Source organism: Micromonospora sp. NPDC049139, assembly GCF_055586845.1.
This window is the reverse complement of the sequence record NZ_JBVJHK010000011.1, coordinates 64,786-180,128: the sequence shown is the minus strand read 5'-3', so window position 1 is coordinate 180,128 and position 115,343 is coordinate 64,786. Positions and strand designations below refer to the sequence as shown.

Annotated in this window: 82 protein-coding genes, 1 tRNA gene, 1 pseudogene and 2 CRISPR repeat arrays; of the genes and pseudogenes, 53 read left to right on the top strand and 31 right to left on the bottom strand. The window is 72.3% G+C overall.

All coding sequences use genetic code 11. The features are described 5' to 3' along the window. Nucleotides 1-15: 15 nt before the first annotated feature. Nucleotides 16-996 (bottom strand): hypothetical protein, encoded by a 981-nt coding sequence (locus tag ACZ6Q9_RS20000; protein ID WP_396827312.1) that lies wholly within the window; start codon nt 994-996, stop codon nt 16-18. A 270-nt stretch (nt 997-1,266) separates the two neighbouring features. On the opposite strand from ACZ6Q9_RS20000, the gene ACZ6Q9_RS19995 reads away from it, so the two are divergent. Further along, the gene (locus ACZ6Q9_RS19995) at nt 1,267-2,574 is read left to right on the top strand and encodes an aspartate aminotransferase family protein (RefSeq protein ID WP_393458161.1); all 1,308 of its coding nucleotides are present in this window, start codon (nt 1,267-1,269) and stop codon (nt 2,572-2,574) included. A gap of 23 nt (nt 2,575-2,597) precedes the next feature. Then, entirely contained in the window at nt 2,598-4,112 is a 1,515-nt protein-coding gene (locus tag ACZ6Q9_RS19990) for a CoA-acylating methylmalonate-semialdehyde dehydrogenase (protein ID WP_396827571.1), read from the top strand. Here ACZ6Q9_RS19990 and ACZ6Q9_RS19985 read toward each other — a convergent pair. Then, nucleotides 4,084-5,601, bottom strand: a complete 1,518-nt coding sequence (locus tag ACZ6Q9_RS19985) for an acyltransferase family protein (protein ID WP_393268076.1) — start codon at nt 5,599-5,601, stop codon at nt 4,084-4,086. The two genes, ACZ6Q9_RS19990 and ACZ6Q9_RS19985, sit on opposite strands and share 29 nt — an antisense overlap. 196 nt (nt 5,602-5,797) lie before the next feature. Here ACZ6Q9_RS19985 and ngcE (ACZ6Q9_RS19980) point away from each other — a divergent pair, with 196 nt between their 5' ends. From ngcE (ACZ6Q9_RS19980) to ACZ6Q9_RS19970, 3 genes are all read left to right on the top strand, one after another. Beyond that, nucleotides 5,798-7,216 (top strand): N-acetylglucosamine/diacetylchitobiose ABC transporter substrate-binding protein, encoded by a 1,419-nt coding sequence (gene ngcE / locus ACZ6Q9_RS19980; RefSeq protein ID WP_393268078.1) that lies wholly within the window; start codon nt 5,798-5,800, stop codon nt 7,214-7,216. Between the two features lie 64 nt (nt 7,217-7,280). Then, nucleotides 7,281-8,189, top strand: coding sequence for a carbohydrate ABC transporter permease (locus tag ACZ6Q9_RS19975; protein ID WP_393268081.1), 909 nt, complete (start codon nt 7,281-7,283; stop codon nt 8,187-8,189). Next, nucleotides 8,186-9,094: a carbohydrate ABC transporter permease gene (locus ACZ6Q9_RS19970; RefSeq protein ID WP_396827309.1), complete on the top strand. Its 909-nt coding sequence runs from the start codon at nt 8,186-8,188 to the stop codon at nt 9,092-9,094. The genes ACZ6Q9_RS19975 and ACZ6Q9_RS19970 overlap by 4 nt, the downstream gene beginning before the upstream one ends. 459 nt (nt 9,095-9,553) lie before the next feature. Here ACZ6Q9_RS19970 and ACZ6Q9_RS19965 read toward each other — a convergent pair whose 3' ends face one another. Next, nucleotides 9,554-10,543 (bottom strand): N-acetylglucosamine kinase, encoded by a 990-nt coding sequence (locus ACZ6Q9_RS19965; RefSeq protein WP_396827307.1) that lies wholly within the window; start codon nt 10,541-10,543, stop codon nt 9,554-9,556. Nucleotides 10,544-10,734: 191 nt separating this feature from the next. Here ACZ6Q9_RS19965 and ACZ6Q9_RS19960 point away from each other — a divergent pair, with 191 nt between their 5' ends. From ACZ6Q9_RS19960 to ACZ6Q9_RS19940, 5 genes are read left to right on the top strand one after another with little or no spacing between them, the layout of a single operon-like run. Then, nucleotides 10,735-11,697 carry a MurR/RpiR family transcriptional regulator gene (locus tag ACZ6Q9_RS19960; RefSeq protein WP_393458173.1) on the top strand — a complete coding sequence of 321 codons (963 nt, stop codon included), beginning with the start codon at nt 10,735-10,737 and terminating at the stop codon, nt 11,695-11,697. Then, nucleotides 11,694-12,443 (top strand): sugar isomerase domain-containing protein, encoded by a 750-nt coding sequence (locus ACZ6Q9_RS19955; RefSeq protein WP_393268092.1) that lies wholly within the window; start codon nt 11,694-11,696, stop codon nt 12,441-12,443. The genes ACZ6Q9_RS19960 and ACZ6Q9_RS19955 overlap by 4 nt, the downstream gene beginning before the upstream one ends. 26 nt (nt 12,444-12,469) lie before the next feature. Beyond that, a complete protein-coding gene (gene ngcE, locus ACZ6Q9_RS19950) occupies nt 12,470-13,906 on the top strand; it encodes an N-acetylglucosamine/diacetylchitobiose ABC transporter substrate-binding protein (RefSeq protein WP_396827304.1) in 1,437 nt (478 codons plus the stop codon). Between the two features lie 20 nt (nt 13,907-13,926). Further along, entirely contained in the window at nt 13,927-14,835 is a 909-nt protein-coding gene (locus tag ACZ6Q9_RS19945; protein ID WP_396827302.1) for a carbohydrate ABC transporter permease, read from the top strand. Beyond that, complete coding sequence (locus tag ACZ6Q9_RS19940) at nt 14,835-15,764, top strand: carbohydrate ABC transporter permease (protein ID WP_396827300.1); 930 nt, start codon at nt 14,835-14,837, stop codon at nt 15,762-15,764. The genes ACZ6Q9_RS19945 and ACZ6Q9_RS19940 overlap by 1 nt, the downstream gene beginning before the upstream one ends. A gap of 63 nt (nt 15,765-15,827) precedes the next feature. Here the strand turns inward: ACZ6Q9_RS19940 and ACZ6Q9_RS19935 are convergent, their stop codons facing one another. Together ACZ6Q9_RS19935 and ACZ6Q9_RS19930 are read right to left on the bottom strand one after the other, a co-directional pair. After that, complete coding sequence (locus tag ACZ6Q9_RS19935) at nt 15,828-17,558, bottom strand: ABC transporter ATP-binding protein (protein ID WP_396827299.1); 1,731 nt, start codon at nt 17,556-17,558, stop codon at nt 15,828-15,830. Further along, complete coding sequence (locus ACZ6Q9_RS19930) at nt 17,555-19,243, bottom strand: ABC transporter ATP-binding protein (protein WP_466021421.1); 1,689 nt, start codon at nt 19,241-19,243, stop codon at nt 17,555-17,557. Before ACZ6Q9_RS19930 ends, ACZ6Q9_RS19935 begins: the two co-directional genes overlap by 4 nt. A gap of 163 nt (nt 19,244-19,406) precedes the next feature. On the opposite strand from ACZ6Q9_RS19930, the gene ACZ6Q9_RS19925 reads away from it, so the two are divergent. The 3 genes from ACZ6Q9_RS19925 to ACZ6Q9_RS19915 all read left to right on the top strand — a co-directional run bounded on the left by ACZ6Q9_RS19925 (nt 19,407) and on the right by ACZ6Q9_RS19915 (nt 22,919). Beyond that, a complete protein-coding gene (locus ACZ6Q9_RS19925; RefSeq protein ID WP_393458189.1) occupies nt 19,407-19,889 on the top strand; it encodes a hypothetical protein in 483 nt (160 codons plus the stop codon). Nucleotides 19,890-19,964: 75 nt separating this feature from the next. Beyond that, nucleotides 19,965-21,185, top strand: coding sequence for an MFS transporter (locus ACZ6Q9_RS19920; protein WP_396827295.1), 1,221 nt, complete (start codon nt 19,965-19,967; stop codon nt 21,183-21,185). Nucleotides 21,186-21,245: 60 nt separating this feature from the next. After that, nucleotides 21,246-22,919, top strand: a complete 1,674-nt coding sequence (locus ACZ6Q9_RS19915) for a bifunctional 3'-5' exonuclease/DNA polymerase (RefSeq protein WP_393458195.1) — start codon at nt 21,246-21,248, stop codon at nt 22,917-22,919. A gap of 13 nt (nt 22,920-22,932) precedes the next feature. Here ACZ6Q9_RS19915 and ACZ6Q9_RS19910 read toward each other — a convergent pair whose 3' ends face one another. Further along, on the bottom strand, nt 22,933-23,346 hold the full coding sequence (locus ACZ6Q9_RS19910; RefSeq protein WP_393268104.1) for a winged helix-turn-helix transcriptional regulator: 414 nt from the start codon (nt 23,344-23,346) through the stop codon (nt 22,933-22,935). Nucleotides 23,347-23,426: 80 nt separating this feature from the next. Here ACZ6Q9_RS19910 and ACZ6Q9_RS19905 point away from each other — a divergent pair, with 80 nt between their 5' ends. From ACZ6Q9_RS19905 to ACZ6Q9_RS19885, 5 genes are all read left to right on the top strand, one after another. Then, nucleotides 23,427-24,239 (top strand): NAD(P)H-binding protein, encoded by an 813-nt coding sequence (locus ACZ6Q9_RS19905; protein WP_393458198.1) that lies wholly within the window; start codon nt 23,427-23,429, stop codon nt 24,237-24,239. A 195-nt stretch (nt 24,240-24,434) separates the two neighbouring features. Then, on the top strand, nt 24,435-25,028 hold the full coding sequence (locus ACZ6Q9_RS19900) for a nucleotidyltransferase family protein (protein WP_393268287.1): 594 nt from the start codon (nt 24,435-24,437) through the stop codon (nt 25,026-25,028). A gap of 55 nt (nt 25,029-25,083) precedes the next feature. After that, nucleotides 25,084-26,259 (top strand): zinc-dependent alcohol dehydrogenase, encoded by a 1,176-nt coding sequence (locus ACZ6Q9_RS19895; RefSeq protein WP_393458201.1) that lies wholly within the window; start codon nt 25,084-25,086, stop codon nt 26,257-26,259. A 211-nt stretch (nt 26,260-26,470) separates the two neighbouring features. After that, nucleotides 26,471-27,025, top strand: a complete 555-nt coding sequence (locus tag ACZ6Q9_RS19890) for a hypothetical protein (RefSeq protein WP_393268111.1) — start codon at nt 26,471-26,473, stop codon at nt 27,023-27,025. 11 nt (nt 27,026-27,036) lie between these two features. Beyond that, nucleotides 27,037-28,098 carry a phosphotransferase gene (locus ACZ6Q9_RS19885; protein ID WP_396827291.1) on the top strand — a complete coding sequence of 354 codons (1,062 nt, stop codon included), beginning with the start codon at nt 27,037-27,039 and terminating at the stop codon, nt 28,096-28,098. Between the two features lie 15 nt (nt 28,099-28,113). On the opposite strand, the gene ACZ6Q9_RS19880 is transcribed toward ACZ6Q9_RS19885, so the two are convergent. The 3 genes from ACZ6Q9_RS19880 to ACZ6Q9_RS19870 all read right to left on the bottom strand — a co-directional run bounded on the left by ACZ6Q9_RS19880 (nt 28,114) and on the right by ACZ6Q9_RS19870 (nt 32,589). Then, a complete protein-coding gene (locus tag ACZ6Q9_RS19880) occupies nt 28,114-28,923 on the bottom strand; it encodes a metal-dependent hydrolase (protein WP_350711186.1) in 810 nt (269 codons plus the stop codon). A 252-nt stretch (nt 28,924-29,175) separates the two neighbouring features. Then, the gene (locus tag ACZ6Q9_RS19875; protein ID WP_396827289.1) at nt 29,176-30,507 is read right to left on the bottom strand and encodes a glycosyltransferase family 4 protein; all 1,332 of its coding nucleotides are present in this window, start codon (nt 30,505-30,507) and stop codon (nt 29,176-29,178) included. A gap of 138 nt (nt 30,508-30,645) precedes the next feature. Next, on the bottom strand, nt 30,646-32,589 hold the full coding sequence (locus ACZ6Q9_RS19870) for an amylo-alpha-1,6-glucosidase (protein WP_396827287.1): 1,944 nt from the start codon (nt 32,587-32,589) through the stop codon (nt 30,646-30,648). A gap of 99 nt (nt 32,590-32,688) precedes the next feature. Between ACZ6Q9_RS19870 and ACZ6Q9_RS19865 the strand changes: the two genes are divergently transcribed. From ACZ6Q9_RS19865 to ACZ6Q9_RS19845, 5 genes are all read left to right on the top strand, one after another. Further along, complete coding sequence (locus tag ACZ6Q9_RS19865) at nt 32,689-35,337, top strand: MGH1-like glycoside hydrolase domain-containing protein (protein ID WP_396827569.1); 2,649 nt, start codon at nt 32,689-32,691, stop codon at nt 35,335-35,337. Nucleotides 35,338-35,773: 436 nt separating this feature from the next. Next, entirely contained in the window at nt 35,774-36,481 is a 708-nt protein-coding gene (locus tag ACZ6Q9_RS19860; RefSeq protein WP_357703915.1) for an HAD family hydrolase, read from the top strand. Nucleotides 36,482-36,975: 494 nt separating this feature from the next. Further along, complete coding sequence (locus tag ACZ6Q9_RS19855) at nt 36,976-37,779, top strand: L,D-transpeptidase family protein (RefSeq protein ID WP_393268121.1); 804 nt, start codon at nt 36,976-36,978, stop codon at nt 37,777-37,779. A gap of 239 nt (nt 37,780-38,018) precedes the next feature. After that, nucleotides 38,019-46,745, top strand: a complete 8,727-nt coding sequence (locus tag ACZ6Q9_RS19850) for a golvesin C-terminal-like domain-containing protein (RefSeq protein WP_396827285.1) — start codon at nt 38,019-38,021, stop codon at nt 46,743-46,745. Nucleotides 46,746-47,687: 942 nt separating this feature from the next. Continuing rightward, nucleotides 47,688-49,583 carry an AfsR/SARP family transcriptional regulator gene (locus ACZ6Q9_RS19845; protein ID WP_396827283.1) on the top strand — a complete coding sequence of 632 codons (1,896 nt, stop codon included), beginning with the start codon at nt 47,688-47,690 and terminating at the stop codon, nt 49,581-49,583. Between the two features lie 37 nt (nt 49,584-49,620). On the opposite strand, the gene ACZ6Q9_RS19840 is transcribed toward ACZ6Q9_RS19845, so the two are convergent. The 4 genes from ACZ6Q9_RS19840 to ACZ6Q9_RS19825 all read right to left on the bottom strand — a co-directional run bounded on the left by ACZ6Q9_RS19840 (nt 49,621) and on the right by ACZ6Q9_RS19825 (nt 52,024). Beyond that, entirely contained in the window at nt 49,621-49,896 is a 276-nt protein-coding gene (locus ACZ6Q9_RS19840; protein ID WP_350684079.1) for a hypothetical protein, read from the bottom strand. Between the two features lie 47 nt (nt 49,897-49,943). Further along, nucleotides 49,944-50,375 (bottom strand): RusA family crossover junction endodeoxyribonuclease, encoded by a 432-nt coding sequence (locus tag ACZ6Q9_RS19835; RefSeq protein ID WP_393268124.1) that lies wholly within the window; start codon nt 50,373-50,375, stop codon nt 49,944-49,946. A 187-nt stretch (nt 50,376-50,562) separates the two neighbouring features. Further along, nucleotides 50,563-51,267, bottom strand: a complete 705-nt coding sequence (locus ACZ6Q9_RS19830; protein ID WP_396827280.1) for a VOC family protein — start codon at nt 51,265-51,267, stop codon at nt 50,563-50,565. Nucleotides 51,268-51,445: 178 nt separating this feature from the next. Continuing rightward, nucleotides 51,446-52,024: a DsbA family protein gene (locus tag ACZ6Q9_RS19825; protein WP_396827278.1), complete on the bottom strand. Its 579-nt coding sequence runs from the start codon at nt 52,022-52,024 to the stop codon at nt 51,446-51,448. Nucleotides 52,025-52,255: 231 nt separating this feature from the next. Here ACZ6Q9_RS19825 and ACZ6Q9_RS19820 point away from each other — a divergent pair, with 231 nt between their 5' ends. Genes ACZ6Q9_RS19820 through ACZ6Q9_RS19805 form a run of 4 tightly spaced genes read left to right on the top strand, consistent with a single transcriptional unit; the run spans nt 52,256 to nt 56,587 of the window. Continuing rightward, nucleotides 52,256-53,545: an ABC transporter substrate-binding protein gene (locus ACZ6Q9_RS19820; protein WP_396827276.1), complete on the top strand. Its 1,290-nt coding sequence runs from the start codon at nt 52,256-52,258 to the stop codon at nt 53,543-53,545. Beyond that, on the top strand, nt 53,542-54,537 hold the full coding sequence (locus tag ACZ6Q9_RS19815) for a carbohydrate ABC transporter permease (RefSeq protein WP_393458239.1): 996 nt from the start codon (nt 53,542-53,544) through the stop codon (nt 54,535-54,537). Before ACZ6Q9_RS19820 ends, ACZ6Q9_RS19815 begins: the two co-directional genes overlap by 4 nt. A gap of 1 nt (nt 54,538) precedes the next feature. Then, the gene (locus ACZ6Q9_RS19810) at nt 54,539-55,372 is read left to right on the top strand and encodes a carbohydrate ABC transporter permease (protein WP_393268134.1); all 834 of its coding nucleotides are present in this window, start codon (nt 54,539-54,541) and stop codon (nt 55,370-55,372) included. A 9-nt stretch (nt 55,373-55,381) separates the two neighbouring features. After that, a complete protein-coding gene (locus tag ACZ6Q9_RS19805; protein WP_393458242.1) occupies nt 55,382-56,587 on the top strand; it encodes an ABC transporter ATP-binding protein in 1,206 nt (401 codons plus the stop codon). A gap of 61 nt (nt 56,588-56,648) precedes the next feature. Here ACZ6Q9_RS19805 and ACZ6Q9_RS19800 read toward each other — a convergent pair whose 3' ends face one another. Both ACZ6Q9_RS19800 and ACZ6Q9_RS19795 read right to left on the bottom strand, forming a co-directional pair. Next, nucleotides 56,649-57,383 (bottom strand): YsnF/AvaK domain-containing protein, encoded by a 735-nt coding sequence (locus tag ACZ6Q9_RS19800; protein ID WP_396827273.1) that lies wholly within the window; start codon nt 57,381-57,383, stop codon nt 56,649-56,651. 150 nt (nt 57,384-57,533) lie between these two features. Beyond that, nucleotides 57,534-58,601: a winged helix DNA-binding domain-containing protein gene (locus ACZ6Q9_RS19795; protein WP_396827567.1), complete on the bottom strand. Its 1,068-nt coding sequence runs from the start codon at nt 58,599-58,601 to the stop codon at nt 57,534-57,536. A gap of 164 nt (nt 58,602-58,765) precedes the next feature. Between ACZ6Q9_RS19795 and ACZ6Q9_RS19790 the strand changes: the two genes are divergently transcribed. Beyond that, on the top strand, nt 58,766-59,152 hold the full coding sequence (locus tag ACZ6Q9_RS19790) for a DUF4190 domain-containing protein (protein WP_393458248.1): 387 nt from the start codon (nt 58,766-58,768) through the stop codon (nt 59,150-59,152). Nucleotides 59,153-59,198: 46 nt separating this feature from the next. Here the strand turns inward: ACZ6Q9_RS19790 and ACZ6Q9_RS19785 are convergent, their stop codons facing one another. Continuing rightward, on the bottom strand, nt 59,199-59,687 hold the full coding sequence (locus ACZ6Q9_RS19785) for a GNAT family N-acetyltransferase (protein ID WP_393458251.1): 489 nt from the start codon (nt 59,685-59,687) through the stop codon (nt 59,199-59,201). Nucleotides 59,688-59,796: 109 nt separating this feature from the next. Between ACZ6Q9_RS19785 and wrbA the strand changes: the two genes are divergently transcribed. Then, on the top strand, nt 59,797-60,414 hold the full coding sequence (gene wrbA / locus ACZ6Q9_RS19780; protein ID WP_350711126.1) for an NAD(P)H:quinone oxidoreductase: 618 nt from the start codon (nt 59,797-59,799) through the stop codon (nt 60,412-60,414). 85 nt (nt 60,415-60,499) lie between these two features. Here the strand turns inward: wrbA and ACZ6Q9_RS19775 are convergent, their stop codons facing one another. Beyond that, entirely contained in the window at nt 60,500-62,473 is a 1,974-nt protein-coding gene (locus ACZ6Q9_RS19775; protein WP_396827271.1) for a chorismate-binding protein, read from the bottom strand. Between the two features lie 255 nt (nt 62,474-62,728). Here ACZ6Q9_RS19775 and ACZ6Q9_RS19770 point away from each other — a divergent pair, with 255 nt between their 5' ends. The 5 genes from ACZ6Q9_RS19770 (at nt 62,729) to ACZ6Q9_RS19750 (ending at nt 68,785) form a co-directional block, all read left to right on the top strand. Beyond that, nucleotides 62,729-64,108 (top strand): FGGY family carbohydrate kinase, encoded by a 1,380-nt coding sequence (locus ACZ6Q9_RS19770; RefSeq protein WP_393268149.1) that lies wholly within the window; start codon nt 62,729-62,731, stop codon nt 64,106-64,108. 103 nt (nt 64,109-64,211) lie between these two features. Then, nucleotides 64,212-66,698 (top strand): sensor histidine kinase, encoded by a 2,487-nt coding sequence (locus ACZ6Q9_RS19765; protein WP_396827269.1) that lies wholly within the window; start codon nt 64,212-64,214, stop codon nt 66,696-66,698. Beyond that, complete coding sequence (locus ACZ6Q9_RS19760; protein ID WP_393268154.1) at nt 66,695-67,117, top strand: roadblock/LC7 domain-containing protein; 423 nt, start codon at nt 66,695-66,697, stop codon at nt 67,115-67,117. The genes ACZ6Q9_RS19765 and ACZ6Q9_RS19760 overlap by 4 nt, the downstream gene beginning before the upstream one ends. After that, nucleotides 67,114-67,698 (top strand): CGNR zinc finger domain-containing protein, encoded by a 585-nt coding sequence (locus ACZ6Q9_RS19755; protein WP_396827565.1) that lies wholly within the window; start codon nt 67,114-67,116, stop codon nt 67,696-67,698. The genes ACZ6Q9_RS19760 and ACZ6Q9_RS19755 overlap by 4 nt, the downstream gene beginning before the upstream one ends. Before the next feature lie 148 nt (nt 67,699-67,846). Further along, the gene (locus tag ACZ6Q9_RS19750) at nt 67,847-68,785 is read left to right on the top strand and encodes a cyclase family protein (RefSeq protein ID WP_393268158.1); all 939 of its coding nucleotides are present in this window, start codon (nt 67,847-67,849) and stop codon (nt 68,783-68,785) included. A gap of 348 nt (nt 68,786-69,133) precedes the next feature. On the opposite strand, the gene ACZ6Q9_RS19745 is transcribed toward ACZ6Q9_RS19750, so the two are convergent. Further along, nucleotides 69,134-69,820: a DUF3159 domain-containing protein gene (locus ACZ6Q9_RS19745; protein WP_393268161.1), complete on the bottom strand. Its 687-nt coding sequence runs from the start codon at nt 69,818-69,820 to the stop codon at nt 69,134-69,136. 86 nt (nt 69,821-69,906) lie between these two features. Between ACZ6Q9_RS19745 and ACZ6Q9_RS19740 the strand changes: the two genes are divergently transcribed. Beyond that, on the top strand, nt 69,907-70,794 hold the full coding sequence (locus ACZ6Q9_RS19740; protein ID WP_393458272.1) for a phosphatase PAP2 family protein: 888 nt from the start codon (nt 69,907-69,909) through the stop codon (nt 70,792-70,794). 154 nt (nt 70,795-70,948) lie between these two features. Here the strand turns inward: ACZ6Q9_RS19740 and ACZ6Q9_RS19735 are convergent, their stop codons facing one another. Then, a complete protein-coding gene (locus ACZ6Q9_RS19735) occupies nt 70,949-71,401 on the bottom strand; it encodes a YbhB/YbcL family Raf kinase inhibitor-like protein (RefSeq protein ID WP_357458858.1) in 453 nt (150 codons plus the stop codon). A 123-nt stretch (nt 71,402-71,524) separates the two neighbouring features. Between ACZ6Q9_RS19735 and ACZ6Q9_RS19730 the strand changes: the two genes are divergently transcribed. Continuing rightward, on the top strand, nt 71,525-72,193 hold the full coding sequence (locus tag ACZ6Q9_RS19730; RefSeq protein ID WP_396827265.1) for a maleylpyruvate isomerase N-terminal domain-containing protein: 669 nt from the start codon (nt 71,525-71,527) through the stop codon (nt 72,191-72,193). Between the two features lie 135 nt (nt 72,194-72,328). Here ACZ6Q9_RS19730 and ACZ6Q9_RS19725 read toward each other — a convergent pair whose 3' ends face one another. Together ACZ6Q9_RS19725 and ACZ6Q9_RS19720 are read right to left on the bottom strand one after the other, a co-directional pair. Then, the gene (locus tag ACZ6Q9_RS19725) at nt 72,329-73,210 is read right to left on the bottom strand and encodes a DUF1028 domain-containing protein (RefSeq protein ID WP_396827263.1); all 882 of its coding nucleotides are present in this window, start codon (nt 73,208-73,210) and stop codon (nt 72,329-72,331) included. Nucleotides 73,211-73,289: 79 nt separating this feature from the next. Further along, nucleotides 73,290-74,504, bottom strand: a complete 1,215-nt coding sequence (locus tag ACZ6Q9_RS19720) for a low temperature requirement protein A (RefSeq protein ID WP_393268173.1) — start codon at nt 74,502-74,504, stop codon at nt 73,290-73,292. 148 nt (nt 74,505-74,652) lie between these two features. Here ACZ6Q9_RS19720 and ACZ6Q9_RS19715 point away from each other — a divergent pair, with 148 nt between their 5' ends. From ACZ6Q9_RS19715 to ACZ6Q9_RS19685, 7 genes are all read left to right on the top strand, one after another. Further along, complete coding sequence (locus ACZ6Q9_RS19715; protein WP_393268298.1) at nt 74,653-75,627, top strand: LLM class F420-dependent oxidoreductase; 975 nt, start codon at nt 74,653-74,655, stop codon at nt 75,625-75,627. Beyond that, the gene (locus ACZ6Q9_RS19710; RefSeq protein WP_396827261.1) at nt 75,624-76,445 is read left to right on the top strand and encodes an SDR family oxidoreductase; all 822 of its coding nucleotides are present in this window, start codon (nt 75,624-75,626) and stop codon (nt 76,443-76,445) included. Before ACZ6Q9_RS19715 ends, ACZ6Q9_RS19710 begins: the two co-directional genes overlap by 4 nt. 746 nt (nt 76,446-77,191) lie before the next feature. After that, nucleotides 77,192-78,892, top strand: a complete 1,701-nt coding sequence (locus ACZ6Q9_RS19705; protein ID WP_396827259.1) for a vWA domain-containing protein — start codon at nt 77,192-77,194, stop codon at nt 78,890-78,892. Nucleotides 78,893-79,169: 277 nt separating this feature from the next. After that, nucleotides 79,170-79,814 (top strand): dihydrofolate reductase family protein, encoded by a 645-nt coding sequence (locus ACZ6Q9_RS19700; RefSeq protein WP_393268180.1) that lies wholly within the window; start codon nt 79,170-79,172, stop codon nt 79,812-79,814. Between the two features lie 335 nt (nt 79,815-80,149). After that, nucleotides 80,150-80,575 (top strand): hypothetical protein, encoded by a 426-nt coding sequence (locus tag ACZ6Q9_RS19695; RefSeq protein WP_393458288.1) that lies wholly within the window; start codon nt 80,150-80,152, stop codon nt 80,573-80,575. 356 nt (nt 80,576-80,931) lie between these two features. Next, nucleotides 80,932-81,546 (top strand): RNA polymerase sigma factor, encoded by a 615-nt coding sequence (locus ACZ6Q9_RS19690; RefSeq protein ID WP_396827256.1) that lies wholly within the window; start codon nt 80,932-80,934, stop codon nt 81,544-81,546. Nucleotide 81,547: 1 nt separating this feature from the next. Beyond that, nucleotides 81,548-82,447, top strand: a complete 900-nt coding sequence (locus ACZ6Q9_RS19685) for a CU044_5270 family protein (RefSeq protein ID WP_396827254.1) — start codon at nt 81,548-81,550, stop codon at nt 82,445-82,447. Between the two features lie 209 nt (nt 82,448-82,656). Here the strand turns inward: ACZ6Q9_RS19685 and ACZ6Q9_RS19680 are convergent, their stop codons facing one another. The 6 genes from ACZ6Q9_RS19680 to ACZ6Q9_RS19655 form a co-directional block, all read right to left on the bottom strand. Further along, on the bottom strand, nt 82,657-83,058 hold the full coding sequence (locus tag ACZ6Q9_RS19680) for a hypothetical protein (protein ID WP_393458297.1): 402 nt from the start codon (nt 83,056-83,058) through the stop codon (nt 82,657-82,659). Between the two features lie 401 nt (nt 83,059-83,459). Further along, nucleotides 83,460-85,823, bottom strand: coding sequence for a transglutaminaseTgpA domain-containing protein (locus ACZ6Q9_RS19675; protein WP_396827563.1), 2,364 nt, complete (start codon nt 85,821-85,823; stop codon nt 83,460-83,462). 152 nt (nt 85,824-85,975) lie between these two features. Continuing rightward, nucleotides 85,976-87,148, bottom strand: coding sequence for a DUF58 domain-containing protein (locus tag ACZ6Q9_RS19670; protein WP_396827252.1), 1,173 nt, complete (start codon nt 87,146-87,148; stop codon nt 85,976-85,978). Nucleotides 87,149-87,160: 12 nt separating this feature from the next. Next, nucleotides 87,161-88,156 carry an AAA family ATPase gene (locus ACZ6Q9_RS19665; RefSeq protein ID WP_357700432.1) on the bottom strand — a complete coding sequence of 332 codons (996 nt, stop codon included), beginning with the start codon at nt 88,154-88,156 and terminating at the stop codon, nt 87,161-87,163. 27 nt (nt 88,157-88,183) lie between these two features. Then, nucleotides 88,184-90,808, bottom strand: a complete 2,625-nt coding sequence (locus tag ACZ6Q9_RS19660) for a fibronectin type III domain-containing protein (RefSeq protein WP_396827250.1) — start codon at nt 90,806-90,808, stop codon at nt 88,184-88,186. A 155-nt stretch (nt 90,809-90,963) separates the two neighbouring features. Beyond that, entirely contained in the window at nt 90,964-93,804 is a 2,841-nt protein-coding gene (locus ACZ6Q9_RS19655; protein ID WP_396827248.1) for a tetratricopeptide repeat protein, read from the bottom strand. 222 nt (nt 93,805-94,026) lie between these two features. On the opposite strand from ACZ6Q9_RS19655, the gene ACZ6Q9_RS19650 reads away from it, so the two are divergent. The 3 genes from ACZ6Q9_RS19650 to ACZ6Q9_RS19640 all read left to right on the top strand — a co-directional run bounded on the left by ACZ6Q9_RS19650 (nt 94,027) and on the right by ACZ6Q9_RS19640 (nt 95,722). After that, nucleotides 94,027-94,110 (top strand) — tRNA-Leu (locus tag ACZ6Q9_RS19650). A gap of 314 nt (nt 94,111-94,424) precedes the next feature. Continuing rightward, the gene (locus tag ACZ6Q9_RS19645; RefSeq protein WP_466021419.1) at nt 94,425-94,706 is read left to right on the top strand and encodes an AbrB/MazE/SpoVT family DNA-binding domain-containing protein; all 282 of its coding nucleotides are present in this window, start codon (nt 94,425-94,427) and stop codon (nt 94,704-94,706) included. Further along, nucleotides 94,703-95,722 (top strand): tyrosine-type recombinase/integrase, encoded by a 1,020-nt coding sequence (locus ACZ6Q9_RS19640; RefSeq protein WP_396827244.1) that lies wholly within the window; start codon nt 94,703-94,705, stop codon nt 95,720-95,722. Before ACZ6Q9_RS19645 ends, ACZ6Q9_RS19640 begins: the two co-directional genes overlap by 4 nt. Here the strand turns inward: ACZ6Q9_RS19640 and ACZ6Q9_RS19635 are convergent, their stop codons facing one another. The 4 genes from ACZ6Q9_RS19635 to ACZ6Q9_RS19620 form a co-directional block, all read right to left on the bottom strand. Next, entirely contained in the window at nt 95,723-95,956 is a 234-nt protein-coding gene (locus ACZ6Q9_RS19635) for a hypothetical protein (protein ID WP_466021418.1), read from the bottom strand. Between the two features lie 153 nt (nt 95,957-96,109). Further along, nucleotides 96,110-96,658 (bottom strand): hypothetical protein, encoded by a 549-nt coding sequence (locus tag ACZ6Q9_RS19630; RefSeq protein WP_466021417.1) that lies wholly within the window; start codon nt 96,656-96,658, stop codon nt 96,110-96,112. Nucleotides 96,659-97,568: 910 nt separating this feature from the next. Beyond that, entirely contained in the window at nt 97,569-98,066 is a 498-nt protein-coding gene (locus ACZ6Q9_RS19625; protein WP_396827243.1) for a protein-tyrosine phosphatase family protein, read from the bottom strand. Between the two features lie 39 nt (nt 98,067-98,105). After that, on the bottom strand, nt 98,106-98,243 hold the full coding sequence (locus tag ACZ6Q9_RS19620; protein WP_396827241.1) for a hypothetical protein: 138 nt from the start codon (nt 98,241-98,243) through the stop codon (nt 98,106-98,108). 233 nt (nt 98,244-98,476) lie between these two features. On the opposite strand from ACZ6Q9_RS19620, the gene cas3 reads away from it, so the two are divergent. From cas3 to ACZ6Q9_RS19585, 7 genes and pseudogenes are all read left to right on the top strand, one after another. Then, entirely contained in the window at nt 98,477-100,732 is a 2,256-nt protein-coding gene (cas3, locus tag ACZ6Q9_RS19615) for a CRISPR-associated helicase Cas3' (RefSeq protein WP_396827239.1), read from the top strand. Nucleotides 100,733-100,823: 91 nt separating this feature from the next. Further along, a complete protein-coding gene (locus ACZ6Q9_RS19610) occupies nt 100,824-100,997 on the top strand; it encodes a hypothetical protein (protein ID WP_396827237.1) in 174 nt (57 codons plus the stop codon). A 513-nt stretch (nt 100,998-101,510) separates the two neighbouring features. After that, nucleotides 101,511-102,179 (top strand): type I-C CRISPR-associated protein Cas5c, encoded by a 669-nt coding sequence (cas5c, locus tag ACZ6Q9_RS19605; protein WP_396827236.1) that lies wholly within the window; start codon nt 101,511-101,513, stop codon nt 102,177-102,179. Next, nucleotides 102,179-104,065: a type I-C CRISPR-associated protein Cas8c/Csd1 gene (locus ACZ6Q9_RS19600; RefSeq protein WP_396827234.1), complete on the top strand. Its 1,887-nt coding sequence runs from the start codon at nt 102,179-102,181 to the stop codon at nt 104,063-104,065. Before cas5c (ACZ6Q9_RS19605) ends, ACZ6Q9_RS19600 begins: the two co-directional genes overlap by 1 nt. After that, a complete protein-coding gene (gene cas7c, locus ACZ6Q9_RS19595; protein WP_396827232.1) occupies nt 104,062-104,958 on the top strand; it encodes a type I-C CRISPR-associated protein Cas7/Csd2 in 897 nt (298 codons plus the stop codon). The genes ACZ6Q9_RS19600 and cas7c overlap by 4 nt, the downstream gene beginning before the upstream one ends. 714 nt (nt 104,959-105,672) lie before the next feature. Continuing rightward, nucleotides 105,673-106,683: direct repeats of the CRISPR family, unit length 37 nt; unit sequence GCTGCGCCCGGCCACCGCGTCGGGCGAGGATCGCAAC. A gap of 20 nt (nt 106,684-106,703) precedes the next feature. Beyond that, nucleotides 106,704-107,312, top strand: a complete 609-nt coding sequence (gene cas5c / locus ACZ6Q9_RS19590) for a type I-C CRISPR-associated protein Cas5c (RefSeq protein ID WP_396827230.1) — start codon at nt 106,704-106,706, stop codon at nt 107,310-107,312. Beyond that, a pseudogene (locus ACZ6Q9_RS19585) lies at nt 107,222-108,403 on the top strand (type I-C CRISPR-associated protein Cas8c/Csd1); the annotation flags it as partial. The gene cas5c (ACZ6Q9_RS19590) and the pseudogene ACZ6Q9_RS19585, both read left to right, overlap by 91 nt. A gap of 137 nt (nt 108,404-108,540) precedes the next feature. Beyond that, nucleotides 108,541-115,285: a CRISPR direct-repeat array (repeat unit 37 nt; unit sequence GCTGCGCCCGGCCACCACGCCGGGCGAGGATCGCAAC). Nucleotides 115,286-115,343 lie beyond the last annotated feature (58 nt).

The window sequence follows — 115,343 nt, the reverse complement described above, 5'->3', positions numbered from 1 at the left end:
CGCCGGGGTACGTTCCTACCCGGCGGGCATCAGGGCGGCGTGCAGGGCGCGCATCGACCGGATCGCCGAGCGGATCTCCTGGAGGTAGCGGCCCGGGGTGAGGGTGGGCTCGGGCAACCCGGCCAGGTCGGGCAGGGTCGGGTCGACGCCGACGGTCTCGATCCCACAGCCGTACGGCACGGCGAGGGTGCGCAGCGCGTCGCAGTGCTGGAACGGCACGTAGATCGGCGCGGTCACCATGAGCACCGGGTCGCCGGTGCGCAGGTGGACGTGCTCCGCCCAGAACCGTTGGGTGTCGGCGGTGTGCGCCCGTCGTCGCGCGGGATCGCTGGACGGGGCGGCGAGCACCCGGACCGGCGGGCCGCCCGCGGGCCGGTAGGTCCGCGACGACCAGGAGTGGTGCGGATGGCCCCCGTCGTGACCGTCCTCCTCGGCCGGGGCGGCCACCCCGAACTCGCGCCGCACCGCCGCGTCCAGGGCCTCCACCTCGGTGTCGCAGGGCGGGACGCCGGCCGCCGCCAGCCCCGCGCACTCCACCTCGGACAGCGGGCGGAAGCTGCCCAGCACGGCCACCTCGCCGGCGACCCAGGTGCCGGCGCGCAGGAGGTGCGCCGCGTACGCGACCCGGCGCTGGCAGGCGTTCGACAGCCCGCCCAGCACCACCAGGTGGGCGTACTCGGACCGGGCCGGCGGCACCGGGTGGACCAGGCCGAGCGCGGCGGCGGCGCGGAGCACCAGGCCGACGGTGGCCGGGTCGAAGGCGGGTTCCCGGGCGTCGGGGCGTTCCCGCCCGCCCCGGAAGTCCCAGTGCCGGGCGGAGAACTCGTCGAGGCCGGCCAGCACGGCCGCCAGGTCCCCGCCCGGCCAGTCGCCGCCGAAGTGCCCGACCAGGGCGCGCAGCGGCGCCGAGTCCACCCAGGCCCGTACGCCGGCCGTGATCTCCCCGGCGCCGGTGCCCGCCGCACCGGTGGGCAGCGCCACCTCCCCGATTCGCACCGCCGGATCCTACCGGCGGCCGGGTGCCGGAGCCGGTAGGGACGGCGTTGCCAATCTGGAGCGGCTCGCCGGATGCGGAATGAGTCGCGTGAGCCCACGCCGGCCACCGAAAACCGGGTGGCGACCGGTTCTCGGCCCCGGAAACCGCAGCATCCGGGTTGACGCGCTGTCAGGCGGGGACCGCCGCTGCGCTACACAGTGACAGTTGTCCCTGCCTCCCGGTGATGAGAGCGTGCGGGTTACCGCCAACGCCGCTGAGAGGGTGCGACGATGACCTCCGACGATCTGCTGGCCCGGCACCGGGCCGTGCTCCCGTCCTGGATGCCGCTCTACTACGACGAGCCGATCGAGCTGGTCTCCGGTTCGGGCCGCCGGGTCACCGACGCCCGGGGCCGCACCTACCTGGACTTCTTCGGCGGCGTGCTCACCTCGATGGTCGGTTACGACATCCCGGAGATCCGGGAGGCGGTCGAGCGGCAGCTCCGCACCGGCATCGTGCACAGCTCCACGCTCTACCTCATCCGACAGCAGGTCGAGCTGGCCGAGAAGGTCGCGCGGCTCTCCGGCATCCCGGACGCGCGGGTGTTCTTCGCCAACTCCGGCACCGAGGCGAACGAGGCGGCGCTGCTGTTCGCCACCAACCACCGCCGCTCGGCGCAGATCCTCGCGGTGCGCAACAGCTACCACGGCCGGTCGTACGCGACGATGGGCGTGACCGGCAACCGCGGCTGGTCGGCCAGCGCGCTCAACCCGCTCCAGGTGGCCTGGCTGCACTCTGGGGAGCGGCTGCGCGGCCTGCTCGCCCGGCTCGACGAGACGCAGCGCGTCGACGCGGCGGTGGAGGACCTGCGCGAGGTGCTCGCCACCCAGACCGCCGGCGACGTGGCCTGCCTGATCGCCGAGCCGATCCAGGGCGTCGGCGGTTTCGTGCACCCGCCGGACGGGCTCTTCGCCGCCTGGAAGAAGGTGCTCGACGAGCGCGGCATCCTGTTCGTCTCCGACGAGGTGCAGACCGGATGGGGGCGCACCGGCGAGCACTTCTGGGGCTACCAGGCGCACGGCGTCACCCCGGACCTGCTCACCTTCGCCAAGGGCATCGGCAACGGGTTCGCCCTGGCCGGCGTCGTGGGCCGGGCCGAGGTGCTGGAGTCCGTGCCGGCGATCAGCTTCTGCACGTTCGGCGGGAACCCCGTCTCCACCGCCGCCGGCAACGCGGTGCTGGACTACCTGCTCGACCACGATCTGCAGGCCAACGCGGCCCGCACCGGCGCGATCCTCGCCGACGGCCTGCGGGCCGCCGTGGGCGGTCTCGACTGCGTCGCCGAGGTACGCGGCAAGGGGCTGATGCTCGGCGTCGAGTTCGTCCGTCCGGGCACCGTAGAGCCGGACCCGGCGCTGACCGTCCGCGTCCTCGAGGCGTGCAGGGCGGGCGGGCTGCTGGTCGGCAAGGGCGGCCTGTACGGCAACGTGCTGCGGATGGGCCCGCCGCTGACGCTGACGGAGGACGAGGCCCGGGAGGGCCTGGCCGTCATGGTCGACGCCATCCGCTCCTGTGCGGCGGCGGCGGTCCAGGCATGAGCGCGGCGAACGGCGGGCCCGGCATGGACAGGGCGACCGCCCCGGAGCTGGCCACGGTGTCGCACTTCGTCGACGGCAAGCGGTTCGCCGGCACGTCGGCCCGGCACGGGGACGTCTTCGACCCGGCCACCGGCCGGCGTACCGGTCAGGTGGCGCTGGCCTCGGCGGCGGACGTCGCGGTCGCGGTGGAGGCCGCCGAGCGCGCGGCCCGGGCCTGGCGGGACGCGTCGTTGGCCCGGCGGACGGCGGTGCTCTTCGCCTTCCGCGAGCTGGTCAACGCCCGCCGCGGCCGGCTGGCGGAGGTGATCACCGCCGAGCACGGCAAGGTGCTCGCGGACGCCGCCGGCGAGGTGCAGCGCGGCCTGGAGGTGATCGAGTACGCCTGCGGCATCCCCTCGGCGCTGCGCGGCGGGTTCAGCGAGAACGTCTCCACCGAGGTCGACTCGTACAGCCTGCGCCAGCCGCTCGGCGTGGTCGCCGTGATCTCCCCGTTCAACTTCCCCGTCATGGTGCCGCTGTGGTTCGTGCCGGTGGCCGTGGCCTGCGGCAACGCGGTGGTGCTCAAGCCGAGCGAGAAGGACCCGAGCGCGGCGCTGCTGCTGGCCGAGTGGTTCGCCGAGGCCGGCCTGCCCGACGGGGTGCTGAACGTGGTCAACGGGGACGCCGAGGCCGTCGACGCGCTGCTGGACCACCCCGGCGTGAAGGCGGTGTCGTTCGTCGGGTCCACCCCGGTCGCCCGGTACGTCCACCAGCGCGGCAGCGCCGCCGGCAAGCGGGTGCAGGCCCTCGGTGGCGCGAAGAACCACATGGTGGTGCTGCCGGACGCCGACCTGGACCTGGCCGCCGACGCGGCGGTCAACGCCGGGTTCGGTTCGGCGGGGGAGCGGTGCATGGCGATCTCGGCGCTGGTCGTGGTGGAGCCGGTCGGCGACGCCCTGGTCGCCCGGATCGCCCAGCGGATGGCCCGGTTGCGCACCGGCGACGGCCGGCGCGGCTGCGACATGGGCCCGCTGGTCACCGCCGCACACGCCGAGAAGGTCCGCTCGTACGTCGCGGCCGGGGTGGCCGCCGGCGCGGTGCCGGTGGTGGACGGCCGCGACGTCGAGCCCGACGGCGACGCCGACGGGTTCTGGCTGGGCCCGACGCTGTTCGACCGGGTCACGCCGGACATGTCGATCTACACCGACGAGATCTTCGGCCCGGTGCTCAGCGTCGTGCGGGTCGGCTCGTACGACGAGGCGGTGGACCTGGTCAACGCCAACCCGTACGGCAACGGCACGGCGATCTTCACCAACGACGGTGGCGCGGCGCGGCGCTACCAGCACGAGGTGGAGGTCGGCATGGTCGGCATCAACGTGCCGATCCCGGTGCCGATGGCGTACTACTCCTTCGGCGGCTGGAAGTCCTCGCTCTTCGGGGACCTGCACGCGCACGGCGAGGACGGGGTGCGTTTCTTCACCCGGGGCAAGGTGGTGACCAGCCGCTGGCTGGACCCGCGCCACGGCGGGGTCAACCTCGGCTTCCCCACCCAGACCTGAGCAGCCGCAGGGCGCCGGACCCGGCCAGGTACGCCGCCAGCGCCGAGGCCGGCACCCCCAGCGACTCGGGGGCCGACTTCGGTGTCTCGGCGTTGACGACCAGGGCGTACACCACGGCGGCGAAACCGGCGCCGGTGACCGCGGCGCGGGCGGTGCCCCGCCACCCCGGACCGGCGGGCTGACCGGCGTCGTGCCGCTGACCGGCGTCGTGCGGCCGGCCGGTCGGCTCGGGGCCCTGGGTGGGCGCCCCGCCGCCGTCGGCGCGCCGGCGGTCCCGGCCACGGCCGGTCGGGCCGGTGCGGGCCTCGACGGGGCCGAAGACGGCGACCAGGACGGCCAGCACCACGGCCAGCATCAGCACCCAGGGCACCCGCCAGGCCAGCCAGGCGGCCGAGCCCACGGGCGGGGTCGGCAGCTCCCCGGCCGCGTCCAGCGCGCCGACCAGCAGGATCGCGGCGGTCAGGTGCCAGAGGAAGACGGTGAGCACGACCGCGTTCACCGCGATCACCGCCTGCCAGGGACGGGAGCGGCGCAGCCAGCGTTCCGCCGGGTCGCGCAGCAGCAGGATCAGCCCGAGCTGGGCCGTGGTCAGGGTCAGCAGCGCGAGGCTGGGCGGCGCGGCGTTGTCCAGCCGCTCGCCCGGCACGTTGAGCATGGCGACCGGGTACGGCCCGACGGTCAGCAGCACCGTCGCGGCCAGCCCGCCGAGCAGCGCCGTCCCGCCGGCCCGCCGCGACAGCGGCAGCCGGTGGGCCCGGACGCCGCGCCGAACGGGCGCGTCGGGGCGGGCGGGCGCGTCGGGGCGAACGGGCGCGTCGGGGCGGGCGGGTGGCTCGGCGCGGGCGTCGCGCCAGGCGAAGCCGAGCTGGTGGACGGCCAGCCACCCGAAGAGGTAGTTCGGCAACGCCAGCTCGGCCGGCCCCAGCGCGCGCCCCAGGTCGCCCGCCGCGACCAGCGCGGCCAGCGCGAGCGGGACGAGCAGGCCGAAGCGCCGGTGCAGGGCGTACATCGCCGGGGTCAGCGGCACCACCACGAGGTAGGCCGCGAGGAACCACAGCGGGATGGTGGCGAACCAGGCGACGGTACGCACCAGCGTCGCCTCGGCGCCGGCCAGCGACGCGACGGCGGAGCCGGCGGCGATCACCAGCAGCAGCGCGGTCGTGGGGCGCAGCAGCCGCGCGCCCCGGTCCAGCAGCCAGGAGACGGCGTCGCCGCCGGCCGCCCGGCGGGCCGTCAGCGAGGCGGCGTTGGCGTAGCCGCCGACCAGGAAGAACACCGGCATCACCTGGGCCACCCAGGTCAGCGGGTACGCCCAGGGCAGGTCCGGCAGCGCCGAGCGGGCCGTCGGTCGGCCGGTAGGGTCCTCACCGATGGCGGCCACCGCCCAGTGGCCGAGCACGACCATGACGATCGCGAGCGCCCGGAGCAGGTCGACGTAGCGTTCCCGACCAGCCGGCGTGTGTGCGGCGAGTTGCCGCAGACGGCGCATGGCCCCGAGGGTATGTCAGGCGCGAGCCGACCGGTGGTGATAACGGTTCGGTCTGCGGTCTTGAAGTCCGCCGGTTACTGCCGTAGAAATTCTTCAGCAACACTTAACAAACTGAAGACAACTTCCCCCTGTGCCTCGTGCGGCGGCCCGCCTTCCCCCATCCGGCGCCCGCCCGGACCCGATCCGAGGAGAGACCATGAACAGGCGTGACATCCTGCGGCGCAGCGCCGCCGCCGGCCTGCTGGCCACCCCTGCCGCCGGCCTGCTCGCCGGCTGCGCCACCGGAGGTGGTGGCGACGACAAGGGCGACGCCGGCACCTACAAGGGCACCAAGAGCGAGCAGAACCCCCTCGGGGTCAAGGAGGACGCGCCCCTCGAGGTGGTGATCTTCAACGGCGGCTTCGGCGAGGAGTACGCGAAGGCCCACGAGGCCATGTACACCGAGAAGTACCCGAAGGCGAAGATCAAGCACTCGGCGACTCAGGAGATCGGCAAGACGCTCCAGCCGCGCTTCGTCGACGGCACCCCGCCGGACGTGGTCAACAACTCCGGCAAGGACCAGATCGACTTCAACGGCCTGGTCTCCCAGAACGCCATCGCCGACCTGGGCGAGCTGCTCGCCGCGCCGAGCCTCGACGTTCCCGGCAAGACGGTCAAGGACACCCTGCTGCCGGGCGCCGTCGAGGTCGGCTCGTACGACGGCAAGTTCATGGTGCTGAACTACACCTACACCGCCTACGGCATCTGGCACTCCACGAAGCTCTTCGCGGACCGGGGCTGGGAGTACGCCAAGACCTGGGACGAGCACATCGCGCTGTGCAAGAAGATCAAGGCGGCCGGCATCGCGCCGTGGACGTACGCGGGCAAGCACCCCCGTTACATGAGCTGGCCGCTGATCGCCACGGCCATCAAGTTCGGCGGGGCGTCCGTCGCCACGGCGATCGACAACCTGGAGCCCAACGCGTGGAAGTCCGACGCGATGAAGGCCGCGGCGGACGCGTGGCACCAGATCGTCAAGGACGGCTACATCCTCGCCGGCTCGCCGGGCCTCGACCACGTGCAGTCGCAGACCGCGTGGTGCCAGGGCAAGGCCGCCTTCATCTCCTGCGGCTCCTGGCTGGAGAGCGAGCAGAAGAAGGTCACCCCCGAGGGCTTCAACATGACGATCCAGCCGACGCCCAGCCTGGGCAGCGGCGACAAGCTGCCGTTCGAGGCGATCCGCGGCACCGCCGGCGAGCCGTTCATGGTCCCGGCCAAGGCGAAGAACCTCGCCGGCGGCCTGGAGTACTTCCGGGTCATGCTGTCGAAGAAGGGTGCCCAGGACTTCACCAGGAAGGTCTCCAGCCTGACCGTGGTGGCCGGGTCGACCGAGGGCGTCGAGCTGCCGTTCGGCCTCAGCACCGTGAGCAAGGCGCTGGAGGCCTCCGGCAGCAACGGCTTCAACTGGGTCTACAACAACTACTACCGGAAGCTGGAGCGTGAGCTCGTCGACGCCGCGTGCGGCGAGTTCTTCAGCGGTCGGATCGGCCCGGCGGAGTTCCTCGACCTGTGCCAGAAGGGCGCCGACTCGATCGCCCAGGACAGCTCGGTCAAGAAGTACAAGCGGGCCGCGTGACATCCGGCCGGTGGGGGCCGATCCGCCCCCACCGGCCCACCGCTGTGGGAGTAGGTCCTTTCTCGTGAAACATGGCAAGTACCCGCTGATCATCACGTTCCTGGTGCCACCGCTGCTGCTCTACGGCATCTTCGTGCTCTCGCCGTACCTGCAGGCCTTCCAGATCTCGACCACCGACTGGCTCGGCTACTCGGCCGAGGCCAACTCCGTCGGCCTGGCCAACTTCGAGAGGCTGCTGGACGACGGTCGGGTGTGGAACGCCCTCAAGAACAACGCGTGGCTGCTCGCGGTGGTGCCGGTGGTGACCATCGGCCTCGGCCTCTTCTTCGCCACGATGCTCAGCATGGGCGGCCGCAAGGGCCGGGCGGGGGTGACCGGCGTACGCGGCACATCCGTGTACCGGATGGTCTACTTCTTCCCGCAGGTGCTCTCCGTGGTCATCATCGCCCTGCTCTGGAAAGAGGTCTACCACCCCAACAGCGGCCTGCTCAACGGTGCCCTCGGTGCCGTCGGCCTGCCCACGCCGGCCTGGCTGGGTGACCCCCGGTTCGCCTTCTGGTGCGCAATGGCGGTGATGATCTGGAGCAACGTCGGCTTCTACGTGGTGCTCTTCGGCGCGGCGATGTCGGCGATTCCGCGCGACATCTACGAGGCGGTGATGCTCGACGGGGCGTCGCGGTGGACCACCCTGCGCAAGATCACCATCCCGCTGCTCTGGGACACCGTGCAGGTTGCCTGGATCTACCTCGCGATCGCGGCCCTGGACGGGTTCATCCTGATCCAGCAGATGACCAACGGCGGCCCCAACTTCTCCTCCGACGTCATCGGCCTGCGGATGTACGAAACCGCGTTCGGCAGCGAGAGCAAGTTCGGTTATGCCTCGGCGATCGGCGTGGTGCTGTTGTTCCTGACCCTCTCGGTGGCGGTGCTGGCGCTGCGGGCCGCCCGGCGTGATCGGATCGAGTACTCGTGACAACCCTCGACAGGACCGCGCCCGACGGCACGGCCGTGGCGGACCGGCCGGCGCCGCGGGACCGGAAGCTCCGCCGCGATTTCGGCGTCGCCAACATCTTCTCGCACTGGTTCCTGCTGCTCTGGGGCGCGTTGACCGCGCTGCCGCTGCTCTGGATGTTCCTCAGCTCGTTCAAGAGTGACGGGGAGATCCTCTCCGACCCGTGGGGGCTGCCCGGCGCGCTGCGGTTCGAGAACTGGGCGCGGGCCTGGACCGAGGCGCACATCGGCCAGTACTTTCTGAACAGCGCGATCGTGGTGACCGGATCGCTCACCCTGACCATGCTGATGGGCGCCACCGCGGCGTACGTCTTCGCCCGTTACGAGTTCCGGGGCCGGCAGTTCCTCTACTACCTCTTCGTCGGCGGGATGATGTTCCCCGTCTTCCTGGCCCTCGTGCCGCTGTTCTTCGTGGTGCGCAACGCCGGCCTCTTCGGCACCTGGACCGGGCTGATCCTGGTGTACGCCGCCTACTCGTTGCCGTTCACCGTCTTCTTCCTCACCGCCTTCTTCCGGACCCTGCCGACCGCGGTCGCGGAGGCGGCGCTCATGGACGGGTGCGGTCACTTCCGGCTCTTCTTCCGGGTGATGCTGCCGATGGCGCGACCGGGTCTGGTCAGCATCGCGATCTTCAACTTTCTCAGTCACTGGAACCAGTTCATCCTGCCCCAGGTGCTGATGCAGGGCGACGACTCCAAGTGGGTGCTTGCGCAGGGGCTCGCCGCGCTGGCGGTCAGCCAGGGGTACCAGGGTGACTACAGCGGTCTCTTCGCGGGCCTGACCATCGCCACGCTGCCGGTGCTGGTCGTGTACATCCTCTTCCAGCGGCAGATCCAGTCGGGCCTGACCGCCGGCCAGCTCAAGTAGCCGCGTCCGTTACTGATCACCCGGTCGGGCGGCTGGCGCGGCTCGCTCCGTCGCCCTCCCGCCCCTGACCGACGGGCAGGAGGGCGACGGTCGGGGCGCTCCGCTCCGCCAACCTCTGGGACGAGGTGAAGGACCGGCTCGGCGCGCTCGCTGTCGAGCTGCCCCAGCGGTGGGACCACGCGAGGCCGGACGGCTCAAGCTGGCTGGCTCCGACGGGTGGCCGGACGGCTCGGTCCGGTGGCACCGATCGGTGGGCTTCGGGCGGTGGTCTCACAGACGGGGCAGCTCGACAGCGACCGCACGCCCTCCCGCCGCCGCCCACCTCACGTCACCGCACGCCCTCTCGCCGCCGCCGTCCACCTCACGTCACCTCGCCTCGCGCCACAGCCGCCGGCGCGAAGAGGCGGCGGGGCCGGGTCAGGAGGCCGGTCAAGGGTCAGGAGGCCGGGCAGGGGGCGGTCAGGGGGCCGGTGGCACCAGGCGGGCGTGCAGGGCGACCGGATCGGTCACCTCGGGCAGGTCGCGGGCGGCGAGCCACGCCGCCGCGGCCGCGCCGTCGCCGGCCGAGCACAGCACCGCGTCCGGCCAGCGTCGGGCGACCTCGGCCCGGACCGCGGCCGCCAGCGGGGTGCCGCCGGTCAGTAGCCCGCCGCCGAGCACGATCGGGGAGGCGTCGCCGGCCGGGCGGATCCGGGCGGTGCTCTCCGCCAGGTGGGCGGCGGCCTCGTCGATCAGCCCGCGGGCGACCGGCTCGCCGTCGACGGCGGCGGTGACCACCAGGGGCGCGAGCCGGGCCAGCTCCACCGGGGGGCGTCGGGTCACCGCCTGGACCAGCGCGTCGCCGGTGTCCCGGGGCCGGGGCGCCACCTCGGCGGAGCCGAGCAGATCGGTGAGCACCGCCCGCCCCAGCCGCCCCGGGGCCTGCCCCCGGTCCAGGTCGGACAGCAGCCGGCGGACCGCCTCCCGGCCCAGCCAGAAGCCGGAGCCGGCGTCGCCGAGCAGCCAGCCGTGACCGTCGGCGATCCGGTCCAGCCGCAGTTCGCGGACCTGTGCGGCGATCGCGCCGGTGCCGGCGATGACCACGGTGCCCTCGGGGCTCGCGGTGCCCGAGGCGTACGCGACCAGGGCGTCGCCGTGCACGTCGTACGGGCAGCGCAGGCCGGCGTCGCGCCAGGCCCGGTCGAAGGCGTCCCGGCCGGCGGGATCGGCGAGCAGCCGGCCGGCCCCCGCCAGGCCGATGGTGCCGGCCCGGACCCGGGTGGGGTCGACGTCGGCGAGCGCCTCCCGCAGGGCGGCCAGGAGTTCGCCGGCGGCCCGCTCGGCGCCGTGGCTGGTGGGGTTGCCGCCGCCGGCCCGGCCGGTGCCGAGCCGGCACCCGTCCAGGCTCAGGGCGGCCGCCCGGGTGGACGTACCTCCGACGTCGAGACCGACCACGACGGTGTCGGACATCGGCACCCACCTCCTTGATCAACGCCGCGTTCATGCTGGTCGGCCTCGCGGTGAAGGGCAAGGGCCGGGGCCTGTGGCGGGCTGTGCGCCAGGTAACAGTTTGAAAACTTCGCCCACGGTCTTGACACGGAGGGGCCTTCAGTAAGAACTTTTACCACTAACAGTAAATAATCTTTTCGGAAAGGCGTCCCATGGTTGATCACGAGGTGGACATCTCCGCGGGGACCGCGGTGGTCGACGCCGACGCGGTCGACCGGCGGGCCGCCCTCGGGGTCCCCTCCGACGGTGTGCTGGCACGGGTCCGGGCCGGCGCGGGTGAGCTGACCGGGGCGCTGCGCCGGGTCGCCGAACACGTGCTCAGCGACCCGGAGGCGGCCGCCCGGGCGACCATCGTCGAGCTGGCCGAGCGCAGCGGCACCTCCCCGGCCACGATCACCCGCTTCTGCCGGGCGATGGGCTTCGACGGCTACGCCGACCTGCGGCTGGGCATCGCCGCTGAGACCGGCCGGGCCCGCTCGGCGGGCTGGACCGTCGACATCGGACGCGAGATCCAGCCGAGTGACCCGCTCTCCCGGGTGCTCGACCAGATCATGGCCGCCGACACCCGCGCCATGCACGACACCGCCGCGCTGCTCGACCTCGCCGAGGTCGAACGCGCCGCCGTCGCCATCGCCGGGGCGTCCCGGGTGAACATCTTCGGCGCCAGCGGCAGCGCCCTCGTCGGCGAGGAGATGCAGTTCAGCCTGCACCGCATCGGCGTGGCGGCCTGGGCCTGGAACGACGTGCACGAGGGACTCGCCAGCGCGGCCCTGCTGCGCCAGGGCGACGTGGCGCTCGGCATCTCGCACGCCGGCCAGACCCGGGAGACCATCGAGATGCTCGCCGAGGCCGGCAGCCGGGGCGCGACCACCGTGGCGCTGACGGGCTTCCCGCGCTCGCCGCTGGCCGAGCTGGCCGACATCGTGCTGCTCACCGCCAGCCAGGCCACCACGTTCCGCCCCGACGCACTGTCGGCCCGGCACCCGCAGCTGGTCGTGCTCGACCTGCTCTACATCGCCGTCGCCCAGCGCACCCACGACCGCGCCCACGCGGCCTTCCGGCGCACCGCCCAGGCCGTCGACGGGCACAAGGCCGCCAAGGGGGCCACCGCATGATCAGCGCCCAGGGGTATGCCGAGGCGGTCCGTCCGGTGCTCGACCGGCTGGTCGACACCAGCGCCGACGGGATCCGCGTCGCCGCCGACCTGATCGCCACCAGCCTGCGCGCCGGCGGGGTGCTCCAGGCGTTCGGCGCCGGCCACTCCGAGGCGTTCGCCGGGGAACTGGTCGCCCGGGCGGGTGGACTCGTGCCCACCAACCGGCTCGCCATCCACGACCTCGTGCTGCACGGCGACGCCCCGCGCGACCTGCTCGCCGATCCGAAGCTGGAGCGCGACCCCGCCATCGCCCACCAGCTCTACGCGCTGGCGGCCCCGCAGCCGCAGGACGTGTTCGTGGTGGCGTCCCAGTCCGGCATCAACGGCTCGGTGGTCGAGCTGGCGGCGCTGGTCACCGACCGCGGCCACCCGCTGATCGCGGTCACCTCGATCGAGCACACCGCCCGGGTCGCCCCACGGCACCCGTCGGGCCGGCGGCTCGCCGATCTCGCCGACGTCGTGCTGGACAACGGCGCGCCGTACGGCGACGCACTGCTGCCGCTCGAGGGCGGCGGCGCGGTCTGTGCGGTCTCCTCGGTCACCGCGGCGCTGCTGGCGCAGCTGCTGACCGCCGAGGTCGTACGACGGTTCCACCAGGCCGGTGAGGTACCCCCTATCTACCTCTCCGCCAACGTCCCCGGCGGGGACGAGCACAACCACGCCCTCGAGTCGCGGTACGCCGGGCGTCTCCGGCGGACCGCCTGACCCGAACACCACAAGGAGAGACGACGATGTCGATTACCCCCGACAACTCGGCCGACCTGAGCCGCCGGACCGTGCTGCGCCGGGCCGCCGCGGTGGGCCTGCTCGCCACCCCGGCGGCCGGCCTGCTGAGCGCCTGCGCGACCAGCGGTGGCGACGAGAAGAACGAGCAGGTCGCGGGCGGCACGAAGAGCGCCACCAACCCGCTCGGCGTCCCCGAGGACGCCCCGATCGAGGTGGTCATCTTCAACGGCGGCTACGGCGAGAAGTACGCCACCGACGTGCACCAGCCGCTCTACAAGAAGGCGTTCCCGAAGGCCGAGGTCAAGCACCAGTCGACCCAGGCCGTGTCCACGGTGCTCCAGCCGCGGTTCGCCTCGGGCAACCCGCCGGAGTTCGTGAACAACTCCGGCGAGAAGCTGATGGACTTCGGCGCCCTGGTCGCCGACGGCCAGCTCCAGGACCTCACCGAGCTGTGGGACGCCCCGTCGGTCGACGACCCCAACAAGAAGGTCCGCGACACCGTGGTGCCGGGCACCGTCGAGGCCGGGTCGTTCAACGGCAAGCCGTACGTCCTGTACTACGTCTCCACCGTCTTCGGCATCTGGTACTCCGGCAAGCTGTTCAAGGACAACGGCTGGGCGCCGGCGAAGAACTGGGGCGAGTTCACCGCGCTGCTCGACCAGATCAAGGCCAAGGGCATCACGCCGTACGGCTACGCCGGCGCGAACGCGGCCTACTACCAGTGGAACGTGATCCTCACCCACGCGGCGAAGATCGGCGGCACGGACGTGCTGAAGAACATCGACAACCTGGAGGACGGCGCCTGGCAGCAGGACGCGGTCAAGCAGGCCGCCGAGGCGTGGGCCGAGATCGGCGCCAAGTACGTCGACAAGAGCTTCGAGGGACTCAAGCACACCGACGTGCAGCTGCGGCAGAACCAGTACAAGCTGGCCTTCTACCCCAGCGGCGACTGGCTGGAGGGCGAGCAGAAGAAGGACACCCCGTCCGGCTTCGAGTACCAGCTGATGCCGGTGCCGAGCCTGTCCGCCTCGGACAAGCTGCCGGCGACGGCGCTGCGGGCGACCGCCGGTGAGGGCTACTTCGTCTCGGCCAAGAGCAGGAACCCCAAGGGCGGCCTGGAGTACATGCGCCAGATGCTCTCGGTGGCCGGCGCGAAGGGCTTCACCGAGGTGGTCAAGGCCCCGACGGTGCTGACCGCCGGCTCGGCGGGCTTCGCCTTCCCGCCGGGTGTGGCCAGCTCGCAGGCCGCGCTCAAGGCCGCCGGCCAGGACGTGTTCAACCTGTACTTCGACGGCTGGTACAAGGAGCTCGACACGGAGGCGCGGACGGCCACCAACGAGCTGATGTTCGGCCGGATCAAGGCGGACGCCTTCGTGGAGCGGATCCAGAAGCGCGCCGACGCGATCAAGAAGGACAGCTCCGTCACCAAGTTCAAGCGCTGATCGAACGGAGCGTAGGGGTCATGCGGCACGGCAAGTATCCGTTCGTGATCGGGTTCCTCTTCGTCCCGGTCACCCTGTACGTGGTCTTCGTCATCGCGCCGTACGCGCAGGCGTTCCAGATCTCGATGACCAACTGGCGGGGGCTCTCCGCCCCGCAGTGGGTGGGCTTCGACAACTTCCGGAGGTTGTTCGACGACGACAACTTCTGGAAGGCGGTCCAGCACCACGGCGTACTGCTGCTTGCCCTGCCGCTGATCACCATCGCCATCGCGCTGTTCTTCTCGTTCCTGCTCAACGTGGGCGGCAAGAGCAGCGGGGGGCAGCGCCAGGGGGTCTGGGGGTCGAAGTTCTACCGGGTGGTGTTCTTCTTCCCCCAGGTCCTGGCGGTGGCCATCATCGCGGTGCTGTTCCAGACGGTCTACCGGCCCAACGAGTCCGGCCTGATCAACGGCGTGCTGATGAAGCTCGGCTTCGACCCGGTGCTCTTCCTGGTCCGGCCGAACCTGGCCCTCTGGTCGATCCTCGCGGTGCTGGTCTGGCAGGCGGTCGGCTTCTACGTGGTGCTCTTCTCGGCGGGCATGGCCTCCATCCCCGGCGAGATCTACGAGGCCGCCGAGATCGACGGCGCGAGCCGGGTGACGCTCTTCTTCCGGGTCACCCTGCCGCTGCTCTGGGACACCCTCCAGGTCGCCTGGGTCTACCTGGGCATCGCCGCGTTCGACGCGTTCGCCATCGTCTCCGTGCTCTCGGTGGACGGCGGCGGCCCGGACGGCGCGACCACCGTGCTGGCCATGGAGATCTACCGCAACGCCTTCGTCTACTCGAAGTACGGCTACGCCTCGGCCATGGGCGTGTCGCTGTTCTTCCTCACCATCACGTTCGCGGCGCTGACGCTGCGGCTGACCAAGCGGGAAAGCGTGGAGTACTGATGAACCCGCAGACGACGCTGCCGCCGACACCGGCGGCGCTACCGCCGAAGACCGTCAAGCCGGGCGCCGCGGGTGGGCGCGGGCGCGGGGGCCGACGCTCGGAGGCCCGGCTGTTCGCCGGCCTCGGGCACGTGGCGCTCGCGGTCTGGGCGGTGATCGTGATCGTGCCGATCCTCTGGACCTTCCTCGCCTCGTTCAAGAACACCACGGAGATCTTCAGCAGCCCGTGGACGCTCCCGGCGGAGCTGCGGTTCGAGAACTACGCCCGGGCGTGGAACAAGGCGAACGTCGGCCGCTACTTCCTCAACAGCGTGATCGTGGTGACGTGCAGCACCTTCGGCACCATGCTGTTCGGTTCGATGGCCGCGTACGTGCTGGCGCGCTACAGGTTCTGGGGCAACCGGGCGATCTACTACCTGTTCGTCTCGGGGCTGGCCTTCCCGGTCTTCCTGGCCCTGGTGCCGCTCTTCTTCGTGGTGAAGAACCTGGGGCTGCTGGACACCCACACCGGGCTGGTGCTGGTCTACATCGCCTACTCGCTGCCGTTCACGGTCTTCTTCCTGGCCGCGTTCTTCAAGACGCTGCCGGCGTCGGTCGCCGAGGCGGGGATGATCGACGGCTGCTCGCACACCCGGCTGTTCTTCCAGGTGATGCTGCCGATGGCCAAGCCGGGCCTGATCAGCGTGGGGATCTTCAACATCATCGGCCAGTGGGCGCAGTACCAGCTGCCGCTCGTGCTGCTCTCCAACGCCAAGGACAAGTGGGTGCTCACCCAGGGCATCGCGGATATCTCGGTCAACGCCGGCTACGAGGCCGACTGGTCCGGCCTCTTCGCCGCCCTGACCATCGCCATCCTCCCCATGATCGTCGTCTACGCGATCTTCCAGCGGCAGATCCAGTCCGGCCTCACCTCCGGCGCCGTGAAGTGACCTGACCCGGGCGGTCGACGCGGTGCCCGCCGACGTCGACCGCCCGGCCGGACGGGGCCGACGTCAGGAATGCCAGGAGCGCCAGAGAGCGGCGTACGGGCCGTCGGCGCGGATCAGCTCGTCGTGGCTGCCGAGCTCGGTGATCCGGCCGCCCTCCAGCACCGCCACCCGGTCGGCGTCGTGCGCGGTGTTGAGCCGGTGCGCGATGGCGATCACGGTCCGCCCGCCGAGCAGGGCGGCCAGGGCCCGCTCGGTACGCCGTGCCGTGGTCGGGTCGAGGGCGGCGGTCGCCTCGTCGAGGATCAGCGTGTGCGGGTCGGCGAGCACCAGCCGGGCCAGCGCGAGCTGCTGGGCCTCGGCCGCGCCGAGCGGATGCGCGCCGTCGCCGAGGCGGGTGTCGAGGCCGTCGGGCAGCCGGGTGTACCAGTCGGCGCCGACGGTGGCCAGCACCGCGCGCATCCGGTCGTCGGTGGCTTCCGGGGCGGCGAAGGCGAGATTGTCGCGCAGCGTACCGATGAAGACGTGGTGCTCCTGGGTGACCAGTGCGATGCGTCGCCGCCGCTCGGCCGGGTCCAGGTCGGTGACCGGGCAGCCGCCGACGCTGACCTGCCCTTCCCGGGGCGGGTCGATGCCGGCGAGCAGCCGGGCCAGGGTGGACTTTCCGGCTCCCGACGGCCCGACGACCGCCAGCCGCTCGCCGGGGCGCACCGCCAGGTCGATGCCGTGCAGCACGTCGGGCCCGTCCGCGTACCCGAACCGGGCGCCGCGCACGACCAGCCGTTCGCCGGCCGGCGCGGCGGCCCGGCCGGGCGACTCCGGTGGCACCTCGCCGACGCCGAGCACCCGGGCGAACGAGGCGAAGCCGCGTTGCGCCTGCTCCGTCCACTGCAGGATCCGGTCCAGCGGGTCGATCGCCTGTTGCAGGTAGAGCGCCGCGGCGACCACCGCGCCGAGCGACACATCGCCCCGGGCGAGCAGGAAGCCACCGGCCAGCAGCACCGCCGCGACGGGCAGCGGGTAACTGGCCTCGATCGTGGGGAAGAAGACGGAGCGCAGCGCGAGGGTGGCCCGCCGGGCCGACCACACCCGGGCGATGCGCGCGTCGCCGTGCCCGACCCGCTCGTCGGCGAGGCGGAACGCCTCGACCGTACGGGCGCCCTCGGCGGTGCTGGTCAGCGTCTCGGTCAGCTCGGCGGCGGCCGCCCCCTCGGCCAGGTAGGCGGGGCTGGCCCGCCGCAGGTACCAGCGGGTCACCCCCACGATCGTCGGCAGCCCGGCCAGCGCGGCCACCCCGAGCACCGGGTGCAGCAGGAAGACCGCCCCGAACAGCAGCGTCAGCTGCACCGAGGCGATGACGATGGTGGGCACCACGTCCCGGACCGTGATGCCGACGGTGGCCACGTCGACCGAGCTGCGGGTGGCCAGCTCCCCGGACCCGGCCCGTTCGACGACGGCGACGGGGAGGTTCAGCGTCCGGTCGACGAACTCCTCGCGCAGCCGGGCCACGGCCCGCTCGCCGAAGCGGTGGCCGGCGTACTGCGCGAAGCGCGACAGCAGCGTCTGCACCAGCACGCAGGCCACGATCGCCAGGGCGAGCCGGTCGACGGTGCCGACGTTCGTCCCGCCGGAGACCCGGTCGACGACGGCGCCGAGCAGCCACGGCGGGGCGAGCCCCGCGACCGTGGCCGCGACGTGCAGCGCCAGCACGGCGGCGACGGCGCGCCGGTCCCGGCTGATCAGCTCCCGCGTCGCCCGGCGTACGGCGGCCCGGTCGGCCACCGGCAGCCCGTTCACCGCGGCACCCGATCGGCGTCGGCGTCGTCGCGCGCCACCAGCCGCCGGTAGCCCGGGTCCGCCGCCAGCAGGTCGGCGTGCCCGCCGGCGCCGACGACCCGCCCCGCGTCCAGGTGTGCGACCCGGTCGGCCCGCCCGAGCAGCAGCGGCGAGGTCGTGAACACGACGGTGGTACGGCCGGCCCGGGCCTCCCGCAGCCGCGCGGCGATGCGCGCCTCGGTGTGCGCGTCCACCGCCGAGGTCGGCTCGACGAGGATCAGCACCTCCGGGTCGGCGAGCAGGGCCCGGGCCAGCCGCACCCGTTGCCGCTGACCGCCGGAGAGGGACCGGGCCCGGGTGTCCAGCGGGGTGTCGAGCCCGTGCGGCAGCGCGTCGACCACGTCCTCGGCCGACGCGGCGTGCAGAGCGGCGCCGATCCGCTCGTCGTCGGCGTCCGGGCGGGCCCCGCGCAGCGTCTCCCGCAGCGTCCCGGCGAACAGGTGCGCGTCGTGGTCGGCGAACAGGATGCGAGTTCGCACCTCGTCGAGTCCGACGCCGGTCAGCGGTGCCCCGCCCCAGGTCACGTCGCCGACGACGTACCGGCCGAGCCGGTCGGCCAGCGCGACGGCGTCGGCCGGGTCGGTGGCGGCGACCGCGGTGAATCGGCCGGCGGGCACGGTCAACGCGCTCGCCGGGTCGTGCAGGTCGGCGGGGCCGGCCGGGGCGGCGGCCCGTGTCGGCCGCCGGGCGTCGGGAACCGGTGCCGCGCCGGGGGCGCACGGCAGGACGCGCGGGCCGCCGACACCGTCCGGCGTCACGGCGAGCAGGGCGATGATCCGACGGGCGGCGACCCGGCCCCGGATCAGCAGGTGGCTGCCCTCGAGCAGGAACCAGACCGGCACGATGAGCGTGGCGACGTAGCCGTAGACGGCGACCAGCTCCCCGACGCTGATCTCGCCGGTCACCGCCATCCGGGCCGCCAGCCACACCACCGCGGCGAGGAACAGCCCGGGGACGGCGACCGTGGCCGCGTCGATCCAGCTGTTCACCGCCCCCACCCGGTAGCCCTCGGCGAGCAGGTCCCGGGACCGGGCGGCGTACCGGCGGGCGAACAGGCCCCGGCCGCCCACCCCGGCGAGCACCCGCAGCCCGGCCACGATGTCGCCGGAGCGGGCGGTCAGCTCGCCCTGCTGCTGCCGGTAGGCCGACTCCACCCGCTCCAGCCGGCGCAGCAGGGGGGCGACGACCAGGCCGACCATCGGCACGCCCACCAGCACGCAGAGCGCGAGCAGGGGCGAGATCGACCAGAGCACGACGGCGACGACCGCGTACGCGACCACCGCGCCGACGCCGGGTCCCGTGATCGTCAGCACCTCCGCCGCCCGGTCGACGTCGGCGCCGCCGACCGTGGCCACCTCGCCCGCCGCGCTGCGGCGGGGCAGCACCGCGCCGACCCGGGACAGGTGGCGCAGCACCACGGCGGACGACCGGGCCTTCGCGTCCTCCCGGATGAAGGTCATCGTGCGGTGCCGCATGATGCCCAGGTAGGCCAGCGCCGCGCCGGCGACGACGATCGCCGCCACCCACAGGGTCAGGGCCCGGGTGTCGCCGGCACGCAGCCCGTCGTCCACGGCCCGGGAGATCAGGTAGGGCCGGACCGACAGCCCGGTCATCCAGGCCGTGCCGAGCAGGCCGCCGCGCAGCACCCGCCACGGCTGGCAGCGGGTCAGCCACCACAGGTACCGCAGCGGCCCCCTGGTGTCCGGAATTCCGGGGTCGGGATGAGGGATCCGTGGTGGCACCCGCCCACGCTACCGAGCAGGCTGTCGCCGCATCGACCCGTTTCCACCGTCGACGTAGCGTTGACGTGTGACACCGGAGATGGGTCAGTTGGCCGAGATCCGAGCTGCCCGTTGCCGACTCGACGAGCAAGAGTTGGAGCTCATCGACCGCGCCCGCTACCAGGGTGCTACATGGGCGCAGATCGCTGCCGCGCTGGGACTCGGTAGTCGGCAGGCCGCGGAGCAGCGTCGCCAACGTCTGGCGGCAGCCCGATGGTCCCGGCGGCAGAACCTCGATCTTCACTATTCGCCGCGGATCGCGGCGTTGCGGACCGCGATAGCGGATCTTCATCGCTGGATCGATGTGGATCGAGGTTGGGATACCCGGTTCCGGCGGGCGGCGCTCGTACGAAGTACGGCAGAGGCCGCGCTCGATGCCGTTCCGGGCTCGCTCTACGCGCTGGCATCGCATGTCGCCGCCGACCTCGCCGAGGTGGGGTGCCAACGGTTGCCGAGGCCCGTTCGAGCGGTCGCCGCGAGCCTGGAGGCGGGGCTGTCAACGAAAGCTTGACAGCCGCCCGCGGCATTGCCTCGCTGAGGCTCAAGTAATGAGGATGAGTCACCTCGGCTCAACCTTGGAGGCCTCATGCGCCGCAATGCTGGACTGTTCGTGGCGATATCGCTGCTGTCGGGCTTCGGTGGCAGCGTCATGTCCCTGGTAGCCGGGATCTGGCTCCTCGACCTCACCGGTTCCAGCAGCCTCGCGGCCCTCGCCGGGCTGTGCGTGTATGCCCCGGTACTTGCTGGCCCGTGGCTGGGAGGTCTCTTCGACCGGGCGCCGGCGCGACCACTGATCATCGCAGTCAACCTCACGTTGGCCGCCGTTCTGCTGAGTCTGTTCGCGGTGCGGGGACCCGGCGAAACCTGGCTGATCTTCGCCGTCCTGTGCGCCTACGGGCTCGGCCACGTGCTGATTGACGCGGGCGAGACCGCGCTGCTGCCGTCATCGCTGTCACCTACGGAACTCGGCCATGTCAACGGCTGGCGTTCGAGCGCTCAGGAAGGCATGAAGCTCGTGGCTCCACTGGCCGGCGCGGGCCTCTACGCATGGCACGGTGGTCACGTGGTGGCCGTCCTCAGCGCGGCCGCGCCCGTCCTGGTCGCCATCCTGTACGCGAGAGTGCGACTGACCCGTACGCCAGCCGACCGTCCGCAGCAGCGGCAGCGCGGCCTCCGCGCAGGGCTCGCCATCCTGTTCGGGCAACCGGTGGTGCGCGTCACCGTCGCACTCGCCGCAGTGTCCATTGCCATGTCCGGCTTCACGACCGCGGCCGTCTACGCGATCGTCATCGGGGTGCTTGGCCTGCCGCCTGCGTTCCTCGGCGTGCTGGCCGGTGCCCAGGGCGCCGGGTCCATCCTCGGCGGACTGATCGTCGGCCCACTCATCGCCCGTCGGGGCCCAGTTGCTGTCGGCATCGCCGGCACGGTGCTGTTCGCAGCCGGCTGCCTGGCACGCTGCCTGCCCTGGTGGCCGGTCACGGTTGCCGCCTCGGTGGTCGCCGGCATCGGCCTGCCCTGGACCCTGGTCGCAGCGGTGACCGCAGTGCAGACGCACACACCGACGGCGTTGCTCGGGCGAGTCGCCGCGACGGCCAACACCGTGATGTTCGGGCCGATCGCTCTGGCGATCCCGCTCGGCTCCGCGGCTGTTCACCTCGGCAGCCGCCCGTCACTCATCGCAGCTGCCGGGATCTGCCTGACTTCTGCCGTTGCCACCTTCTACCGCTCACCGATGCGGCGGAGCGTAACCGCGTCCACCAACGGCTTCGGCAGCCAACCCCGCCCACCTGTGCGGTCACAACGGTAGACGTTGTGGCGGTGGGGTGGGTCGCGGGGAGTGTCGTAGGAACGAGGCAGAATCGCGTTCGTGCTGGTGGCGGTGGTGTCGGATGAGCGGGGCGGGGGAGCCCTGCAACCCCTCGACGCTGCCGGGGCTCCTGTCGGCCCGGTCGAGCCGGCGGCCGACCTGGCCGCCGCGGTGGCCGCGCGCGAGCGGGCCGCCCAGCCGCGCTGGGTGTGGGCGTCCGGCGCCACGGTCTACCCTGCGCTGCTGCGCGCCGGGGTGCGGGTGGAGCGCTGCCACGACGTGGAGCTGACCGAGGCCCTGCTGCTCGGGCACGCCGGCCGCTGGGGCGAGCCCCGCGCGCTCGCTGCGGCGTGGGCACGGCTCACCGGGGCGCCGGTGCCGGCCGACCCGCCGCCGCGCCCGGCCGCGCCGCCCGGCCACGGCCAGGGCGCGCTCTTCGACGCCCTGCCCGGTCCGCCGGGCCCCGGCATGGAGGCGCTGACCCGGGTGTACGCCGACCAGCTCGCCCGGATCGCCGCGACCGAACACCCCGGCCGGTTCCGGCTGCTGGTCGCCGCCGAGTCGGCCGGCGCGCTGATCGCCGTGGAGATGGGTGCCGCCGGGTTGCCCTGGCGGGCCGAGGTGCACGACGAGATCCTCGCCGAGCTGCTCGGCGAGCCGTCGCCCGTGGGCGGCCCGCCGCGCCGGCTGGCCGAGCTGGCCGCCCGGATCGCCGACGCGTTCGGCGTACGCCAACTGCACGCCGACTCCCCGGCGGAGCTGTTGCGGGCGTTCGCCCGGGCGGGCGTGGAACTGCCCAACACCCGCGCCTGGGTGCTGCGGGGGGTGGACCACCCGGCGGTGCCGCTGGTCCTGGAATACAAGGAGCTGTACCGGATCTGGACGGCACACGGCTGGGCCTGGCGCGACGCCTGGGTGCGCGACGGGCGGTTCCAGCCGGAGTACGTCCCGGGCGGGGTGGTCTCCGGCCGGTGGGCCACCCGGGGCGGGGGCGCGTTGCAGATCCCCAAGGTGATCCGGCGGGCGGTGGTCGCCGACCCGGGCTGGCGGTTCGTGGTCGCCGACGCGGGCCAGTTGGAGCCGAGGGTGCTGGCCGCGGTCTCGGGCGACGCCCGGCTCGCCGCGGCCGGCGGCGCCGGCGACCTCTACGCCGCCCTCGCCCAGGACGCCTTCGCCGGTGACCGGGCCCGCGCCAAGGTGGCCCTGCTCGGGGCCATGTACGGGCAGACCGGCGGGTCGGCGGTGCCGGCGCTGGCGGTGCTGCGGCGCAACTACCCGACCGCCTTCGGCTACGTCGAGGCGGCCGCCCGCACCGGCGAGGCCGGCGGGCTCGTGCGTTCCTGGCTGGGGCGCACCTGCCCGCCCGGCACGGCGGGGTTCGGCGACGGCGAGGAGGCCGACCCCGACGGCGGCGGCGACCCGCAGTCGCCGCGTGCCCGGGCGGCCCGGTCCCGGGGGCGGTTCACCCGCAACTTCGTCATCCAGGCCACCGCCGCCGAGTGGGCCTCGACCCTGCTGGCGACGCTGCGCGGCGGGCTCGCCGGCACCCGTGCCGAGCTGGTCTTCTTCCAGCACGACGAGGTGATCGTGCACTGCCCGGCGGAGCAGGCCGGCGCGGTCGCCGAGGCGGTCACCCGCGCCGGCGACCGGGCCGGTGCCCTGCTCTTCGGCGACACCCCGGTCCGCTTCCCGCTGGATCTGTCCGTCGTCGACTGCTACGCGGACGCGGCGTGACGGGGCCCGCCGGTCAGGAGACGGCTGATCCGGGGTTGGCGGCGTCCCACGTCCGACGGGACTCGGCGATCGCGTCCTTGTGGGCCAGCGACCAGTCGGCCAGCTGCCGGACGAGGTGGGTCAGGCTCCGGCCGCGCGCGGTCAGCTCGTAGGTCACGGTCACCGGGACGGTCGGGTACGCGGTGCGCAGCACCAGGCCGTCGCGTTCCAGGCGGCGCAGGGTCAGGGTGAGCATCCGTTGCGAGATGCCGTGGATGCCCCGCTGTAGCTCCCGGAACCGCCGGACGCCGGAGGAGAGTTCGACGATCGCGAGCACCGACCACTTGTCGCCGATGCGGTCGAGCACGTCGCGGATTCCGCAGTCCGGATGCTCGGGCAACCCGCACGGTGCCAGCGCGTCGGTTACCGCCGTGTGCCCTGCCGACATGGAAGTGCCTCCTTGTGCCCGGTTCCGTGGTTCCCGACGATGAGGTTAGTTCCGATTCGGTACCACGCGGAAGGCTCATCATGCTGCTGGTCACCGGTGCCTCCGGGCACCTGGGCTCCCTCATCCACGCCGGTCTGGCCGAGCGGGGCCTGGCCCCGCTCGCCGGCACCCGTACCCCCGGCCGCTTCGCCGACGCCGGGCGGCACGTGGACTTCGACGACCCGGCGGGGCCGGACCTCGCGGGCGTACGTGTCCTGGTGCTGGTCTCCGCCGGCTACGGCGAGGACGACGTGGTCATCGCCCGCCACGAGCGGGTGATCGCGGCGGCGGAGCGGCACGGGGTGGACCACGTGGTCTACACGAGCCTGGTCGGGGCCGGCGACCACCTGGCGTTCGCGTTGGCGCACCGGTGGACGGAGCGCCGCCTGCGGGAGAGCCGGCTGGGCTGGACGATCCTGCGCAACGGGCTCTACGCGGAGCTGTTCGGCCAGTTGGCCGCCCCCGTCGGCGGCGCGGTGACCGCCCCGTTCGGCGCGGGTGCGTTGGCGGCGGTGGCCCGGCAGGACCTGGCCGACGCGGCCGTCCGGGTGGCCGCCGACCCCGCCGCCCACCGCCACCGCACGTACGAGCTGACGGGGCCCGTCGCGCTCACGGCGGCCGGTCTCGCCGCCGCGCTGGAGGTGCCCTACCGTCCGGTGTCGCTGGGCGAGCGTCGTGCCGCGCTGGCGGGCCCGGGCCTGCTGCCCTTCCAGCCGGCGATGCTCATGTCGATCTACTCTGCCACGGCGGGCGGGTTCCTCGCCGAGACCCACGGCGACCTTGCCCGCCTGCTCCCGCGTCCACCCCGTGACCCGATGCCGGTCGCGGTCGCCGCCGCGAGGGCGTCGTCCTGATCGGCCGGACAGTCCGTGGCGGGCGATTCGGCGGGGTTGCCGGTTGGTAACAGTTGCACTATTTTCCCCTTTCGCCCCGCTACCCGGCTCGCCGCCTCCTCGTTGCTCCCGATGTCCGTACGACGGAGCGGGCCGTGCCCTCGCGTCACGGTCCGCTCCATGGTGGAGGGGGCCCAGCTGAACCGGATCGCAGGAATGATCATCGCCGCGGGCGGGGGACGCCGCATCGGTGGCCCGGAGGCCCTGCTGCACCAGGGAGAGAAGCCGCTGGTGGACCAGATGATCGACACGATGACCGAGGCGGGCTGCGAGCAGATCGTGGTCGTGCTGGGCGCGGCGGCCGACCAGGTCCGCGAGACGGCCGACCTGAGTCGGGCCACGGTGGTGATCAACCGGGCGTGGGGCACCGGCGTCGGCTCGTCCATCCGGGCCGGCCTGGCCGCGCTCGACGACGAGGGGATCGAGGCGGTCGTGGTCGTGCCGGTCGACATGCCCGGCCTCACCGCCGCCGCCGTCCGCCGGGTGATCGCGCTGCCGTACCCCGACGTGCTGGTCTGCGCCACGTACGCCGGGCTGCGCGGCTACCCGATGCTGTTCGGGCGCCGGCACTGGTCCGGCATCGCGACCCTGGCCAGCGCGGACGTCGGCGCCCGGCCCTACCTGCTGGCCCACAAGGACCAGATCGTCGACATCTCCTGCGACTCGGTCGCCGACGGCAGCCGGGTCGACACCCCGGAGCTGATGGCGCTCTACGGGCTGACGGTCCCGCCCCAGCGGGTCGGCGTCTAGATGCCCCGCCCACGACGTCGGTGACGGTGTCTGGTCAGCGCCGGAAGGGGCGACCGTGAAGGCGTTGGTGTGGCAGGGCGCCGACGAGCTCGCCGTGGCGCGGGTGCCGGATCCGCAGTTGCGCAACGAGCAGGACATGATCGTCCGGGTACGGAAGACGGCCACCTGCGGCTCGGACCTGCACCTGCTGGACGGCTACATCCCGTTCATGGAGCGGGGTGACGTGCTGGGCCACGAGTTCCTCGGCGAGGTGGTCGAGGTCGGCCCGCAGGTGCGCGAGCACAGGGTGGGCGACCGCGTGGTGGTCTGCTCCTTCGTCGCCTGCGGGCGCTGCTGGTACTGCCGGCAACAGCAGTTCTCGCTGTGTGACAACGGGAACACCAACCCGGCCGTCACCGAGGGCGGGTGGGGCTTCGCGCCGGGCGGGTGCTACGGCTACTCGCACGCCCTGGGCGGTTTCGCGGGCAGTCACGCCGAGTACGTCCGCGTCCCCTACGCCGACCACGGGGCCTTCACCGTCCCGGACGGCGTCAGCGACGAGCGGGCCGTGTTCGCCTCCGACGCCGCCCCGACGGGTTGGATGGGCGCCGATCTCGGTGGCGTCAAGGCCGGCGACGTGGTCGCCGTCTGGGGCGCCGGCGCGGTCGGGCAGTTGGCGGCCCGCGCAGCCGTCCTGCTCGGCGCGGAGCGCGTCGTCGTGATCGACCGGATGGAGTACCGGTTGCGGATGGCGCGGGACCACCTGGGGGTGGAGACGCTCAACCACCAGACCCAGGATGTCGGCGGTGAACTGCGGGAACGCAGCGGCGGACGCGGACCCGACGTGTGCATCGAGGCCGTCGGCACGCAGGCCCGCAGCAGCGGCCCGCAGTTCCTGTTCGACCAGGTCAAGCAGCAGCTTCGCCTCGAATCGGAGCGTCCCGTCGCCGCCCGCGAGGCGATCCACCACTGCCGCAAGGGCGGAAGCGTGTTCCTCCTCGGCGGCTACGCCGGCCCGGTCGACAAGTTCCCGCTCGGGGCCGTGACGAACAAGGGTCTCACCCTGCGCGGCGCTCAGCAGCACGGACAGCGCTACATTCCGATGCTGCTGGAGCGCATGGCCCGCGGCGAGCTCGTCACCGAACACCTCGCGACCCACACCATGCCGCTCGCCGACGCCCCGCAGGGCTACCACCTGTTCAGGAACAGGCTCGACGGCTGCGTACGGGTCGTCTTCGAGCCGGCAGGGTGACCGCGACACCCGAAGCGGGCCGGCGCACCGCCGCCCACCCGGGCGCCAGGCGTGACATCGCTCCTGCCCGTCGGCGACGTGCCCCGTGTCAGGTGGGGCCGCGACGCGGGGACGCACGACGGGCGGTCCTTCCGATACCGTCGGCGGGGCGCGGCGCGGCGCCGCTCGCCGACGCGGGCCGGGGGAGCCCGCCGGCATCGGGGGAGGTTCCATGATCGGCACGGTGGCCCGGTACGTCGCCGGGGCGGTGGCCGCCTGGCTGGTGTTCGTCGTCGAGGCGGTGGTCTGCTACCTGGCGCTGTTCGCGTACGCGCTGGTCACGGGTGCCCCCCTGGGCAGTCCGTTGGCCGGGCCGTTCTGGGTGCTGGTCGCCGCCCTGCTGGGCGCCGCGCTCGTGCCGCTGGCGGTGGCGCCGGCCGTCGTGATCGCCGACGCCGCCGCGAGCCGCCACGGGCCGGTGGCCCGCACGCTGGCGGCCTGCGCCGTCGCCGTGGTGATCGTCGGGCTGTACGTCGGCGGCGTCGCGGCGGTCACGGAGACGGCCGTCACCGACGCGGTGCTGGCCTGGCCGCTCACGACGGCGGCGCTGCTCTGCCCCGTCGTGGCCTACGCCGCCGTCGTGCACGGCTCGCCGGCGGCGACCCGGCTCCTGCCCCGCTGGCGCCGCACCGATCCCTCCGACACCGTGGCCGCCCAGCAGTCGCCCGCCGGCTCCGAGGGCCCGGTGCCGGCGGCCCCCCGGGCCGACCACGCCGACCGGCCCTGACGGTGACCGGCGTGCCGGACCGTCCACCGGCCGACCTCGTCCCTGCCGGCGTGCCGGCCGAGCAGCTCACCCACAACACGCTCAACGGGGTGACCGGCGGCATCTGGCGCACCCGCCGGGACGGACAGGCGGCCGTGCTGAAGCTGGTCACCCCGCCCGGCCGCCCGGGCCCCGCGCACTGGGCCGGCAGCGACGAGCCGGGGCACTGGAACTACTGGCGACGCGAGGTCGAGGCGTACCGCAGCGGCCTGGCCACCGCCGTGTACGCCGACGCGGGGCTGGCCGCGCCGACGCCGCTGGCGGTCGACGACCGGCCGGACGGCTCGGTGGCGCTGTGGCTGGCCGAGGCGACCGGCCGGCCGGGCATCGCCTGCACGCCCGCCGACCTCGGCGAGGTTGCCGCCCGGCTCGGCGCCGGACACGCCCGCTGGCTGGGCGATCCCGAGGCGCGGGAGCTGCTGCCGGGCGGCCGGGCGTCGTTCTGGCTGGCGCGTGACTGGCTGCGCGACTACACGCTCACCCGGCCGGTGGCCGCCCCGGTGCCGTGGGAGCACCCGGTCGCCGTCGCCGCCTGGCCGCGCCCCCTGCGCGACGCCCTGCGCACGCTGTGGGAGCGGCGGCACGAGGTGCTGGCGGCCACCGACCCGATGCCCCGCACGCTCTGCCACCACGACTGCTGGCCCATGAACCTGGTGTTCGGCGACGACGGCCCGGTGCTGCTGGACTGGTCGGGCGTCGGGCCGGGGCCGCTCGGCGAGGACGCGGCGAACCTGGTGCTCGACACCTTCCTCGACGGGCTGGTCGACGTCGCCCTGCTCGACGAGGTGGCCGCCACGGTGGTCGACCGCTACGTCGAGGGGCTGCGCGGCGCCGTCGCACCGGCCGTGGTCGTCCGGGCCGTCCGGCTCACCGGGGCGGCCAAGTACTTCTGGCTGGCGCCGATGATGCTCGGCCGGCTCGGCCGGACCGCGATCAGCGGGACCTACGACGCGCGTGACGAGGCGGAGATGATGGCCGGCCGCCGGCCGGTGCTGGAGTTGCTGGTGCGCTGGGCCGCCGAGGCGCTGTCCTGACGGGTCGGGGGCCGCTCAGCCCTCGATGTTGAAGCGCTGCAACACCGACGGGGCGACCAGCCCGAGTGCCGCGAGCACCGAGACCGCCGTCAGCACGGCCCGGACGACGATCACCTCGGTCTTGCTGCCGGCCCGCAGGGCGATCTTGTTCGGCAGGCCGATCGGCGTCCACATCCGACGTTTGATCGGGATCGGCCACAGGATCGGCACGCCCGCCCGGGTGATCATGTCGCCGAGGATGTGCACGAAGCAGCCCACCCCGACGGCGGTGCCGATCAGCGGGTAGCCCCGGTCGCCGGGCAGGTTGGCGAAGGTGAACCAGGCCGCTCCGGCCGACGCGAGGGTCACGATGACCCAGCCGGCCCGCTCCGCCCACTTGTCGAACAGCCCGCGCAGGGCCAGCCCGAACATGAAGAACAGGATGCCGATCACCGCCCACTTGCCGTACGCGGCGCAGAGCGTGGTGGTGCCCCAGCCGACCAGCAGGGTGAACGGGATGGTGTGGGTCAGCGTCCGGTGGCCGTTGTTGCGGCGGGGGTCCTTGCTGAGCTTGGTCGCGTAGTAGACCCCGAGCGAGATCTTCTCCATCACCTCGGCGATGAAGAGCGAGAACACGCCGAAGGTGCGGGCGACGGTGGCCCCGCCCTGGTTGCGGGTCACCTTGCCGGACAGGTCGAGGTCGGGGAAGAGCGCCCCGCCGGCGCAGACCGCGGTGCCGACGGCGAGCTCCAGCGGAGTCTGGTGGTAGTTGGCGAAGTGGTCCAGCGCCCAGGACCCGGTCAGCCACACCGCCGCGCCGGACAGCGCGTGGGACGGTCCCATCATGTCGGCTCGCCCTCCCCAGGGATCTTGAGCGCCAAAACTACGCCACTGTAGTTCGTCGCGGTGGCGCAGGGGCATCACCCGGACGGTCCACAGAGGGTGGTGTCGGGGAGGGGTGCCGGTCGATGCCGGGCCACCAGGAAGTATCGCGTGCCGCCGGGCGGGCGGGGCCGTTCTGTCGGCCACCGGACGGCGTGCCGCGCGGGGTGGCCCGGCACGCCGTCCCGCACGCCGTCCGGCAGGCCGCCGGCCGGTTCAGCAGGCGGCGCCGCCGACCGCGAGGAGATTCCCCTCGGGAATGGTGATCTTCTGCCGGGGCTCACCGAGCCGGGCGGCGGCCCGCCGGGCCTGCGCCGGGCCGTGCTCCCGGCACGCGGTCGCGTACGTGCCGGCGGTCCGGGCCGCGATGGTGGCCCAGCCGTACCGCCGGCCGACCATGGTGCGGGCCTGCCGGGCCACCCGCCGGGCGAAGACCTCGTCGCCGATGAGCCGGTCGACCGCGCCGGCGAGGGCGTCCGGGTCGCTGTGCCGGAAGGTCACGCCGGTCACGCCCGGCTCGACGATCTCCGCGAGGCCGCCGGTGCGGGCCACCGCGAGGGGCGCGCCGGCCGCCGCCGCCTCCAGGGCCACCATCCCGAAAGGCTCGTAGAGGCTGGGCACCACGGTCGCGTCGGTGGCGCCGAGCAGCGCCGGGAGCTGGGTCGAGTCCAGGAAGCCGGCGAAGCGTACGGTCTGCCCGAGCGCGAGCCGGCGGGCCTCCTCCTCCAACTCGGCGCGGTAGGGGCCGTCGCCCGCGATCACCACCCGCAGCCCGGGGTGCCGGTCGCGCAGGTGCGGCACGGCGTGCACCAGGTGCTGCACGCCCTTCTCGTAGACCAGCCGGCCGGCGTACCCGACGAGGGGGCCGTCGCCGGCGAACCGGGCGCGGGCCGAGGCGACCGCCCGGGGTTGCGCCCGCCAGGCCCGGTCGTCGACCCCGTTGGGCACCACGTCGATCCGGTCGGCCGGCAGGTCGAAGAGCGTGGCGACCTGTTCGCGCATGTAGCCGGAGCAGGCGATCACCCGGGCGGAGGCGTTGCTCAGCCAGTGCTCGACACCGTGGATGGTGCGGTTCATCTCCTCCGGCAGCCAGCCCTGGTGCCGGCCGGCCTCGGTGGCGTGGATGGTGCTGACCAGCGGGATGTCCAGGTGCTCGCGCAGGGTCATCGCGGTGTGTGCGACGAGCCAGTCGTGGGCGTGGATCACGTCGTACGTGCCGGCCTCGGTGGCGCGCAGGGCGGCCCGGGTCAGGGTGTGGTTGAACGCCATCGTCCAGGCGAGCAGGGAGGAGGTAGCCAGCGGGAAGGTGACCGGATCCTCGGCGGCGCGCACGATGCGGACGCCGTCGGCGTACTCCTCCAGGGGCGCGCCGTCGGCGTGCCGGGTGACGACGGTGACCTCGTGCCCGGCGGCGGCCAGGGCCACCGACAGGGCGTGCACGTGCCGGCCCAGCCCGCCGACCAGGACGGGCGGGTACTCCCAGGAGAGCATCAGCACCCGCTGCTGCCGGGTGGGGTGGATGTCGATCACGTCGGCGTCAGGTGACATGCGGCCCCCTTTGAGTTGTCCCCGAGCGCGCGCCGGCACCGCCGAGGGTGCCCGCCGGGTGTCGCGACCGGATCGGCACCCATCCTCCTGGCGGCCGGCTAACCAGCGGAGACGCCGCCGTTGCGGTCGTGTAAAGCGCTACCGGCGGGTGCGGCGCACGCGCAGCACCTCGGCGACCGACCACGCCTGGAACGGGCAGCCGGTCGCGCCGTGCGGCGGGAGGCCGTCGGCCGTCTCGCTCACCGATCCCAGGCCGTATTCGGTCAGATGAGCTTCGATGCCCACGAAAAGGTCGTCGACCGGCATCTTGGCCCGCCGGGCGGCGTCGGCGTACGGACCGAGCAGCCAGGGCCACACGGTGCCCTGGTGGTAGGCGCCGTCCCGCTCGGCCGGCCCGCCCCGGTGCCGCCCGACGAACTCGGGCGAGTCGGGGGAGAGACTGCGCGGGCCCAGCGGGGTGAGCAGCCCGGCGGCGACCCGGCGCAGCGTGGGCTCGTCGGGCTCCAGCGGGGCGTACGGCAGCGACCAGGCCAGCAACTGGTTGGGGCGGAGCAGGTCGTCGTCGTGGTGCGCGGCCCCGCCCAGCGGGTACGCCGGCGCGGGCGCGTCCACCACGTCGTGCAGCCAGCCCGTCGGGGCGGGAAACCGGTCCCGGAACGCGGCGACGGCCCGCTCGTGCAGCCGCCACAGGTCGGTCGCGTCCCGCCCGGCCAGCTCGGTCAGCTCGGCGAGGCCGGCCAGCCCGTTGACCCACAGCGCGTTGACCTCCACCGGCTTGCCGGTGCGCGGCGTGACCGGCACCCCGTACACCCGGGCGTCCATCCAGGTCAGCGCCGTGCCCGGGGTGCCGCCCTGGGTGAGCAGCCCGTCGGCCGGGTCGACGGCGATACCGAACCGGGTGCCGGCCAGGTGCGCGTCGACCACCCCGCGCAACGCGGGCAGCAGCTCGTCGCCGAGGTCGGTGTCGCCGGTGACGGTGACGTGCCGGCTCACCGCGTGCAGGAACCACAGCGTCGCGTCGACGGTGTTGTACTCCACCCGGCCGGTGTCGGCGGTGTTGGCGAGCATCCCCTCCGACAGCGTCGCCGCGTACGCCCGCAGCAGCTCGCGGCCCTCGTCGGCCCGGTTGGTGCAGAGGAACAGCCCCTCGTAGGAGATCATCGTGTCCCGCGACCAGGCGCCGAACCACGGGTAGCCGGCCACCACGTCCGGCCCGGCGCCGGTGCGGATCACGAAGGCGTCCGCGGCCAGCGCGAGCGTCGCCTCGACCGGGTCCGCCGGCTTCGCCGCCGCCACGACCCGCCGGTTGCGGGCCCGGGCCGCCGCCACCACCTCGGTCGCCAGCGGGAGCTCCTGCGCCGGGTCGCCGGCCCAGGCGAGCACCGACACCGTGTCGCCCGGCCCGCCCAGCTCCCCGGAGAAGCGACCGGCGTACCAGAGGTCCTCGTCGGGGTGCAGGCCGCGCGCCGCCTCCTCCCGGTGGTGCGCGCCGTGCCACCACCGACCCTCCGGCGTCCAGTCCGGCCCGGCGAGCCGGAAACCGCCCTCCACCACCGCCCCGCCCGGCACCGGCTCCACCCGCGGGGCCGGGCCGTCGGCGCGGCGCTCGCCGTGCGCGTCCCGCCAGGTGCAGACCGCCGCCAGTTCGAGCCGCACCGGACCGCCGGAGACCAGCCGGTGCACCACCGCCACGCACGGGCGGCCGTGCGTCATCGCCAGCTCCCGCTCGATCACCACGTCGCCGACCCGCCAGCGCCACCGGGGCAGGCCGTCGGTCAGGTCGAACCGCTCCAGCAGCTCGAAGCCACGCGGGTCGACGTCGCCGGAGGCCCACTCGTGCGCGCCCAGGCGCACCCGGGCGCCGGAGGGGAGGACCACCGCCGGGTCCAGGCTGACCAGTCCCACCCGTCGGGACGCCGGCGTCTCACCGGCCACCACCAGCAGGCCGTGGTAGCGGCGGGTCCGCAGCCCGCTGACGGTGCCCATGGCGTACCCGCCGAGGCCGTCGGTGACCAGCCACTCCCGGGTCGCCCCGCCGGTCAGGTCGCCGCACACCTGCGGACCCAAGCGAATGTCGATCAACTTTCCTCCACCGGCCGCGGCGTGCGACGGACCACGACGAGAATGGCCCGTGTGGTGAAGTCCCCCGGCGGCGTCGAAGATGTGCGAGTGATCACCGACATGCCGCCCCCCGACGACCGCGCGCCCGACCCCGAACGGCTCCGGCTGGCTCAGGCCGACGCCGGGGAGCAGGACTGGCGCGCATGGGGTCCCTATCTGTCCGAACGGGCGTGGGGGACGGTACGGGAGGACTACAGCGAGCACGGTACGGCCTGGGACTACTTCCCGCACGACCACGCGCGGTCCCGAGCCTACCGGTGGAGCGAGGACGGGATGGCCGGCGTCTGCGACGACCGGCAGACGTTCTGCTTCGCCCTCGCCCTGTGGAACGGCAAGGACCCGATCCTCAAGGAGCGGATGTTCGGCCTCGGCGGCGACGGCGGCAACCACGGGGAGGACGCCAAGGAGTACTGGTGGTACGAGGACTCCACGCCCACCCACTCGTGGATGCGCTGGCGGTACCACTACCCGCAGGCCGCCTTCCCGTACGACGAGCTGGTCGCGGTCAACGCCCTGCGCGGCCGGGACGACACCGAGTACGAGCTGGTCGACACCGGCATCTTCGACGACGACCGGTACTGGGCGGTGACCGTCGACTACGCCAAGGCGACCCCGACGGACATGTGCGTCGTCGTCACGGTCGCCAACCGGGGCGACCGGGCGGCCACCCTGCACGTGCTGCCCACCCTCTGGTTCCGCAACACCTGGGCGTGGGGGCTGCCCGGCTGCGACCGGGTGCCTCGGCTGGTCGGCGAGGGGTCGCGCCTGGTGGGGGAGCACCGGGTGCTCGGCCAGCTGCTGCTGGAGGGCGACGGCGAGCCCACGCCGCTGCTCTGCGACAACGACAGCAACGCCGAGCGGCTCTGGGGGCTGCGCAGCCGGTCCCGCTACCCGAAGGACGGCATCAACGACCACGTCGTCGACGGGGCCGCGACGGTCAACCCGGCCCGGGAGGGCACCAAGGGCGCGCTGCACTACGTGCTGGACGTGCCGGCCGGCGCGCAGCGGCGGATCCGGCTGCGGCTGACCCGTACCGCCCCGCCGCCGGGCGGCACCCCGCCCCCGCCGGCGGACCTCGGCGACGGCTTCGACGCGGTGGTCTGGACCCGGCGGGCGGAGGCGAACCGGTTCTTCGCCGGCGTGATCCCGGCCGCGGCGACCCCGGACGAGGCCCTGGTCGCCCGGCAGGCGATCGCCGGGCTGATGTGGGGCAAGCAGTTCTACCACTTCGACGTCAAGCGCTGGCTGGAGGGCGATCCGGGGTCCGCGCCGCCGCCCGGTCGCCGGCACGGGCGCAACAGCGCCTGGTGGCACATGAGCAGCTTCGACGTGATCTCCATGCCGGACCCGTGGGAGTACCCCTGGTACGCGGCCTGGGACCTGGCCTTCCACTGCGTCAGCATCGCCCGGGTCGACCCCGGCTTCGCCAAGGAGCAACTGCTGCTCCTGCTCCGCGAGTGGTACCTGCACCCCAACGGGCAGATCCCGGCGTACGAGTGGGCGTTCGGCGACGTGAACCCGCCGGTGCACGCCTGGGCGGCGCTCAAGGTGTTCGAGATCGACGGCAGCCGGGACCACGACTTCCTGGCCCGGGCGATGCACAAGATGCTGATCAACTTCACCTGGTGGGTCAACCGCAAGGACACCGGCGGCAACAACGTCTTCGAGGGTGGCTTCCTCGGGCTGGACAACGTCGGCCCGTTCGACCGTTCGGCGGCGCTGCCCGTGGCGGGGGTGCTGGAGCAGTCCGACGGCACCGGCTGGATGGCCATGTACGCCCTCAACCTGCTCGACATCGCGATCGTGCTGGCCGAGCACGACCGCACCTGGGTCGACACCGCCACCAAGTTCTTCGAGCACTTCGCCTACATCGCGGCCGCCGCGTACGAGCAGGGCCTGTGGGACGACGAGGACGCGTTCTTCTACGACGTGCTGCGGCTCGCCGACGGCACGAAGGTGCCGCTGAAGGTCCGCTCGGTGGTGGGGCTGCTGCCGCTGGCCGCCACCACCCGGCTCACCGCGCGTACCCTGCACCGGCTGCCCGAACTGGGCGCCCGGCTGCGCTGGTTCCTCACCAACCGCCCCGAGTACGCCGACGTGATCGGCGCGCGGCGGCTCGGGCCGGACGGCCGCCAGCACCGGCTGCTGTCCATGGTCGGCCCGGAGCAGATCGTCCCGCTGCTGGCCCGGATGCTCGACCCCGACGAGTTCCTCTCCGAGTACGGCCTGCGGACGTTGTCCCGGGCCCACCTGGACAAGCCGTTCTCGGTGACCCTCGGCGGCCAGGAGTTCAGCGTCGGCTACGAGCCGGCCGAGTCGACCAGCGGCCTGTTCGGCGGCAACTCCAACTGGCGCGGCCCGATCTGGATGCCGACGAACTTCCTGCTGATCAGCGCGCTGCGCGACTACGCCGCGTTCTTCGGCGACGACCTCCAGGTGGAGTACCCGACGCGCTCGGGGGTGAAGCGGACGCTCGACGAGATCGCCGACGACCTCTCCGCGCGGCTGATCTCGCTGTTCACCCGCGACGGCTGGGGCCGGCGCCCGATCTACGGCGCCGCCCAGCTCTTCCAGACCCACCCGGACTGGCGGGACCTGATCTGCTTCCCGGAGTACTTCCACGGCGACAACGGGGCGGGCCTGGGCGCCTGGCACCAGACCGGCTGGACGGCGCTGGTCGCCGACCTGATCCTCACCCTGCGCCGCTGACCGGGCGGCGCCCCGTCGGGTGCCTGTCACCGGGCCGGCCGGGCTCGCGGCACCGGTGCCGGGGCGGACCGCGTCGCCGGGTGTCCGCCCCGCAGGGGCATGGGTTGCGGGATCATGTCCGCCGTGGCGGTGCGTGGCTTCGCCGACCTGGCCGCCGCGCTCGCCGCCGCCCGGGCCACCGGCGGGAGCGACCGCGGCGCCTGGCCGGGGGTGGTGACGGCTGGGCCCTGCTGCACGGCATGGTCATGCTCACCCGCGGCGGGCGGCTGCGCCCGGAGACGCAGGAACAGCGGGAGGAGATGGCCGTGGCGAGGCTGCTCGCCGGCCCGTGACCCTCCGCCACGACCGGCGTGACGGGCGCCGGGCCGGCGGAACCCGGATGACCGGGCCGGCGGAGGGCAGTACCGTGGCGCCGGCCGTCAACGGGAGGAAAGCCATGGCAGACACGACGCGCCGGCGCGGCGGGCAGGTGCTCGTCTTCGACGCCGACGACACGCTCTGGGAGAACAACATCCTGTTCGAGCGGGTGATCGACGACTTCCTGGAGTGGCTGGACCACCCCACGCTCGACCGCGCCGAGACCCGCGCCATCCTGGACGACATCGAGCGGGCCAACACGGTCGCGCACGGCTACGGCAGCAAGGTCTTCCTGCGCAGCCTGGCCGAGTGCCTGGAGCGGCTGCGCCAGCGGCCCGCCACGGAGGCCGAGCGGCGCGAGATCGAGGGTCTGGCGGCGGCGCTGGCCGATCACCGGGTGGAGCTGATGCCGGGGGTGGCCGAGGCGCTGGACGACCTGGCCGGCCGGCACGAGCTGTTGCTGCTGACCAAGGGCGAGCCCGAGGACCAGCAGCGCAAGCTCGACGCCTCCGGGCTGCTGCACCACTTCCGGGCCGCCCACATCGTGCCGGAGAAGGACGTCGACACCTACCGGTGGCTGACCCGGGAGCACGACATCGACCCGGCCGTCGCCTGGATGATCGGCAACTCCCCGAAGTCCGACATCCTGCCCGCCCGCGCCGCCGGCATGAACGCCGTGTTCATCCCCAACGACAACACCTGGGTGCTGGAGCACGCCGAGCTGGACCCGGCCGACCGGGGCGTGCTGCGGCTGTCCGCGTTCCCCGAACTGCTGCTCCACTTCTGAGCCGTACGCTGGTCGCGGGCGGCGGCGCGAGGGCCGCGCCACGGCGGTCGCCTCGACGGGGAACAGCGCTGGCCCGCAGGGCCGCGTTACGTCGACATGCCGCTTTTTCACCTTGACATCAATCACGCTCGCTCGGACCCGGTTCGTCCTTGTCCGGCCCGCGGACGCGCGCCTAACCTGATCCGGCGCTCACGGCTCGTCGGGGTGAGTCGGGGGCGCGCCGAAGTCCGGTAGTTGGGCACCGTGGAGCTGAGTGCAGGCGGCAGGCTCGCCGTGGTGAGCCCGGCGTGGGCGGCGTGCCACGCCCGCGCGCTCATTCGGTGATGTCCGCTACCACGCCGGACGGCTGGGGGTCAGGATCGGGGAGTTGCGGACCCGGTCCTGACCCGCCCCCAGCGGATACGCCCCCTCCACCCCGGCTCGACGTCAAGGGGTCAGGGAACCGTGATGCCAAGGGACCACGGGAACGTGTGCCGGCTGCCAGGATGTCCGGCATGAACCGGAGAAACCTCCTAATTGCCGCTGCCGGCGCGGCGGCGTCCGCCGTCGTCGCCCCCGCGGCCCGCGCCTCCGCGGCCCCCGTGGCCCCGGCAACCCGGGACGCCTGGAGCACCACGACCACCGTGGCCCGCTATCCGAGTGATCGGCGCATGTGGGTCGACCCGAACAACCGCGCCGCCAAGCTGCGGACGCTGCCGGTGGAGTGCCGGCAGGTCATCGTCGTCGGCGGCGCCAGCTACACCACCACCTACGCGACCCTCGAGACGTACGCCAAGGTGCTGGGCCACTGGCGGCGGGTGTCGGGCGCACTGCCCGCCCGGATCGGGTCGAAGGGTTTCAGCGACAACCACGTGGAAGGGGTGCCCACCACCCCGACCGGGGTCTACTCGATCGGCCCGACCATGTACGGCATCGGGGCCAACCCGGGCGTGCGCTACCCGTACCACCGCCTCGTCAGCGGCGACTGGTGGAACGAGAACCCGGAGTCGTCGCTCTACAACACCTTCCAGCACAGCGCCACCAACCCGGGCGGCTACAGCGAGGCGCTGTGGCAGGAGACGCCCGCGTACACGCACTTCGCGGTGATCACCTACAACATGCCGCCGAACGTGGCGAAGCCCGTGCCGTACGCGGGCAGCGGCATCTTCCTGCACGAGTTCAGCACCAGCGGCGGCAACCCCACCGCCGGCTGTGTCAGCCTCTCGCACACCAACCTGGTGGCCGTCCTGCGGTGGCTCAACCCGGCGCTGTCTCCGCGCATCGTGATCAGCCCGTACGCGAACCTCGACCGCTACTGACGCTCGCCCTCTATCCGAACTCGCGGACCCTCCAGCCGTGCCGGCCCAGGTGCCGGCACGGCTGGTCGCGGATGACGGTCCGGGGGATCTCTGGCTGTCGCCACCGTTAGAGCCGGCCTCGGTGAACCCGCTGCCGTCGTCGCCGTAGTAGCCGGACGATAGCGGGCGGTATATGAACCACTCCTAACTTCTACCCGTCGTATTGGCCCTTAATCGGAGGGTGACGGGTGAAGAGGAAAGTGAGAGGACCGCTGATCGCGGTCCTGGTGGTGGCGTTGGCCGCCAGTGTGGGCGGGACGCAGGTCCTGTCAGAGCGGGAGCCGGAGAGCACCGCGACCGCGGCAGACGACGACGGCCTGCTGTCCCGACTCGGCGACGCCGCAAAGGGGCTGGTCGACGGCGGCTCACGCCCGGCGAAGCCGGAGGTGGTGAGCGCCGGACTGGCGGTGCAGGAGAAGGCGCCGCCGGCGAAGGCCTGGCCGCCGCAGAAACGGGTCAGGGAACTCACCGGCAAGCGCACCGAGAACAGCCGTGTCTACCAGCTGTCCGACGGGCGGACCCAGGCGGAGATCTCCGCCGTGCCGCTGCACTACCAGGACGCCAAGGGTCGCTACCAGCCGATCGACACCACGGTGCGCCCGACCAAGGACAAGGGATACGTCCAGGGCAACCGGACCAATTCCTTCACCAGCCTCTTCGGTGACAGCTCCGACGACCTCGTGCGCTTCGAGCAGGACGGCCGCAGCATCGAGCTGGGCCTGACCGGCGCTGCCAAGAGCGTGACGCCCAGGGTCTCCGGCTCCACCGTCACCTACCCGGGCCTGGCTGGCGGGGCCGACGTCGTCTACGACGTCACGTCCACCGCGCTCAAGGAGAAGATCGTCCTGCGCAAGGCCCCCAGCGGGCCGGTGTCGTACACCTTCACGCTGGACACCGCCGGCCTCATCGCGCAGCAGCGCCCGGACGGCTCTATCGCATTCCTCCGCCCCGACGGTGGCGAGCCGGTCTTCGTGATGCCGGCACCGTTCATGCACGACAACAAGGACGACAGCGCCTCCCCACACGGCAAGGTGTGGAGCGACAAGGTCACCCAGAGGGTGACCCGGTCCGGCGCCACGTCGACGATCACGCTCAGCGCGGATGCCGGCTGGCTCGCCGACAAGGCCCGCGTATACCCGGTGGTCATCGACCCGACCATCCAGATCCGCCCGGTGCCGGACGCCGCCCAGCAGACCCAGATCTACCAGGGCGCCGCGACCACTCCGCAGGGCGGCACGTACCAGCTGAAGGTCGGCACGGACGACTACGCCTGGCGGTCCCTGATCAAGTTCCCGCTGCAGTCCAGCATCATCCCGCCGGGCACCGCCGTCGACGACGCGCGCCTGGAGATGTACTACGACCAGACGCACACCGCCTGGGAGTACGACGTCCTGATGGAGGCCCGGCGCGTCACTGAGCCATGGAGCGAGGAGACCGCGACCTGGCAGAACATGAACGCCAACATGACATCGACGGCGGCTGGCAACCTGGTGCAGCTCGACGACGGCGACGCTGGCACCTCGGTGAGTGGTACCTGGAGCTACTCCGGTAACGCGGAGCTGACCCCGCTGGCTGTCAAGTCCGACTACCGGTACAACAGCGACCCCGTCGCCGGAGACACGCACACCTGGACGCCGACGATCACGGAGACCGGGGACTACAAGGTCGAGGCGCACTACGTCGGGGAAACGGACCGGACGAGCGTCACCTACGCCGTCACCCACGCCAATGGCACCGTCAACGCTCCGCCGGTCAACCAGGCCTCGCCCGTGGGCCGTGGCGCTTGGGCCACGTTGGGCACCTACCGGTTCAACGCCGGCACCACCGGCAAGGTCGTGCTCAAGGACGTCGCGGGCAAGAGCGTGATCGCCGACGCGGTGCGCTTCACGCGGTGGGGCGTGTCCAACAAGCCTCGCGCTGTCTCGAGTGCTTGGAACTCCTTTGCCGTACGGGACGTCGTGCAGCAGTGGCTCAACGGCACGGCCAATCACGGCTTTGTGGTCAAGGCGGTGGACGAGGCCACGAAGCAGCGGGGTGGCCCGATCTTCGAGGCGTCCAAGTACCGCTACATGAACGACCGGCGGGACTTCAACCTGCCGAGGCTGATCGTGACCTGGGGTCGTCCGGGTGTGGCGGTGGACCCGCCCACGACCGTCACCTCCACCGGCGCCGTTCTGACCTGGCCCGGCTACGTCGACCCGTCCACCTCGCCGAATGACGACGTCGTGGAGTACCAGGTGCACCGCAGCGTGTTCCAGGTCTTCGCGCCCACGGCAGCGACCCTGATCGCGCCGCTGTCGGAGTCCGCACGATCCCATCAGGACACCACTGCGGTGCCCACAGCGGCGGACAACACCAACCCCATGGACCGCAAGTTCTACTACTACATGATCGCGGTCAAGACCAGGGACGGCCAGCTCATCGCCGGTCCGACCCAGCCGGTGATGCTGCCGAAGGCGGGCCAGATCACCAAGATCATCCGCCGCGGGGCCACGGCCGGCGACGTGATCGACACCAATATCGGCTCTCTCGTACCGAACCAGAACCTCAGCGTCTACGACGGTGACCCGTACGTGGGGGTTGGCAACAACTCCACGGTCTACGGTGACACCCGCGGCCTGATCAAGTTCGCCAACCTCTCGGGCATTCCCAGCAACGCCAAGGTCGTCGATGCGCAGTTGCGGCTCTGGACCACCTACAACTACGGGCCGAACGACCCCGACAGCGGCACTGTCGACGTGCACGAGCTGAAGCAGAACTTCAGCGAGACCACCGCTACCTGGAACCAAGCCTCGACAGGCGTGTCGTGGAGCGGCGGCAACTACGACCCGACCCCACTCTCCGGTTTCAACGGGTACACCAACGACCCGGAGTGGGAGACCTGGGACGTCACAAAGGCAGCCGCCAAGTGGGTGCTCAACCCCGCCGCCAACAACTTCGGGCTGCTGCTCAAGTTCAAGAACGAGGCGGCCGACAACCAGCGGGTCATGATGCTCAGCTCGGAGGCTCCGGAGCGGCTGCTCCGGCCGACGCTTGAGGTCACCTACCTCGAGCAGACCGCCGAGTCTACCTACTACGCCGCCTCGACCCCGCAGACGCTGACGCCCAACGCCACGTACAGCCTCCCGATAACCGTGTCGAACCCATTGCTCGCGGCGTGGAACACCAGCGACTGGGAGTTGTCGTACGACTGGAAGCGGCGGGACGAGACCGGCGCCCTGGTCGACGCCACCGACGAGAGTTTTGAGCTGCGCACCGCGCTCCCGAAGGATGTGGCGCCGGGTGGCACGGTCGACGTCACCGCGCAGGTGAAGACGCCGCCGTCGTCTACGGAAGGCAACAAGCGCACCGAGTACATCCTCCAGTGGCAACTGCGCAACAAGATCACCGGGAAGTGGCTCTCGGAGACCACCCCGATCAAGCCGTTGCCACAGAACGTGGCGGTGGAGGAGCCGACCTCCGACCAGCTCGGCCTGGAGAAGTTCTACTCGTACGCGGGTAAGAACACGGGCGCCGGTGGCACCCTGATGAACAACCTGTACGCCGGCAACACGGTCTGGTCGTACAACGCGTTCAGCAACCCGTCGCGGGGCCTGTCGACCTTCGTCCGGCTGGCGTACAACTCCCTCGACACCAGCGACACCGTCGCCGGCCACGGCTGGTCGCTGCAGGCGTCGTCGATGATGCGCCTGGGCACGCCGCTGGACTTCCACCCCAACCCGAACCCGACGAAGGTCACCCTGACCGACGGCGACGGCACCAGCCACTGGTTCACCTGGGACGTCGCCGCGGGGGAGTGGAAGGCCCCCAAGGGCGTGCACCTGCACCTGCAGAAGGTCACCACTCTCGACTGCAAGCCCAACACGCAGGAGCCGAAGGCGTGGGTGCTGACCCGGCCCGACCGGACGCAGTTCTTCTACGACTGCGAGGGCTTCCTGTCCAGCGTGGTGGACAACAACGGCAACGAAATGCGCTTCGTGTACGAGGAGCGCAAGTCCAACAACAAGCCGACCAAGTTCCTCAAGTACCTGCTCGACCCGACCGGCCGGCAAACGCTGACCATCGACTACTACGCCAAGGGCAAGGCGTTCGACTACATCGACGACACGGACTGGACGCGGAAGTCCGCGACCAACCTGACCAACCCGAAGATCATCGACCACGTCTCGCAGATCACCGACATCTCGGGGCGCAAGCTCACCTTCACCTACACGGACAAGGGTCTGCTGGGTGAGCTGATCGACGGTGTCGGTTCCAGCGGCAACATGGGCGACCAGAAGGTCTTCAAGTTCGCCTACGACATGACGCAGGGGAACAAGAACGTCAAATTGGTCAAGGTCACCGACCCGCGCGGCAACGCCACCGGGCTGGTCTACAACTATCCGCAGGCCGGCGACGACCCGAAGTGGCACTGGACCACCAAGTCGTACACCGACCGGCTCGGGCACCTGACGCAGTTCGCCTACGTGGACCCGGACGGCCCGCAGGAGAATGCGATCCACACCACGGTGACGGACGCGGAGAATCACGCCAGCCAGTACCAGATGGACGGCTACGGCCGGCCCACGCAGGTCACCAATGCGAAGAACGAGGTCACCAAGCTCGGTTGGGACGGCGACCACAACGTCGAACGGTTGGAGGAGGCCAACGGCGCCGTCTCCACCTGGGCGTACGACGCCAAGACCGGCTACCCGACCGAGACCAAGGACGCCGAGGCGGTCAAGAACGGCACGCCGGGCACGGTGCTGACCTACCAGCGCCAGCTCAACGGCTACGTCGCCGACCTCACCGAGAAGACCAGCCCGGAAGGGCGCAAGCACACCTTCGGGTACGAGCCCGATGGTGACCTCGCCTGGGTGGTCGACCCGATGGGCAACACCACGTCGGACCCGGAGGACTACAAGACCTCCTACACGTACGACGCGTGGGGCCAGATGCTGACGGCGACCGACGCCAACGGCAACACCACGGTCAACGACAGGTTCGACCCAAACGGCTACCCGCAGACGATCATCGACGCGAAGACCAAGTCGACGACGTTCGTCTACGACGTGCGCGGCAACGTCCTGAAGGTCACCGACGCCTACGGCAAGGACACCACGCAGACGTACGACACGTTCGGTCGCCCGCTGGAGAACCGGATTCCGAAGGACCAGTCGGCCGGCGACTTCATCGTCACCCCGGCTCCGAAGTACGACGAGAACGACAACGTCTACGAGTCGTACGCCCCGAACGGCGCCGTCAGCAAGGCGGTCTACGACAAGGCCGACCAGCTGACCTACAGCCTGGCCCCGGTCGACGTCACGGGTGACCCGGAGCGGAGGACCTCGTTCACCTACGACAAGGTCGGCAACCTGCTGACCACCACCGAGCCGAAGGGCAACCTGTCGCCGGAGGAGGGCGACTTCGTCACCACCAACGCCTACGACGAGATCTACCAGCTCACCTCCGTCACCAACGCGGAGGGCCACAAGATCACCTATGAGTACGACAACGTCGGCAACGTCCGCAAGGTGATCGACCCGGTCAAGAACGCCTCGGCCGCGACTGACGACTACACCGCACTCTACGAGTACGACTGGGCCCATCGGCTGACCAAGACCACGGATGCGCTGGGCAAGTTCACGACCAGCGCGTACGACCGGGACGGTCTGGTCAAGGCCACGACCGACCAGCTCGGCAACACCACCGAGGTCACCCTCGACTCGCGGGGCATGCCGAGCGAGGTCAAGGTGCCGCACAAGAACGACGCCGGCACCATCACCTACCGCACCATGAAGTACGAGTACGACCAGGTCGGCAACCAGACCAAGGTGATCAGCCCGCGGGGCGTGGCCACCACGGACGACCCGGACGACTTCGCTACGGTCACCGTCTACGACGAGCTGAACCGGGCGAAGGAGACCCGAACGGCGTACGACAAGGACGACGCTCGCTACAAGACGGCGGACGTCACCACCTACGAGTACGACTTCGTGGGCCGGCTGGCGAAGGTCAGCATGCCGCCGTCGGCGGGTGAGTCGGTCCGCAACGACACGACCTACAGCTACTTCGACAACGGCCTGACCAAGACCAGCAGCGACCCGTGGGACATCGTCACGTCCTACGACTACGACAAGCTGGGCGCCCAGACCGCGCGGACCGTGACGTCGGCGGGCGGATCGTCGAACCGGACCATGACCTGGTCCTACTTCCCGGACGGCAAGCTGAAATCCCGTACGGACGACGGCGTGCCGATCGGCAAGCAGGTCGTGCTGGTCGACAACTCCGACTTCAACAACACCACTGCCACCGGCACCTGGACCGCGGCCACCTCGGCAACGAACAAGTACGGGCACAACTACGTCACCCGCCCGGCGGGTACCGGCGCGAACGCCTTCACCTGGCAGGTGAACGTGCCGCAGGCCGGCACGTACGAGGTGTTCGCCCGCTACCCGCAGGTGTCCGGCGCCGCCACCGACGCGAAGTACACGGTCAACCACGGCGGCGGCGACACGGTGAAGACGGTCAACCAGACCGCCAACACCGGTGCCTGGGTGAGCCTCGGCTCGTACAGCTTCACGGAGGGCAACAGCCACAAGGTGTCGCTGTCCGACCAGGCCGGCGGCACGGTCGTCGCCGACGCCGTGAAGCTGGTTCGGGACAACTCCGGTGAGGCGGACAACGAGAAGGTCGACTACATCTACCGGTACGACCCGAACGGCAACCTCACAACCCTCACCGACGCGTCACCCAATGCCCGGGTCGACACCTACTCGGTCGTCTACACCGGCCTGAGCCAGGTAGAGAAGGTCACCGAGAGCAAGTCGGGGACGGTCAAGAACAACACCACCTACACCTACAACGAGAACAGCGCACCGAAGACCACCACCCACGACAGCCAGTACGCCAGCTACGGCTACGACCCGCGCGAACTGGTGTCGACGGTGGTCATCGGCAAGTCCGCTGGGGATGCCGACAAGAAGACCACCACCTTCACGTACACCGACCGTGGCGAGAAGCTGACGGAGACCAAGGGCAACGGCAACACCGTCGACTACACGTACTACCTCGACGGTGCGCTGAAGACCCAAGTCGAAAAAAAGCCGAACGGGACGTTGGTGTCGGAGCACACCTACACCTACGACCTGAACGGCAACCGCACCCGCGACGTCGCCAAGAAGATGAACGCCGACAACCACGCAGCGTACCTCAGCACCACCAGCGACTACACATACGACCCGCGGGACCGCCTGTCCCAACTGGTCAAGACCGGGCATGGCGCCGACACCGAAACCTACGTGCACGACGCCAACAACAACGTCATCGACCAGACGATCAAGAACGTCAGGACCACCTACAACTACGACCGTAACCGCCTTCTGACCGCCTCGACCGGCGGCTTGACCGCCTCGTACAACTACGATCCGTTCGGTCGCCTGGACACGGTGACCGCTGCCGGTGAGGTGATCGAACGGAACGCCTACGACGGCTTCGACCATGTCGTCGAGAACCGCAAAAAAACTGAAACGGGCACGTCGACCACGAGGTACACCTACGACCCCCTGGACCGGACGACGACCAAGACGACGGACGTCGGCGGCACCAAGGAGAAGACCACCACGTTCAACTACCTCGGTTTATCAGGCGAGGTCTTGAACGAGGAGGTGGCCGGTGAGGTCACCAAGTCGTACCAGTACTCGCCGTGGGGTCAGCGGCTCTCGCAGGTCACCCATAAGGACGACGGCAGCGAGGAGGACGCCTACTATGGCTACAACCCGCACACCGACGTCGAGCAACTGACCGACGAGACCGGCAACGCGAAGGCGACCTACGGCTATACGGCCTACGGCAAGAACGACGACGCCCAGTTCACCGGCATCGACAAGCCGGACGCCGTCGATCCGACGAAGGAGCCGTACAACGCCTACCGCTTCAACTCGAAGCGGTGGGACCAGAACTCCGAGTCGTACGACATGGGCTTCCGGGATTACAGTCCGAGCCTCAACCGGTTCCTGTCCCGCGACAGCTATAACGGCGCCCTTGCCGACATGAACCTCGGCCTCGACGCGTGGACCGGGAACCGGTACGCCTTCGGTGGCGGCAACCCGATCAGTGCCATCGAAATCGATGGACACAACTTCCTAACGGACGCTGCCAGTGGTGTCTGGGCCGGAATCAAGGATTTTGGTAGCGCGACTTGGGGTGGGATTCAAGGCGGATTCGGTTACGTCAGGGACAATTATGCGGAAGCCGGGAAGGCGGTGGAGGACGCCGCGAGCGGTGACTGGGGAAGTGCTGCTAAACGAGGTGGCGGCGTTCTCGCCAACACGGTGACTGCGCCCTACAAGGCGGCGTGGAGCATGGCTTCCGACATAGGGTCGACGTGGTGGGGCGGAGTGCGGGCTGCGGCCAGTGGAGACGTCAAGGGGGTTGCGCAGGCCGGGACAAAAAACGGTTTGGCCCTGCTCGGGCTTGCTAGCCCGGTCAAGGGAGCCAAAGCTGCGAAATCTTCTGGTCTCCCCTATATGGGAAAGCCGAAGAAGGTTGAGCCATTCGAGAATGGTATTCCAGCCGAGTATGGCCGTACATACACGGCAGTAGGAACCGACGGTTCCACGAGGGCGACTGGCCGTCATCTGGTTAACGAAGGCGAGCATGACGTCATCGCACATGGCTCTAAAGATGGTAATGCCGTCATCGACAGCGTTCCGGTTGGGGCGAATGAGATTGCAGAACTCGTCCGGAACAACCCTGCCTACCGCGGGCAGACCTGCCGTCTCCTCGTTTGCCATGCGGGTAGTTCCGGATTTGCGCAAGAAATGGCGAACCTCCTCGGTGTTCCCACCCGTGGTGCGACCGACAGGGCGCGAGGCGTCTACGGCGGTGGTACCGAGGTGGCCAATGGGGGATACTGGCGCTTGTTCCTGCCGATCGTCAGAGGGTGAGGGTCGATTGCTAGAGAGAGTAGGTTTCTTTCGTGAGCTGGAGCCGCAGAGTAAGAACCCTAAAGCCATCAGCATCTTCGATGCTGTAAGAACTGTTGGGGAGCCAGACGAACTGCGAATTGTTGACTACCTGCGGTCGGGGCACCTGATAATTCCGGTCATGGAGGGGGCGCCGGACGTTATAACGAATGAGTACGGCTATCCTGAGTCCTCTGGATGTTCCTCGTGGATCAGTGACGGGACATGGGTGTGGCGCCAGGACCTGTCCCACTATGTCGGAGTGCACCACGTGCTATTGCCTGACGATTTTCTCGCCCATGTCAGGATGAACCGATACGTGGTTCCGGAGCTTTCTGAGGAGCAGTTCTTGCGGCTTGGCAGCCAATTGGGGGAGGAGTGGGGTAAATGACGGTCTGACTCTCTCGGCCGGTTGGGTGAATGCTCACCCAACCGGCCGAGTTGTATGTCGTTGCCTCCTCTGCGTGCGGATTCGTCCATGAAGTTTCCCGCCTGGTTGCGACTCTGAGGATGGACGCTGTTCCAGCGCGAAGAGTTGCCGGCCTGTCCATCAAATACATGAACAATGGCGGCGAGGCGTGGTCGATCCGCTAAGGAGCAATGCGAATTGATCCGAATGGAGCTACGTAAGGGCGTTGCGTTGATCGGACCGGGCGCTGAGCATGGGGGCGAAATTGCCTACGGGCTGAAGGCCGTGTTGGGTAAGTGTGGCTCTCGTCCCCTGGTGTGGACGGGCTGCTTCGTCGCTTCGCCGATCGTATCGAACGCTCGCTCGGCAGCGCCTCCTGCTTCCATGTCGTTACGCCGACACGCTATCGAAAATATAGACGTTTGTCACCCGAGTTTGCCCGCTTTGCACCTTGTTGTACCCGGAGCTCCCCACTTAGCCTGAGCGCGCTCAAGGTTCAACGGGGGAGCGGCATGATGAAGCTTCAGATCCGGCTTCTGGGCAGTGTGGAGCTGTGCGTCGACGACCAGGTCGTCACGCCCGGCGCGGCAAAGCGGCGCGCGGTCCTCGCGGGTCTGGCACTGGACGCCAACCGCGCCGTCTCGTTGCCACGGCTGGCCGACATGGTCTGGCCCGACGTGCCACCCGCCTCGGCGGTGGCGAATCTGCGTTCCCACGCCGCTGGGCTGCGGCGGGCGGTGGGCGATCGGCTGGTCGCCCGCCCCAACGCGTACGAGCTGCGGCTCTCGCCGCACGAGCTGGACGTGACGGAGTTCCACCGGCTGGCGGGCGAGGGGCGGGGCCTGCTTGCCGCGGCCGACCCGGCCAGCGCCGTCGACACCCTCACCGCCGCGCTGGCGCACTGGCGCGGGGCGTCCGGCGACGGCCTGCCCCGGGGCACTGCGCTGGACAACCGTTGGGCCAGCCTCGATGAGCAGCGACTCCAGGTCTTCGAGGAACTCGCCGGGGCGCGGCTGGCCGCCGGTGAACACGGCCGCCTCCTGCCCGAGCTGCGCGGGCACCTCGCGGCCCACCCGCTGCGCGAGCGCGCCTGGGCGCAGCTCATGTTGGCCCTCTACCGCTGCGGTGACGTCCCGGCGGCACTCACCGTCTACCAGGACGCCCGGGCAATACTGGACGAGCAGCTCGGCATCGAGCCGGGCGAGGAGCTGTCCACCCTCCACCGCGCGATGCTCGACAGGGCGCCGGAGCTGACGTACGCCCCGCCGCCCGCGCCGGTCACGACGGCGGCTGTTCCGGTTGTCCCAGCGCCTTCGGCGGCCGTCGCCGCGCCAGCGCCGCTTCTGGCTGCCGGGCCCCTCGGAGGCGCCGGGTGGGTGGTGCCCCGGGAGCTGCCGGCCGGTCTGGTCACCTTCGTCGGCCGGCGCCGGGAAACCGCCGAGGTGGTCACGGCCCTGCGCGGTGCGAACTCCGCCGCGGTCGTCGTGGCCGGCGCGTTCGGCAGCGGCAAGACCGCCTTGGCGGTACGCGCCGCGCACACCGTCGCCACCGACTTCCCCGACGGGCAGGTGTTCGTCGACCTCCGTAACCGGGCCCCGGTGACCCCAGGTGAGGTGCTCGCCCGGGTGCTGCGCGCGATCGGGGTCGCGCCCGACGACGTGCCCGGACACACCGACGAGCGAGCCGGCTGGTACCGGTCGCTGGTCGCAGGGCGGCGGCTCCTGCTGGTGGTGGACGGGGTCACCCGCGCCTCCCAGGTCCGACCGCTGCTCCCGGCCGGCCCCGGTCCAGGCCTGGTCGTGGTCGCGCAGCGCCGGTTGGCCAGCCTGGACGGCGTACGGCGGGTGACGCTCCGCCCGCTCGCCGCCGACGACGCGCGTGACTTGCTGGCGGATCTCGTCGGCCCGGAGCGGCTGGCCGTCGATCCGGCGGCCACCGGCGAGCTGGTGCGCCTCTGCGCCGGGTCGGTGCTCGCCCTGCGCGTCGCCAGTACGCGCCTGGCGGCCCGTGCAGGGCTGTCGGTGGCCACCCTGGTCGGTCAGCTCGCCGACAGGCGGGAGCGGCTCGACGTGCTGGACTACGACGATCTGTCGGTGCGGGCCAGCCTGGCCGCCGTCGTCGCCGCCGTCCGCGCCGACGACGAGGTGGCCGGGCGGCTCCTCGCGCTGCTGGGCGCGGCGCCTGACGCCTTGCTCCAGCCTGAGCGGGTCGCCCGGCAGCTCGGGATCTCCGCGGCGCGAATGCGCCGCGCCCTAGACGACCTGGCCGACGCGCACCTGGTCTGTCGGGACGAGCAGGGGAGGCACCGGCTGCCGGCGTTGGTCCGGGAGTACGCCGCCGAGATGGCCGCCGAGCCGACCGTCGCGGCGAACCCGCTGACGGGTTGGAGGGTTGAGCCGTTCGCGGCCTGAGCAGCGTGCCGGGAAGCCCGCCGAGCGGCAGGCAGTCTCAGGAGACCTCGCCGCGCACGATTGCCACCGCCACCCGGCAGAACTCGTCCATGTCTGGCTGGAAACCGGCCGCGATGTCGGGGTGCAGGCCGCCGCGCGTCTCGTCGAGCAGCCGCTGGCAGACCTGCTCGACCGGCTCACCGGCGTAGCTGGCCCGGACCCGTTCCGTCGCGGCCTGCAGCGCCGAGGTCAGCTGGTCCTCCAGCGGGCCGCGCAGCTTCTGCTGCACGGGATCGAGCCCGCGAGGGTCCAGCGTGACATGTGGCTCCGACATCGGCGCTCCCTTCGTCGGCGTCCGCGGTACCCCACCACGGTCGTCGGTCAAACCACGTTCGGTACGGCGGCGACCCGCACCTGGTACGAGAATTCGTCGGCTGGTTCCTCCACGTACGACAGCCGGCGGATCTGCCGGTCGTCGTCGTAGAGGGCGACGTCCACGAGGACGCCGAGGTGCGCCAGGCCGATGCTGGCCACCCGCTTCTTGTCCTGGAGCACCGCGCACACCCCGCCGAGCAGGGTGCTGGCGTCGGAGGTGCGGTGCCCCGGCGGGCAGCGCAGCACGAGGTCCACCTCGACCGGCCCCGACAGCGGGGTCCAGCCGGTGCGCTGGGCCGCCTCGCAGGCCGCCAGGAGCAGGGCGCGGACCCTCGTCGCCTGCCGGTGCCCGGCGGCGAAGATGGACAGCGCCTCGGTCTTGACCGGTGGCAGGCCGCTCACCTCGAACGTCAGGGCGAGAGCGCGGGTGTCCTGCACGACGGCACCTCCTCGTTGGGGACGATCCTGCCCAACCGGTGGAGCGGTGCAGGGGAGTTCCCGCGAGAACCAACCGATCGGACAGGATGGGGTCGGCCGGAGGCGTGTCGACGTCGGCGGCGAACGCGCTGGCTGCGGAGCTACGGAAACGTTAGTCGACCGGCCGGCCGCTCGGTAGCTCCGCCGCTCACTGGGTGGGACGCGGTGCGAAGGCGCAGAACTCGTTGCCCTCGGGGTCGGCCAGGACCCACCAGCGGACCGCGTCGTCGGGCTCGCGCAGCAGCGTCGCGCCGGCCCGGAGCAGCGCGGTCGGCTCCGGGTCGGTCAGGTCGACGTCCCAGTGCATCCGGTTCTTGACCGTCTTGCGCTCCGGCACGGGGTCGAAGACCCACCAGTCCCACGGGAAGCCGGCGGCGCCCACGACCGAGACCGCGCCCGCGTCGCCGGCCTCGACCTTGCCGCCGGTCACCCCGGCCCACCAGGCGGCCTGGGCTGCCGGGTCGGCCGCGTCGACGATCAGCTCGAACGGCCCGGGTCGGGCGCCCTCGCGGGGCGGGAACGCGCAGAACAGGTTGCCGTCGGGGTCGGCCAGCACCCACCAGCCGATCTCCGCGTCCGGCTCGCGCACCAGCCGGGCGCCGGCCGCCAGCAGCGCCGCCGGGTCCGCCTCGGTCAGGCGCACGTCCAGGTGTATGCGGGTCTTGACCGTACGCGGCTCGGGCACCCGGTTGACCCAGATCGACTCGGCCCCGGACCGGGCCCCCCAGGGGTCGACCCGCGTGTCCCCGTCGCCGAGGTCCACCGCGTCGCCGTCGAGCACCCGCGCCCAGAAGCCCCCCGTCTCGCGGGGGTCGGCGGCGTCCAGGCAGAGGTCCTTGAAACTCGCGATCACGCCCCCATCATCCCGCCCCACCCCGCCCGACCCGCCCCGCCACGCCCGCTCCGCCGACCAGTCCGCCCTGCCGCCCCACCCCCGCCCCGCCCCGTTGATCATGAAGTTAGCGGCCACGAAGCGGACAATTCGCCCCAACAACTTCATGATCAACGGGGTGAGGCGGGAGGAGGGAGGGTCAGTGGCGGGTGCGCTTGATTTCGTGGAAGGCGGGCATTCGGATCAGGGGAAGCAGGGAGTCCCAGATGGTCAGGGCGTCGTCGGTGCCGGGGACCTCGGTCAGGATCGGGCCGTGGATGCCGCGTTCGGCGCCGGGCAGCATCAGCACGGGTGAGCCGACGTCCGGGCCGGCGGAGGCGTACGCCAGCGCGTGCGACTCGCGTACCGCGTCGTCCCAGCGGTCGTCGTCGAGGGCCGGCGCCGCCTCCTGGAGGTCCGTGGCCTCGACGGCCGCGTCCACGATTTTCGGCGACAGCGGGTTGCCGGCGTCGTGGCTGCGCGCGCCGACCTCGGCGTAGAACCGGGCGACGTCGTCGTGGCGGCCGTCGGCGCGCAGCGCCTCCACCAGCCGCAGCGCCCGGCTGGAGGCGGCCATCGCCTCGGCGAACTGCGGCGCGACGTTCCCCTCGTTGAGGATGGCCAGACTGAACGCCCGCCACTCGAGGTGCAGACCGCGGGCGTCGGCGACGGCGAGGAGCCACCGGGACGTGCGCCAGGTCCACGGGCAGGCGGGGTCGAAGAAGAAGGTGGCGTCCATCGGCCGAGCCTACGGGCGGCCCGGCGGACCCGCACGGCGGTGATCCGCACCACACCCAGCCCCTGTCGGGGCCGTCTCACCAGCGTCAGGTTTCGCGACTTCGCAGGTCGGGCAGTGTTGGGGCCACGAAACGCCGGGGCGGCGGATCCGCAGGTCAACGCCCTGATCGTTCCGCCGTGCGCCGGGGCACGGAGCATCACCCCGGCTTTGGCCGACACGAGGGGAGGGGTGATGAGCGACCCTGACAAGGCCCGACGCCGGGGACGGCCCCGCGTGCGCGCGGTGGCCGCGGCCGCGGCGTTGACGCTGGTGGCGCCGATGGCGGCAGCCTGCGGCTCCGGCGGGGACGGCGGCACGCCCACGATCAACCTGTACTACCCGCCGGAGCAGAACCTGCAGAAGGTCGTCGACGACTGCAACGCGCAGGCCCAGGGGCGCTACAAGATCGCCTATCGGGTGCTGCCGCGGCAGGCGGACGACCAGCGGGTGCAGTTGGTCCGCCGGCTGGCCGCGCAGGACAGCGGCATGGACGTGCTCGGCCTCGACGTCACCTGGACCCAGGAGTTCGCCAGCGCCGACTGGATCCTGGAGTGGACCGGCCAGGACAAGGCCGAGGTGGAGCAGGGCACCCTCGCCGGCCCCCTCGAGACGGCCCGCTACCAGGACAGGCTCTACGGCGCGCCGAAGAACACCAACGTGCAGCTGCTCTGGTATCGCAAGGACCTCGTCCCCGAGCCGCCGAGGACCTGGGACCAGATGATCTCCACCGCCCAGGAGCTGAAACAGCAGGGCAAGCCGTACCAGGTGCTCACGATGGGCGCGCAGTACGAGGGTCTCGTCGTCCTCTACAACACCCTCGCCGAGAGCGCCGGCGGCAAGATCCTCAGCGACGACGGCGAGCAGGCCGTGATGGACACCGGCACCGTCCGGGCGCTGGAGCAGCTCCAGCGCTTCGCCGCGTCGGGCGTGACGTCGCCGTCGTTCAGCAACGCCACCGAGGACCCCGTCCGGCTGGAGTTCCAGTCCGGCAGCGGCGCGTTCCAGGTGAACTGGCCGTTCGTCTACCCGGCGATGCAGGAGGCCAATCCGGAGCTGGCCAAGCAGGTCGGCTGGGCGCGGATCCCGGGCATCGACGAGAACACCCCGAGCAAGGTCACCATCGGCGGGGTCAACATGGCGGTCAGCGCGTACTCGAAGCACCCCGAGGAGTCCTTCGAGGCGGCCCGGTGCATCCGCAACGAGAAGAACCAGAAGTTCTCCGCGATCAACGACGGCGTGCCGCCGACCATCGAGAAGGTCTACGACGACCCGGAGATGGCCGAGGCGTACCCGATGAAGGAGACCATCCTCGAGGAGCTCAGGGACCCGGCGGTCCGGCCGCTGACCCCGGCGTACCAGAGCATCTCCACCGTCATGTCGGCGATCCTGTCGCCGCCGTCGGCGATCAGGCCACAGCAGACCGCCGACGAGCTGCGCGACGCCATCGCCGACGCCCTCGACTCGAAGGGGGTCCTGCCGTGAGCGTCAACGCCACGCCCGCCGGCGCCGACGCCACGGCGCAGGCCGAGCGCCCCGCCGGGCGGCACGCCGCGGTGCCGGCCCAGCGGGGCGGTCGCGGCCGGAAGGCCCCGCTGAGCGAGAACAGGAGGGCCGAGCGCCGCCTGGGCTGGCTGCTCTGCGCCCCCGCCGCGCTGGTCATGGTGCTGGTGACCGCGTATCCGATCCTCTACTCGGTCTGGCTGTCGCTTCAGCGCTTCGACCTGCGCTTCCCCGACGAGCGCGAGTTCATCGGGCTGGAGAACTACGTCACGGTGCTGACCAACGAGTTCTGGTGGACGGCGTTCGGGGTGACCGCGCTGATCACCGTGGTCACCGTCGCGGTCGAGCTGGTGCTCGGCATGGGGCTGGCGCTGATCATGCACCGCACGCTGGTCGGCCGGGGCATCGTCCGCACCGCGGCGCTGATCCCGTACGGCATCGTCACGGTGGTCGCGGCGTTCTCCTGGCGGTACGCGTGGACGCCCGGCACCGGCTACCTGGCGAACCTGTTCAGCGAGGGCGCGCCGCTGACCGAGCGGGCCAGTTCCCTGGCGATCATCATGCTGGCCGAGATCTGGAAGACGACGCCGTTCATGGCGCTGCTGCTGATGGCCGGCCTGGCGTTGGTGCCGGAGGACCTGCTCAAGGCCGCCTCCACCGACGGCGCGACGGCCTGGCAGCGGTTCACCAAGGTGATGCTGCCGGTGATGAAGCCGGCGATCCTGGTCGCGCTGCTGTTCCGCACCCTGGACGCGTTCCGGGTGTTCGACAACATCTTCGTGCTGACCGCGGGCGGCAACGAGACCTCGTCGGTGTCAATGCTCGCCTACAACAACCTGATCCGGGGGCTGAACCTCGGCATCGGGTCGACGATGTCGGTGTTGATCTTCATCGCCGTGGCGATCATCGCCTTCGTCTTCGTGAAGCTGTTCGGTACCGCTGCTCCAGGCAGCGACGACGGGGAGAGGCGCTGAGATGGCTGAGACCACCACCCGGGCCAAGCTGCGCTGGGGCCTGCTGGACGCCATCGTGGTCGTCTTCGCGCTGGTGCCGGTGCTCTGGATCATGTCGTTGTCGTTCAAGACCCCGGCGACCCTGACGGACGGGAAGTTCATTCCGCGTGAGTGGACGCTGGACAACTACCGGACGATCTTCTCCACCGACCAGTTCGTCCGCGCCCTGGTCAACTCGATCGGCATCGCGTTGATCGCCACCGCGATCGCCGTGGTGCTCGGCGCGATGGCCGCGTACGCGATCTCCCGGCTGGACTTTCCCGGCAAGAAGCTGCTGGTCGGCGTCTCGCTGCTGATCGCGATGTTCCCGCAGGTGTCGCTGGTGTCGCCGCTGTTCGAGATCGAGCGGCAGCTCGGCCTCTTCGACACCTGGCCGGGGCTGATCCTGCCGTACATCACCTTTGCCCTGCCGCTGGCGATCTACACGCTGTCGGCGTTCTTCAAGCAGATCCCGTGGGACCTGGAGAAGGCGGCGAAGATGGACGGCGCGACGCAGGGCCAGGCGTTCCGGCGGGTCATCGCCCCGCTGGCCGCGCCGGGGCTGTTCACCACGGCGATCCTGGTCTTCATCTTCTGCTGGAACGACTTCCTCTTCGCCATCACGCTGACCTCCACCGAGCGGGCCCGCACGGTGCCGGTGGCGCTGTCGTTCTTCACCGGCGAGTCGCAGTTCGAGGACCCCACCGGGGCGATCTGCGCCGCCGCCGTGGTGATCACCATTCCGATCATCCTGTTCGTCCTCTTCTTCCAGCGCCGCATCGTCTCCGGCCTGACCTCCGGCGCAGTCAAGGGATAGGTGGTAGTCATGGCTGACATCGTGCTCGACAAGGTGAGCAAGAGGTTCCCGGACGGGACCACGGCGGTACGGGACGTCGACCTGGAGATCGCCGACGGCGAGTTCGTGATCCTGGTCGGCCCGTCCGGCTGCGGGAAGTCCACCACCCTGAACATGATCGCGGGCCTGGAGGACATCAGCTCCGGCGAGCTGCGCATCGGCGGCGAGCGGGTCAACGACAAGGCCCCCCGGGACCGGGACATCGCGATGGTGTTCCAGTCGTACGCCCTCTACCCGAACATGACGGTGCGGGAGAACATGGCGTTCCCGCTGCGGCTGGCGAAGCTGGACAAGGAGACGATCAACCAGAAGGTGGAGGAGGCGGCGAAGGTCCTGGAGTTGACGCCGTTGCTGGACCGCAAGCCGGCGAACCTCTCCGGCGGCCAGCGCCAGCGGGTGGCGATGGGCCGGGCGATCGTCCGGCAGCCGAAGGCGTTCCTGATGGACGAGCCGCTGTCCAACCTGGACGCGAAGCTGCGGGTGCAGATGCGCACCGTGGTGTCGCGCCTGCAGAAGCAACTCGGCACCACCACCGTCTACGTCACCCACGACCAGACCGAGGCGATGACCCTCGGCGACCGCGTGGTGATCATGCGGGGCGGCGCCGTGCAGCAGGTCGGCCCGCCGCAGGAGCTGTACGACCACCCACGCAACCTCTTCGTCGCCGGGTTCATCGGCTCGCCGTCGATGAACTTCCTGCACGCGGTTGTCGAGGACGGCAAGCTGCGTACGGCGTTGGGCGACGTGCCGATCGGCGAGCGGATCCGGCGCGAGCTGTCCGGCGGCGACGCGCCGCGCGAGCTGATCCTCGGCATCCGGCCGGAGCACTTCGAGGACGCCGCGTTGATCGACGACGACACCCGCCGCCGGGGCATGGAGTTCGAGGCACCGGTCGACATCGTCGAGTCGATGGGCTCCGACAAGTACGTCTACTTCAGCGTCGAGGGGGAGCGGGCCAGCGCCGCGGAGTTGGAGGAGTTGGCGGCCGACGCGGGCGCCGATTTCAGCGGCGGCGGCGCCAGCCTGGTGACCCGGCTGTCGGCCGAGTCGCCGGTGGCGGAGGGGCAGCATCGGCGGGTCTGGTTCAACCTGGAGAAGATCCACCTGTTCGACCCGTCGAACGGGCGCAACCTGACCCTGCACGAGGGCCGGGCGGCCGGCGCGCTCGCCGACTGACGCGACGACGCGCGGGGCGGGCGGGTCGCGCCGACCCACCCGCCCCTTGTCGTGTTGGCGGTCAGCGGCGTCGCCGGCTGGCCTCCGGGATCTCCGCCTCGACCCGCTCCCGCCGGATCTGGTCGTCGACGGGCTGCTGCTCGACGACCTCGTCCTTGGCGAGGTGGACCCGCTCGACGGGCACCGTGTCCTTGCCGACCACCGGCCGTTCGGCGCGCAGGGTCATCTCCTGCTCGGCCTCGCCGATGTCGGCGCGGACACCGCGGGCGTCGCCGGCGGCGATGGGCTCCCGCTCGACGTACACCTCGTCGTGCTCGACCGGCACGGTGGTGTGCACGTCCTCGGTGACGACGTACTTGCGCAGCCGCGCCGTACCGGCCGGCTGGCTCTCCGTGCCGACCCGCAGTCGCTCCTCGGACCGGATCAGGTCCTCGCCCGCCGCCGGCGCCCGCCCCCGGGCGGCGCTCGGCGCGCCCTGCGGCTGCAGGTGGTAGTGGGCGTAGAGCTGCTCGATCTGGGCCGTGTTCAGCGGCTCGTCGGTGCCGGCGTCCACCGCGGGGGCGTTCTTCACGGTGGACGTGTCGTAGTCGACCGCGAGCCCGCCGTCGGTGATCCGGGCCTTGTCCAGCGGAGCCATCGACTCCTTCCGGCCCGTCATGCCGGTCTTCACGCTGACCCAGGTCGGCTCGCCGGCGGCGTCGGTCCAGATCTGACCCACGCTGCCGATCTTCGAACCCGAGCGGTCCTTGACGTCCTGTCCGTACAGCGAACTGGCCTGCTGTGCGCTGAGCTTCATGGATCGTCTACCTCCCTCTCGTGTCGCCGGACGGATACCCGGCCGACCGGAGCGGATTCGTCGGTGGCCCGGTGAATAGGAGCAGCAGGGTACGTCGGGGCCACCGGGGCCACCGGGGCCACCGGGACCAGTGGGGGCGGTGTGGACGACTCAGGCCCAGTCGACGTGGAGCGCGCGGTCGAGGAAGGCCGCGTAGCGGCCGAGGGCGCGTTCCACCCCGGCCCGCTGCGCCGCGCCGAGCGGCGTCAGCGGGCGGACCGTCACGGCCACCCGGTCCCGGCCGACCGCCCGTTTCCAGGTGCCCACGACCCGACCACCGCGCACGACCGTGGCCTGGAAGACGCCGTTGCCGCCCGGCACGATCGCATCCCGGTGCCCGGCGTCGAGCATCAGCGAACGATCCTTGTAGCCCAGCAGGTATTCGTCGAAGCCGGGCAGCACCAGCAGGTCGTCGTCGACCGGTACGTGCGGCGCGTCCGGCAGGGCCGCGTCGACCAGCGCCTCCTGCCCGTCGACCCGCACGCGGGCCAGGGCGTCGCCGGCCGCGGCGAGGCCCCGGCGGGCGTCGGTGAGCGTCAGGCCCGTCCAGCCGGCGAACTCCCGGTCGGTGACCGGCCCGTGGCCGCGGACGTAGCGGCGGGCGAGGATCGCCAGCGCCTCGTCCCGGTCGGGCCGGTGCGGCGCGGGTGCCCACTCGTCGAGCAGGGCGAAGGTCTGCTCGGTGCCCACGTTCGGCGCGAGGCAGGTGACGCCCCGCACGCTCGCGTACCAGAGCAGGTGGTAGCCGCGCTGCCCGGCGGTGCCGATGCCGGCCGCCTCCAGCGCCGCCAGGCACCGCGCCCGGGTGAGCCGGCCGCCGCCGGCCAGCGCGGCGCCGAGCACGTCGACCGCCCGGTCCGCGTCGGCCTCGGCCAGCCCGAGCTGCGCGCGGCGCGTCGCGGCGGCGGCCAGCGAGCGTACGCCGGTCAGCTCCAGCATCCAGCGGACGTCGCGGGGCGGCACGAGGTGCACGGTGCCCCGCATCGGCCAGGTGCGCAGCGCCTCCCGGCGTTCCAGCGCGGCGTGCACGTCGGCGTGGTTGAGCGCGGGCAGCCGGACCCCGAGCGACCACATGCCGCTCGCCAGATCCTGCGCCTGCATGGCCCCGAACCACTCCACCACGTCGGCGACCCCGCCCGGGTGGGCGGTGGGGTACGGGCGCAGCAGCAGGCTGGTCATCCGCAGCGCGAGCGCCTCACGGCCGGTCAGGTCCACGGGATCGGGCTCCTCGGGTCGGGGCAGGGCCACAGCTTAGGACCGGCCCCCGACATCCGACGCATGACGGCCGCCGCAGCGGGAAACCGGCCGCCGGCGGGCGCGTGACGCGCCCCGGAGGGAGCGACATGACTGCGTCCAGCGAGCCGGCCCGGGGTGCCGGCGCACGGACCCGGGCCGGCCGGGCGGGCCCGTCGGCCAAGACCAGCGCCGCCGCGGCCTTCGCGTTGGTCTTCGGGGTGGCCGCGCTGATCAGCGTGCTGACCGTGATCCTGTCCTGGATCGGCCTGCTGCTCGGCATCATCGGCGTGATCCTGGGCATCGTCGGGCTCAAGATGGCCCGCCGGCCCGGGGTGACCGGCCGGGGCGTGGCGCTCGGCGGCCTGGTGCTCAGCGCCCTGGCGGTGCTGATCGGGCTGGCCTTCGCCGCCGGGATCACCACCTTCCTCAACAACGAGAGCGCCGTGAACCGGATACAGCGACAGGTCGACGACCTGCGCGACCGGTTGGACTGACCGGCCGGGGGCGTCCTCCCCTGAGCCGCGGCGGTCGCCCGCGGGCTCAGAGCCGGCGGTGCATGACGAGCAGGTCCACGTACCCCTGGTCGGGGTGCCGGAACGCCTCGGGCACCCGGCCTACGACCTCGAAGCCCAGGGAGCGCCAGAGCGCCACCGCCCGGGTGTTCGTCGCCACGACGGCGTTGAACTGCATGGCCCGGTAGCCGTCGGCGCGGGCGAGCGCCAGCACGTGCTCGCCGAGGGCGCGTCCCAGGCCGCGCCCGCCGGCGGTCGGGGCGACCATGAAGCTGGCGTTGGCCACGTGGTCGCCGGGCCCGAGCTGGTTGGGCACCAGCTTCGCCGAGCCGAGCACGGCGCCGTCCGGGTCGACCGCGACGACCGTGCGGCCCGGCGGGGGCACCAGCCACATCGTCCGGGCCCGCTCCTCGTCGACGTCGCGGGGCCAGGTGTACGTCTCGCCGGCGGCCACGATCTCCCGGAGGAAGGGCCAGATCCGCGGCCAGTCCTCGGCGGTGGCGTCCCTGATCAGCATGCCCCCAGCATCTCGCACGCCGGGCGGGCCGGATCCCTCCCCCGCCGTTTGACGCCGCAAGTACCGGGTAGTCGCCGGAGCTGACCCGACATGAGGAGGGAAACACCTGATGGCTGCCCAGACCAAGGTCGCGGTGATCTACTACAGCGCGACCGGCATCACGTACCAGATGGCGCAGGCGGCTTGCGAGGCCGCCGGTGAGGCTGGCGCCGAGGTGCGCCTGCGCAAGGTGCGCGAGCTGGCGCCGGACGAGGCGATCCGCTCCAACTCGGGCTGGCACGCGCACCGCATGGAGACCCAGGACGTCCCGGAGGCCCAGTTGGACGACCTCTCCTGGGCGGACGTGGTGATCTTCGGAACGCCGACCCGGTACGGCGTGATGGCCGCCCAGCTCAAGCAGTTCATCGACACCACCGGTCCGCTGTGGTCGCAGGGCGCCCTGGCGAACAAGGTCTACTCCGCGTTCTGCACGACGGCCACCTCCCACGGCGGCCAGGAGGCGACCCTGCTGTCGCTGTTCACCGTCTTCTACCACTGGGGTGGAGTGGTGGTCACCCCCGGCTACACCGACCCGAGCCAGTTCGTCGCCGGCAACCCGTACGGCGCCTCGCACACCAGCAACAACGGCGAGACCGCGCCGGACGACATCGCCCTCGGCGCCACCGCCCTGACGACGAGGCGGGCGGTGCAGATCGGTGTCGCGCTGAAGGCCGGTCTGGCCGGCTGAGCCGGCGGCGACCGGCGGCCCGGGCGGGGGCTCTCGACCCGCCCGGACCACCGGTCGCACCCAGCCCTACCCCCGATCGGGACGACTATGCACGCTCGGCCGTCGCCGACCGCTCGCCGGTGGCGGACAGGTCTCCGGCAGGCGACCGTTCCCCGCCCGTCGACAGTCGCCCGGCGGGGGAAGGCAGCAGCCCGGACAGCAGGTCGGCCAGGACCGCCAGGCCGTCCGGGCTGAGCACCGACTCCGGGTGGAACTGCACCCCCGCCACGCCCCGCCCGCGCAGCGCGTGCACCGCGCCGTCGGCGCCGTCGCGCGCCACCTCGACCGGCCCGTACGGGGTGGTCAGCCGGTCGGCGTCCGCCCGGGCCGTGAACGTCGAGTAGAAGCCGACCCGGCGCCGCGCGCCGAAGAGCCGCACCTCCCGCTGGAGCCCCTGGTAGGGCGCGTCCCGGCGGTGCAGCGCCAGCCCGAGCAGGCCGCACAGCAGCTGGTGGCCCAGGCAGACCGCCAGGGTCGGCCGGCCCTCGGCGAGCAACCCGGCGAGCAGGCCGCGCATCGCGACCATCTTCGGCTCGGTCGTGCTGCCCGGGTCGCCCGGGCCGGGACCGACCACCACCAGGTCGTAGCCGTCCACGGGGCCGGCGGCGTGCCACGGCCGCAGCGTCACCGCCAGGCCCAGCGCGCCCAACTGGTGGGCGAGCATCCCGGTGAACGTGTCCTCTCCGTCGACGATCAGCACCCGATGCCCGGCCAACCCGGGCAGGCCGGGCGCGTCCGGGGCGCGCTGGTCCAGCCAGAACCGGGACAGCGGCGCGTTGCGGGCGGCCAGCGCCGCGCGGACCTCGGGATCGTCGGCGAGGCGTACCGCCGGGCGCGCGCCGGCCGCGGGGGCCTGCGGGCCCAGGCCCAGCGCGGCGAGCACGCCGGCGGCCTTGGCGTGCGTCTCGGCCACCTCGCCCTCGGCCGTGGAGTGCCGGACCAGGGTGGCCCCGACCGGCACACGCAGGTCGCCGGCGGGGGAGATCTCGGCGGTCCGGATCAGGATCGGCGCGTCCAGGCTCTGCCGGCCGGCGTCGTCGCGCCCGAGCAGCGCCAGCACCCCCGCGTAGTAGCGCCGCCCGGTGCGCTCGTGCCGGGCGATCACCCGGCAGGCGTTCTCCATCGGGCTGCCGGTGACGGTGGGCGCGAACATCGTCTCGCGCAGCACCTCCCGCACGTCCTTCGTGCCCCGGCCGGCGAGCAGGTACTCGGTGTGCGCCAGGTGGGACATCTCCTTGAGGTACGGCCCGACCACCTGGCCGCCGTGCTCGGCGACGGTGGCCATCATCTTCAGCTCCTCGTCCAGCACCATGTACAGCTCCTCGACCTCCTTGGGGTCGGCGAGGAAGCGCAGCAGCGCGCCCCGGTCGGCGTCCGCGCCGGTGTGCCGGAAGGTGCCGCTGATCGGGTTCATCATGACCAGCCCGTCGTCGACGCTGACGTGCCGCTCCGGGCTGGCGCCCACCAGGATGCGGGTGCCGGTGTGCACCACGAACGTCCAGTACGCCCCGCGCTCGCCGGACAGCAGCCGGCGCAACGCGGCGAGCGCGGCGACCAGCGGCGGCCCCTCGACGGTGGCGCGCAGGCAGCGGTGGATGACGAAGTTCGCGCCCTCGCCGCGCCCGATCTCCTCGGCGAGCACCCGGCCGACGGTGGCCGCGTACGCGTCGTCGCTGACGTCGAAGCCGGCGCCGGCGGTGCGCACGGGCACGTCGGGCAGCGCGGCGAGGGCCTCGGCCAGGCCGATCCGCTCGTGCCGGGCGATCTCCAGGCACTCCAGCGGTACGCCGTCGTCGACGCAGGCGAAGCCCCGCTCGGTGACCTGCCGGTAGGGCACCAGCGCCAGCGTGCGGGGGCCGGGCGGCCCGTCGGGCAGCGGGATGTCGGCGAGCCGCTCCGCCACGCGTACCGTGCCGGTGAACAGCTCCAGGTGGTCGGCGCCCTCGCGTCGGACGAGCGCGAAGGGGCCGGGGTCGGCGCCGGCGGCGACGGCGGCCAGCAGCTCGGGCAGGTGGGTCATCGGGTCTCCTCGGGCCGGGCGGCACCCGGGCGGGGCGACCGGGAGGGCCGGGGAGAGACCGGCGGCCGCCTCGTCGGGCGGCCGCGTGGGGAAGCTACGCGCGGGGGATGGCCGCCGGGTCGGCGGGCCACCAGCAGGACAGGTGCGCGAGCATGGCACCACCCTACGCGGCGGCCCACGGGCCGGAAAGCCGATCGGGCGTACGGCCCATCCGCTGGGACGCCGGGCCGCGGCGCACCGGGTAACTTGACGGCGATGAACATTCTCGCGCTCGACCTGGGCACCTCCTCGGTACGCGGGCTCGTGCTGGACGCGGACGCCCGCCCGCGGCCCGGCGCGCTGGCCCGGCGCAGGGTGAGCCTCGTCGTGCACGACGACGGGACCGGCACGCTGGACGGCCCCGGCTACCTGGCCTGCCTGGTCGAGTGCCTGGACGAGTTGGCCGCGGCGGGGCATCTGCGGGACGTGTCCCTGGTGGCGACCTCCGCGCAGTGGCACTCGGTGGTCCCCCTGGGCGCCGACGGCGCGCCCCTCGGGCCGGTGCTGACCTGGTTGGACACCCGGCCGGCGGCCCTGCCCGGCGCGCCGGGGCCGGCCGACCCGGCCGATTTCCACCAGCGCACGGGCACGTGGTGGCACCGCTGCTACTGGTCGATCCGGCTGCCCTGGCTGCGGGAGCACACCGGGGGCCCGATCGCCCGGTTCGCCGGCCTGGCCGAGTACGTGCTGGGCGAGCTGCTCGACGCCGCGCCGATGTCGATCTCTCAGGCGTCCGGCACGGGGCTGTTGGACCTGCGGACCCTGGACTGGGACGCCGAGGCCTGCGCGCTGGCCGGCAGCCGGGCCGGGGAGCTGCCCGAGCTGGCCCCGGCGCGATGGCGGGGCCGGCTGCGGCCCGCGTACGCGCGGCGCTGGCCCCAGCTCACCGACGCGCCGTGGGCCGGGCCGGTGGGCGACGGCGCGGCGTCGAACGTCGGCAGCGGCTGCGCCGCCCCGGACCGGGTCGCGGTGACCGTGGGCACCTCGGCGGCGGTCCGGCTGATGCAGCGCGGCCCGGCGGGCGAGGAACTGCCCCCGCTGCCGGAGACGCTCTGGCGCTACCGGGTCGACCACGATTACGTGGTCACCGGTGCCGCGTACTCCTCCGGCGGCAACCTGTTCGCCTGGGCCAACCGGGAGCTGCGACTGCCCGAGGGCGCGGAGCTGGACGCCGCGCTGGCCCGGCTGCCACCCGACGGCCGCCTGCCGGTGAACGTCCGCTTCGGCGGCGACCGGCCGCCCGGCCTGGTGCCGGCGGGCTCCGGCGAGCTGCGGGGGCTGAGCTTCAGCAGCACCGCCGTGGAGATCCTGGCCGGGCTGATGCGGGGTCTGTGCGACCTGGTCGCCGAGGACCTCACGGTGCTGGAGTCCACTGTCGACAAACCGGTCGAGGTGGTGCTCGGCGGGGGAGCGGTGGCCGCCTCACGCTGGTGGCGTTCGGCGTTCGCCGCCGTGCTCGCGCCCCGGCCCGTGTGGCACGGGCGCAACCCGGAGGTCGGGGCGAGCGGTGCGGCGCTGGTCGCGCTGGGCCGCGTCGGCGACGCGACCCGGCTCGCCGACATCGGCCGGACGGACGAGCCCGCCTCACCCTCCTGAGTCGCACCTCAGCCCGGCCCGTTGACACAGCTCGCGGGCCTGATTGGATGGGACTCCGTTCCCCGGGTCGCCGCGGCGGACGCGAGGGACGTAGGAGGCAGGTGTGGGCGCAGGTCCGGGCCCGGCACGGGGCGAGGTGCCGCAGCACCGCCGGCGCCGGTTCGACGTCCGGGTCGTCCCGCACCGGCGCCGTTCGCCGTTCCGGTTGCGGGACTGGCGGATGCGCACCAAGCTCGCCACCGTGCTGGTCATCCCGTCGGTGGCGTTCCTGGTGCTGGCCGGCGTGCAGACCCACGCCCTGGTCGGGCAGACCACCGCGCTCGGCGACTTCGCCGAGCAGGTGGGCATCGGCCGGCAGATCACCGCCGCGGTCCACCAGCTCCAGCAGGAGCGGGACCGGGCCGCCGGTGAGCTGGGCGAGCTGCGGCGCAGCGGCGCGGGCGCCGACCGGGACGCGGCCATCGTCGCGCTGAAACCGTTGCAGAGCGCCACCGACCAGGCCCTGCGGGAGCTGCGCCGGGCGGCCGAGCCGCTGGCCGACGCCGACGCGTCCTGGCGGGTCGCCTACTCCGAGGTGCTGGAGGCCTACCAGCAGGTCGTCTACATCCGGGCCGCGATCGCCCCGGCGGTGCTGGGCAGCGACACCATCCTCAGCAACTACCACCGCGCCGTCGACGCACTGCTCAGCCTCCTCGCCGAGCCGTCTCCCGACGAGGACCAGCCCGCCCTCAGCGACGCGGTGCTGCGCTACGTCCAGCTCGCCCGCGTCAAGGAGCTGTCCTCCCGGGTCCGCGCCCAGCTCTACGAGGCCGCCCGGTCCGGCCGGTACGGCGTGGAGGACCAGGTGGTCCTGACCGACCTGCGGGCCCAGCAGCTCACCGCGCTGGGCGCGTTCCGGGTAGCCGCGACGGCCGCGCAGATCGGCCGCTACGACGAGACCTCCGTGGACCCGGCGTTCCTGGCCGCCACCCGGCTGGAGGAGCAGAGCCTGCCGACGGGCGACGCCCAGCCGGCCGTGCTGCCCGCTCCACAGTGGTGGGCGGCCAGCGAGCAGCGCCAGGAGCTGCTGCGCCGGGTCGAGACGTCGGTGCTCGACGACGCCGTACGACAGGCCGACGAGGTGAGCGCCGCGCAGTTGCGCACGACGCTGCTGGTCGTCGGCGTGGTCGTCGCGGTGCTGCTGGTGGCCCTGCTCATCTCCGTTCTGGTCGGCCGGTCCATTGCCCGGTCCATGCGGCTGCTGCGCGGCCAGGCCCTGCGGATCGCCCAGCTCGAGCTGCCGGAGGCCCTGGACCGGCTGCGCACCGTGACCGGCGGCGTCCCCACGATCGAGGTCCCGCCGGCGGTGGTCCGCTCGCTCGACGAGATCGGCGAGCTGGCCGAGGCGTTCGTCGCGGTGCACCGCAGCGCGGTCAGCGTCGCCGTGGAGCAGGCCACCACGCGGCGCAACGTCAACGCGATGTTCGTCAACCTCGCGCGGCGCAGCCAGGTGCTGGTCGAGCGCCAGCTGGAGCTGCTGGACGACCTGGAACGCGAGGAGAGCGATCCGGACCAGTTGGAGAACCTGTTCAAGCTCGACCACCTGGCCGCCCGCATGCGGCGCAACGACGACAGCCTGCTGGTGCTGGCCGGGACCGAATCGACCCGCCGGTGGAACCGGCCGGTCGGACTCGGCGCGGTGCTGCTGGCGGCCAGCGCCGAGATCGAGCAGTACCAGCGGGTGCGCCACGAGGCGGTCGCCGACCTGCACGTCGTCGGCCACGCCGTCGGTGAGCTGGTCCACGTCCTCGCCGAGCTGCTGGAGAACGCCACCTCGTTCTCCCGCCCCGACACGGTCGTGGCCGTCACCGCCGGGGCCGAGGGCGCCGGCGCGGTCGTCGAGATCGCCGACGAGGGCCTCGGCATGAGCCCGGCCGCCCTGGCCGAGGCCAACGCCGTCCTCGCCACGCCGCCGGCGGCCGACGTCGCGACCGTCGAGCGGATGGGCCTGTTCGTGGTCAGCCACCTCGCCGCGCGGCTCGGCGTCGAGGTGCGGCTGCACGGCGGCGCGAACGCCGGCCTCGTCGCCCGGATCCGGCTGCCCGGTGACCTGCTGGCGCCGGAGCCGGGCGCGCCCGCCCCGGCGCGGATGCTGACCTCCGCGGTCGCCTGGGCCGGCGCGCCGTCGCCCGACGAGATGCCGGTGGCCGGCCGGCGTCCGGAGGCCGCCGTGCCCCGCCAGACCCGGCCGGTGCGGACCGAGGAGGTGACCGCCCCGGCGGCCGGGTCGCCCGCCGGCGGGGGCTGGTGGTCCCGCCAGGGCCCGGCGCCGGCCCCGGTCCGGGAGACCTCGCCCACCCCGCCCACCGTCCCGGTGACCGGCGGTACCAACGCCCGCGGGCTGCCCGTACGGGTGCCGATGGCCCAGCTCTCCGCCGTCACCGAGCCGGCGCGGCCGCAACAGCCGGCGGCACGCCACGACCCGGACCCGGAGGCGGTCGGCGGCATGCTGTCCCGGCTCTACAGCGGCGTCCGGCGGGCCGAAGCCGAGGACACCACCGAGATTTTCATGCCGCCGGGCGGCACGTGCACCGAAGGGGGACACAGATGACGACGTTGAGCCAGGAGGCCCGCGATCTGAGCTGGCTGGTCAGCGGATTCACACAGCGGGTGCCGGGAGTGGCACACGCCATCGTGGTCTCCTCCGACGGCCTGCTGGTCGCGATCTCCGACCACCTGCCACGGGACAACGCCGACAAGCTCGCCGCGGTGACGTCGGGGCTGATGAGCATCACCGCGGGCGCCGCCCAGATGTTCGACGGCGACGTGGTCAAGCAGACGGTCGTCGAGATGGGACGCGGCTACTTCCTGGTCATGCAGGTGCGCGACGGGTCGATCCTGGCCACGCTGGCCGGCGCGGACGCCGACATCGGCGTGGTCGGCTACGAGATGGCGCGGCTGGCCAAGCAGGCGGGGGAGATGCTCACCCCGGCGCTGCGGGCGGAACTGCAGCAGGCACTGCCGCGCTGACGACGGCGCCGGTCGGCGGGCATCCCGCCCTGGAGCTCTGCAACACCTGGGCCGGCTGGGCGGCGCCGCCCGGTCCGGAACGGGAGTGGCTTCGCGACTTCGACCGCCTGGCGGTGTGGGCCGGGCACGTCCAGCTACTCACCCCGGCCACCGTCGGTCGACTTCGGGAACACGGTCGCCGCCACCCGGCCGCCGCACACGACGTACTGGTGGCGACCCGGCTGCTGCGCACCGCGCTGCACGATGTCCTGCTCGACCCCTGCGACACCGCGGCCTTCCGGCACGTCGCCGAGCAGGCACAGCGGGCCGCCGCCGTGGCGGTGCTGGAGTCGGACCAGGACGGGCTCGCCCACTGGACGCTGCCCGACGACGTCGGTCTGCTGCTGCCGCTGCTGGCCGGTGCCCGGGCCGCCGCCGACCTGCTCAGCACCCCGGCCCGCACCGACGTACGCGCCTGCCCGGCCGTCGACTGCGGATGGCTCTTCCTCGAACGGCGGGGCCGGCGTCGCTGGTGCAGCATGGCCAGTTGCGGCAACCGGGCCAAGGTACGGGCCTATGCCGCCCGCCAGCAGCCGGACTGACCAACCGTCACTCCACTTGATCAGTGATGATCGCGCGGACTGCGGCGCGGGCGGGTGAGCTTCTCGCGCCAGGGCGGGATACCCTACCTGCGGTGCCTCGAACCGCGTGACCGGAGGAGCCGATGCTGGGATGACGGCAGGGCGACCGATGCCCACGCAGGAGGACGTGCTCGGGTACTTCAACACCCTGTCGAACTGGGGACGGTGGGGCGACGACGACCAGTTGGGGACCCTGAACCACATCACCGACGACGTTCGGCTGGCGGCGGCGCGGGCCGTGCGCCACGGCAGGAGCGTGTCGTGCGCATGGGAGGTTGCGGTACCGGAAGACATGGAGCGGTCGACGACGACGTGCCCGTGCGCCGCCGACATGCCGGGTGCCGAGAACATGCCGTTGCCCGGATTCCGGGACGACCGGCGCTGGGGCTTTTCGTCCGAGCGGCTCGGCATCACCTTCCACGGCAACACCCTCACCCATGTCGACTCGCCGTGCCACATCTTCTGGGACGGCACGATGTACAACGGTCGGTCGCACTCGTTGGTCGACGCCGCGACGGGATCGGCGTGGGCGGCCGTCACGGCGGCGGCGAACGGGATCATCACGCGTGGTGTCCTGCTGGACATCGCGAGGGTCCGCGATGTGCCGTGGTTGGAACCGGGGCAGGGTGTGTTTCCCGAGGATCTCGAGGAGGCCGAGCGTCGCCAGGGTGTGCGGGTGCGATCCGGCGATGCGGTGCTCCTGCGGACCGGCTGTGGCCGCGTCCGACACGAGACCGGTGCGGCCAACGGTTTCACGCAGGCCGGTTGGCACGCGTCCTGCCTGCCGTGGCTGCACGAACGGGAGGTCGCGCTGATCGGCGCTGACACCCCCCAGGAGGTTCAGCCGTCGGGGTACGAAGACGTGTTGATGCCGGTTCACGCCGTGAGCCTCGTCGCGATGGGTCTGTGGCTGCTCGACAACTGCGACCTGGAGGCGTGCGCGACGACGGCTGCCGAGCTTGGCCAGTGGGACTTCCACCTCGCAGTCGCGCCGGTCCGCTTCGCCGGTACGTCCGGCAGCCCGGTCAACCCGATCGCCACATTCTGACCGCGGCTTCACGAGGGGCGCGACGCCACGAAGGACCCGGCTCGCGGGGCGCGCGGTGGCGCACCGAACCGGGCGGGGGAGGCCGACGCCCTCGACACCCGGCCGCTGCGACCCGGAGGGGCCAGCCGCGTCGACGCCCGGTCGGCGGAACGGCCCGGCTCCCACGGTCAGGCCGGGTGGGCCGGCCTCCGACCGGCGCGGCGGAACGGACCGACCCACCCCACCACCCGGATACGCAACGGGCGCGAAAAAGCCCGCAAAAACAGGCCGTCACGGGATCACGCACGGGACCGCGACGGAGTAACGTACGTCACCGGAGAGGCCGCTCCCCCCGTGGCGGCCTCTCCCTCATCTTTCCGCCGCGACCACGACGGCCGGAACGACCGGATGCCGCAGCCCCGGGTGACCCGCCGGCAGCGACCGGCGCACCACCACCCAGCTCACCGCCAGCGCGGTCGCCACCAGCGGCCAGGTCAGCGCCACCCGGGCGACCGTCAGCGCGACCACCTGGCCGCCGAACCACAGCGGCAGGAACACGAGCACCCGCAGCACGTAGGTCGCCGCCCACACCCAACTTCCCCGGCCGTACGCGCGCAGCAGCGCCGGATCGCGCCGCCACCGGCTGCGCTGCCCGAGCGCGACGCCCACCACCACCCCGAGCAGCGGCCAACGCACCGCGATGCTGACGACCCAGGCCAGCGCGCTCGCCGCGTTGGAGAGCAGTTGGACGAGGAAGAAGTCCTCGGCGCGCCCGGTGCGCAACGCGACCAGCGCGGCCACGCAGACCGCCAACAGCCCGACCAGCACCGAGCGCGGTCGGTCGCCCCGGCGCAACCGCCAGCCGGCCAGCGCCGTGCCGGTGACCACCGCCGCGCCGACCCCGGCCCACAGCGAGTGGCCGCCGATCAGCCAACCGACCGCGAACGCCACCGGCGGAAGGGTGGCGTCGACCGCGCCCCGACGCCCGCCGAGCAGGTCGGCGAGGCTCTCCGGCCGGTCCGCCGGGGGCTTCCCGCGCTCCGGTGTGCTGACCACCCGCCACCTCCTCACGTCCGCCCCCCAACCTATCCGTCGCCAGCGGGCGGGCCAGCGGGTGACCGGGGCGGGCTGGCCGCTACGGTGTGCGGGTGCGAGCGACGCCGAGGGGTTGGACCGCAGTCTGGTTGGTCGTCCTGGCGATCGTTCAGGCAGCCGCCTTCCTGGCCGTGTGGCGGGTCGCCCTGCACATCGAGGCGGGCCAGTGGATCGACACCGTCGCCCTGACCGGCAACCGGATCGGTCAGGACCGCATCGACGGCCCGGTGGACCGGATCCTCAACGCCATGTCGGTCGTGTCGCTGCTGGCGGCGACCGCGGTGATCGGCTTCATCGCGCTGATCCGGGGTCGCATCGCGCTCGCCGTCACGGCCACCCTGTTGATCGCCGGCGCAAACGGCACCACCCAGCTGCTCAAGTACGGACTGGCCCGGCCGGACTTCGGCATCGACCCGGAGCGGATCTACGCCGGCAACAGCCTGCCCAGCGGGCACGCCACCGTCGCCGCATCGGTCGCGGTGGCGCTGGTGCTCGTGCTGCCGCAAAAGGTGCGGGCACTCGGCGCCTTCCTCGGGGCCGGCTACGCCGCGGTCGCCGGGGTCGCCACCCTCTCCGCCGGCTGGCACCGGCCCAGCGACGCGGTGGCGGCGTTCCTGGTGGTCGGGGTGTGGGCGGCGCTGGCCGGGCTGCTGCTGCTGGTCACGCAACGCGAACAGGCGCAGGTGGAGTCGGCCGACGCGCACCGGGTCGCCGCCACGGTGCTCGGCATGGGCGGCGCGCTGGCGGCGGTGGCCTGCGGGCTCGCCCTGGCCTGGCTGCTCGACCTGCGCGCCACCCCGCCCGACGAGCTGGCCCGCCGGCCGCTGTTCGTCGGGTACGCCGGCAGCGCCGCCGGCATCGCCGGGACGATGGGCGTGGTGATGGCGCTGGTGCTCGCCGCCGTCCACCGTTTGGTGCCCCGCGTCAAGGGCTGAGCCCGGCCCGCCGCCTCCCGGCAGGGCTGACAGCGGCCCCGCTGCCTCCCGGCACCGGGTTGCCCCGGCTCGCCGCCTCCCGGCACCGGGTTGCCCCGGCTCGCCGCCTCCCGGCAGGCGTGGCACCCGCCTCCCGGCAGGCGTGGCGCCCGCGTCAGCGGGAGTAGGTGCCCACCATCGTCCCGCTCGCGATGTCCCGCTGCACGAGCGTGCGGTGCACGTCGTCGGCGTGCGGCGTGTCGGGCAGCTCCAGCGGCCGGTCCAGCGCGTAGAGCCGGAAGAAGTACCGGTGGGGATCGTCGCCCTGCGGCGGGTGCGGCCCGCCCCACCCGGTCGTGCCGAAGTCGTTGGGCCACTCCCGGCCGCCCAGGGGCACCCCACCCTCGGGCACCCCGGCCGCGGTCGGCGCGATGCCCGTCACCAGCCAGTGCAGGAACGGGGTCTTCCCGGCGTCCGGGTCCTCGACGAAAAGGACCAGCTCGGTCGCGGACTCCGGCACCTGCGACCACTCCAACGGCGGTGAGACGTTGCCTCCCTCGCGGGCGAAGCGGGTCGGCAACATGTCGTGGTCGTTGAACGCGGTGCTGCGCAGCATGATCCCGGCCATCGGTGGCGCTCCTCTCCTCGGCCCGGCCGCGCGTACCCGCCTGGCGACCGCCGAAACGGCCACGCCGCCGCCGATCGGCGGTGTGAGAGGGTCGGAGCGGCAGACACGGACGGGGGAGGACCGGTGGAGCGGGTACGGGCGGCGTTCCGGGACGAGTGCGCGCGGCTCGGCGAGGTGCTGCGCGGCGTCGACGAGGCGGATCTGGACCGCCCCACCGACTGCCGCCCCTGGACCGTGCGGGAGCTGCTGGCCCACGTGCGCACCGGCGCCGGGCGGCTGGTCGACATGCTCGCCGCGCCGGCCCCGCCCCGCGCCGAGGTCGACGCCGCCGCGTACTACGGCGCCGCCAAGTTCACCCCGCCGGTGGACGCCGCCCGCATCGACAGCGGCCGGCGGGAGGCCCGGGAACTCGACGGCCCCGCCCTGGTGGCCGACTTCGACCGGGCCTGGCGGGACGCCCTGGCCGCCGTCGACGCCCAGCCGCCCGGTCGGGTGGTGCGCACCCGCCACGGCGACGCGATGGCGCTGGCCGAGTTCCTGCGTACCCGCGTGGTGGAGGTCGGGGTGCACGGCCTGGACCTGGCGGCGGCGCTGGACCGGGAGCCGTGGCTGACGCCCACCGCGGCGGAGGTCGTCGCCGGCCTGCTCACCGGCGGGCGACCCGTCCCGGCGGAGCTGGGCTGGGACCGGCTCACGCTGATCCGCAGGGCCACGGGCCGGGCCGACCTCACCGCCCGGGAGCGGGCCGTCCTGGGCGCCACCGGCTTCCGCTGGCTCTCCTTCGGCGGCTGACCGGTCTCCTCCCGCCGACCGCGCGAGCCGCCGCAGCGTCCGGGCGACCGGCGAGGCCGGGGCTGGGCTGCTCGCGGTCTCCCCGCGCGGGTGTCCGCCCCCTTCCCCGGGATGGTCGTCGCCGGGCGACGCGGGTCAGGTGGTGGCGAGCGGGTCCGCCGCCGCGCGCGGCGCGGGCACCCGCGGCACCGCCTTGCGCAGGTGGTCCAGCACCACGGGGTCGATGCGGCCGGGCACCAGCCGCTCCTCCAGGTTCTCCATCCCGGCCCAGGCGAAGAGCGCCTCCTCCGGTCGGTCCGGGTCGACCGGCAGACCCAGCGCGGCCAGCAGCCCGCCGACCTCCGTCGCCACCGCCCCGGTCAGGTCGAGCAGGGTGGCCGGATCGGGCCGGCCGAAGAGCAGGGTGTGCAGCGCGAGCAACCGGCCCAGCTCGGTCACCGGATCGGGGTGGTCGTCGACCCGCAGGTCGACCAGGACGTCGCTGGTGCCGCCGTACCCGCCGCCGCGCTCGACCACCAGCAGCCCGGCGCTCTGCCGGCCGCGCCGGTCGCCGCCGGCCTGGTCCCCGGCGCGCAGCGCGGCGAGCAGCCGGTCGGGGAACGGCAGCGCCGCCCCGCCCAGCCAGGCGTCCCGCACCGCGTCGACCACCTGCGGGCCCGCCAGGATGTTGCCCTGCACCGCCCAGCCGTCGCCGGCCTGGCCGCCGGCCCACGGGTGGCAGGCCGGGCCCGTCCAGGTCGCGCCCGCGCCCGCCGCGGCGACCACGCCGAGCTGGCGGTGGTCCCGGTCGGGGTCGGCGGCAACCAGGCCGGCGACCACGTCGGCCGCGGCCACCCCGGTGCGCAGCAGCGTCAGCCCCTGCGGCCGGTACGCGAGGTTGACGTGCGCCTGGGTGGCGAGCGCGCCGACCTCGGCCTCGGCGGCCGGGACCAGCGCGCCGGCGGCCAGGAACCGGCTGGCCACGACGACGCCGTGCAGGCGGCCGTCGTCGGAGCGGGCGACGAGCGAGAAGGTCACGACAGGAGACTAGCGCGCTGCCGGCGGCCATCGTCGGTGCTGGATGCGACCCTCCTGCCGACGTGGGTCCGGCAATGGCTCAGAAGGGCGGCGCCGCGGCCTCCGGCGGCGCGCCCCGGGCCCGGCGGGCGTCGGCGACCGCGACCGCGGTCAGCAGCGCGGCGGCGACGGCCGCGGCCACCAGCGACACGGTGCGCAGCAGCACCGGCATCAGGACCAGCAGCACGAGGGCGGCGATCCAGCGCGACGGCGACACCCGGCTGAACACCTCGTACTCGAACCGGGCCCGGCCGGCGAGGAAGAGCACCGGCCCGCCGAGCACCATCGCCAGCCAGGCCGCCTCGGGGCGGTCCAGCGGGTGTTCGATCACCAGCTTGTAACCGATCGCGGTGGCGGTCAGCCCGACCACCATGACCAGGTGGGTGTCGGCCGCGGACCGGCCGATGCTGGCCGGGTGCCGGGCCCGGGCGACGGCCTCGGCGAGGATCTGCCCGGCCCGCTGCACGTAGATCCGCCACAGCACGATCGAAGTGACCAGCGCCAGGGCGAAGGCGAGCGCGTGCCCGCCGCCGTACGGGCCCTCGCTGTAGGCGAGGCCGGCGACCAGGATCGTCTCGCCGAGCGCGATGAGGAAGAACTGCTGGTACCGCTCGGCGAGGTGCTCACCGGCGATGTCCCACCGGGAGACGGTCGAGCGGCCCAGCCCCGGCACCGGCCAGCCGAACCGGGCGGCCAGGTACTCGGCGGCGAGCGCGGTGGTCCACAGCAACACCCGCGGATTGGTCGGCACGAACGCGCCGATGATCCAGAGCGTGCCGGTCGCGCTGTAGACGAGCAGCATCCGCAGGTTCAGCCGTCGGTACGGGTGCGAGCCCAGGGCGAGCAGCAGGATCAGCGGGCGGGAGAGCTGTGCGGTCACGTACGCCACGGCAAACATCAGCCCGGTCTCCCTGAACGCCCGGGTGATCGCCACCCCCATCACCATGCTGGCCACCGCGGCGGTGATGACGACAGCCTGCAACCAGGCGTGGTGCGGGTCGTACCGGCTGGTCGTCCAGGAGGTGCCCTGCCACACCGCCCAGAGCGCGAGGATCAGCAGCAGCGTCTTGGCGCCGCCGGTGACCGCGCCCCAGCCCCGGGCGCCCCCGGGCTCCAGCGCCAGGTCCTCGAACGAGCGGACCGAGATGCGGGTGAGCGCGAAGACGTACACCAGGTCGAAGAAGAGTTCGAGGAACGTGGCCCGGCCGGCGTCGCCGGCCGGGGGCAGCCGGCGTCCCGCCTCGTGGGTGGCCATGGTCAGCTCGCCCCGCCGTCGCGTGCGCCCATTCCGCAGTCGTAACACCGCCGACCGCCCGACCGCCCGGCTACCGGGAAACCGGGGCGGGATCTTGATCCGGCCGGCCGCCGGCGGGCACGATCGACCGATGACGACCCGATGGGGCATGACGGTGCCGCTGGACGGCATCCCGCTCGCCGACCACGCCGCGGTCTACGCGGCCCTCGACCGGGCGGGGTTCACCGACGTGTGGTCCTCCGAGGTCGCCGGGGCGGACGCGTTCACCCCGCTGGCGCTCGCCGCCGCCTGGCAGCCGCGGCTGCGCCTGGGCACCGCGATCACGCCGGTCTTCACCCGGGGGCCCGGCCTGCTGGCGATGAGCGCCGCCGCGCTCGCCGAGGCCGCGCCCGGCCGGTTCGCGCTCGGCATCGGCGCGTCCTCGCCGGTCATCGTGCGGAACTGGAACGCCGTGCCGTTCGACGAGCCGTTCCGGCGGACCCGGGACGTGCTGCGTTTCCTGCGCGCGGCGCTCTCCGGCGCGACCGTCGACGAGGCGTACGACACCTTCGCGGTGCGCCGGTTCCGCCTGGAACGGCCGCCGGCCGTGCCGCCGCCGCTGCTGCTCGCCGCGCTGCGCCCCGGGATGCTGGGACTGGCCGGCGCGGAGGCCGACGGCGTCATCCTGAACTGGCTCGCCGCGAGTGACGTGGCGCGGGCGCTCGCCGAGGTGGGCGACCGGCGTCCGGGCTTCGAGGTGGTCGCCCGGATCTTCGTCTGTCCCACCTCCGACGCCGCGCACGCCCGCGCCCTGGGCCGCCGGCTGATCACCAGCTACCTGACCGTTCCCGCGTACGCCGAGTTCCACCGCTGGCTGGGCCGGGAGGAAGTGCTCGGGCCGATGTGGCGGGCCTGGGCCGCCGGGGACCGGCGCGGCGCCGGCGCGGCCGTGCCCGACGAGGTGGTCGACGCGCTGGTGCTGCACGGCTCGCCGGAACACTGCCGTGAGCAGGTCCGCCGTTACGCCGACGCCGGGATCGACGTGCCGGTGCTGGCCCTGCTGCCCACCCCCGAGGTGGCCGCCGGCGGCACGGCGGCGCTGGCTGACCTGATCACGCGCCTGGCTCCGGGTGAGCCGCGATGAACCTCACCGACCGGGTGGTGGTGATCACCGGCGGGGCCGGCGGCATCGGCTCGGCCCTGGCGCGGCGGTTCGCCGCCGAGGGCGCCACCGCCGTGGTGGTGGCCGACCTCGACGCCGACGCGGCCCGCGCGGTCGCCGACGGCGTCGGCCCGGTCGCCCACGCCGCCGCCCTCGACGTGACCGACGAGGAGCAGGTCCGCGCGCTGGTCGCCGACACCGAGCGGCGGTACGGGAGGATCGACCTGTTCTGCGCGAACGCGGGCGTGACCACGAGCGGGGGAGTGGAGGTCGACGACGCCGGCTGGGACCGCGCGTGGCGGGTGAACGTGCTCTCCCACGTCTACGCGGCCCGGGCGGTGCTCCCGGCGATGCTGGCCCGGGGCGGCGGCTACCTGCTGCACACGTGCTCGGCGGCGGGCGTGCTGACCGCGGTCGGCGACGCGGCGTACACGACGACGAAGCACGCCGCGGTCGGATTCGCCGAGTGGCTCTCCGTCACCTATCGGGACCAGGGCCTGCGGGTCAGTGCGCTGTGCCCGCAGGGCGTGGACACGCCGATGCTGGCCGAGGGGCTGGCCGCCGGGCACCTCGGGGCCCGGGTCATCGCCGCCTCCGGCGCGGTGCTCAGCCCGGACCAGGTCGCCGACTCGGTGATCGCCGGCCTCGCCGAGGAGCGCTTCCTCATCCTGCCGCACCCGGAGGTCGCCGCGTACGCCCTCCGCCGCGCGGAGGACCCGGACGGCTGGCAGGCCGGCCTGCGCAAACTCGTCCGCCGCCTGCGGGGGGTAGTACCGCGACGGCAGTCATGGCGGGACTAATTGTGGTGACGAATGAGCGTTGTCGACGGCGCGGCGGGTTGTGGGGGCCTTATGGTGGCGGCACGGTCTCTACCGTCGACCAAATCGCCGAAGTCGTCGAACGACACGCCGAAACGCGAGTGGTTTTCGTGCTGGTGGAGCCGTGACATCATGCCTGTGTCGTCCGTCGCATCGGCGCGGCTCATAAGGGTTTCGGTGGAGCCACAATGACCGGGCTGACAGGGGCAGCGATGCCTGGTACCACGCCGCCGAGTTCGCATGATCCACGCACGGCGGGGCCCTACCAGCTGCTCGGGCGGCTGGGTGCGGGCGGCCGGGGCGTCGTCCACCCGGGCAGGGACGTGAACGACAACCGGGAGGTGGACGCGGACCCACCGTACGTGGTCAGCGAGTTCATCGATGGCCCGACCCTGGAGCGGCACGTCCGTGAGCGTGACCCGATCTCCGGGGAGGCACCGCACCGACTGACCGACCGTTGGCACCGCCACCGCGTCGACCGCGACCCGCCCGTCCGACCTGGTCCATCGCGACCTGATGCCGGCCACCGTCAGTCCGGATGCGACGGTCCCGCGTGATCGACTTCGGCCGGTCCGGGCCCTGACCCACGAACACGATCCGGTCGGCCCGCAGGGCGGCTCGGCCGGGCTGGTGGCTGATGTCGACGCCGTCAGCCGACACTCTGGAGGGACCACATGGTTTCAGGTCGACCGACTGCTCGGCCGTGGCTGCCGTACACCGCAGCCATCGTGGCCGGATTCGCGGTCGTCACGGCGGCCTATCTGATCGTTCGGCCGGCGGCGGACGTCGGGTGCACGCCGCTGGAGGTCAGCTCGTCGATCGAGAAGGACGTGCTGCTCGGCGAGTTGGCGGAACGCTACAACAAGAGCGATCGGCGGTTCGGTGGCCGGTGCGCCGCGGTGACCGTACATGGGCTCTCGTCCGGTGCGGCGACGGACGCGCTGGCCGGCGAATGGTCGGTCAAGCAGCCCAACCTGCCACGGCCGCAGGTGTGGTTGCCGACGTCCACCCTGTGGACCGGGCAGTTGAGGTTGCGGGACGAGGCCGCCGGGCGTCCGGCGCAGACCCCCGGCCGGTACCCGTCGATCGCGAACAGCCCGCTGGTCATCGCCATGCCGCAGCCGAAGGGAGAGCTGCTCCAACAGCAGGGTCCCCTCGGCTGGGGCGAGATCCTGGGCTCGTCCGGGCGCTCGGGCTGGGCCACCTTCGGTCGCCCCGAGTGGGGGCGGTTCACCTTCGGCAAGGTCAACCCGAACCTGTCCACCTCCGGGCTGGCGGCCACGATCGCGAGCTACTACGCGGCCATCAACCGGGCCAGTGACCTTACCGAGCGCGATATCGCGAATCCGGCGGTGACCCAGTTCGTCCGTCGCATCGAGGCCAACGTGTCCCACTACAGCGACGACATCGTGGATCTGCTGAAGGACCGCGCCGAGGCGGACCTGTCCGGCACGGCGGCTCCGACGGACATGAGCGCGGTGGTGACGCAGGAGGAGTTGGTCTACCAGTACAACGAGGGGGAGCTGAGCCCGACCCGGGGCGAGAAGCCGAGGGTCCCCCTGGTCGCGCTGTATCCGAAGGAGGGCACGTTCAACCTCGACCACCCGTACGTGGTGCTCCCCTCGGCCAGCCCGGAGCAACGTGACGCCGCTGCCGATTTCCTGGCGTTCCTCCAAGAGGCGCCGCAGCAGGAGAGCTTCAGCCGGCTGGGGTTCCGCGACCACCAGCAGAACGCGGCCCGCCCGCTGATCGCCTCCGTCGGCGGGCGCGGGGCCCAAGATCTCACCTACTTCGACCCGCCGGATCCCACCGTGGTCAAGGCGATCCTCACCGGCTGGGGCACGCTGCGCAAGAAGGCGAACATCCTCGTGGCCGTCGACACGTCCGGTTCGATGAACGCAAGGATCGGTGACCGGACCAGGTTCCAGGTGGCGACCAGGGCCGCCGCCAAGGGCTTTGGCCTCTTGAACTCCGAGGACCAGGTTGCGCTCTGGTCGTTCTCGTCCGAGACGAAACAGCGGCCGAAGTCGCCGTACAGCGAGGAGGTCCGGCTGTCGGCGTTCGACCAGAAGGCGCTCACCAATAAAATCAACAACCTCCACGTCGAGGGCGGCACCGCTCTGTACGCCACCGTACGGGCGGCACACCGTCACATGCTCGACCACTATGACCAGTCCCGGATCAACGCGGTGGTCGTACTGACGGACGGCAAGAACGAGTACAACAAGGACAGCAACCTCGCCCGGCTGCTCCAAGACGTCGCGTTGGATCCGGAACGACCGATCAAGATTTTCTGCATCGCCTTTGATGAGCAGTCCGATTTCGGGACGCTGGACCGGATCGCCAAGGCGTCCGCGGGCAAGGCGTTCGACGCCCGTGACCCGGCGAAGATCGACGATGCGTTCGTCAAGCTGGTCAGTAGCTTCTAGTTGGAATGCCCGGCACCGTTGTTGACGCGGGTGATCGGTGGTTTGCCGCCGAGTGAGGCGTGGCTGCGATGTTGGGCCATGAGACCTCCGTTTTGGTCGTGGGCGTCAGCACCTCACACCTCGCCGGAGGTCTCATCGTTTCAACCCGCCACGCCGTCAACAACGCTCATGGTCACTACTACGAGGTAGCTCAATTTCTGGCCGGGCACGGACGCAGCGATGAGTTTCTCCGGCCCGGAGAGTCTCACCAGCATCATCGACAACACAGGAGGAACGCGTGGCTCAACTACTGAGAGTGCAGAATTTCAACGTGTCGAGTGACGGAATCGGTGCCGGTGAGGGCCAGAGCCTCGAGCGTCCGTTCGGCCACGCCGACCCCGAGAGGCTGTTCGCCTGGGCCGGCGCCACGGCGAGCTGGCCCATGCGCACCGCCCCCGGGGGAAGTCGGGGCCTCGACGACTACTTCACGCGGGACTACGCACGCAACATCGGCGCCGAAATCATGGGCCGCAACAAGTTCGGGCCCCAGCGCGGGCCCTGGAGCGACCATGAGTGGCGCGGCTGGTGGGGTGACGAGCCCCCGTTCCGCACCCCGGTGTTCGTCATGACCCACCACAAACGTCCTTCGATCACGCTCTCCGACACCACGTTTCACTTCATCGACGGAGACCCGGCCACGGTCCTCGAGCAGGCGCGGGAGGCGGCGCAGGGCAAGGACATCCGACTCGGCGGTGGGGTTACCACCATCCGGCAGTTCCTCGACGCGGACCTCGTCGACACCATGCATGTGGCGGTTTCGCCGGTGAAGCTCGGGTCCGGACTACGACTCTGGGAGTCCCACGATGAGCTGCTCGACCGGTTCCATCTCGAGGTCGTGCCCAGCCCGAGCGGCGTGACACACCACCTGTTCTGGCGAAAGTGACCCGACGGCACCTGGGCAGCGGCTGCTTGGCTGCTCTGCGGTCCCATTCGAGGGCAGCGCCCAGCTGAACAGGTGCGGACACGGCCCGTCGCGAACCGCGATCTGCCACCGCCGCTGCCCGCCTGATCCGCCAGCCTGACGACCACAGAGAGGCCATGGGCGGCATTCATGCCGCAAGGACGAACGGCACGACTCCGCCGAACCAACTTACGCGTCCTGCTCGGCGGGGACGGAGTCGGGCGTAGGGTCGACAGCGGCGCGGGCGGGCCATGCCCGACCGGAACGGGGGGCCAGTGGGCGCGACGCGGCAGACATCGCTCCGGCGGTGGGCCGGCGTGCCCCGGTGGGTTCGGGTCGTCGCGATCGCCGCCGTCTGCCTCTTCGCGTACGGCGGGATCGTGCACCTGGGCGACCTGCTCGGCATCCGGCCGGGTGGTCCGAGCCAGTCCATCCCCACCTGGCTGACGCTGTACTTCACCTCGCTGACCGTGTTCGATCCGCTCGCCGGGCTGTTGCTGGTGCTGCGCCGGATCGAAGGGCTGCTGCTCGGCTGTGTCTTGTTGGGCAGCGACGCGGCGGCGAATGGGTACGCCAACTACGTGCTGGACACCGCGCCGGGCATCACGCCCGGCCGGATCGGGCAAGCGGTGATCACGACACTCGCGGTTGCCCTGATCGCGGCGGCGCCCCGGGTCGCGCCCTGGCTGCACCGGCCGCGACGTGCCGGCGAGTGCGCTATCCATGAACGTCGTCGGGTCTGATCGGACAGGCGGCTGTGGTGCGGGGTCGGCCCCAGCGTTGTCGGCGTTCGCTGCCCGTGTCCCCATCAGCGGTCCACCGACGCCACCCGACCCGGCGACAACACCCCCACCGGATCGTCCGAACGACAGGGGCAGTAAGTCGTACCGGACCGGGCGACCGAGGAGTCCCCGGCTGGAGACGATCAAAAGGTGACGGGGCAGTAGCGGCTCCCACTCCGAGTGTTGGCTCCTCGCTGGGTGCCGGCAACACTCCACCCGCCGGATAGGTTCACCCGGCACGAGCGCCAGCCTGTGAACCGTTTTCCCGCGACCTGCGGATAACAGGTGATGAATCCCGGCTCCGCGGAAGGTCGCGCATGAACCGTTTTAGACGAGTGAAGGCTGTCGACGTCGGCACGTTGACGGATGGGGCAGTCATCGAGCGATCCATCCGGGATGCTGAGAGCTTCGCGGTGATCTTCGACCGGCACGCCCCGTACATCCACCGCTACCTGGCGAGGCGGCTTGGTACCGGGATCGCGGACGACCTGGCCGCCGAGACGTTCCTGGTGGCGTTCCGTCGCCGGGAGCGGTACGACACCGCCCGTCCGGACGCCCGGCCATGGCTCTACGGAATCGCGACCACCTTCGTCAGCCAGCACCGACGCGAGGAGGAGCGCGAGTACCGGCTGCGGCAGGCGTACGTCCCCGCGACAAACGAGGCGTCGCACGACGACCGTGTCGCCACTGTGGTCACCGCGCAGTCGCTGCGCCGAATGTTGTTCGGCGCCCTGGCCGAGCTTTCCACCGGCGACCGGGATGTGCTGCTCCTGATCGCCTGGGAGGAGTTGACCTACGACGAGGCGGCCGCCGCGCTCGGGATTCCGGTGGGCACCGTGCGATCACGACTCAACCGCGCCCGCAGGCTGCTCCGCGACGCGCTGGGCGGCGATTCCACCATCACGATCGAGGAGGCAATGAGCAATGGATGACATGCGACTGCTCCAGCAAATCGGCCAGGAGACCCCGCCGGCCGCCCCCGAACAGTTGGCCTCGGCCCGCGGCCGGCTTCTAGCCGCGATGACCGCCACGTCCCCTGCTCCCACGACGATTCGCCGCTCGAACCGACGGAACTGGCGACTCGTACTCAGCGGGATGGTGGCGGTGGGCGTCGCGGCGGCGGTCACCTCGGTGGTCGTGCTCGCTCCGGATCAGCTCGGCGGTGACGCGCCGGTTGCCAGGGCCGATGCCAGCCAGGTGCTGCGGAACGCGGCGGCCGTTTCGCTCCGGATGCCTGACCTCACCCCCCGATCCGACCAGCTCATCTACCAGCGCACTCAGAACCGCCAGTCGATCCGTGAGAGCTGGATGTCGGTGGACGGGACCCGAGACGGACTGGTCAGAGAAACTTCCGCTGGCGGCACCACGGAGACGGTCATTCCGGGCTGCCGGAACGGGCGGATGGCCGCGGTGAAGGGCGGCCAGGTGGTTCCGGGCCGGACCGAGCAGTGCGCCCCGGAACCCGCGTACCGCTCCGACCTGCCTACCGACGCGGCCGCCATGCGGACCTACCTGGCCGAGCACCGCAGCGGCGAAGCCGGTGACGTGAATGCCGCCGGCAAGGACGTGCTCTTCCTCGCCGAGAGCTATCTACGACCGCAGACGCGGGCGGCGCTGTACGAAGCCGCAGCAGCAGTCCCGGGTCTACGCGCCGTCGAGCACGTCACGGATGGCGCGGGCCGGCCGGGCATTGGAATCGCCTGGCCGTCCACGAACGGAGCGGAGCAGATGGTCCTCGTCTTCCACCCCGAAACCTATGCCTACCTCGGCACCTCGCGATACACGGCGGTGATCACCCACACCGTCGTCGACGAAGTCGGTCAGACGGGCTGACCTCCAGTACCACCCGGGCGGGCCGCCCGGCGCGGCCCGCCATCGGTGCCCGGCTGGTATCCCATGTCCAGCAGTTCCGACTTCCACGTGGTGAAGGTGACCGCAGCGGCCACGGCAGGGGTGCGGTGACGGCGTTCTGAGCAGGTGGTGCGGTGGTGGCTGGGCAAGAAGACAACCCGCTGCCCATTGAGGGGGGCGCCGCCCGGTCGTCAGCGGGCCGCGCGGCGGCCACGCGCCCTGGCCGCCTGGCCGTACGCCGACAGCACCAGCGCGGTAGCGCCCCAGAGGACGATCGCCCAACTCGTCGGTGGAGTCCAGGCCGACAGCCAGCCCGCACTGTCCGCGGTGTTCAGCGGAGCACGCGGCTGCACCGACATGGCCGCCGTAGCGAAGCCGGCTGCCGCAAGGCCACACAGTACCGGCACCACCGCGCGGCGGAACACGACTGCGGTGAGCAGAGCCGTTACCAGCCATAGAGACGCCCCGGACAGGACAGCGGCGGTGGTGGTGGCGTGGTCGGTCGGAGAGGGCTGCTCACCGAAAAATGCCGCGGAGGAGATGAGGCCCGCGTACAGGGACCATGCGGCGCCGGGCAGCGCCAGGATCAGCATCAACCAGGGGTACGCCCAGTGGCCTGGCTCTCGGGGAGGGGAAGAGCCCGCAACGGCACCGTCGTGCCGGTCGTCATCCCCTGCGTTGGTCATGCCCCTGATCCTGGCCCGGCACGTGCCAGCCCGCCTGAGTCGCGGTACTCAACCTGGTGGCCCTCGTCAGGGAGCAAGTGTGGTTCCTCGATCGCGTTACGACGATCGCGGCGCAGGTCGCGCCTGGTGGGTGAGCGTGACCGTCAGCCCCTCATTCTCGGCCCGCCAGCCACCAGAAGCCGACGTACAGGCCGACCGTGCCCAGCAGCAGCGCGACGAACCGCAGACGATGTGCCACCGGCCCTCCTGTCACGGTGCGGCACATCGTAGCCCCGGTCATTCATCCGTGGTGGCCTGCGTGACAGCGCTCAGCGCCGCCAGCGGAGGGGGCCGGGGCGGACCGACCAGAGGACGCGGCGCCACCAGGGGCGGGCGGCCCGCAGCGCGGTGACGTAGTCGTTGGCGATCGCGCCGGCCCGGGTGGCCTGCTCGGGCGTGACCGTGCCCGGGGCGAAGGCCGCCTGGTTGAGCAGGCCGGCCAGCTCGTCCACCTGGGCGTCAAGCTTCCCGCCACTTGCCGTGGTGTGCGGCGGGCCGGTGTCTGCCGGTGCGGGACCGGCGGTGCCGACCGGATCGGCCGGGGCCCCGGAGATGCCGGCCCGGCCGTCGGTGAGGGCCCGGCGGGCGTGGGCGGCGACCTCGGTGGCGGCCAGGTCCCCGCCGACCGGTCGGCCGGCCAGCCGCAGCGCGTCGGTGAGCTCCCGCCAGGCGCCCGCGATGCGCTGGCCGGGGTCGCCCCGCTCCAGCCGTGCCCGGGTCTGCGCCCGGCGCATCACCAGCAGGACGACCAGCGCCGTTACGACCAGCAGCAGGGTGCCGCCGGTACCGCCGCCGACGAGCAGCGCCGTGGACGGCCCGCCGGCGTCGGTCGGCTTGTCCGGCGCGGCCACCGGCTCCGGCGGGGCGGTCGGCTCGACCGTCGGCTCCGGCACCTCCGACGGGGGCGGTTCGTCGGGCGTCGGGCGGAAGTCCTCCTCCACCGGGCGCGGTTCCTCGTCGGGTCGTGGCAGCGGGTCGAACGGCACCCAGCCGAGCCCGTCGAAGAGGACCTCCGGCCAGGCGTACGCGTCGCCGGCCCGGACGGGGCCGTCGCCGGTGGACCGGAAACCGACCACCACCCGGGTCGGCAGCCCGGCCAGCCGGCCCAGCACGGCGAACGCGGCCGCGAACTGCTCGGAGGTGCCGCGCTGGCCGCCGGCGTCGCGCGGTCCGAAGAGGAAGAAGTTCAGGTTCGGGTACGCGTGCCCGCTCGGCGCGTCCGCGACGAGGCGGTAGTGCTCGGCGAGGAACTGCTCCACGGCGGCTGCCCGCGCGTACGGGGCGCCGTTGGACTCGGCGAGCTGGGTGGCGAGCCGGCGCAGCGGCTCGGGCACCCCGTCGGCGACCCGCAGCACCCGGGCCACCTCGTCGCCGGCCGGCACGTCCGCCGTGCTGAGCAGGTTTCCGTCCGGCGTCTCCACGGCCGAGGTCACGGTGTAGCTCAGGCCCGGCGTCAGCCCCTCCGGCCGGATCAGCGTCCCGGTCGTCGGGTCGTACGCCACCCGCGCCCCGGTGACCTCGCGCGGCGTGGCGACGGCGGGCAGCAGCCGGCCGCTGAGTTCGGCGACGGTGATCTCCTGTCGTACCGTCCGCACGGTGCTGTCCGGCGCGGGTGCCGTCGCCGGCAGGATCCGTCCGGCGTTGCGGTACGTCGCGCCGACCCGCCAGGTCACGCCGTCGTAGTCGCTGAGCACGGCCAGCCGGATCGGTGCCGGCCGGCCGCCGGTGTCCGGCCCGGAGTCGGGGGCGGGGTCGGGCGTCCCGGTCGGCGCGGGCGCGTCCGGGGAGTCGGTGCGGACGTCGAGCAGCTTCTGTCCGGGGTTGAGCGCCCACCCGGAGATGCGGATGAGGGGGCTCTCGTCGAGCGCCTCCACCTGCGGCGGCTCGACGTACCGGCGCGGGTCCACCGGCCGGCCGTCGACCTTGCCGGCGAGCGCCGGGCCGAGCAGGGCGGCCAGGCCGACGACCACCGCCAGCCCGGCGGCGGAGGCGGCGGCGAGCCGGGCCCGCACGGCGGCGCGGACCGCGGGTGCCAGCCCGGCGGTCGGGTCGTCGCCGGGCGTCGCCGCGCCGCCCGATGGTACCGCCAGGCCGAGCACCGCCACGGCCACGAAGGCCAGGGTGGGCCCGATCGCCGGGTCGGCGTTCGGGCCGACCACGTAGAGCGCGGCGGCGTAGAGCAGCACCGGCGGCAGGTAGCCGAGCAGCACCCGGCCGGCCCGCAGCGCCACCTCCGCCGCGGCGAGCCCGGCCAGCCAGGCGGCGACCAGCGGCACCAGCACCGTGTCCGGGGTCGGCTCGACCGGGATCATCGCCGTCAGCAGCCGGGGGATGCCGTTCGTGGCGGCGTCCGCGGTCACCTCGGCGAGACCGCCGGGCAGCTCGGCCCGGGTCCCGGTCAGCCGCAGCGACCAGGCCGTCCAGCCGGCCATCGCGGTCACCGAGACCGGCGCGACCAGCCACGACGGCAGCCGGCGGGCCGCCATGCTGACCAGCACCGAACCAATCGCGGCACCGAGCACCAGCCGGGTCAGCAGCGGGCCGGCGTAGACCCGGCCGAGCACCGCGCCGGCCAGGCCGATCATCGCGATCAGCGCCAGCGGCACCGGCACGGCCCGCAGCGCCCGCAGCATTGCCCGCCCCGGCCCGGCGGTCCCGCTGCCGCCGGTGCCGTCCCGGTCCGGCCCGGCGCTGCCCGCGGCCTGGCCGTTGCTGCCCGTGGCCTGGCCGCCGCTGTCGGCCGGCGGCGGCACCGCCGTGCCGGCGCGGACTCCGCCGGTCGCCCTCACCACCTGCGCACCCCGTCCCACTCGGCGGCGAACGCGGCGCCGTCCGGGGCGTCGATCACCACCAGGCCGGCCGCGCCCGACGGCGCCGGCTCCGCCGCCCCGAAGATCCCCACCACCACCGACGGGTACGCGGCGCGCAGCGCGCCCACCGCACCCAGGTCGCCCCGGCCGCCCGGACCGGTGAGGAAGACGAGCGTGTCGCCGAGCCGTTCCCGCCGCAGTCGGGCGGTGGCGGGCTGGAGGACGTCGTCGTCGGCGAGTTGTGCCGCCGCGAGTCGGTCCAGCGGCCCGCCGCCGTGCCCCGTCTCGCTGCCCGTGGTGTCCGGCCCGGACGGTTCCGGGGCGACCACCAGCAGCACCACCGGCAGGTCCTCGCGGACCGCGGCGGTCACCACCGAGGCGGCGGCCTCGCACGCCGACTCGAACGACTCGGCCACCCCGTCGACCCGCTCCGGGTGGGCGACCGCCCGGTTGTCCAGCAGCACCACGATCCGGGGCAGGCTGGTGTCGACGTTCTCCCGCACCATCAGCTCGCCGACCCGGGCGCTGGTGCGCCAGTGCACCCGGCGCAGCTCGTCGCCGACCACGTACTCGCGCAGCGAGTCGAAGGTGATCGACCCGTGCGGCACCTTGTCCACCCGGCCGTCCAGGCTGCGTCCCGCCCCGGTGGGCACCGCGTGCAGCGGATGGATGCGCGGGTGCACCCAGACCGGCACCGTGCCGCCGTACGGGCGGGCCAGCGCCACCAGGCCCAGCGGGTCGCGCCGGGTCACCCGCAGCGGCCCGACCGGCACCACCCCGCGGCGGGAGGTCGGCACGTCGTAGCGGACCGTGGTGTCGCGGCCCGGTCGCAGCCGCAGCAGCGGCACCGGGACCGACCGGTTCCCGCACCGGTCCTCGGCCACCAGGCTCGCCGCCGGCAGCCGGCCGGCGTTGCGTACGGTCAGCGTCATCGCGGCCGGCTCGCCCCGCGCCACCCGGTCGGGGTCCGCGCTGCGGGTCACCTCCAGCCGGGGCCGCCAGGCCGCGGTCGCCAGGGCGTAGCCGACGGCGGTGCCGGCCGCCGCGCCGAGCAGCGTCAGCTCGGGGTACGCGAAGCGGAAGCCGGCGACGAGCAGCACGACGGCGGCGACGAGCAGCCCGACGCCTCGGGCGGTGAGCGCGGACACCGGCGTTGCCGGTCAGCCCTGGACCGGGGCGGGCTGGCCCGAGGGAAGCGGCACCGGTACCGAGGCGACCGCCTGGCGCAGCACCTCGGCGGCGGTCACCCCGCGCACCTGCGCGTCCGGGGTGAGCAGCAGCCGGTGCGCGAAGACCGGCTCGGTCAGCGCCTTGAGGTCCTCCGGCATGATCCAGCCCCGCCCGTCGATCAGCGCGTACGCGCACGCCGCCCTGGTCAGGGCGATCACGCCCCGGGGGCTGACCCCGACGCGCACCTGCGGGTGGGCGCGGGTGGCCGCGGCCAGCCGCACCGCGTACGTGTAGAGCGGCTCGGCGATGTGCACCCGGCGGGCCATGCGGACCATCTCCCCGACGGTGGCCGTGTCGGTGACCGCGGTGAGCGCCTCGGGGGAGCGGACCGTCGCGCCGCGCAGCACCTCCACCTCGACCGCCTCGTCGGGGTAGCCGACGGAGAGCTTCACCAGGAACCGGTCGAGCTGGGCCTCGGGCAGCCGGTAGGTGCCGTCCATCTCCACCGGGTTCTGGGTGGCCACCACCAGGAACGGCTGCGGCACGGGGTGCCGGACGCCGTCGACGGTGACGGTGCGTTCCTCCATCACCTCCAGCAGCGCCGACTGCGTCTTCGGCGAGGCCCGGTTGATCTCGTCGGCGATGACGATGTTGGCGAAAACCGGCCCCGGGTGGAACTCGAAGCCCCGGGTGGCCTGGTTGAAGATGGTCACCCCGGACACGTCCGAGGGGAGCAGGTCGGGGGTGAACTGGATGCGCCGCCACTGCCCCTTCACGGTGGCGGCGATGGCCCGGGCCAGGGTGGTCTTGCCGACCCCGGGCACGTCCTCCAGCAGCACGTGTCCCTGGGCGAAGAGCGCGGTGAGCGCCAACCGGACCACCTGTGGCTTGCCCAGCACGACCGCGTTGACGTTCTCGGCCAGCCGGGCGGCGAGGGCGGCGAAGCCCTGCACCTCCGGCTGGGTGAGCGGCTCGTGGGTGTTCACGGTCGGTGGTGCTCCTTGCCTGGGCGGTCAGCAGGTGGGCAGGACGTTGATGTTGTCGCCGCCCTCGAGGTTGAGCCAGGCCCAGGGGATGTAGTTCTTCCCGCTGTACTCGACCTGCACCCACCAGGTGCTCTGCTTCTGGTTGTTGTAGATCCAGGAGTCGACGTTCTCGCCCGACTTCTTGCAGTACGCCTTGAGTCGGGTGCCGGGCTTCGCCCAGCCGACCTGCCGGTTGTTGTCCTGCCGGGGGACGGAGAAGATCTCGTTGCCGTTGCGGCCGTCGACGTCGGAGTTGCAGTACGTCCGCTGGTCGCCGTCGGGGCCGTTGTTGCAGGTGGCGATCCCGTAGAGGGGGTCGGTGGCCTGGGCGCGGGTGGCGGTGCCCTTGCCGGCGGCGTTGCTCGCGGTCACGGTGAAGGTGTACGCCGTGCCCGGGGCCAGGCCCGTCATCGTGATGCCGGAGCAGTTCCCGGTTTTCGTCGGCTCGCCGTTCGTGCTCAGCGAGCAGGTCGCCTTGCCGCCGCCGGCGTCCACGGTGAACGTGACCGTCGCCGAGGTGGCGGTCGCCGACGAGCCGGTCACGGTGATGCGGGGCTCGGCCACCGTGCGGGCGGTGGCGGTGGCCTCCGGGCCGGGACCGGCCTCGTTGACCGCCTTCACCTTCACGGTGACGTTCTGGCCGTTGCCCAGCCCGTCCACGGTGGCCCGGGTGTCGGTCACCTCGCTGGTGCGCCCACCCACGTCCACCAGGTACTTCGTCACCGGGCGGCCGTTCGCCCCGGCCGGCGACCACTGCACCGCGACCGTGCCCGGCCGGTCGGCGACCGTGGTCGCCCGCAGGTCGGCGGGCCGGTCCGGCGCCGCGTACGGCACGACGGTGTTGCTCACCGGGGAGGCCGCCGAGCCGGCGCCCCGGTCGTTGACGGCGACGACGGTGAACGCGTACTGCGTGCCGTACTCCAGCTCACCGGCGGGCACCACCAGCTCCGTCTTGCGGGACTCGCCGGCCGGCGCGTTGGTGCCCGCCGAGGTGGCCGTCACCACGTACTTCGCGATGGTGTTGCCCTGACCGTTCGCCGCCGGCCAACGCACCAGCACCGTGCCGTCCGGCCGTTCCTGGGCGGTGACGCTGGCCGGCGGGTCGGGCACCGCGGCGGTCGGCGTCACCGGGTTGCTGGTCCGCGCCGGGCCGTCGCCCTTGGCGTTGACCGCGTGTACCGAGAACCGGTACGTCTCGCCGTTGGTCAGGCCCTTGATCTCCACGGCCCGCTGGTTGGCGCCCACCTGCACCCGCTGGCCGGCACCCTCCACCACGTACCGGGTGATCTCCGCGCCGTTGGTCGGGGCCGGCCGCCAGCTGACCCGGGCCTGCGCATTGCCGGCGGCGGCGGTCACGCTGCGCGGCGCGCCCGGCTTGCCGACCTTGGGCTTCTTCGGCGGGGGCGGCGGCGTGGGAGCCGGCGGCGGGTCGCCACCGAGCACGTCGTTGGCGTACTTGTCGACCTCGCGGACCTGGTGCTTGTCGTCCACCACCCGGGCGGTCGCCGAGTCGGGGGCGTTGACGAAGAGGTGGTTCTCCCGCACCTCCAGCTCCAGCGGCCCCGTCCCCTTACCCCGGATGGTGTCGACCAGTTGGCCGTTCGCGTCGAAGGCGTAGACCGTGCCCGACGCCTCGTCAGCGCAGTAGAACCGGCCGGCCCACGCCACCGCCGGGCTGAGCCGGTCGCCCGTGCCCGGCACGGTGAACACGCGCACCTCGCCGCCGTTGCCGACCACGTATACCCGCCGCTCGCCGGGCACCGTTACCGGCACCGCCGGCCCGCTGGTCCGCGCCGGCAGCGCGCCCGGGGCGCTCATCGTCAGCGGCGTTGGACGGACCTGGCCCCGCTGCACGGTGACCAGCGCGCCGGCGGTGCGGTCGAGCACCGCGACGCCGTCGTCCAGGGTGGAGACGACCAGTTCGTGACTGGCCTCCGCGACGTCGTACGTCTCGACCTGCTTCGGGCTGAGGCCGGCCCCGGCGGCGGCCGAGGCGGGCGCGGAGGGCAGCGCGGCGGCGGTGATCGCCGAGACGGTGCCCTCGCTGGGCACCGCGATCCAGAGCCGGCCCTCCCCGTCGAAGGACCCGCCGGTGATGCCCGGCGGGTAGCGCACGGGCTCGCCGACCGGCGTCAGGGACTGCGGGTCGAGCTGCCGGACGATGCCCTGCACGGCGTCGACGACGAACGCCGCGTCCTCGTGCAGGGCGACGCTGACCCCGAGGCCCGGGGTGGTGCGGGTGGTCGCGGTGATCTGCAGGGTGGCCAGGTCCAGCGAGCTGACCTGGCCGGTGTTCAGGTCCCGCAGGATCAGCAGCCGGTCGGTCTGGGTGACCTGCATCGGGTGTCGGCGGGCGGCCGGGATCTCGACCCGGGTGTCGACCCGCGCGGTGACCCCGTTGACCCGGGCCATCTCGCTGCGGGCGGTGCTCCACAGCCAGGAACTCGCGTCGTAGCTCGCCACCGCGTTGTCCGCCGCGCCGAGACCGAGGACGGTCAGCCCCATCGCGGCCAGCAGCGCCGCCACCGTCCCGATGGTGACCAGACCGCCCCGCATCCGGCGGGAGCGGGGACGCGGACCGCCGGCGTTCGCGGCGTCGTCGATGGTGGCCACTACCGGCTGCCTCCCGTGTCGTCCTGGCAGGTGGCGCGCCCTGACCGGCGACCCTCCCCTGAGCCGGGTGCCATCATATGGCCCGGCCGGGGGCGGGGGAACCCGCGCTGTCCCGCTGTGGACACCGAGCGTGCGCGCCGCGCCGGGGGTCAGCCTCAGGTCGTCGGCGTGTCGCCCTCCCGCTCGGTGCAGACCTGCCCCGACGTGGCGAACGAGTCCGTCGAGTAGACCGCCAGCACCGTGAAGCAGTAGTCCACCCGCGAGTTGAGGCCGTTGACCGTGTAGCTGGTCTGGCCGGGGTCCACCGTGGCCATCACGCCCAGCTTCTGCCCGGCCCGGCCGCCGGCCACCATGAACGGCACGCCGCCGCGCGCCGGGTCCGTCCAGCTCAGGGTGATCGTCGCCGAGTCGTCCCGCAGCGCCAGGTCGCCCGGCGGCGGGCCGGCCGCGTTCGGCGAGGCCGCCGCGGTCGTCGACGCGGTCGGTGAGGCGGGCCCGGCCGGCGGCGCCGCCTCCCGGCTGAGCACCAGCACGCCCACCCCGACGAGCGCCGCCACGGCCAGGACCGCGACGACCACGGCGACGACCACCGCCGTCCGGCTCCGGCCGCGCTCCTCGGGCTCCGCGACCATCGGGTACGCCGCCGGCGGCGGCGGGAAGGCCGGCACCTGGTGGGCCGGCCCGGGCACGGTGGACGGCGACGGGACCTCCTTCATGGGGAACGTCTCGTCGATGTCGAGGTACGCCGGCGCCTGCTCTCCGGTCCCCTGCTCCCGGCCCCGCTTCCGCTCCAGCGCGGGTTCCTGGTCCCGCTCGTCCTCGACGTCCTGGTCGCGGTCGCTCCCGGTGGCCGGCGGCTCGGTCAGCGCCTGTGGGGGAGCCGTGCTGCTCCACGGCGGCGCGGTCATGCTCCACGGCGGCGCCGGCGCCCCGCTCACGGGAGGCGAGGGCTGCGGCGGTGCGCTGACGGGCGGGTACCCGGGAGGCGCGCTGACCGGCGGTCCGCTGATCGGTGGCGCGCTGACCGGGGGAACCGGCGGTGCGCTGACCGGTGTCGTCGGCGCAGGCGGGTGCGGGGCCGTGGCGGTGACTTCGGACGTCCCGGGTGAGGCGGGGGTGGCCTCCGACGTACCGGGTGGCGCGGTGGTGGCCGGCGTGGCCGCAGCGGCCTCGGCCTGCTTCGCGTTGGCGGCGCGGGCGGCCTCCTCGGCGAGCAGGGGCTCGATCTGCCGTACCTGGATCGTGGGGTTGTCCCACCTGGGCCCGCGCGTCGACTGTTCCGGCGCCTCCGGCCCGGCCGACGCCGCGTCGTCCGGCACGGCCGGACGCGGTGCCTCGGCGTCGGGCGCCGGGCGTGCGGCGGCCGGGGCGGACGTCTGGGCGGTGGGGACCGACGGCGGGGTGGGGGGTGTCGGCGTCCTGTCGCCGGACGTCGGTGCCGCGGTCGGCCGACCGCCGGATGCCGGGGACGCGGCCGGTTCGGCGGTGGGTTCCGGTGCCGTGGAGGGCGTGGCGTCGGCCGTCGCCCCGTGGGCCGTCCGCTGCTGCGGTGGCACGGCGGGGCCCGGCCGCGACGGCGCGACGGCGGGCGGCGTGGGCGGCACCGACACGGCGGCGGGGGCGGGAGGCGCCGCGTGTCGCGGGCCCGACGCCGCGGTCGTCGCCGCAGGCGGGGGAGACGAGACGGCGTGCGCCGCGTGCGGCGGGACCGGCGGCGGTGGCGGGATCGTCCTGGCGGACGGGGAGGTGCCCTCGGCCGCCGGTGCGGCGGGATGAGGCGGGCTCTGCGGCGCGGGCGCCGACGGACCATGCGCCACGAACGGCTGCGCGGGGGCAGGGGCAGGGGCCCACGGAGACTGCGGCGGCGCTGCTGTACCGCTGGCGTGGTGCGGCGGTACCGCCGGAGGCGGCGGGATCTGTTGCGCCGGGACGGCGTGCGGAGTGGCCTGTCCGGTCGCGGCGGCGTGCGGCGGTACGGGCGGAGCCGGCACCCGGGCGGCGTGCGGCGGGTTCGGTACGACGGGCGGGGCCGGGGGAGCCCATCCGCTGTGCGGCGGGCTGGGCACCACCGGCGGGGGCGGAACCGGGGCGGCGCCGGTGTGCGGCGGGGCGGGCACCGCCGGGGGAGGCGGCACCGGGGTGGCGTGCGGCGGCGCGGGCACCACCGGCGGGGGCGGCACACGGCCGGCATGCGGCGGACCCGGGTAGGGCTGGGCCGGCGGCTGGTGCGGCACCGGCGCGGCGCCGGTGTGTGGCGGGTACGGCGGCGCGGGCGGCGGGGTGGCGGTGGCCCGAGCCGGACCCGGCGGAGCCGGAACGGTGGGCGGCGGCGGGATCGGCCGGTGGTACGGCGGATCGGGCGGCGCCGTGGGTGGGCCAGCGGTCGCCTGCGGCGCGGGCGGAGGATGCACCGTCGGGGGCTGTGCGGCCGGAAACCGGGGTGGCTGGGGGATCGCGGTCGGCTCGTGGGGCCGCCACGCGGTGGAGAGGGCGGCCAGCGAGATGGTCGGCTCCGACAGGGCCGACAGGTCCGGCCGCGGGCCCGGCGCGGCCTGCTGAGGGGCGGGAGCGGCATCGCCGAGATACTGCCGGGCCGTGCGTACGGCCGGGTGGTCGACACCGAGCACGGCGGGGCCCAGGGAGGCGACGAGGCGGTAGTTGCGGCGGGCCTCGTGCCGGTTGCCCAACTCATGCGCCACCGAGGCCAACTCGAAGGAGAGCGCCAACATCAGCGGGTCGGCGGGCGGCCAGCGTCGCTCGCCGGCGGCGTACGCCTCCTCCAGTGTCCGACGGGCAGTGCCCGGGTCGTCCGCCTCCCGGTGCAGGCGGGCCAGCAGGTGCGCGGTGCTCAGCACATCCGGGTGATCCTCGCCGTACGGCGGCCGGGCGGATCCGACGGCGTCGGCGAGCAACCGGCGGGCGGCGGTGAGATCGCCCGCGGCGCGCAGGGCGAGGGCCCGGTGCTGGACGGCGGCCAGGGGAGAGGGATGGGACACGTGGTCATGCTGCCGGGTCGGACCCGCCGGACGCTACCCGGGCCCGCCGGTCGGCGTCGGTCGTCCCGCGTCGTGGACCGGCCCGACCTGCACGGACGCACCGGCCGGAAGCCGATGTGCATGATCCACCCGGGGCGTGTACAGTAACTCCTCGTGCGGCCCGCCAGAGCGGCCTGCGGGTGATGAGATCCCCCAGGTCGGCGCGGTAGGCTGGACGAGTAAGTCCGGGTGGCGGAATGGCAGACGCGCTAGCTTGAGGTGCTAGTGCCCGTATAGGGCGTGGGGGTTCAAGTCCCCCCTCGGACACTCCCGCGTAGCATTCGTGCGACGTTTTGCGGACCGGTGGTTGAGCGACTTCAACCACCCTCGTTCACTCTCTGTAAGCCCATGGCGGCCCCGTTTACGGGGTGGTGGGCGGTGTGAGTAACCAGGCTGTCTCCGCCGTCATCCCGGCTGTGGTTCTGCCAGGTCAGCTGAGCGCTGGCCGCGGGAAGTCCTCCCCAGGCGCGATCAAGCGACCGCCCTTGCCGCTGCCGAGACTCGTCGCCCGTCGCGCTGCGAGCACCGTCTACGGCCTGGTCACCCTCGATTCCCGTGGGCGGGTCGCCGACCGGACCGCAATGAGGGCCCTCGGCTGGGCTCCCGGCCGTCGACTCGACATCCGGGAACATCGCGGGCTGATCATCGTGGCCGCCGATCAGCAGGGCGTGTTCGCCGTAACCAAGGAAGGGCACCTGCGGCTGCCGGCCGTGGTCCGGCACTGGTGTGGGCTCACCGCCGGCGACCGCGTGTTCCTGGCGGCCGACCCGGACGCCTCCCGGCTCGTGGTGCACCCCCCGGCTGCGCTGGACGCGATGATCGCCCAGGCCCACGCCGCGGCCTTTAGCGGTGATGGCGCATGAGCGACACCCCGGCGGGGCGAGCGGAGTTGGATGCCGCCCGGTTGTTGCTGGCGCGGATGGGAATCTTGCCGGCTGATCTTGTTCAGGCGGCGTCCGAGCGTCCACCGGCGCCGACGTTCGCCGAGTACGTTCCTGTCGTGTCGGCGGCGGTCACCGCTGGTACGAGGCGGGCGTATGGCTCGTACTGGAATCGGGTCCTGGAGCACTGGGGACAGCGGCGGCTGGATGAGCCCACCCCGTCGGAGATCGAGCAGTTGGCGGAGTACGTCAAGACGCACGTGGTGGCCCGGCGCAACGCCCGTGGCGGGCGCAGTGCGGCGGAGCACCTGATCGCGGCGTTGCGGTGTCTGTACAAGCGGGCGGTCGCCGACGGGTTCATTGCGGCGGCGGACAATCCCGCGCTGAAGGTGGCCAAGCCGCGGCGGTTGCCGAGCACCCGGCGGGCGGTGGCGGACACCCGGTTGGCGGAGATCAACGCCGTGGCGGCCAGCACCGGCGACGATCCGGCGTTGGACAGTCTGTTGCTGCGGCTGCATACCGAGACGGCGTGCCGCCGGGGCGGGGCGCTGGCACTGCGGCCGGTCGACCTCGACCCGGACCAGTGCCTGATTCTGCTGCGGGAGAAGGGGGACACGGTGCGGTGGCAGCCGGTGTCACCGACGCTGATGAGACATCTGCAGCGGCATGCCGAGGAGCGGCACGCCACGGGAACGGGCCAGTTGCTGCGGTACCGGAACGGGCAGCCGATCACGTACCGACGCTATGACCACCTGTGGGTTCGTATCGGTGAGCACCTGCCGTGGGTGTACGTGCAGCAGATCAGCACGCACTGGCTGCGGCACACGACGCTGACGTGGGTGGAGCGGAACTTCGGCTACGCCGTGGCCCGCGCCTATGCCGGTCACTCTGACAGTGGCGGCGACGTAGGCACGACCACGACCTACGTGCGGGCGAGCCTCCAGGAGGTCGCTGCCGCGCTTACAGCCCTCACCAACGAACCCCATCCCCTGGCGTAGCTACCGCAGCGGGTTCTCGCGTAGCTCGGCGAGGTTGGCGTCGAGGGCGCTGCGCCCGGCCACCGCGCCGGGCGAGGATCGCAACTCCCGAGCTTCCGGCCCGCCGATCGTCCTGGCCGTCATGCTGCGCCCGGCCACCGTGCCGGGCGAGGATCGCAACTCGTCCTCGTGGCCGTGCGAGCCGCGCAGGTGCCCGCAGCTGCGCCGGGCCACCGCGCCGGGCAAGGATCGCAACTCGCAGTTCGCCAACGATCCCGCGGTGGCCGAGGACGGCTGCGCCCGGCCACCGCGCCGGGCGAGGATCGCAACGTCGTGCGGGGCGAGTCCCGCGTCTACATCTGAGGAGGCTGCGCTCGGCCTTCGCGCCGGATGAGGATCGCAACCACGTCAGGAGCCACTGATGACCGCCCCGAAGCGCATGCTGCGCCCGACCTCCGCGCCGGGCGAGGACCGCAACTGCGCCCCGGTGCCGGCCTGGTCGACATCCACCGTCAGGCTGCGTCCGGCCTCCGCGCCGGGCGAGGATCGCAACTGCATCAGGTCTCCTAGGGTGAGCTGGTGGTGCGTGGGCTGCGTCCGGCCTCCGCGCCGGGCGAGGATCGCAACACCGGCTACTACCACAAGCCCGAGAACGCCGCGTACCTGCTGCGCCCGGCCTCCGCGCCGGGCGAGGATCGCAACTCCGTGCGAGTCGTCCGCTCGACGGTGGCGCGCCGCGCTGCGCCTGGCCTCCGCGCCGGGCGAGGATCGCAACGTCACCGGCACCCTCGGCGTTGCCATGGGCACCGCCAAGCTGCGCCCGGCCACCGCGCCGGGCGAGGATCGCAACGGCTGGTCGTGCAGCACCCGGTACACCCGGTGCTCCCGGCTGCGCCCGGCCACCGCGCCGGGCGAGGATCGCAACACGACCAGGTGGTGATTCTGCTGCTGCTGCACGGTGGTGCTGCGCCCCGGCCACCGCGCCGGGCGAGGATCGCAACGTGCACGTCATCGAGCGGACGTACTACGCGGCCAGCAGCTGCGTCCGGCCACCGCGCCGGGCGAGGATCGCAACGACCGGAAGGACAACCGGTGACCGCCGCCGCCGACGCGGCTGCGCCCGGCCACCGCGCCGGGCGAGGATCGCAACTGCTGCTTGAGCGTGGCCCGCAGCCTGGCAATGTGGGGCTGTGCCCGGCCGCCGCGCCGGGCGAGGATCGCAACTCGCTCCCCAGCGGCGACGCCACATCGCGCCCCACCGCTGCGCCCGGCCACCGCGCCGGGCGAGGATCGCAACGAGCCCTGTCACCCCTGCTCACGCCCCGGACCTGAGGCTGCGCCCGGCCACCGCGTCGGGCTACCGCGTCGGGTGAGGATCGCAACTCCATCTCGGCGGCGTTGCCGACGCAGAAGCCCCAGCTGCGCCCGGTCCCCGCGCCGGGCGAGGATCGCAACTCCAGGAACAGCCACACGTCGTCGCCGGCGGTGAGCTTGCTGCGCCCGGTCCCTGCGCGCGGATCGTAACGTCGCCAGCGTCTGACGGCGGCCTGTGCAGCGTGGTCGCGGCCGCGGTGGCGATGGGTAGGCGCAGGTTCTGCTCGGCCAGGCGCTGGTGGAGGTATTGGGCGCGCGGAGTAGCTCCAGGAGTCTGACTGGGCGCGACGAGATGGCGGAGATCAAGAGGCCTATCCGATGGCGAGCGGCTGCTCGACTGGATGCAGCGGGTGGAGGCCGACGACCTGTCCGCGCTGTACTCCCTGATCATCGGCCTCCGCCGCGATCTGGGACGCCGTCACTGCCGGCCTCATCCTGCCGTGGAGTCCCAGCCGGTCGAGGGCAACGTCAACCCCTCTTCTGTGGAATCAAATTAGTCAAGTTGATCTCGTTTGAGTAGTTCGTTGGGCCACTCGCGCTGGGCTGGAGTGTCTGGGACCGCGAGGCCACGGGCGTGTTCGAGTTGATTCCATGCTTGGTGTGGCGGGAGGCCGTTGAGGACGAGGATGCCGGCGGCGAGGAGTGATGCGCGGCCGATGCCGAACCGGCAGTGGGTGACGATGTGTACGCCGCTGCGGAGTCGTTCGGCGAGTCGTTGTAGGTGGGGCAGGACGGTGGCTGGGTCGGGGACGCCGCGGTCTTGGATCGGGATGGACATGAACTCCATGCCCGCGTTGCGGGCTGCGGAGGGCTCTTCGGCGATGTCGACCTCGTGGAGTTCGGCCGTGGTGAGGGCGCAGACGAGGATGTCGACTCCGGCGGCATGCAGGGCTGCCATTTCATCGGTGAGCCAGTCGCCGCCTCGGGGTTTGGCCATGGTGCTGAGTCGTCCGGCGCTGGGTTGGTCGATGGTGAATAGGGTTGGGCGCATCTGGGTGCGGTACCTACCTTCCGGTTGGCGGCAAGGCGGTCAGGGGTAGTTGCCTGCCGGGTTCGGCTTGCAGTTGCGGTTGGTCGGTCCGGTGGGGGGTGGCGACGTCGGCGAGGCGTTGCAGCAGCCGTCGACGGCGGCGTGTTCGTCGTCGGTGAGTGGGATGCCTACCAGCATGCGCTGCAGGTTGCCCTTGGCCTCGATGGGTTGGCCTTTGCTGGATGCCTTCGGCGCTCGCGCTGATCGAGGTGGCGGTGTTTCCACGGCTGTTCGGTAACGTGATTAATATTCGCTTACGAATTCATATCTTCCCGGCTGTCACATATTTGACATTTTCGCAAACGGGACTCGAGATTTGTCGTACGGCCGTGGTGGAGTTCCAGCGCTGATGGATCAGTGGGGGAGTTCTCGTGTGGGCGCATAGCAAGAACAGGTGGGGAGTTCGGCACCGCCTGGAGGATCACCTTCGAGGTACTGCGAGTCTTGCGCGTCTGTTTGCGTCGTCGTTCGGGTTGGGTGAGGTGGCGTGGTGGGCGGGCCTGGTCCATGACGGTGGCAAGTGCTGGTGTGAGTGGCAGGACAAGCTGCTTCGGGTGGAGCCCACGAACGGCCGTGTCGGGATCGACCACAAGTCGTTCGGTGTGCAGTTGGCTCGGCGGCACGGGTTGAGGCCGGTGGAGTTCGTTGTCGCGGGGCATCATGGCGGGCTGACCAACCAGGGCAAGGTCGATTCCGTCTTCGGGGTGGATGAGGAGGCCGAGCGCCTGTTGCGGGCCGGTCCATGGGCTGGTGCGGAGAAGTGGCTTCGAGGCGAGGTGCCGGAGCTGTTCTCCAAAGTTCCCGCACTGCCGGCCGAGTTCGCTGGGTCTGCGGATCCGTTGACGGCCGAGTTTCTCGCGCGGTTTCTGTTCTCGTGCGTGGTGGACGCGGACGCGCTGGACACCCAGGCGCACCGAGAGGGTTCGACACCGAGGGTGCGGTCGGACTTGGCGGCTTCCGCTCTGCTTGATCGTTTCCTGGTTCGTCGTGCCAAGTACTTGGGTGAGCGTGATCCGGGAGCAATGGATCAGCAGCGGGAGCAGGTCTTTGAGGCGGCGATGGTGGCTGCTGAGGGCGAGCCGGGCTTGTATCGGTTGACCGCTCCCACGGGTACGGCCAAGACCATCGCGAGCGCAGCCTTCGCGTTGAAACATGCTGCCCTGCATGGCAAGCGGCGGGTGATCGTGGCGGTGCCATTCATCACCATCACGGAGCAGAACGCAGCGGTGTACAAGACGTTGCTCGACCCGGACGACCCGAGGGCCGAGCCGGTGGTTCTCGAACACCATAGCCACGTCGAGATGGACGACACGGACGCGGGTAGCCGGCATGGTCTGTGGCGGCGTCTGGCGGCCGAGAACTGGGACGCCCCGTTCATCGTCACGACGACCGTCCAGTTGTTCGAGTCGCTGTTCGGCCGAACGACGTCACGAGCACGGAAGCTGCACCGGATCGCGAACTCGGTGCTTGTGCTCGACGAAGCGCAGGCCTTGCCGCATCGACTCCTGCCGCAGATCGCGGACGCGTTACGGATATTGACCCAGCGGTTCGGGGTGACAGTCGTGCTGGCGTCGGCCACCCAGCCCACCGTCGAAGCCCTCGGTCCGTTGGAGAGTCTGGAGCCAAAAGAGATCATCCCGGATCCTGCTGGCCTGTTCGCGCAGTGCCAGCGGGTACGGTTCGACTGGCGGCTGGACCCCGACCTGACCTTGGCGAATGTCGTGGCGGAGGCCGCCGGGTACCGACAGGCATTGTTGGTGGTCAACACGGTGCGGGACGCGCGGGGGGCCTTCCAGGCAGCCCGCGAGGTGTGCGAGGCCGGCACCACCGTCCTGCACTTGTCGACGGGCATGTGCGCTGCTCATAGACAGTCTGTTCTCCGTGCGGTTCGGCGCCTGCTCCGCGAGGGAGAGCGTGTCCTGCTGATCAGCACTTCGTTGGTCGAGGCTGGCGTCGATCTTGATTTCGCGGTCGCCTTCCGCGCTGTTGGGCCGCCAGAGTCGATGGCGCAGGTCGCCGGACGGTGCAACCGAGAGGGAAACCTGGGGCCGCGGGCTGGCCTGGTGGTCATCTTCGACCCAAGTGATGGCGGGTGTCCGCCGTCCTATCGCACCCAGATTGACAAGGCACGCGCGTACTTCGGTCCTGGCAAGGCGGACCCAGAGAATCTTGAGGCGCTACGGAAGTACTTTCCTCGGTTGTATCGGACCCTCGGCATCGAGGACGACGGCCGCGTCGCCAAGGTCATCGAGAAGAACCGTAGACGTTGGGACTTCGCCGCTGTCGCCGACGGCCCGGTGAAGGCCGGCAGCGTCACACGGGATCGGGAACTGGCGTTCCGGATGATGCCCGATGACACGGTGCCGGTTGTCGTGCGCTACGGCGACCCAGACGCGATCGCATTGATCGACGAATGTCTACGTACGCTGCGGGGCCCGGAGCCGGACCGGAGCATCCTTCGGCGCCTTCAGCCGTACATGACCACGCTGCGCAGGCAGACGGCTCATCGCCGCGAGGTCGCGGCGCTGCTCGTTCCGGTGATCGGGGACCTCTACGAGTGGCAAGGAGAGTACGACGACGGCTACGGCATAGTCCTCGACCCTCAAGGAAGGGACTTCCTGCCGTGACCGCTGGAGCAAAAGATGTGTGCCTGCCGAGGCGTCCGGTGACGCCTCGGCGCAGCGGCCCACGATGCGGCGTCGTTCATCTGCTCCTAGCGTGGATGAACTGCACCAGCTTCATGGTCAGGAGGATGGTGCCACCGAACGCTGCTCCGCCACTCAGGATGGCGTGGGCGGGTTCGGCGCCGCCGTGCCAGGCCAGCAAGCCTGCCGCACTGCCGCTGAACAGGGCCGCGAGTGCAGCGATCGCGAGCCACAGGGCACCGTCTGAGGAGCGTTTGCTCCCCTCGGCGCCCCTTGGCTGGGAATACGTCTGCCGTCGTACGCTCACCTATGCGTCCTCCTACCTGGCTGGCTGGACGGACGCCAGGACGGCCCCCTGCTGGAACAGGGGGCCGTCCGCGCATGTGGACCGCATGACCGTCCTGGCGCCCTCACTCTTTGCGATGACCCAGTTAACCCACCGCAGCCTCCATAATCAGACACGTGCGCCCGCACGTCAACTTTCCTCTCGTCCGGTGCTAAAGTTCATGGTGAGTCGGCTGGTCTCCAGCGATGGGTCCCAGCGGGTTCGCTCTCCCGCGAGGGGGTGCCAGCGGGCACGGGTCACCGGGCCCGAGGGTCGCAACAGCACAGGACGGGAGGAGAGTCCCGTCCTTTTACCCGCGGACACGCGAAAGCGTGTCCGCGGGTTCCACCCGATCCCTGGGCTGTCCCGGCCACTGCGACCAGGCAACCAGTTGGCCCAGTGACTCCCCCTTGCTCATCAGAAAGGACAGGTGCTGTGACTGCAACGTCACGTGATCGCGGGTATCCACCGGTCGTCGTGCAAGTAAGAGGGGAGGGTGCGTTGTTCACCCGACCGGAGCTGCGGGTGGAGCGGGTCAGCTATCCGGTGATGACACCGACCGCAGCCGCCGGTGTCTTGGACGCCATCTTTTGGAAGCCGGAGTTCCGCTGGGTTCCGGTCAAGGTCGAGGTGCTGCAGCCGATCCGGCAGTTCACCCTTCGCCGTAACGAGACCAGCGACCTGCCGAGCCTGGCCGATGCGGTGAGCAAAGGGCGCCGAATCGACACCGTGGCAAGCCGTGACCAGCGCAGCGCCCTATGTCTGCGGGATGTGGAGTACCGCATCTACGCCCACGTCGAGCTACTGAGGCACGCGGACAAGAACGAGGCCGCCTATCGGGATCAGCTGCGGCGCAGGGTCAGCCGGGGAGCTTGCTTCCAGCAGCCTTATCTGGGGGCTCGAGAGTTTCCCGCCGCGTTCTTCCCACCTGATGAGCGCAAGCCGATCGACGTCACCGAGGACCTTGGGATCATGTTGCACCGCATCCACCACGGCCCACCGACACGGTTCGACTGGTTTACCGCCCGTCTGGATCGCGGGGTGCTCAACATTCCTCGGCAGGGGATTCCAGGCTCGGCAGCACAGACTGCGGAGCCAGCCTGATGCTGCTACGCCGTCTCGTGTCCTTCCAACAGCCCGCCAGCGATGATGATCGGACCCAGCGTCCGTACAGCCGCGAGCGGATCGTCCGATGGCAGCTGAACCTCGACGCCGACGGCCAAGTCGTGGATCTGGCGGACCTTGCCGACTCCTCGCAGCGGTCGACGAAGTTCGGTCGGCCAATCCTCGTGCCTAATGCCGGGCGCACCTCGGGCATTGCCCCCGGCTTGGGCGCGGACGACGCGCAGTACGTGCTGGGATGGGTAGACGACAAAGTTAAGCCGGAGCGGGTGGCTGAGGCCCACCGCGCGTTCGTCGGTCTGACCCGCCGGTGGGCGGGTGAGTTTCCCGACGATCCCGCCGCACGGGCGATGGCCGCCTTCTACGACCGCGGTGAGATGCCTCAGCCCCCGCAGGGCCGGACGTGGTCTTCACGCGATCTCATGATCGTGGCCGTGGACGACTGGCGTGTTACCCTCCGCGACTCGCTGTGGGCGCTGTGGGAAACCGTTGTGCAGGAGCGCAAAAGCGGGTCCGCGGACGGAGGTGGCCGGCACGGGCTGTGTCTCGTGTGTGCGCAGCCGGACCGGCCGCTGCTGGACCGCATACCCCAGGCACTGCCCAAAGCACTGATACCTCGTGCTGACCAAGAAGTCGCGTTGGTGTCGGCCAACAAACGCATCCACACCTACGACTTCAACGAAGGCCTGGTGGGGTCACCAATCTGCGTGTCCTGTGGGCAGGCGGCCGTGGCGAACCTGCACACCATCCTGTCCGACGGCCAGTTCACCTTCACCTACCCTCGGCAACGGACCCGTCTCGCGTGGTGGGTCAGCGACGGCGCCAGCAGCGACACGATCCGCATGCTCGACAGTAAGCCGGAGCAGATCGCCGGCTACCTGCAGGCCCTTGTCACCGGGGAGAAGCGACGGCGGCCGTCACCTGAACTCACGTTCTGCTCAGCCACCTTGTCGGGCAACGTGGCACGCCTTGTCGTGCACCACTGGGTCGAGATGCCCTTGAGCCAAGCGGAAAACAACGTCGACACCTGGTTCCGTGACCACCAGATCCTCACGCGCAGCCAGAACACGCCGACCGGGTACCCGCTCTGGCTGCTGGTGCTCAGCGCCGGCCAATGGTTACCCGACACGTCCGCGGTCGTGTCTGGCCGCTACATCCCGCTGGCGGACAAGGCTGCAGACCGCCCAGATGATCTCGCCCAACTTCTGCTGCACAGCGGTCTGTACGGAGGAACCCTGCCACCGCACGTGCTGGCACACATCGTCCGCCGCATCCGCACCGACCTGCACCTGGACGGCCCACGAGCCGCGCTGCTGCGGGTCGCCCTCACCCGTCACCCGCAACGCACCGGAGAAGGACCCGCAGCCGTGCTCGACGAGACCCAGAACAACCCCGCCTACCTACACGGTCGACTGTTTGCCGTCCTGGAGTCCCTGCAACGCCGCGTCAACGGCAAGGACGACCTTCCCAACGCCACGTTTTTCCACCGCTACTTCGCCGGCGCGGTCGCCAACCCCCGCGTCGCATTGGTCCAAGGGTTCCAGCTCTACCCCGCCTGGCTCAAGAAACTCGACAGCATGGCCCGCGAGCGGGGTTTCGACCGCGCCAGCAAGGACCGAGCGCAAAAAGCGGCCGGAGCCGCCACCGCATACCGCATCCGCATCCGCGAGCTCCAGGACCGCCTCACCGAGCCGGCTGCACCACTGGCGACCGCAGAAAGCCAGTCCTGGTTCATCCTCGGGTACTTCCACCAACAGGCCCACGACATCCGCATGGCCACCGCAGGCAAGGCGCCCGAGGTCCCGACCGAGGGCCTGCCAGCCGACCAGACCCCCGACCCCATCGACGAAGGGATCAACAAGCAGTGAACGACCAGACGATCAACCCCCGGGTCCGTCACGACGGACTGATCCTCTTCGACGTCACCGACGGCAATCCCAACGGGGACCCCGACGGCGGCAACCGCCCCCGCGTCGACGAAGCCACCGGACACGGACTCGTCACCGACGTCGCCCTCAAGCGCAAAATCCGCGACACCATCGGCCTCACCGCTGACAACCTCGGATACCCGTCCGACCGGTACCAGATCTTCGTCGAGGCCGGGCACGCCCTCAACACCCGCGCCGCGGAGTCCTACACCGCGACCGGTATCGAGCTGAAGTCCCGGAAGATCACCCCCGAACAGGCCGAGCAGGCCCGCCAGTGGATGACCAACCGGTACGTCGACGTCCGGTTGTTCGGCGCCGTGCTGTCCACCGGCGAGACCAAAGCACTCGGCCAGATCCGCGGGCCCCTGCAGTTCGGCATGGCCCGCTCCATCGACCCCGTCCTGCCGGTCTCCCACGCCATCACTCGCGTCACCCAAACCCGGCAAGAGGACATCGACAAAGGCGAAAGAACCGAGATGGGGGGCAAGTGGACCGTCCCCTACGGCCTCTACCGCGCCCAGTTCCACTACTCGGCGGCCCTCGCTACAAAGACCGGAGTCACCGCCGAGGACCTCACCGCCCTCTACCGGACCCTGCAATTCATGTTCGACCACGACCGCACCGCCACCCGCGGCATCATGACGCTCCGCGGACTGTTCGTCTTCAGTCACGACGACGCGTTCGGCAAGGCCCCGGCCCAACCCCTACTCGACCGTATTCGCATCGAACAATGCACCGGCGTCACCGCCCCCCGGGCATTCACCGACTACAAGGTCAGCGCCGACGTCGGCGACCTTCCAACCGGCATCACCTTCGACACTCTGCACCACTGAGACACAACGCCCGGTCGGGTGGCCTGACGAGGACAGCAACGCCAACCGCATCAGCCTGCCAGCGCTGAACATCACGCCTACTGTCCCCGCCAGGCCAGCCGACCGGGCGCAGCCTGAGGCGGCGGCCTCGGTGAAGGCCACGACCTGCCAGTGCTGAGGATCGCCGCCCTACATGAGGCCCACCGCGGCCTCGGCGTGACGTCGTGGTTCATCGGCCGGGTTCACCTGTACTGCCCAAGCGGCGGCCCGGCGACCATCATCGCCAACACCGCCGACCCGAAGATCAACCAGCCATTGGAGGAGCCATACTCCCAGGATGCTGACCGGAATGTCACGATAGTTGTGCAGGACCCGGCCCCACGACGACGGGCTGCTCGTGCTGCGCCCGGTCCCCCCGCCACGCGGCGATCGCCACGGCTTGGCCGACGTGTGGAAGGCCACCGTGCAGGCCGCGCTGCGCCCAGTCCCCGCGCCAGACGAGGATCGCAACGACCAATGATGACCGGCATTAGCTGCGGCCTCAAGTCCATGATCGCGCTGACCGGGCTGCTCCCCGGTCCGCTGCACAGCACCGCCCTGTCCGGGCAGAACTCCGGCTAGGGTCTGCATCGAAGTCGGTTAGCGCCTTGTTCAGTCCGAGTTGAACCAGACGAGCACCCCAGGACCCTCGTCGCGCGCATGGCGGTCCGGTGGGAGGCCTTGGCGTGTCCGCACGCTGCGCCCGGCCACCGCGTCGGGCGAGGATCGCAACGCCTTCGGGTGACACGCTCCCGCTGTCGGTGTCACCCCGCTGCGCCCGGCCACCGCGTCGGGCGAGGATCGCAACTCCGGGTCGGCGAGGGCGGGAACCCACCACACGGCCTGGCTGCGCCCGGCCACCGAGCCGGGCGAGGATCGCAACTGTGTTTCGGGCCGGGCGGCCCGGACGGGGTCTCAGGCGGTTGCGCCCGGCCACCGCGTCGGGCGAGGGTCGCAACCCCGACCAGGGCCGCCTGCGCGAGCCGGGTGCGCAACGGCTGCGCCCGGCCACCGCGTCGGGCGAGGATCGCAACTTGAACAGCCGCTGCATCCACCAGCCGGGGGACTGTGGCTGCGCCCGGCCACCGCGTCGGGCGAGGATCGCAACGCCTCCCTGGACTGGCTCGCGCGGGTGGCCTCCCCGGGCTGCGCCCGGCCACCGCGTCGGACGAGGATCGCAACGCGAACTGTGCCCGCCACGTCTTCGCGGCGTCGGCGACGGCTGCGCCCGGCCACCGTGTCGGGCGAGGATCGCAACGGGTTCAGCGAAAGGTCCGTGGACACCCGGACGTACGGGCGCTGCGCCCGGCCACCGCGTCGGGCGAGGATCGCAACGTTGCCGTGGTCTTGGCCGTGGCCAGCGTGCGGAAGCTGCGCCCGGCCACCGCGTCGGGCGAGGATCGCAACCCCATCGCGAACAGGTGCCCGGTCAGCGGGCTCCGGTCGCTGCGCCCGGCCACCGCGTCGGGCGAGGATCGCAACGAGGCTCGGGGCGACTGCGTCGCGGCCGGCGTCGGCGCGCTGCGCCCGACCACCGCGCCGGGCGAGGATCGCAACCAGCGGTGGAACCTGCTCAACGGCCGGCCACACCGGTAGCTGCGCCCGGCCACCGCGTCGGGCGAGGATCGCAACCTCTCCTCCGCCGGGGCAGTGTCGGCAGCGGTCGCCGCCCTTGCGCCGGCCACCGCGTCGGGCGAGGATCGCAACTCGGCCACCCCGATGTCACCATGCACCGGCTGCGGTACTGCTGCGCCCGGCCACGCTATCCGGTGATGACTCCGTCGGCTGCGGTGGGCGTACTTGAATCGATCTTCTGGAAGCCGGAGATGCGGTACCAGGTGGTCGCGATCGAGGTGCTCAAGCCGGTGAAGCAGTTCTCGCTCCGGCGCAACGAAACGTCCGACGTTGCGCCGCTGGCCGAGGCGATCAAGGGCACTCGCCGGGTGGACACGGCCGCGCACCGCGATCAACGCAACGCCGTCTGCCTGCGCGACGTGGCGTACCGGATCCACGCCCACATCGAGTTGGCCGCGCACGCGGACAAGCCGGTCGCGGCCTACCGGGACCAGCTTCGTCGCAGGGTCCGCAAGGGAGCCTGCTTCCAGCAGCCGTACCTCGGCACTCGCGAGTTCAGCGCCGAGTTCGGCTGGCCGGATGACACTCGGCGCGCGGACGTCAACGAGGAGATCGGCATCATGCTGCACTCCATCCACCGGGACGGGAAATCCGCCCAGCCGAGGATGGAGTGGTTCGCGGCTCGGGTCGTCGACGGTGTGCTCTACGTGCCCGAGCGAGGGATCGAGCTGGCGCTTCCGGTGGAAGGTCAGGTGGCCTAGTGCTGCTGCAACGGCTGGTGGAGTACGCCGACACCAGCGCCGACGTCATCCCGGCGTTCTACGCTCGGAAGCCCGTGCGGTGGAGCCTGGAGATCGACGGGAACGGCGTGCCCCGGGGAGTCCTTGTCAGCACCGCCGATAAGGACGATCCGCAGCGCCGTTTCGGCGCGCAGCGGCTGGTGCCGGCGGTGACCCGGACCGTTGGGATCTCGCCCGCGCTCGCTGTCGACAACGGCGAGTACGTCTTCGGCTGGATCTCGGAGGGCACCAAGCCGGAGCGGGTTGCGAAACAGTACGACGCCTTCCGCGCCCTGATCGCCGACTGGGCCGCCGCCGAACCTGACGGCCCGGGCCCGGCCATCGCCGCCTTCTACCGGGACGGGCATGCCGGCACGCTGCAACCGCCGGCTGACTGGAGCAGGGGTGACCTGATCGGCTTCTGGGTCGACGGGGTCTACGCGGCGGACACCGGTGCGGCGCGGCGGTTCTGGGCCGGGGTGGCCGGCGACCGGAAGGGTTCGGGGCGGTCCGGGCTGTGTCTGGTCTGCGGGCAGGTGCAGCCGTTGCTCAAGACTGTGCCTCAGCAGATTCCTCGGCGGTGGCTGCCCGGCGCCACCCAAAGCGCGTCGCTGGTCAGCATGAACGAGGCCGCGCACGGCTACGAGCTGCAGAAGTTCCTCACCAACACTCCGATCTGCACCGACTGTGGCCTCAAGTTCATGACCGCGCTGACCGGTCTGCTCTCCGATCCGCTGCACAGCACCGCACTGTCCGGGCAGAACGCCCGGCTCGCCTGGTGGGTGCTGGGCGGGTCGACGTTCGACCCGTGGGCGACCGTCGAGCAACTGGACCCGACCCAGATTCAGAACCTGATCGTGGGCCCCGCCAGCGGCAAGGAAGCAGCGGTCGACGATCTGTCCCGGTACTGCTCGGTGACCGTGGGCGGCAACGTCGCCCGGGTGGTCGTACGGGACTGGGTTGAACAGCCGATCCGCCAGGTGAAGGACAACGTCCGGGCCTGGTTCGACGACCACAAGATCGTCGACGTTTGGACCAGTGAGGTGGTGGAGGTCAAGGTCTCCCAGCTGGCACGGGCGGCGGGGCGGTTCGAGGCCGGACGCAACGGAGGCCCCGGTACTTGGACCAAGTTCGGGGCGTCCGGCGAGCACCGACCGCCCGACGTGTTCCACCGGCTGCTCGGCGCCCACTCCGGGCCGCCGGCGAGCGCGCTGCGCCCGGCCACCACGCCGGGCGAGGATCGCAACCGTGTGGAGTGAGCCGGGCCGGCGGGTGCCGGCCCGGGCTGCGCCCGGCCACCACGCCGGGCGAGGATCGCAACGCCACTACGAGGGATGGAGAAACACACGATGGGCAAGAGGGCTGCGCCCGGCCACCACGCCGGGCGAGGATCGCAACAAGCAGGACGTTGCCGCTGGCGCCCTGGACGGCGACAGCTGCGCCCGGCCACCACGCCGGGCGAGGATCGCAACGACAGGTCCAGCTCGGCGCCGGGGTCCGGGTCCTCGAGCTGCGCCCGGCCACCACGCCGGGCGAGGATCGCAACGATGAGTCCGATGGTGGTGAGGTAGCGGCGCTTCACCGGCTGCGCCCGGCCACCACGCCGGGCGAGGATCGCAACGGGTCGTGGAGGGGACCGACCTAACGGGGATCTCGGCCGCTGCGCCCGGCCACCACGCCGGGCGAGGATCGCAACCACTCCACGTCCACCTCGGACACGGCCCCGAGCCCGACGCTGCGCCCGGCCACCACGCCGGGCGAGGATCGCAACTCCACGATCGGCGGCCGAGTCGGCACGCTCGTGAAGCTGCGCCCGGCCACCACGCCGGGCGAGGATCGCAACCGGGACGCGATCAAGGCAGGGCGCGATCAGTCGCCCGCTGCGCCCGGCCACCACGCCGGGCGAGGATCGCAACCCGCTCCCGCCGGGCCAGCCGACCGGGACCCGCACGCTGCGCCCGGCCACCACGCCGGGCGAGGATCGCAACCTGTCGGGGCGGAGTCGCTAGCACCCGTACCGCTCCGGCTGCGCCCGGCCACCACGCCGGGCGAGGATCGCAACTTCGGCTCGACCTGGGGGCGGATCCCGAACAGGGCGAAGCTGCGCCCGGCCACCACGCCGGGCGAGGATCGCAACGCCTCGATCGGCCCGTACATCCCCGTCCTGGCTGCGGGTGCTGCGCCCGGCCACCACGCCGGGCGAGGATCGCAACGCTCGCCCGGCTCGGCTACGGCAACCCGCAGGGCGCGAGCTGCGCCCGGCCACCACGCCGGGCGAGGATCGCAACCTTGCCGGGGTAGATGAACCGCAGCCCGTCGCGACGGGCTGCGCCCGGCCACCACGCCGGGCGAGGATCGCAACCGGGTAGAACGCCTCCGGATCGGTCTGCGAGCAGAGGGCGCTGCGCCCGGCCACCACGCCGGGCGAGGATCGCAACGACGCGGCGGAGGTGGCGGACGAGCCGCCCGGGGTGCTGCGCCCGGCCACCACGCCGGGCGAGGATCGCAACGTTGGCGAGCAGCGCTTCAACGAGCTCATCACCGAGAGGCTGCGCCCGGCCACCACGCCGGGCGAGGATCGCAACTCCGGCTCCGGCACCGGGGGCGGAGTCTTCTGTGCCTGCTGCGCCCGGCCACCACGCCGGGCGAGGATCGCAACCCGAAGGCCTGGTCGGCGACTTCACCCGCACGCTTCGCTGCGCCCGGCCACCACGCCGGGCGAGGATCGCAACATGCGGGCGTACGCGTAGACGCCGACGAGCTTGCCGCGGCTGCGCCCGGCCACCACGCCGGGCGAGGATCGCAACCGCTCCGCTGCAACCCTGAAACCCTTGCGGCGTAAGGGCTGCGCCCGGCCACCACGCCGGGCGAGGATCGCAACTCCGGCGGGGGGTGCGGTGTCCACCCCGCCACGCCGAGGCTGCGCCCGGCCACCACGCCGGGCGAGGATCGCAACCCTCAAAGAACGGGAACCGATCATGACGATTTTGGCACGCTGCGCCCGGCCACCACGCCGGGCGAGGATCGCAACCGGCAGGCGAACAGCCGCAGTACCTCGTACTGCGCCCGGCTGCGCCCGGCCACCACGCCGGGCGAGGATCGCAACGCGGCGGGTGGTGTCGTTGGCGAGGTGGTCGATGCTGGGCTGCGCCCGGCCACCACGCCGGGCGAGGATCGCAACATCGCCGTGCCCGGCGGTCTGTACCGGCACTCGCAGCGCTGCGCCCGGCCACCACGCCGGGCGAGGATCGCAACACAGTCGCTCTCCTATCGCTTTCGTGGGTCGTATTCGGGTAGCTGCGCCCGGCCACCACGCCGGGCGAGGATCGCAACTTCCCCCAGGAGAAGGGCAACTCGTGGCGGGCCGCCGCCGCTGCGCCCGGCCACCACGCCGGGCGAGGATCGCAACTCGATGAACCAGGCGTCGGCGTCGGGTTGGTCGAGGTGCTGCGCCCGGCCACCACGCCGGGCGAGGATCGCAACCACCAGGGGGCCCGCGACGTCATCACCCGGCAGGGCAAGCTGCGCCCGGCCACCACGCCGGGCGAGGATCGCAACACGTACCGGCCGCGGCCGATCGCCTGCGCCAGCGAGGTGCTGCGCCCGGCCACCACGCCGGGCGAGGATCGCAACGTCGTCTCCACGTGCGAACCGAGCGGGTCGCTGCCGTGCTGCGCCCGGCCACCACGCCGGGCGAGGATCGCAACGCGGCTCGCTGCTCGCGCTCCTCGATGAGCGGGCCCGGGCTGCGCCCGGCCACCACGCCGGGCGAGGATCGCAACATCGCGGATTCCGGCCCGCTTATCGCGGTCGGCCAGGCTGCGCCCGGCCACCACGCCGGGCGAGGATCGCAACTCGCTACGGATGATCCGATCGCGGTGGGAGCCGACAAGGCTGCGCCCGGCCACCACGCCGGGCGAGGATCGCAACGAGATCCAGAACCGGTCGGTGCGGGTGGCCAGGTTGCTGCGCCCGGCCACCACGCCGGGCGAGGATCGCAACGCCCACGGGTACGCCGACCTCGCCGACCGGGCCACGCAGCTGCGCCCGGCCACCACGCCGGGCGAGGATCGCAACTCCGTGATGGCCCGCGTGGTCTCCTTGATCGCGTCCCGCTGCGCCCGGCCACCACGCCGGGCGAGGATCGCAACTCGAAGAGTCGGTGCAGCGACCGCAGGGAGATGTGATGGGCTGCGCCCGGCCACCACGCCGGGCGAGGATCGCAACGATGTGCCAGATGGTGATCATCGACGGCCAGTGCCAGCTGCGCCCGGCCACCACGCCGGGCGAGGATCGCAACACGCGGATCATCGTCGGCTCGCCGCACGTCTCGCACGGGGCTGCGCCCGGCCACCACGCCGGGCGAGGATCGCAACCTTGGTCCTCTCTTGCAGCTCGTTGACCTGCTGAAGTGCGCTGCGCCCGGCCACCACGCCGGGCGAGGATCGCAACCCTTCGAGTAGGTCCCGCCGTAGGGGATGCCGTGCGGGGCTGCGCCCGGCCACCACGCCGGGCGGGGATCGCAACACCTGGCGCGGGGTGGGCTGGCGCAGGTGGCGGCCGGAGCTGCGCCCGGCCACCACGCCGGGCGAGGATCGCAACAGCGAGCCCCCGACCCTCACGGCGACCAACGAGCGGGGCTGCGCCCGGCCACCACGCCGGGCGAGGATCGCAACGCAGCCGCCAGGCGCATCGCCTCGGCGCGGTGGTCGGCGCTGCGCCCGGCCACCACGCCGGGCGAGGATCGCAACCTGGGTCGCAACCTCGGCGAACGCCATCTGCACCGAGCTGCGCCCGGCCACCACGCCGGGCGAGGATCGCAACTCATCGACGCCCAGGGCGCGGGCAGCTGCCCGACCGGGCTGCGCCCGGCCACCACGCCGGGCGAGGATCGCAACGCCCTGATCGAGCGGGCCTGGGAGAAGGGCGCGGTCGCCGCTGCGCCCGGCCACCACGCCGGGCGAGGATCGCAACGGGAAGATGGCGAACGTCTGCGGGGGACATCGACGCGACGCTGCGCCCGGCCACCACGCCGGGCGAGGATCGCAACAGCCCATCCTTCGGGTCGAACAGGTGTGCGGAAGACGGGTGCTGCGCCCGGCCACCACGCCGGGCGAGGATCGCAACACGGTCGGACGCCTCCAGGGCCCCCAGGAGCGCCCGGAGCTGCGCCCGGCCACCACGCCGGGCGAGGATCGCAACAGCACACCCTGGCTGCGTAGGCCCTGGTTGCCCATGTAGCTGCGCCCGGCCACCACGCCGGGCGAGGATCGCAACGCCCCGCTGATCAACCTGGTGGCCCCTGACCTGGGCGAGCTGCGCCCGGTCACCACGCCGGGCGAGGATCGCAACACGGAGAACCCTGAGGGGATCGCAGCCATGCTGCGATGCTGCGCCCGGCCACCACGCCGGGCGAGGATCGCAACACCGCCTCGGGCACCGTCACGGCAGTCGAGCCCTACTAGCTGCGCCCGGCCACCACGCCGGGCGAGGATCGCAACTGGTATGACGATGTCCTCCGCCGAGGCCGGGCCAACGCTGCGCCCGGCCACCACGCCGGGCGAGGATCGCAACGTGCTGCCGGTGTGGCTGGTGACCCGAGGGCTGGACCGCTGCGCCCGGCCACCACGCCGGGCGAGGATCGCAACCGTAAGACCGTGGACCCGCTCACCGGCCTGGAGACAGCTGCGCCCGGCCACCACGCCGGGCGAGGATCGCAACTTGATCGAGTACGGGTTGGTGACGTACATGATCGGGACGAGCTGCGCCCGGCCACCACGCCGGGCGAGGATCGCAACTCGACGGAGAAGCCGAGCCCGGCGCAGGTGGAGAAGGGCTGCGCCCGGCCACCACGCCGGGCGAGGATCGCAACACGGCGTCGAGCGCGGCCCGCTGCGCGGCGGGCAGCTGCGCCCGGCCACCACGCCGGGCGAGGATCGCAACACCGGCCGCCGGTCGCGGGCGATGAAGCACGCCAGTGGCTGCGCCCGGCCACCACGCCGGGCGAGGATCGCAACGCCGAGCTGACCGCGCTCGCGGTGCTCCAGGCCGAGAGGCTGCGCCCGGCCACCACGCCGGGCGAGGATCGCAACAACCGGCGCGGCTACAAGGTCGGCTGGCGCCGCCGGGTGCTGCGCCCGGCCACCACGCCGGGCGAGGATCGCAACGACTGCTCCGGCCTCATCTGGCGGGCGTTGAGTGAGGGCTGCGCCCGGCCACCACGCCGGGCGAGGATCGCAACGTCATCGGGCGGGTGCGGTTCATCGTGCTGGACACGGCTGCGCCCGGCCACCACGCCGGGCGAGGATCGCAACCGGTCAAGAAGCTGCATAAACTGCTCTACTACTGCCAGGCTGCGCCCGGCCACCACGCCGGGCGAGGATCGCAACGACTACCTCGTCGACATGGACGTCATCGGCGGGGTGCGCTGCGCCCGGCCACCACGCCGGGCGAGGATCGCAACCCGCCGAAGCCGTGCACGGCGTGCGGCGCCCTGGTGCGCTGCGCCCGGCCACCACGCCGGGCGAGGATCGCAACGGGCTGGACATGTCCGCGGAGGATCAGGCAGTGCTCAGCTGCGCCCGGCCACCACGCCGGGCGAGGATCGCAACCCACACCCGCCACGTGTGGCCCGACTCCAACGCAAGCAGCTGCGCCCGGCCACCACGCCGGGCGAGGATCGCAACGACCGTCGAGCAGCTCGTGCCCCGCTGGGTGCTGTGGAGCTGCGCCCGGCCACCACGCCGGGCGAGGATCGCAACCGGTGCCCACTCCTACCAAGAGGCCGGCAGGCGCAGAGCGCTGCGCCCGGCCACCACGCCGGGCGAGGATCGCAACAAGGACGTCGGCGACGCCGCGGAGAAGGCCGGCGAGCGCTGCGTCCGGCCACCACGCCGGGCGAGGATCGCAACGGCCGGGCGAAAGGCCGCGACGGGGGCAGCCCGAACCGCTGCGCCCGGCCACCACGCCGGGCGAGGATCGCAACTTCGTGCCGAACCGGGTAATGCAGTTGCTGCACCCGCGCTGCGCCCGGCCACCACGCCGGGCGAGGATCGCAACTTCCACGCCTGCACAGCCTTGACGGTCTGCTCGCACTGGCTGCGCCCGGCCACCACGCCGGGCGAGGATCGCAACCGCGTGTGGACCGTCCCGTCCACGGTGTCCAGGATCCAGCTGCGCCCGGCCACCACGCCGGGCGAGGATCGCAACAATTTCGGCCAATGCATGATTTGACCTTTCCGGGGATGGCTGCGCCCGGCCACCACGCCGGGCGAGGATCGCAACGGCGTGGTCCGAATGACTGATTGGAGTTTGCCCGGGGTGGCTGCGCCCGGCCACCACGCCGGGCGAGGATCGCAACCGTCACCAGCGACAGGCCGTGCGGCCCGTCGATGACACCCGCTGCGCCCGGCCACCACGCCGGGCGAGGATCGCAACGTCCGCCAGCGAGTCACCGCGACCGCGACCGTGAGGGTGCTGCGCCCGGCCACCACGCCGGGCGAGGATCGCAACGGCAGCACCGACTCCGTCACCCTCAAGCAGACCGGCAGCTGCGCCCGGCCACCACGCCGGGCGAGGATCGCAACATGTACTTGAGCCACGGCAGCTCGCCACGCCGCGCCGCGCTGCGCCCGGCCACCACGCCGGGCGAGGATCGCAACCGGATCTGCCGCTCGATCTCCCTCTGCCGCTCCTTGCTGCGCCCGGCCACCACGCCGGGCGAGGATCGCAACAGGGCGATGACGTCAGTGGCGGAGCCGTCCTTCGTGCGCTGCGCCCGGCCACCACGCCGGGCGAGGATCGCAACAAGCGCATGAGCATCGCCCAGCGCCAAGAGCTGTTCCGCTGCGCCCGGCCACCACGCCGGGCGAGGATCGCAACGACGGGTGCACGAGCGTCTACCTGGGCGAGCGGTACGGCTGCGCCCGGCCACCACGCCGGGCGAGGATCGCAACGACGGGTGCACGAGCGTCTACCTGGGCGAGCGGTACGGCTGCGCCCGGCCACCACGCC

Excerpts from the sequence above, each read along its gene's own strand:
- ACZ6Q9_RS19880 (WP_350711186.1), bottom strand. The coding sequence starts at position 28,923 with ATGATGGGACCGTCCCACGCGCTGTCCGGCGCGGCGGTGTGGCTGACC.
- ACZ6Q9_RS19840 (WP_350684079.1), bottom strand. The coding sequence starts at position 49,896 with ATGTCGGAGCCACATGTCACGCTGGACCCTCGCGGGCTCGATCCCGTG.
- ngcE (WP_393268078.1), top strand. The coding sequence starts at position 5,798 with ATGAACAGGCGTGACATCCTGCGGCGCAGCGCCGCCGCCGGCCTGCTG.
- ACZ6Q9_RS19875 (WP_396827289.1), bottom strand. The coding sequence starts at position 30,507 with ATGTCACCTGACGCCGACGTGATCGACATCCACCCCACCCGGCAGCAG.
- ACZ6Q9_RS19800 (WP_396827273.1), bottom strand. The coding sequence starts at position 57,383 with ATGAAGCTCAGCGCACAGCAGGCCAGTTCGCTGTACGGACAGGACGTC.
- ACZ6Q9_RS19625 (WP_396827243.1), bottom strand. The coding sequence starts at position 98,066 with ATGCGCCCAACCCTATTCACCATCGACCAACCCAGCGCCGGACGACTC.
- ACZ6Q9_RS19890 (WP_393268111.1), top strand. The coding sequence starts at position 26,471 with ATGATCGGCACGGTGGCCCGGTACGTCGCCGGGGCGGTGGCCGCCTGG.
- ACZ6Q9_RS19805 (WP_393458242.1), top strand. The coding sequence starts at position 55,382 with ATGGCTGACATCGTGCTCGACAAGGTGAGCAAGAGGTTCCCGGACGGG.
- ngcE (WP_396827304.1), top strand. The coding sequence starts at position 12,470 with ATGTCGATTACCCCCGACAACTCGGCCGACCTGAGCCGCCGGACCGTG.
- ACZ6Q9_RS19995 (WP_393458161.1), top strand. The coding sequence starts at position 1,267 with ATGACCTCCGACGATCTGCTGGCCCGGCACCGGGCCGTGCTCCCGTCC.
- ACZ6Q9_RS19865 (WP_396827569.1), top strand. The coding sequence starts at position 32,689 with ATGCCGCCCCCCGACGACCGCGCGCCCGACCCCGAACGGCTCCGGCTG.
- ACZ6Q9_RS19685 (WP_396827254.1), top strand. The coding sequence starts at position 81,548 with ATGCGACTGCTCCAGCAAATCGGCCAGGAGACCCCGCCGGCCGCCCCC.
- cas5c (WP_396827230.1), top strand. The coding sequence starts at position 106,704 with ATGCACCGGCTGCGGTACTGCTGCGCCCGGCCACGCTATCCGGTGATG.
- wrbA (WP_350711126.1), top strand. The coding sequence starts at position 59,797 with ATGGCTGCCCAGACCAAGGTCGCGGTGATCTACTACAGCGCGACCGGC.
- ACZ6Q9_RS19640 (WP_396827244.1), top strand. The coding sequence starts at position 94,703 with ATGAGCGACACCCCGGCGGGGCGAGCGGAGTTGGATGCCGCCCGGTTG.
- ACZ6Q9_RS19985 (WP_393268076.1), bottom strand. The coding sequence starts at position 5,601 with ATGCGCCGTCTGCGGCAACTCGCCGCACACACGCCGGCTGGTCGGGAA.
- ACZ6Q9_RS19945 (WP_396827302.1), top strand. The coding sequence starts at position 13,927 with ATGCGGCACGGCAAGTATCCGTTCGTGATCGGGTTCCTCTTCGTCCCG.
- ACZ6Q9_RS19710 (WP_396827261.1), top strand. The coding sequence starts at position 75,624 with ATGAACCTCACCGACCGGGTGGTGGTGATCACCGGCGGGGCCGGCGGC.
- ACZ6Q9_RS19990 (WP_396827571.1), top strand. The coding sequence starts at position 2,598 with ATGGACAGGGCGACCGCCCCGGAGCTGGCCACGGTGTCGCACTTCGTC.
- ACZ6Q9_RS19750 (WP_393268158.1), top strand. The coding sequence starts at position 67,847 with ATGCCCACGCAGGAGGACGTGCTCGGGTACTTCAACACCCTGTCGAAC.
- ACZ6Q9_RS19905 (WP_393458198.1), top strand. The coding sequence starts at position 23,427 with ATGCTGCTGGTCACCGGTGCCTCCGGGCACCTGGGCTCCCTCATCCAC.
- ACZ6Q9_RS19955 (WP_393268092.1), top strand. The coding sequence starts at position 11,694 with ATGATCAGCGCCCAGGGGTATGCCGAGGCGGTCCGTCCGGTGCTCGAC.
- ACZ6Q9_RS19900 (WP_393268287.1), top strand. The coding sequence starts at position 24,435 with ATGATCATCGCCGCGGGCGGGGGACGCCGCATCGGTGGCCCGGAGGCC.
- ACZ6Q9_RS19810 (WP_393268134.1), top strand. The coding sequence starts at position 54,539 with ATGGCTGAGACCACCACCCGGGCCAAGCTGCGCTGGGGCCTGCTGGAC.
- ACZ6Q9_RS19715 (WP_393268298.1), top strand. The coding sequence starts at position 74,653 with ATGACGGTGCCGCTGGACGGCATCCCGCTCGCCGACCACGCCGCGGTC.
- ACZ6Q9_RS19720 (WP_393268173.1), bottom strand. The coding sequence starts at position 74,504 with ATGGCCACCCACGAGGCGGGACGCCGGCTGCCCCCGGCCGGCGACGCC.
- ACZ6Q9_RS19940 (WP_396827300.1), top strand. The coding sequence starts at position 14,835 with ATGAACCCGCAGACGACGCTGCCGCCGACACCGGCGGCGCTACCGCCG.
- ACZ6Q9_RS19790 (WP_393458248.1), top strand. The coding sequence starts at position 58,766 with ATGACTGCGTCCAGCGAGCCGGCCCGGGGTGCCGGCGCACGGACCCGG.
- ACZ6Q9_RS19680 (WP_393458297.1), bottom strand. The coding sequence starts at position 83,058 with ATGCTGATCCTGGCGCTGCCCGGCGCCGCATGGTCCCTGTACGCGGGC.
- ACZ6Q9_RS19960 (WP_393458173.1), top strand. The coding sequence starts at position 10,735 with ATGGTTGATCACGAGGTGGACATCTCCGCGGGGACCGCGGTGGTCGAC.
- ACZ6Q9_RS19965 (WP_396827307.1), bottom strand. The coding sequence starts at position 10,543 with ATGTCCGACACCGTCGTGGTCGGTCTCGACGTCGGAGGTACGTCCACC.
- ACZ6Q9_RS19675 (WP_396827563.1), bottom strand. The coding sequence starts at position 85,823 with ATGCTGCGGGCGCTGCGGGCCGTGCCGGTGCCGCTGGCGCTGATCGCG.
- ACZ6Q9_RS19600 (WP_396827234.1), top strand. The coding sequence starts at position 102,179 with ATGCTGCTACGCCGTCTCGTGTCCTTCCAACAGCCCGCCAGCGATGAT.
- ACZ6Q9_RS19820 (WP_396827276.1), top strand. The coding sequence starts at position 52,256 with ATGAGCGACCCTGACAAGGCCCGACGCCGGGGACGGCCCCGCGTGCGC.
- ACZ6Q9_RS19795 (WP_396827567.1), bottom strand. The coding sequence starts at position 58,601 with ATGACCAGCCTGCTGCTGCGCCCGTACCCCACCGCCCACCCGGGCGGG.
- ACZ6Q9_RS19690 (WP_396827256.1), top strand. The coding sequence starts at position 80,932 with ATGAACCGTTTTAGACGAGTGAAGGCTGTCGACGTCGGCACGTTGACG.
- ACZ6Q9_RS19855 (WP_393268121.1), top strand. The coding sequence starts at position 36,976 with ATGAACCGGAGAAACCTCCTAATTGCCGCTGCCGGCGCGGCGGCGTCC.
- ACZ6Q9_RS19645 (WP_466021419.1), top strand. The coding sequence starts at position 94,425 with ATGAGGGCCCTCGGCTGGGCTCCCGGCCGTCGACTCGACATCCGGGAA.
- ACZ6Q9_RS19910 (WP_393268104.1), bottom strand. The coding sequence starts at position 23,346 with ATGTCGGCAGGGCACACGGCGGTAACCGACGCGCTGGCACCGTGCGGG.
- ACZ6Q9_RS19775 (WP_396827271.1), bottom strand. The coding sequence starts at position 62,473 with ATGACCCACCTGCCCGAGCTGCTGGCCGCCGTCGCCGCCGGCGCCGAC.
- ACZ6Q9_RS19770 (WP_393268149.1), top strand. The coding sequence starts at position 62,729 with ATGAACATTCTCGCGCTCGACCTGGGCACCTCCTCGGTACGCGGGCTC.
- ACZ6Q9_RS19825 (WP_396827278.1), bottom strand. The coding sequence starts at position 52,024 with ATGGACGCCACCTTCTTCTTCGACCCCGCCTGCCCGTGGACCTGGCGC.
- ACZ6Q9_RS19735 (WP_357458858.1), bottom strand. The coding sequence starts at position 71,401 with ATGGCCGGGATCATGCTGCGCAGCACCGCGTTCAACGACCACGACATG.
- ACZ6Q9_RS19845 (WP_396827283.1), top strand. The coding sequence starts at position 47,688 with ATGAAGCTTCAGATCCGGCTTCTGGGCAGTGTGGAGCTGTGCGTCGAC.
- ACZ6Q9_RS19785 (WP_393458251.1), bottom strand. The coding sequence starts at position 59,687 with ATGCTGATCAGGGACGCCACCGCCGAGGACTGGCCGCGGATCTGGCCC.
- ACZ6Q9_RS19920 (WP_396827295.1), top strand. The coding sequence starts at position 19,965 with ATGCGCCGCAATGCTGGACTGTTCGTGGCGATATCGCTGCTGTCGGGC.
- ACZ6Q9_RS19760 (WP_393268154.1), top strand. The coding sequence starts at position 66,695 with ATGACGACGTTGAGCCAGGAGGCCCGCGATCTGAGCTGGCTGGTCAGC.
- ACZ6Q9_RS19860 (WP_357703915.1), top strand. The coding sequence starts at position 35,774 with ATGGCAGACACGACGCGCCGGCGCGGCGGGCAGGTGCTCGTCTTCGAC.
- ACZ6Q9_RS19620 (WP_396827241.1), bottom strand. The coding sequence starts at position 98,243 with ATGCTGGTAGGCATCCCACTCACCGACGACGAACACGCCGCCGTCGAC.